The sequence below is a fragment of the Metabacillus mangrovi genome (genome assembly GCF_009711125.1).
Classification (GTDB): Bacteria; Bacillota; Bacilli; order Bacillales; family Bacillaceae; genus Metabacillus_B; species Metabacillus_B mangrovi.
On record NZ_WMIB01000002.1, the window covers coordinates 1 to 115343 of the forward strand.

At 47.6% G+C, this 115343-nt stretch carries 122 protein-coding genes, 2 riboswitches and 1 other annotated feature (1 of these 125 running past the window's edge); of the genes, 99 read left to right on the top strand and 23 right to left on the bottom strand.

The genetic code is table 11. The features are described 5' to 3' along the window. Nucleotides 1–680: 680 nt before the first annotated feature. Nucleotides 681–815: a YjcZ family sporulation protein gene (locus GKZ89_RS04010; RefSeq protein WP_155111117.1), complete on the bottom strand. Its 135-nt coding sequence runs from the start codon at nt 813–815 to the stop codon at nt 681–683. A gap of 417 nt (nt 816–1232) precedes the next feature. Here GKZ89_RS04010 and GKZ89_RS04015 point away from each other — a divergent pair, with 417 nt between their 5' ends. From GKZ89_RS04015 to lpdA, 5 genes are all read left to right on the top strand, one after another. Beyond that, the gene (locus tag GKZ89_RS04015) at nt 1233–1898 is read left to right on the top strand and encodes a YkyA family protein (protein ID WP_338324894.1); all 666 of its coding nucleotides are present in this window, start codon (nt 1233–1235) and stop codon (nt 1896–1898) included. Between the two features lie 438 nt (nt 1899–2336). Next, nucleotides 2337–3452 (top strand): pyruvate dehydrogenase (acetyl-transferring) E1 component subunit alpha, encoded by a 1116-nt coding sequence (pdhA, locus tag GKZ89_RS04020; RefSeq protein WP_155111118.1) that lies wholly within the window; start codon nt 2337–2339, stop codon nt 3450–3452. Nucleotides 3453–3455: 3 nt separating this feature from the next. Next, the gene (locus GKZ89_RS04025; protein ID WP_155111119.1) at nt 3456–4433 is read left to right on the top strand and encodes an alpha-ketoacid dehydrogenase subunit beta; all 978 of its coding nucleotides are present in this window, start codon (nt 3456–3458) and stop codon (nt 4431–4433) included. Nucleotides 4434–4526: 93 nt separating this feature from the next. Continuing rightward, a complete protein-coding gene (locus GKZ89_RS04030) occupies nt 4527–5879 on the top strand; it encodes a 2-oxo acid dehydrogenase subunit E2 (RefSeq protein ID WP_162356465.1) in 1353 nt (450 codons plus the stop codon). Between the two features lie 3 nt (nt 5880–5882). Further along, nucleotides 5883–7295 carry a dihydrolipoyl dehydrogenase gene (gene lpdA / locus GKZ89_RS04035; RefSeq protein ID WP_155111120.1) on the top strand — a complete coding sequence of 471 codons (1413 nt, stop codon included), beginning with the start codon at nt 5883–5885 and terminating at the stop codon, nt 7293–7295. Nucleotides 7296–7328: 33 nt separating this feature from the next. Here lpdA and GKZ89_RS04040 read toward each other — a convergent pair whose 3' ends face one another. From GKZ89_RS04040 to GKZ89_RS04050, 3 genes are all read right to left on the bottom strand, one after another. After that, on the bottom strand, nt 7329–7727 hold the full coding sequence (locus GKZ89_RS04040) for a hypothetical protein (RefSeq protein ID WP_155111121.1): 399 nt from the start codon (nt 7725–7727) through the stop codon (nt 7329–7331). Between the two features lie 192 nt (nt 7728–7919). Continuing rightward, nucleotides 7920–9476, bottom strand: a complete 1557-nt coding sequence (locus GKZ89_RS04045; RefSeq protein WP_155111122.1) for a glycine betaine uptake BCCT transporter — start codon at nt 9474–9476, stop codon at nt 7920–7922. A 371-nt stretch (nt 9477–9847) separates the two neighbouring features. Beyond that, nucleotides 9848–10222 (bottom strand): DUF1885 family protein, encoded by a 375-nt coding sequence (locus GKZ89_RS04050; protein ID WP_155111123.1) that lies wholly within the window; start codon nt 10220–10222, stop codon nt 9848–9850. A 206-nt stretch (nt 10223–10428) separates the two neighbouring features. Between GKZ89_RS04050 and GKZ89_RS04055 the strand changes: the two genes are divergently transcribed. Beyond that, nucleotides 10429–10551, top strand: coding sequence for a GapA-binding peptide SR1P (locus GKZ89_RS04055; protein WP_155111124.1), 123 nt, complete (start codon nt 10429–10431; stop codon nt 10549–10551). 67 nt (nt 10552–10618) lie between these two features. Here the strand turns inward: GKZ89_RS04055 and GKZ89_RS04060 are convergent, their stop codons facing one another. Further along, nucleotides 10619–12094 carry an aminotransferase class I/II-fold pyridoxal phosphate-dependent enzyme gene (locus tag GKZ89_RS04060; RefSeq protein WP_155111125.1) on the bottom strand — a complete coding sequence of 492 codons (1476 nt, stop codon included), beginning with the start codon at nt 12092–12094 and terminating at the stop codon, nt 10619–10621. 157 nt (nt 12095–12251) lie between these two features. On the opposite strand from GKZ89_RS04060, the gene GKZ89_RS04065 reads away from it, so the two are divergent. Both GKZ89_RS04065 and GKZ89_RS04070 read left to right on the top strand, forming a co-directional pair. Continuing rightward, nucleotides 12252–13217 carry an NAD(P)H-dependent flavin oxidoreductase gene (locus GKZ89_RS04065; RefSeq protein ID WP_155111126.1) on the top strand — a complete coding sequence of 322 codons (966 nt, stop codon included), beginning with the start codon at nt 12252–12254 and terminating at the stop codon, nt 13215–13217. A 15-nt stretch (nt 13218–13232) separates the two neighbouring features. After that, nucleotides 13233–13502, top strand: coding sequence for a UPF0223 family protein (locus GKZ89_RS04070; protein ID WP_155111127.1), 270 nt, complete (start codon nt 13233–13235; stop codon nt 13500–13502). 29 nt (nt 13503–13531) lie between these two features. Here GKZ89_RS04070 and GKZ89_RS04075 read toward each other — a convergent pair whose 3' ends face one another. After that, nucleotides 13532–14176: a YktB family protein gene (locus GKZ89_RS04075; protein WP_155111128.1), complete on the bottom strand. Its 645-nt coding sequence runs from the start codon at nt 14174–14176 to the stop codon at nt 13532–13534. A gap of 274 nt (nt 14177–14450) precedes the next feature. Here GKZ89_RS04075 and GKZ89_RS04080 point away from each other — a divergent pair, with 274 nt between their 5' ends. From GKZ89_RS04080 to GKZ89_RS04090, 3 genes are all read left to right on the top strand, one after another. Continuing rightward, a complete protein-coding gene (locus GKZ89_RS04080) occupies nt 14451–14639 on the top strand; it encodes a hypothetical protein (protein WP_155111129.1) in 189 nt (62 codons plus the stop codon). A 167-nt stretch (nt 14640–14806) separates the two neighbouring features. Next, complete coding sequence (locus GKZ89_RS04085; protein WP_155111130.1) at nt 14807–15601, top strand: inositol monophosphatase family protein; 795 nt, start codon at nt 14807–14809, stop codon at nt 15599–15601. Between the two features lies 1 nt (nt 15602). Further along, complete coding sequence (locus GKZ89_RS04090; protein ID WP_155111131.1) at nt 15603–16046, top strand: GNAT family N-acetyltransferase; 444 nt, start codon at nt 15603–15605, stop codon at nt 16044–16046. A gap of 33 nt (nt 16047–16079) precedes the next feature. Here GKZ89_RS04090 and GKZ89_RS04095 read toward each other — a convergent pair whose 3' ends face one another. Then, complete coding sequence (locus GKZ89_RS04095) at nt 16080–16265, bottom strand: DUF5325 family protein (RefSeq protein WP_155111132.1); 186 nt, start codon at nt 16263–16265, stop codon at nt 16080–16082. 118 nt (nt 16266–16383) lie between these two features. Here GKZ89_RS04095 and typA point away from each other — a divergent pair, with 118 nt between their 5' ends. The 3 genes from typA to GKZ89_RS04110 all read left to right on the top strand — a co-directional run bounded on the left by typA (nt 16384) and on the right by GKZ89_RS04110 (nt 18908). After that, on the top strand, nt 16384–18225 hold the full coding sequence (typA, locus tag GKZ89_RS04100) for a translational GTPase TypA (RefSeq protein WP_162356468.1): 1842 nt from the start codon (nt 16384–16386) through the stop codon (nt 18223–18225). Between the two features lie 141 nt (nt 18226–18366). After that, nucleotides 18367–18627: a YlaH-like family protein gene (locus GKZ89_RS04105; protein ID WP_241680126.1), complete on the top strand. Its 261-nt coding sequence runs from the start codon at nt 18367–18369 to the stop codon at nt 18625–18627. Continuing rightward, on the top strand, nt 18624–18908 hold the full coding sequence (locus GKZ89_RS04110; protein WP_155111133.1) for a hypothetical protein: 285 nt from the start codon (nt 18624–18626) through the stop codon (nt 18906–18908). Before GKZ89_RS04105 ends, GKZ89_RS04110 begins: the two co-directional genes overlap by 4 nt. Before the next feature lie 707 nt (nt 18909–19615). Here the strand turns inward: GKZ89_RS04110 and GKZ89_RS04115 are convergent. Then, nucleotides 19616–20035: a hypothetical protein gene (locus tag GKZ89_RS04115; protein WP_155111134.1), complete on the bottom strand. Its 420-nt coding sequence runs from the start codon at nt 20033–20035 to the stop codon at nt 19616–19618. Beyond that, nucleotides 20032–20235, bottom strand: a complete 204-nt coding sequence (locus GKZ89_RS04120) for a YlaI family protein (protein ID WP_155111135.1) — start codon at nt 20233–20235, stop codon at nt 20032–20034. The genes GKZ89_RS04115 and GKZ89_RS04120 overlap by 4 nt, the downstream gene beginning before the upstream one ends. Before the next feature lie 135 nt (nt 20236–20370). Here GKZ89_RS04120 and GKZ89_RS04125 point away from each other — a divergent pair, with 135 nt between their 5' ends. Then, nucleotides 20371–20826: a pyridoxamine 5'-phosphate oxidase family protein gene (locus GKZ89_RS04125; protein ID WP_155111136.1), complete on the top strand. Its 456-nt coding sequence runs from the start codon at nt 20371–20373 to the stop codon at nt 20824–20826. A 37-nt stretch (nt 20827–20863) separates the two neighbouring features. Here the strand turns inward: GKZ89_RS04125 and GKZ89_RS04130 are convergent, their stop codons facing one another. Further along, nucleotides 20864–21478 carry a YhcN/YlaJ family sporulation lipoprotein gene (locus GKZ89_RS04130; protein WP_241680121.1) on the bottom strand — a complete coding sequence of 205 codons (615 nt, stop codon included), beginning with the start codon at nt 21476–21478 and terminating at the stop codon, nt 20864–20866. A gap of 147 nt (nt 21479–21625) precedes the next feature. Here GKZ89_RS04130 and GKZ89_RS04135 point away from each other — a divergent pair, with 147 nt between their 5' ends. After that, nucleotides 21626–22957: a PhoH family protein gene (locus GKZ89_RS04135; protein ID WP_338324897.1), complete on the top strand. Its 1332-nt coding sequence runs from the start codon at nt 21626–21628 to the stop codon at nt 22955–22957. Nucleotides 22958–22991: 34 nt separating this feature from the next. Here GKZ89_RS04135 and GKZ89_RS04140 read toward each other — a convergent pair whose 3' ends face one another. Then, nucleotides 22992–23483, bottom strand: coding sequence for a peptidyl-prolyl cis-trans isomerase (locus tag GKZ89_RS04140; protein ID WP_155111138.1), 492 nt, complete (start codon nt 23481–23483; stop codon nt 22992–22994). 172 nt (nt 23484–23655) lie between these two features. On the opposite strand from GKZ89_RS04140, the gene GKZ89_RS04145 reads away from it, so the two are divergent. The 4 genes from GKZ89_RS04145 (at nt 23656) to GKZ89_RS04160 (ending at nt 31054) form a co-directional block, all read left to right on the top strand. Then, complete coding sequence (locus GKZ89_RS04145) at nt 23656–23937, top strand: Fpa/YlaN family protein (protein WP_035413036.1); 282 nt, start codon at nt 23656–23658, stop codon at nt 23935–23937. Nucleotides 23938–24158: 221 nt separating this feature from the next. Continuing rightward, on the top strand, nt 24159–25376 hold the full coding sequence (locus GKZ89_RS04150; RefSeq protein ID WP_155111139.1) for an FtsW/RodA/SpoVE family cell cycle protein: 1218 nt from the start codon (nt 24159–24161) through the stop codon (nt 25374–25376). Nucleotides 25377–25434: 58 nt separating this feature from the next. Continuing rightward, nucleotides 25435–28872, top strand: coding sequence for a pyruvate carboxylase (pyc, locus tag GKZ89_RS04155; protein ID WP_155111140.1), 3438 nt, complete (start codon nt 25435–25437; stop codon nt 28870–28872). A gap of 775 nt (nt 28873–29647) precedes the next feature. Beyond that, nucleotides 29648–31054, top strand: a complete 1407-nt coding sequence (locus tag GKZ89_RS04160) for a cryptochrome/photolyase family protein (protein ID WP_155111141.1) — start codon at nt 29648–29650, stop codon at nt 31052–31054. A 47-nt stretch (nt 31055–31101) separates the two neighbouring features. Here the strand turns inward: GKZ89_RS04160 and GKZ89_RS04165 are convergent, their stop codons facing one another. Continuing rightward, nucleotides 31102–32037: a COX15/CtaA family protein gene (locus GKZ89_RS04165; RefSeq protein ID WP_430696700.1), complete on the bottom strand. Its 936-nt coding sequence runs from the start codon at nt 32035–32037 to the stop codon at nt 31102–31104. 445 nt (nt 32038–32482) lie between these two features. Here GKZ89_RS04165 and cyoE point away from each other — a divergent pair, with 445 nt between their 5' ends. The 8 genes from cyoE to GKZ89_RS04205 all read left to right on the top strand — a co-directional run bounded on the left by cyoE (nt 32483) and on the right by GKZ89_RS04205 (nt 40404). Continuing rightward, nucleotides 32483–33412: a heme o synthase gene (gene cyoE, locus GKZ89_RS04170; RefSeq protein ID WP_155111143.1), complete on the top strand. Its 930-nt coding sequence runs from the start codon at nt 32483–32485 to the stop codon at nt 33410–33412. Nucleotides 33413–33573: 161 nt separating this feature from the next. Further along, the gene (coxB, locus tag GKZ89_RS04175; protein WP_155111144.1) at nt 33574–34647 is read left to right on the top strand and encodes a cytochrome c oxidase subunit II; all 1074 of its coding nucleotides are present in this window, start codon (nt 33574–33576) and stop codon (nt 34645–34647) included. Nucleotides 34648–34677: 30 nt separating this feature from the next. After that, a complete protein-coding gene (ctaD, locus tag GKZ89_RS04180) occupies nt 34678–36543 on the top strand; it encodes a cytochrome c oxidase subunit I (RefSeq protein WP_155111145.1) in 1866 nt (621 codons plus the stop codon). Next, the gene (ctaE, locus tag GKZ89_RS04185) at nt 36543–37163 is read left to right on the top strand and encodes a cytochrome c oxidase subunit III (protein WP_155111146.1); all 621 of its coding nucleotides are present in this window, start codon (nt 36543–36545) and stop codon (nt 37161–37163) included. The genes ctaD and ctaE overlap by 1 nt, the downstream gene beginning before the upstream one ends. After that, a complete protein-coding gene (ctaF, locus tag GKZ89_RS04190) occupies nt 37164–37496 on the top strand; it encodes a cytochrome c oxidase subunit IVB (RefSeq protein ID WP_155111147.1) in 333 nt (110 codons plus the stop codon). 911 nt (nt 37497–38407) lie between these two features. Further along, a complete protein-coding gene (gene ctaG, locus GKZ89_RS04195; RefSeq protein WP_155111148.1) occupies nt 38408–39307 on the top strand; it encodes a cytochrome c oxidase assembly factor CtaG in 900 nt (299 codons plus the stop codon). Nucleotides 39308–39344: 37 nt separating this feature from the next. Next, on the top strand, nt 39345–39806 hold the full coding sequence (locus GKZ89_RS04200; RefSeq protein ID WP_155111149.1) for a DUF420 domain-containing protein: 462 nt from the start codon (nt 39345–39347) through the stop codon (nt 39804–39806). 124 nt (nt 39807–39930) lie between these two features. Next, nucleotides 39931–40404: a GNAT family N-acetyltransferase gene (locus tag GKZ89_RS04205; RefSeq protein WP_155111150.1), complete on the top strand. Its 474-nt coding sequence runs from the start codon at nt 39931–39933 to the stop codon at nt 40402–40404. Nucleotides 40405–40432: 28 nt separating this feature from the next. Here the strand turns inward: GKZ89_RS04205 and GKZ89_RS04210 are convergent, their stop codons facing one another. Further along, on the bottom strand, nt 40433–40792 hold the full coding sequence (locus tag GKZ89_RS04210; protein ID WP_155111151.1) for a YugN family protein: 360 nt from the start codon (nt 40790–40792) through the stop codon (nt 40433–40435). 251 nt (nt 40793–41043) lie between these two features. On the opposite strand from GKZ89_RS04210, the gene GKZ89_RS04215 reads away from it, so the two are divergent. Then, the gene (locus tag GKZ89_RS04215; protein ID WP_155111333.1) at nt 41044–42087 is read left to right on the top strand and encodes a CAP domain-containing protein; all 1044 of its coding nucleotides are present in this window, start codon (nt 41044–41046) and stop codon (nt 42085–42087) included. A gap of 22 nt (nt 42088–42109) precedes the next feature. Here GKZ89_RS04215 and GKZ89_RS04220 read toward each other — a convergent pair whose 3' ends face one another. After that, the gene (locus GKZ89_RS04220; protein ID WP_155111152.1) at nt 42110–42601 is read right to left on the bottom strand and encodes a PaaI family thioesterase; all 492 of its coding nucleotides are present in this window, start codon (nt 42599–42601) and stop codon (nt 42110–42112) included. A 131-nt stretch (nt 42602–42732) separates the two neighbouring features. On the opposite strand from GKZ89_RS04220, the gene ylbD reads away from it, so the two are divergent. From ylbD to GKZ89_RS04240, 4 genes are all read left to right on the top strand, one after another. Continuing rightward, complete coding sequence (gene ylbD, locus GKZ89_RS04225) at nt 42733–43122, top strand: YlbD family protein (protein ID WP_155111153.1); 390 nt, start codon at nt 42733–42735, stop codon at nt 43120–43122. Nucleotides 43123–43125: 3 nt separating this feature from the next. Then, on the top strand, nt 43126–43365 hold the full coding sequence (locus tag GKZ89_RS04230) for a YlbE-like family protein (protein WP_155111154.1): 240 nt from the start codon (nt 43126–43128) through the stop codon (nt 43363–43365). 129 nt (nt 43366–43494) lie between these two features. Beyond that, complete coding sequence (locus tag GKZ89_RS04235) at nt 43495–43887, top strand: hypothetical protein (RefSeq protein WP_155111155.1); 393 nt, start codon at nt 43495–43497, stop codon at nt 43885–43887. 46 nt (nt 43888–43933) lie between these two features. Beyond that, nucleotides 43934–44407: a YlbF/YmcA family competence regulator gene (locus GKZ89_RS04240; RefSeq protein ID WP_155111156.1), complete on the top strand. Its 474-nt coding sequence runs from the start codon at nt 43934–43936 to the stop codon at nt 44405–44407. Nucleotides 44408–44435: 28 nt separating this feature from the next. Here the strand turns inward: GKZ89_RS04240 and GKZ89_RS04245 are convergent, their stop codons facing one another. Then, on the bottom strand, nt 44436–44762 hold the full coding sequence (locus tag GKZ89_RS04245) for a hypothetical protein (RefSeq protein ID WP_155111157.1): 327 nt from the start codon (nt 44760–44762) through the stop codon (nt 44436–44438). A gap of 85 nt (nt 44763–44847) precedes the next feature. Between GKZ89_RS04245 and GKZ89_RS04250 the strand changes: the two genes are divergently transcribed. Beyond that, nucleotides 44848–45120 (top strand): YlbG family protein, encoded by a 273-nt coding sequence (locus GKZ89_RS04250; protein ID WP_155111158.1) that lies wholly within the window; start codon nt 44848–44850, stop codon nt 45118–45120. Nucleotides 45121–45173: 53 nt separating this feature from the next. Here the strand turns inward: GKZ89_RS04250 and GKZ89_RS04255 are convergent, their stop codons facing one another. After that, nucleotides 45174–45563, bottom strand: coding sequence for a DUF7147 family protein (locus GKZ89_RS04255; RefSeq protein ID WP_155111159.1), 390 nt, complete (start codon nt 45561–45563; stop codon nt 45174–45176). A gap of 388 nt (nt 45564–45951) precedes the next feature. Between GKZ89_RS04255 and rsmD the strand changes: the two genes are divergently transcribed. Together rsmD and coaD are read left to right on the top strand one after the other, a co-directional pair. Further along, nucleotides 45952–46524, top strand: a complete 573-nt coding sequence (rsmD, locus tag GKZ89_RS04260; protein WP_155111160.1) for a 16S rRNA (guanine(966)-N(2))-methyltransferase RsmD — start codon at nt 45952–45954, stop codon at nt 46522–46524. Continuing rightward, the gene (gene coaD, locus GKZ89_RS04265) at nt 46524–47024 is read left to right on the top strand and encodes a pantetheine-phosphate adenylyltransferase (protein WP_155111161.1); all 501 of its coding nucleotides are present in this window, start codon (nt 46524–46526) and stop codon (nt 47022–47024) included. The genes rsmD and coaD overlap by 1 nt, the downstream gene beginning before the upstream one ends. 11 nt (nt 47025–47035) lie before the next feature. Here the strand turns inward: coaD and ylbJ are convergent, their stop codons facing one another. Then, nucleotides 47036–48238 carry a sporulation integral membrane protein YlbJ gene (gene ylbJ, locus GKZ89_RS04270; RefSeq protein WP_155111162.1) on the bottom strand — a complete coding sequence of 401 codons (1203 nt, stop codon included), beginning with the start codon at nt 48236–48238 and terminating at the stop codon, nt 47036–47038. A 161-nt stretch (nt 48239–48399) separates the two neighbouring features. Here ylbJ and GKZ89_RS04275 point away from each other — a divergent pair, with 161 nt between their 5' ends. Then, entirely contained in the window at nt 48400–49194 is a 795-nt protein-coding gene (locus GKZ89_RS04275) for a patatin-like phospholipase family protein (RefSeq protein WP_155111163.1), read from the top strand. Continuing rightward, nucleotides 49184–50221, top strand: a complete 1038-nt coding sequence (locus GKZ89_RS04280) for a SepM family pheromone-processing serine protease (RefSeq protein ID WP_155111164.1) — start codon at nt 49184–49186, stop codon at nt 50219–50221. The genes GKZ89_RS04275 and GKZ89_RS04280 overlap by 11 nt, the downstream gene beginning before the upstream one ends. A 34-nt stretch (nt 50222–50255) precedes the next feature. On the opposite strand, the gene GKZ89_RS04285 is transcribed toward GKZ89_RS04280, so the two are convergent. Then, nucleotides 50256–51476, bottom strand: a complete 1221-nt coding sequence (locus GKZ89_RS04285) for a nucleotidyltransferase (protein ID WP_155111165.1) — start codon at nt 51474–51476, stop codon at nt 50256–50258. Nucleotides 51477–51698: 222 nt separating this feature from the next. On the opposite strand from GKZ89_RS04285, the gene GKZ89_RS04290 reads away from it, so the two are divergent. Both GKZ89_RS04290 and rpmF read left to right on the top strand, forming a co-directional pair. Beyond that, entirely contained in the window at nt 51699–52223 is a 525-nt protein-coding gene (locus GKZ89_RS04290) for a YceD family protein (protein WP_155111166.1), read from the top strand. Nucleotides 52224–52313: 90 nt separating this feature from the next. Next, the gene (gene rpmF / locus GKZ89_RS04295; RefSeq protein ID WP_123916290.1) at nt 52314–52487 is read left to right on the top strand and encodes a 50S ribosomal protein L32; all 174 of its coding nucleotides are present in this window, start codon (nt 52314–52316) and stop codon (nt 52485–52487) included. An 80-nt stretch (nt 52488–52567) separates the two neighbouring features. On the opposite strand, the gene GKZ89_RS04300 is transcribed toward rpmF, so the two are convergent. Then, nucleotides 52568–52753, bottom strand: coding sequence for a hypothetical protein (locus tag GKZ89_RS04300; RefSeq protein ID WP_155111167.1), 186 nt, complete (start codon nt 52751–52753; stop codon nt 52568–52570). 84 nt (nt 52754–52837) lie between these two features. On the opposite strand from GKZ89_RS04300, the gene GKZ89_RS04305 reads away from it, so the two are divergent. Beyond that, nucleotides 52838–53623: an enoyl-CoA hydratase/isomerase family protein gene (locus GKZ89_RS04305; RefSeq protein ID WP_155111168.1), complete on the top strand. Its 786-nt coding sequence runs from the start codon at nt 52838–52840 to the stop codon at nt 53621–53623. 96 nt (nt 53624–53719) lie between these two features. Then, the gene (locus tag GKZ89_RS04310) at nt 53720–54316 is read left to right on the top strand and encodes an RsfA family transcriptional regulator (protein WP_155111169.1); all 597 of its coding nucleotides are present in this window, start codon (nt 53720–53722) and stop codon (nt 54314–54316) included. Nucleotides 54317–54350: 34 nt separating this feature from the next. Here GKZ89_RS04310 and GKZ89_RS04315 read toward each other — a convergent pair whose 3' ends face one another. Beyond that, nucleotides 54351–54827, bottom strand: coding sequence for an N-acetyltransferase (locus tag GKZ89_RS04315; protein ID WP_155111170.1), 477 nt, complete (start codon nt 54825–54827; stop codon nt 54351–54353). Nucleotides 54828–55004: 177 nt separating this feature from the next. Between GKZ89_RS04315 and GKZ89_RS04320 the strand changes: the two genes are divergently transcribed. From GKZ89_RS04320 to metE, 48 genes are all read left to right on the top strand, one after another. Then, nucleotides 55005–56345, top strand: coding sequence for an acetyl-CoA carboxylase biotin carboxylase subunit (locus tag GKZ89_RS04320; RefSeq protein ID WP_155111171.1), 1341 nt, complete (start codon nt 55005–55007; stop codon nt 56343–56345). 13 nt (nt 56346–56358) lie between these two features. Next, nucleotides 56359–56577 carry a biotin/lipoyl-containing protein gene (locus tag GKZ89_RS04325; protein WP_155111172.1) on the top strand — a complete coding sequence of 73 codons (219 nt, stop codon included), beginning with the start codon at nt 56359–56361 and terminating at the stop codon, nt 56575–56577. Between the two features lie 3 nt (nt 56578–56580). Beyond that, complete coding sequence (locus GKZ89_RS04330; RefSeq protein WP_155111173.1) at nt 56581–58119, top strand: acyl-CoA carboxylase subunit beta; 1539 nt, start codon at nt 56581–56583, stop codon at nt 58117–58119. Between the two features lie 114 nt (nt 58120–58233). Next, complete coding sequence (locus tag GKZ89_RS04335) at nt 58234–59127, top strand: 2-dehydropantoate 2-reductase (RefSeq protein ID WP_155111174.1); 894 nt, start codon at nt 58234–58236, stop codon at nt 59125–59127. Continuing rightward, nucleotides 59127–59510 carry a DUF3397 family protein gene (locus GKZ89_RS04340; RefSeq protein ID WP_155111175.1) on the top strand — a complete coding sequence of 128 codons (384 nt, stop codon included), beginning with the start codon at nt 59127–59129 and terminating at the stop codon, nt 59508–59510. The genes GKZ89_RS04335 and GKZ89_RS04340 overlap by 1 nt, the downstream gene beginning before the upstream one ends. A gap of 86 nt (nt 59511–59596) precedes the next feature. Continuing rightward, complete coding sequence (gene bshC, locus GKZ89_RS04345) at nt 59597–61219, top strand: bacillithiol biosynthesis cysteine-adding enzyme BshC (protein ID WP_155111176.1); 1623 nt, start codon at nt 59597–59599, stop codon at nt 61217–61219. Between the two features lie 122 nt (nt 61220–61341). Next, entirely contained in the window at nt 61342–61773 is a 432-nt protein-coding gene (gene mraZ, locus GKZ89_RS04350) for a division/cell wall cluster transcriptional repressor MraZ (RefSeq protein WP_155111177.1), read from the top strand. A gap of 86 nt (nt 61774–61859) precedes the next feature. After that, on the top strand, nt 61860–62792 hold the full coding sequence (rsmH, locus tag GKZ89_RS04355; protein ID WP_155111178.1) for a 16S rRNA (cytosine(1402)-N(4))-methyltransferase RsmH: 933 nt from the start codon (nt 61860–61862) through the stop codon (nt 62790–62792). A 72-nt stretch (nt 62793–62864) separates the two neighbouring features. Further along, entirely contained in the window at nt 62865–63233 is a 369-nt protein-coding gene (gene ftsL / locus GKZ89_RS04360) for a cell division protein FtsL (RefSeq protein ID WP_155111179.1), read from the top strand. Between the two features lies 1 nt (nt 63234). After that, nucleotides 63235–65391 (top strand): penicillin-binding protein, encoded by a 2157-nt coding sequence (locus tag GKZ89_RS04365; RefSeq protein WP_155111180.1) that lies wholly within the window; start codon nt 63235–63237, stop codon nt 65389–65391. A 165-nt stretch (nt 65392–65556) separates the two neighbouring features. Continuing rightward, nucleotides 65557–67476 carry a stage V sporulation protein D gene (locus tag GKZ89_RS04370; RefSeq protein WP_155111334.1) on the top strand — a complete coding sequence of 640 codons (1920 nt, stop codon included), beginning with the start codon at nt 65557–65559 and terminating at the stop codon, nt 67474–67476. 176 nt (nt 67477–67652) lie between these two features. Continuing rightward, on the top strand, nt 67653–69164 hold the full coding sequence (locus GKZ89_RS04375) for a UDP-N-acetylmuramoyl-L-alanyl-D-glutamate--2,6-diaminopimelate ligase (RefSeq protein ID WP_155111181.1): 1512 nt from the start codon (nt 67653–67655) through the stop codon (nt 69162–69164). 98 nt (nt 69165–69262) lie between these two features. Next, entirely contained in the window at nt 69263–70237 is a 975-nt protein-coding gene (gene mraY, locus GKZ89_RS04380; protein ID WP_162356472.1) for a phospho-N-acetylmuramoyl-pentapeptide-transferase, read from the top strand. Then, nucleotides 70238–71593, top strand: coding sequence for a UDP-N-acetylmuramoyl-L-alanine--D-glutamate ligase (gene murD / locus GKZ89_RS04385; protein WP_162356474.1), 1356 nt, complete (start codon nt 70238–70240; stop codon nt 71591–71593). It begins immediately after the preceding gene. Nucleotides 71594–71640: 47 nt separating this feature from the next. Further along, nucleotides 71641–72741 carry a stage V sporulation protein E gene (gene spoVE, locus GKZ89_RS04390; RefSeq protein WP_155111183.1) on the top strand — a complete coding sequence of 367 codons (1101 nt, stop codon included), beginning with the start codon at nt 71641–71643 and terminating at the stop codon, nt 72739–72741. A gap of 122 nt (nt 72742–72863) precedes the next feature. Further along, on the top strand, nt 72864–73961 hold the full coding sequence (murG, locus tag GKZ89_RS04395) for an undecaprenyldiphospho-muramoylpentapeptide beta-N-acetylglucosaminyltransferase (RefSeq protein ID WP_155111184.1): 1098 nt from the start codon (nt 72864–72866) through the stop codon (nt 73959–73961). Between the two features lie 152 nt (nt 73962–74113). Then, nucleotides 74114–75025 (top strand): UDP-N-acetylmuramate dehydrogenase, encoded by a 912-nt coding sequence (murB, locus tag GKZ89_RS04400; RefSeq protein ID WP_155111185.1) that lies wholly within the window; start codon nt 74114–74116, stop codon nt 75023–75025. A gap of 138 nt (nt 75026–75163) precedes the next feature. Then, complete coding sequence (locus tag GKZ89_RS04405) at nt 75164–75979, top strand: cell division protein FtsQ/DivIB (protein WP_155111186.1); 816 nt, start codon at nt 75164–75166, stop codon at nt 75977–75979. Continuing rightward, nucleotides 75963–76667 carry a DUF881 domain-containing protein gene (locus tag GKZ89_RS04410; RefSeq protein ID WP_155111187.1) on the top strand — a complete coding sequence of 235 codons (705 nt, stop codon included), beginning with the start codon at nt 75963–75965 and terminating at the stop codon, nt 76665–76667. Before GKZ89_RS04405 ends, GKZ89_RS04410 begins: the two co-directional genes overlap by 17 nt. 56 nt (nt 76668–76723) lie before the next feature. Then, complete coding sequence (locus GKZ89_RS04415; protein ID WP_155111188.1) at nt 76724–77449, top strand: DUF881 domain-containing protein; 726 nt, start codon at nt 76724–76726, stop codon at nt 77447–77449. Next, nucleotides 77449–77820, top strand: coding sequence for a small basic family protein (locus GKZ89_RS04420; protein ID WP_155111189.1), 372 nt, complete (start codon nt 77449–77451; stop codon nt 77818–77820). Before GKZ89_RS04415 ends, GKZ89_RS04420 begins: the two co-directional genes overlap by 1 nt. Before the next feature lie 198 nt (nt 77821–78018). Further along, a complete protein-coding gene (ftsA, locus tag GKZ89_RS04425) occupies nt 78019–79311 on the top strand; it encodes a cell division protein FtsA (protein WP_155111190.1) in 1293 nt (430 codons plus the stop codon). Between the two features lie 42 nt (nt 79312–79353). Continuing rightward, nucleotides 79354–80514, top strand: a complete 1161-nt coding sequence (gene ftsZ, locus GKZ89_RS04430) for a cell division protein FtsZ (protein ID WP_155111191.1) — start codon at nt 79354–79356, stop codon at nt 80512–80514. A 229-nt stretch (nt 80515–80743) separates the two neighbouring features. Then, the gene (spoIIGA, locus tag GKZ89_RS04435) at nt 80744–81670 is read left to right on the top strand and encodes a sigma-E processing peptidase SpoIIGA (RefSeq protein WP_155111192.1); all 927 of its coding nucleotides are present in this window, start codon (nt 80744–80746) and stop codon (nt 81668–81670) included. A 57-nt stretch (nt 81671–81727) separates the two neighbouring features. Beyond that, nucleotides 81728–82447, top strand: a complete 720-nt coding sequence (sigE, locus tag GKZ89_RS04440) for an RNA polymerase sporulation sigma factor SigE (protein WP_155111193.1) — start codon at nt 81728–81730, stop codon at nt 82445–82447. Nucleotides 82448–82586: 139 nt separating this feature from the next. Further along, nucleotides 82587–83366 (top strand): RNA polymerase sporulation sigma factor SigG, encoded by a 780-nt coding sequence (gene sigG, locus GKZ89_RS04445; protein ID WP_162356477.1) that lies wholly within the window; start codon nt 82587–82589, stop codon nt 83364–83366. 119 nt (nt 83367–83485) lie between these two features. Beyond that, nucleotides 83486–83737, top strand: a complete 252-nt coding sequence (locus tag GKZ89_RS04450; protein WP_155111194.1) for a YlmC/YmxH family sporulation protein — start codon at nt 83486–83488, stop codon at nt 83735–83737. A gap of 170 nt (nt 83738–83907) precedes the next feature. Further along, nucleotides 83908–84735: a peptidoglycan editing factor PgeF gene (pgeF, locus tag GKZ89_RS04455; RefSeq protein ID WP_155111195.1), complete on the top strand. Its 828-nt coding sequence runs from the start codon at nt 83908–83910 to the stop codon at nt 84733–84735. Further along, nucleotides 84736–85404, top strand: a complete 669-nt coding sequence (locus tag GKZ89_RS04460) for a YggS family pyridoxal phosphate-dependent enzyme (RefSeq protein ID WP_155111196.1) — start codon at nt 84736–84738, stop codon at nt 85402–85404. Nucleotides 85405–85421: 17 nt separating this feature from the next. After that, nucleotides 85422–85865, top strand: a complete 444-nt coding sequence (locus tag GKZ89_RS04465) for a cell division protein SepF (protein WP_155111197.1) — start codon at nt 85422–85424, stop codon at nt 85863–85865. Nucleotides 85866–85871: 6 nt separating this feature from the next. After that, a complete protein-coding gene (locus GKZ89_RS04470; protein ID WP_155111198.1) occupies nt 85872–86135 on the top strand; it encodes a YggT family protein in 264 nt (87 codons plus the stop codon). 77 nt (nt 86136–86212) lie between these two features. Continuing rightward, entirely contained in the window at nt 86213–87001 is a 789-nt protein-coding gene (locus tag GKZ89_RS04475; RefSeq protein WP_241680123.1) for a YlmH family RNA-binding protein, read from the top strand. A 92-nt stretch (nt 87002–87093) separates the two neighbouring features. Beyond that, a complete protein-coding gene (locus GKZ89_RS04480; RefSeq protein WP_162356479.1) occupies nt 87094–87606 on the top strand; it encodes a DivIVA domain-containing protein in 513 nt (170 codons plus the stop codon). A gap of 45 nt (nt 87607–87651) precedes the next feature. Beyond that, nucleotides 87652–87872 (top strand) — a binding site (T-box leader). A gap of 90 nt (nt 87873–87962) precedes the next feature. Then, on the top strand, nt 87963–90734 hold the full coding sequence (gene ileS, locus GKZ89_RS04485; protein ID WP_155111199.1) for an isoleucine--tRNA ligase: 2772 nt from the start codon (nt 87963–87965) through the stop codon (nt 90732–90734). A gap of 415 nt (nt 90735–91149) precedes the next feature. Continuing rightward, a complete protein-coding gene (locus GKZ89_RS04490) occupies nt 91150–91512 on the top strand; it encodes a TraR/DksA family transcriptional regulator (RefSeq protein WP_241680124.1) in 363 nt (120 codons plus the stop codon). Between the two features lie 100 nt (nt 91513–91612). Continuing rightward, nucleotides 91613–92092 (top strand): signal peptidase II, encoded by a 480-nt coding sequence (gene lspA, locus GKZ89_RS04495; protein WP_338324895.1) that lies wholly within the window; start codon nt 91613–91615, stop codon nt 92090–92092. Next, a complete protein-coding gene (locus GKZ89_RS04500) occupies nt 92092–93000 on the top strand; it encodes an RluA family pseudouridine synthase (protein WP_155111201.1) in 909 nt (302 codons plus the stop codon). Before lspA ends, GKZ89_RS04500 begins: the two co-directional genes overlap by 1 nt. A 175-nt stretch (nt 93001–93175) precedes the next feature. Beyond that, nucleotides 93176–93721 (top strand): bifunctional pyr operon transcriptional regulator/uracil phosphoribosyltransferase PyrR, encoded by a 546-nt coding sequence (gene pyrR / locus GKZ89_RS04505; protein ID WP_155111202.1) that lies wholly within the window; start codon nt 93176–93178, stop codon nt 93719–93721. Nucleotides 93722–93860: 139 nt separating this feature from the next. Then, nucleotides 93861–95171 (top strand): solute carrier family 23 protein, encoded by a 1311-nt coding sequence (locus tag GKZ89_RS04510; protein WP_155111203.1) that lies wholly within the window; start codon nt 93861–93863, stop codon nt 95169–95171. Nucleotides 95172–95325: 154 nt separating this feature from the next. Next, complete coding sequence (locus GKZ89_RS04515; RefSeq protein WP_155111338.1) at nt 95326–96249, top strand: aspartate carbamoyltransferase catalytic subunit; 924 nt, start codon at nt 95326–95328, stop codon at nt 96247–96249. After that, nucleotides 96233–97519 (top strand): dihydroorotase, encoded by a 1287-nt coding sequence (gene pyrC, locus GKZ89_RS04520; protein WP_155111204.1) that lies wholly within the window; start codon nt 96233–96235, stop codon nt 97517–97519. Before GKZ89_RS04515 ends, pyrC begins: the two co-directional genes overlap by 17 nt. Then, entirely contained in the window at nt 97516–98616 is a 1101-nt protein-coding gene (locus GKZ89_RS04525) for a carbamoyl phosphate synthase small subunit (protein WP_155111205.1), read from the top strand. The genes pyrC and GKZ89_RS04525 overlap by 4 nt, the downstream gene beginning before the upstream one ends. Then, nucleotides 98601–101810, top strand: coding sequence for a carbamoyl-phosphate synthase large subunit (gene carB, locus GKZ89_RS04530; RefSeq protein ID WP_155111206.1), 3210 nt, complete (start codon nt 98601–98603; stop codon nt 101808–101810). The genes GKZ89_RS04525 and carB overlap by 16 nt, the downstream gene beginning before the upstream one ends. Next, a complete protein-coding gene (locus GKZ89_RS04535) occupies nt 101807–102586 on the top strand; it encodes a dihydroorotate dehydrogenase electron transfer subunit (protein ID WP_155111207.1) in 780 nt (259 codons plus the stop codon). Before carB ends, GKZ89_RS04535 begins: the two co-directional genes overlap by 4 nt. Beyond that, entirely contained in the window at nt 102580–103512 is a 933-nt protein-coding gene (locus GKZ89_RS04540) for a dihydroorotate dehydrogenase (protein ID WP_155111208.1), read from the top strand. The genes GKZ89_RS04535 and GKZ89_RS04540 overlap by 7 nt, the downstream gene beginning before the upstream one ends. Continuing rightward, the gene (gene pyrF, locus GKZ89_RS04545) at nt 103484–104200 is read left to right on the top strand and encodes an orotidine-5'-phosphate decarboxylase (RefSeq protein ID WP_155111209.1); all 717 of its coding nucleotides are present in this window, start codon (nt 103484–103486) and stop codon (nt 104198–104200) included. The genes GKZ89_RS04540 and pyrF overlap by 29 nt, the downstream gene beginning before the upstream one ends. After that, complete coding sequence (gene pyrE, locus GKZ89_RS04550; protein WP_155111210.1) at nt 104197–104829, top strand: orotate phosphoribosyltransferase; 633 nt, start codon at nt 104197–104199, stop codon at nt 104827–104829. Before pyrF ends, pyrE begins: the two co-directional genes overlap by 4 nt. Before the next feature lie 71 nt (nt 104830–104900). Further along, nucleotides 104901–105088, top strand: a riboswitch (cobalamin riboswitch). 219 nt (nt 105089–105307) lie between these two features. Beyond that, nucleotides 105308–107527, top strand: coding sequence for a 5-methyltetrahydropteroyltriglutamate--homocysteine S-methyltransferase (metE, locus tag GKZ89_RS04555; protein ID WP_155111211.1), 2220 nt, complete (start codon nt 105308–105310; stop codon nt 107525–107527). Between the two features lie 118 nt (nt 107528–107645). Here the strand turns inward: metE and GKZ89_RS21685 are convergent, their stop codons facing one another. Both GKZ89_RS21685 and GKZ89_RS21690 read right to left on the bottom strand, forming a co-directional pair. Next, the gene (locus GKZ89_RS21685; protein WP_162356512.1) at nt 107646–107912 is read right to left on the bottom strand and encodes an adenine nucleotide alpha hydrolase family protein; all 267 of its coding nucleotides are present in this window, start codon (nt 107910–107912) and stop codon (nt 107646–107648) included. A gap of 36 nt (nt 107913–107948) precedes the next feature. After that, complete coding sequence (locus GKZ89_RS21690; protein ID WP_155111213.1) at nt 107949–108311, bottom strand: Dph6-related ATP pyrophosphatase; 363 nt, start codon at nt 108309–108311, stop codon at nt 107949–107951. 161 nt (nt 108312–108472) lie between these two features. Further along, nucleotides 108473–108579: riboswitch (SAM riboswitch) on the top strand. Nucleotides 108580–108700: 121 nt separating this feature from the next. Between GKZ89_RS21690 and GKZ89_RS04570 the strand changes: the two genes are divergently transcribed. From GKZ89_RS04570 to GKZ89_RS04610, 9 genes are all read left to right on the top strand, one after another. Further along, nucleotides 108701–108814: a YezD family protein gene (locus GKZ89_RS04570; protein WP_155111339.1), complete on the top strand. Its 114-nt coding sequence runs from the start codon at nt 108701–108703 to the stop codon at nt 108812–108814. 113 nt (nt 108815–108927) lie between these two features. Continuing rightward, nucleotides 108928–109629 carry a phosphoadenylyl-sulfate reductase gene (locus GKZ89_RS04575; RefSeq protein WP_155111214.1) on the top strand — a complete coding sequence of 234 codons (702 nt, stop codon included), beginning with the start codon at nt 108928–108930 and terminating at the stop codon, nt 109627–109629. A gap of 13 nt (nt 109630–109642) precedes the next feature. Continuing rightward, nucleotides 109643–110704: a sulfate permease gene (gene cysP, locus GKZ89_RS04580; RefSeq protein WP_162356514.1), complete on the top strand. Its 1062-nt coding sequence runs from the start codon at nt 109643–109645 to the stop codon at nt 110702–110704. A 41-nt stretch (nt 110705–110745) separates the two neighbouring features. Next, nucleotides 110746–111894: a sulfate adenylyltransferase gene (sat, locus tag GKZ89_RS04585; protein WP_155111216.1), complete on the top strand. Its 1149-nt coding sequence runs from the start codon at nt 110746–110748 to the stop codon at nt 111892–111894. Further along, on the top strand, nt 111891–112496 hold the full coding sequence (gene cysC, locus GKZ89_RS04590) for an adenylyl-sulfate kinase (protein WP_155111217.1): 606 nt from the start codon (nt 111891–111893) through the stop codon (nt 112494–112496). The genes sat and cysC overlap by 4 nt, the downstream gene beginning before the upstream one ends. A gap of 56 nt (nt 112497–112552) precedes the next feature. Continuing rightward, nucleotides 112553–113326: a uroporphyrinogen-III C-methyltransferase gene (cobA, locus tag GKZ89_RS04595; RefSeq protein WP_155111218.1), complete on the top strand. Its 774-nt coding sequence runs from the start codon at nt 112553–112555 to the stop codon at nt 113324–113326. Continuing rightward, the gene (locus GKZ89_RS04600) at nt 113327–114100 is read left to right on the top strand and encodes a CbiX/SirB N-terminal domain-containing protein (protein ID WP_162356481.1); all 774 of its coding nucleotides are present in this window, start codon (nt 113327–113329) and stop codon (nt 114098–114100) included. Further along, nucleotides 114081–114578 (top strand): NAD(P)-dependent oxidoreductase, encoded by a 498-nt coding sequence (locus GKZ89_RS04605; protein ID WP_155111219.1) that lies wholly within the window; start codon nt 114081–114083, stop codon nt 114576–114578. The genes GKZ89_RS04600 and GKZ89_RS04605 overlap by 20 nt, the downstream gene beginning before the upstream one ends. Nucleotides 114579–114847: 269 nt before the next feature. Then, nucleotides 114848–115009 carry an FbpB family small basic protein gene (locus GKZ89_RS04610; protein ID WP_155111220.1) on the top strand — a complete coding sequence of 54 codons (162 nt, stop codon included), beginning with the start codon at nt 114848–114850 and terminating at the stop codon, nt 115007–115009. A 121-nt stretch (nt 115010–115130) separates the two neighbouring features. Here GKZ89_RS04610 and GKZ89_RS04615 read toward each other — a convergent pair whose 3' ends face one another. Next, nucleotides 115131–115343, bottom strand: the 3' portion of a protein-coding gene (locus tag GKZ89_RS04615) for an Rqc2 family fibronectin-binding protein (RefSeq protein ID WP_155111221.1). The gene runs 1497 nt beyond the window's last position; 213 of the gene's 1710 nt are visible here — the last part of the coding sequence; its start codon lies beyond the right edge, outside the window; the stop codon is at nt 115131–115133.

Here is a 115343-nt window from a genome sequence, read left to right on the forward strand (position 1 = left end):
GGTGTCCAGCTCCGGCGGCTAGGCCCTCGAGGTCATAAGCCGCTCATCCGGTGGAGGCCCGCAGGATGCGGGTCAATTGCGTTGCGACAGGACGTCGCGCAATTAGCAGAACTTCCTTCCGGCAATGGCCCTTTGGGTTCACTATGTAAGAACAGGACACCAGGTTTTGGTGTCCAGCTCCGGCGGCCTGCAGGATGCGGGTCCGTTCTACGTTGCGGCAGGACGTCGCGCACTTAGCAGAACTTCCTCAAAAAAGAGCTTCTCGGTCAGAAGCTCCACCGGCTATCGGGACAGAGCAGAAGTATGTAAAGGCTAGACACCAGGTTTTGGTGTCCAGCTCCGGCGGCTAGGCCCTCGAGGTCATAAGCCGCTCATCCGGTGGAGGCCCGCAGGATGCGGGTCAATTCTGCGTTGCGACAGGACGTCGCGCACTTAGCAGAATTTCCTAACTAGAGCACCTTCCTCCGGGCAGTATTATGTAAGGCTAGACACCAGGTTTTAGTGTCTAGCTCCGGGCGCTAGGCCTTCGGCCGCTTCGCTTCTTCGGGCCTGCAGGATGCGGGTCCGTTCTGCGTTGCGACAGGATGTCGCGCACTTAGCAGAACTTCCTCAATAAAGCGCCTCTCGGTCAGAAGCTCCACCGGCCTTCAGGCCTGGGCAAACGCCCTCCGCTTTTCTAGTTAGCAGTTTGGTCCGAGGTAGGCTGCGCCTACGATGATCAATAGGATGAAAAGAACCACGATTAGAGCAAATGTGCGGCCGTAGCCGTAGCCTCCGCCACAGCCGTACGCAGGATAAGCAGGATAACAGTACATGTAATGACCTCCTTTGAAATAGCGCTCTTGCTTGAGCGTCTGCTATAACATATGCCGGGAGGGCAGAAGTGTATAGTCATTCGCCCATTTCTTCAGGATTTTAAGGCGGGGGCCCGGTTAAGAAGGATATTGCCTTCCGGTAAAAAGGCAAAGACCCGGATTATTAAGGTTTTTATAAAGTATGGGGCTGCAGGTGAAAATTTTCGGAAGAAGCTGAGGGGGGTCTGCTGCTGGAAGGACAAGCAGCCCTTTGAAGGAATTTGCTTTAGGAGAACTGCGTTTACTGCTCAGCCAAAGTCAGGATTTCAGCCTAAATGCCTGTTTTTTCCGTTTCAGTGAAATAACTTTAGGCTAATGTATTGTTTTCCTCCTTTATAAATTTTATAGTAAATAGTTGAAGAGTTAGGGGGATTTAGTGTGCGGAAAAAGAACAAATGGATGTTGACGGGAGTCAGTGCCGCTATGGCAGGAACGGTTCTTGCAGGCTGTATGGGGCCGTCGCCTTCTGAGCAGGCCTATGAGGCACTTGAGAATGTAGTATCAAAAGAAGCTCCTTTTAAAAAAGAACAGGAGCCTCTTTTAAAGCTCGAGCAAGAGGAAAACAAATTATACAATGAGATCGTGGCGCTTGGCATGAATGATTTTGACAAAATAAAAAAGCTGTCGGCTGAAGCGCTTGAGCTGGTCGAAGACCGGAAAGCCCGCATCGCAAGCGAGGAAAAGAGCATTCAGGCATCAGAAGAAGCTTTTAAAGACGCTGAAGAGGCACTCGGCAAGATTGAAGAAAAAGAGGCTGCTGCAGAAGGGGAAGAGCTTCAAAAGCTGATGAATGACCGGTATGACGCTTACGGGAAGCTTGCTGCTTCTTATAAAGTAGCGGCTGCGCTTGATGAAGAACTGTATCAGATGTTCCAGAAGAAGGATTTGAAACTCGAGGACCTCGAAGCCCATATTGAAAAAATCAATGCATCTTATAAAGAAGTAAAAGAACTGAATACGAAGTTCAACGAGTACACGGACCAGTACAACAAGGCGAAAAAGGAATTCTATTCGGCAGCCGATATAAATACAGGCGAAGAATGAACGGAAAAGCCCTTCAGCAGGCAGAAAGCTGAAGAGGCTTTTTTTCAGTTGCTATGAAAACGCTTCTATTGTAGTACAGATTGAGGTTTTGTACTAATACAGTTTTCTTGATTGTCATTATTTTGAAATGAAAACAGAGGAAAAAATGGTTGCGCCAAACCTTATACAAACTGATTGACTTCATTTTTGGAGAGGTGTAAACTAGTTTTGTATTGGATGTATTGTATTAATTATTTGAACGAAACGATTAATACAGTTTTTCCGACTCATTTTCCTTACATATAAGGAAGTTTTAAGTTGTTCAAATGTGGTAAATGGTAGTGGAATGACTATGCAAAAAAATGTGTCTGTGAATTATTTTAGGGTATCCTAAATCTGTATATGACTGGAATCATTCTGCTATCAAATTTCTCTAGATGAAAGGAAGAGGTGACTTAGATGGCTGCTAAAACTAAATCTGCACTTGTGGATGGCAAGAAGCAATTCGATGCGATTGCCAAGCAGTTCGAAATGTTCCAAATTTTAAATGAGAAGGGCGAAGTCGTTAATGAAGCGGCGATGCCTGATCTTTCAGACGATCAATTGAAAGAGCTTATGCGCCGTATGGTTTACACTCGTATTCTTGACCAGCGCTCCATTTCTCTTAACCGTCAGGGCCGTCTTGGCTTCTACGCTCCGACAGCCGGACAGGAAGCATCCCAGATCGCTTCTCACTTTGCACTTGAAAAGGACGACTTCATTCTTCCGGGTTACCGTGATGTTCCTCAGATTATCTGGCACGGACTTCCTTTATACCAGGCATTCCTTTTCTCCCGCGGACATTTCCACGGAAACCAGATGCCTGAAGATGTTTATGCACTTTCTCCGCAGATCATCATCGGCGCTCAGTACATCCAGACTGCCGGTGTGGCACTTGGAATGAAGAAACGCGGCAAAGAAGCAGTAGCGATCACGTACACTGGTGACGGAGGAGCTTCACAGGGTGATTTCTATGAAGGAATCAACTTCGCAGGAGCTTTCAAAGCACCGGCAATCTTCGTTGTTCAAAACAACCGTTATGCGATTTCCACTCCTGTTGAGAAGCAGTCTGCAGCCCGTACGATTGCTCAAAAAGCAGTTGCTGCAGGTATCGTTGGGATTCAGGTTGATGGGATGGACCCTCTTGCGGTTTATGCTGCTACAGCTGAAGCGCGTGAGCGTGCCATCGCAGGTGAAGGCCCGACTTTGATTGAAACTCTTACGTTCCGCTACGGACCGCATACGATGGCTGGCGATGACCCTACCCGCTACCGTACAAAAGATATCGAAAACGAATGGGAAGAGAAAGATCCTCTTGTCCGTTTCCGTAAATTCCTCGAAGGCAAAAAGCTTTGGAGCGAAGAAGAAGAAAACAAAGTAATCGAACAGGCTAAAGAAGAAATCAAAGAAGCAATCAAAAAAGCCGACGATTATCCAAAACAAAAAGTAACTGACCTTATGGGCATTATGTACGACGAAATGCCGAATAACCTTAAGGAGCAGTTTGAAATTTATAAAGCGAAGGAGTCGAAGTAAGCCATGGCGCAAATGACAATGATCCAGGCAATCACTGATGCGTTACGCACAGAACTTAAAAATGACGAAAACGTTCTGGTATTCGGAGAAGACGTTGGCGTAAACGGCGGTGTATTCCGCGCGACTGAAGGATTGCAGAAGGAATTTGGCGAAGACCGTGTATTCGATACTCCGCTTGCAGAATCAGGAATCGGCGGCCTGGCACTTGGACTTGGTCTTCAAGGTTACCGTCCTGTACCGGAAATCCAGTTCTTCGGCTTTGTTTATGAAGTAATGGATTCCATTTCCGGGCAAATGGCCCGCATGCGCTACCGTTCAGGCGGAAGATGGACTTCCCCTGTAACCATCCGCTCTCCATTCGGCGGAGGAGTACATACTCCTGAAATGCATGCTGACAGTCTTGAAGGGCTTATGGCTCAGCAGCCTGGTCTTAAAGTGGTTATTCCTTCCACACCTTACGATGCAAAAGGTCTTTTGATTTCTGCGATCCGTGATAACGATCCGGTCATTTTCCTTGAGCACATGAAACTGTACCGCTCTTTCCGTCAGGAAGTTCCTGAGGAAGAGTACACTATCGAGCTTGGCAAAGCGGAAGTGAAGCGTGAAGGATCTGATCTTTCCATCATCACTTACGGTGCAATGGTTCATGAATGCATCAAAGCAGCAGAAGAGCTTGAAAAAGAAGGCGTATCTGCTGAAGTGATCGACCTTCGTACAGTTCAGCCGCTGGATATCGAAACGATCATCGCTTCTGTTGAAAAAACAGGACGTGCCATTGTTGTTCAGGAAGCACAAAAGCAGGCAGGAATCGCTGCGAACGTGGTAGCTGAAATCAATGACCGCGCAATCCTTAGCCTGGAAGCACCTGTACTGCGTGTTGCAGCTGCAGATACTGTCTTCCCGTTCTCTCAAGCTGAGGGAGTATGGCTTCCAAACCATAAAGATGTAATTGAAACAGCTAAAAAAGTATTGGAATTTTAATCAAACAGGACGAAACAAAGACCGGAAAGAAATCAGTTTGCTGGTTTCTTTTCGTTTCATGCAAAACACACAATACTGGGAGGTTGAAAAACCGTGTCATTCGAATTTAAAATGCCGGATATCGGCGAAGGTATCCACGAAGGTGAAATCGTAAAGTGGTTTGTTAAGCCAGGAGACGAAATCGAAGAAGATGATGTACTGGCAGAAGTACAGAACGATAAAGCTGTAGTTGAAATTCCTTCTCCTGTTAAAGGAAAAGTAATTGAACTTAAAGTAGAAGAGGGAACAGTTGCAACTGTTGGACAAACCCTTATTACATTTGATGCTCCGGGCTACGAAAACCTTAAATTCAAAGGTGACGACCACGGAAGCGACGAGAAAAAAGAAGAAAAAACGGAAGCTCAGGTTCAATCTACAGGGGAAGCCGGCCAAGATGTAGCGAAGGAAGAGGCTCCTAAGGAAGAACCGGCTGCTGAAACTGGTGCAGGAAACCAGGAACAAGCTGAAGCGGATCCGAACAAACGTGTAGTGGCTATGCCATCTGTACGAAAATACGCCCGTGAACAAGGCGTAGATATCCGTCAGGTGAACGGTTCAGGCAAAAATGGCCGTATCTCCAAAGAAGATATCGATGCATTCGGTAAAGGCGGAGCGGCTCCACAGCAGGAAGAAGCTGCAGCTCCTAAAGAAGAGGCAGCTCAGGAAGCGAAAAAACCTGCTGCACAGCCGATTCCGGAAGGCGATCTTCCAGAAACACGCGAAAAAATGTCAGGTATGCGCAGAGCGATCGCGAAAGCAATGGTCAACTCCAAGCATACAGCTCCACACGTTACACTTATGGACGAAATCGATGTAACCGAGCTTGTAGCACACCGTAAAAAATTCAAAGGTGTTGCGGCAGACCAGGGTATTAAGTTAACATATTTACCGTACGTTGTGAAAGCTCTTACTTCCGCGCTGAAGAAGTTCCCTGTGCTTAATACATCCCTTGATGACAGCACGGATGAAATTGTTCAAAAGCATTACTACAATATCGGTATTGCAGCTGACACAGAAAAAGGTCTTCTTGTACCGGTTGTTAAAAATGCTGACCGCAAATCTGTATTTGAAATCTCTGATGAGATTAACCAGCTTGCAGTAAAAGCGCGTGACGGTAAACTTTCCGGCGCTGAAATGAAAGGTGCTTCATGCACAATTTCGAACATCGGCTCTGCAGGCGGACAATGGTTCACTCCGGTAATCAACCATCCTGAGGTAGCGATCCTCGGAATTGGCCGTATTGCGGAAAAGGCTGTTGTCCGTGACGGAGAAATCGTCGTGGCTCCGGTTCTTGCTCTTTCCCTGAGCTTCGACCACCGTATGATTGATGGTGCTACAGCACAAAATGCAATGAATCACATCAAGCGTTTGCTGAACGATCCACAACTTATTTTAATGGAGGCGTAATCGATGGTAGTAGGAGATTTCCCTATTGAAACAGATACTCTTGTCATTGGTGCGGGACCTGGCGGCTATGTAGCCGCCATCCGCGCTGCACAGCTTGGACAAAAAGTTACAATCGTCGAAAAAGGAAACCTGGGCGGAGTTTGCCTGAACGTTGGGTGCATTCCTTCCAAAGCCTTGATCACAGCAGGTCACCGCTACGAGAATGCCAAGCACTCCGATGATATGGGAATCACGGCAGAAAACGTAAAAGTAGACTTCACAAAGGTTCAGGAGTGGAAGGGCAGTGTCGTTAATAAATTGACTAGCGGCGTTGAAGGCCTTCTTAAAGGAAACAAAGTTGAAATTGTACGCGGAGAAGCATATTTCGTAGACAATGAGTCCGTTAAAGTAATGGATGAAAACTCTTCACAGACTTATAAATTCAAGAATGCAATCATTGCGACGGGTTCCCGTCCGATCGAGCTTCCTGCTTTTAAATATTCTGACCGTGTCATTCACTCTACAGGAGCTCTTGCTCTAAAAGACATTCCTAAAAAACTGGTTGTGATTGGCGGAGGCTACATCGGGACGGAGCTTGGAACAGCTTATGCGAACTTCGGCACCGAAGTAACGATCATTGAAGCGCTTGATGACATCCTGATGGGCTTTGAGAAACAAATGAGCTCACTCGTTAAACGCAACCTGAAGAAAAAAGGAAATGTAGACATTCATACAAAAGCAATGGCGAAATCAGTGGAAGAGTCTGCTGACGGCGTTAAAGTTACGTTTGAAGTGAAAGGCGAAGAGAAAACCGTTGATGCGGATTACGTTCTTGTTACAGTTGGACGCCGCCCGAACACGGATGAACTTGGTCTTGAGCAAGTAGGCGTTGAAATGAGCGACCGCGGCGTGATCAAAATTGACAAACAATGCCGTACAAGCGTATCCAACATTTACGCAATCGGAGACATCGTTGAAGGTCCTCCTCTTGCCCACAAAGCTTCTTATGAAGGTAAGATTGCAGCAGAAGTGATTGCTGGCGAGCCGGCTGAGATCGACTACCTTGGTATCCCTGCTGTCGTATTCTCTGAGCCTGAACTGGCTACTGTAGGCTATACAGAAGCTCAGGCAAAAGAAGAAGGCATTGAAGTGACTGCTGCGAAATTCCCGTTCGCTGCAAATGGACGTGCTCTTTCCCTTAATGAGACAGACGGTTTCATGAAACTGATCACAAGCAAAGAAGACGGCATCGTGATCGGAGCTCAAATCGCAGGTGCAAATGCATCTGACATGATCTCCGAGCTTGGCTTGGCGATTGAAGCAGGAATGACTGCAGAAGATATCGCAATGACCATCCACGCTCACCCGACATTGGGAGAAATCACAATGGAAGCTGCAGAAGTAGCAATGGGAAGCCCGATTCACATCGTAAAATAAGAATAAAAAACCTCCGCAGCTGCGGAGGTTTTTTTATTGGGATAGAACAGTTTTTATTTCACTGAGTATTTGATCTTTTGTTTTTAAAGCGCCTTCCACATGGACCCTTATTTTTCGGTCCTCCATGATCAGCAAAGAAGGAAAACTTTTTATTCCGAAAGGATTCTTTTGTTCTTCCTGATAAACTCTCATCTTTTCATATTCTTCCGGATATTCTTCTTTTATATCAAGCAGTGCGTCATAATACTGCTCTTCTTCTTCAATTTTTTCCCCGTCTGAAAAGAAAACGATTATTTTCCCTTTTGACTGTACCTGAGGGGCAGGAGTACTGGATAATGCCTCCTGAAGAGAGCATGAGGACAGGAGTAATGCAGGTCCAATGACAGCGGCCAAAAGTATCCGGTCTAGTCTGAATTTCCGTTCACTGAGCATTAGTACCCCTCCTTATGCCTGTGCAGGCAGCAAATTATCCTTATTTTATCACAAAGTATTCTGATACCTTCAAATGTCATGAAAATGTTATCCAAATGATAAATGAACATTTCACATATGGCCGGTTGTTCTTTACCTGAAGTTCATACACAAAAAAAAACTCCCGTATGTATATAACGGGAGTAAACACTATTAGGTTTCATTTTTTTCCATTTTCTTTAATTTTTCTTTATCCACTGGTTTATAAATCAGTACTTTCTCTTTCTTAAGCGATTTGGCGAGGGAGAAAACCATTAAGATCATAATGACCGCAAAAGGCAGAGCAGCTATGATCGAGGCGGTTTGAAGTGCCTCGAGTCCACCGGTATAGAGAAGGATGGCTGCTATAGCCGACTGAATCAAGCCCCAGACGAGCTTAACAGAATTCGCAGGGTTCAAGTCTCCATCTGTCGTCTGCATAGCCAGAACGAATGTAGCTGAGTCTGCTGAAGTGATGAAGAAAGTGGCGATAAGAAAAATAGCGAGCAGAGACAAAACGGTACCGAACGGGAAACTGCTGAGCATTTCAAAAAGAGCAATTTCCGTGCCTCCCTCTGTCATCGCTTCGACAAGAGGAATCTTCTCCATATGCTGCTGGTAGATGGCTGAACCACCGAAGACAGAAAACCACAATGCACCAAACACAGTAGGAACTGCAAGAACGCCAATCACAAATTCTCTGATCGTCCGTCCTCTGGACACCCTGGCAATAAACGTTCCTACAAACGGAGCCCATGAAATCCACCAGGCCCAGTAAAATAAGGTCCAATCCTGGATCCATGTGTTTTCCTGGTCAAAAGGAAGCATTTTAAAGCTTTGCGATGGAAGGTATTGAAAATAGCTTCCAAGCGTTGTAACAAAGAAATCCATGATAAAGTTTGTAGGTCCGATAAACAGCAATGCAAGCATAAGACAAATTGCCAGCACGACATTTACATTGCTCAATATCTTAATCCCTTTATCAAGCCCTGACTGAGCAGAAACGGTGAATAGAACCGTTACAATCGCAATGATGATCAGCTGAGTTCCGAGATTATTCTGAATGGCCGGGAACACGTGTGAAACCCCGCCGGAAATTTGGGTTGCCCCAAGCCCTAGAGATGTGGCAACTCCAAAAATCGTCGCAAACACAGCCACGAAATTAATCAGCGTACCCCAGCCGCCTTCTGATTTTTTTCCAATCAGCGGCTCAAGTGTTTTGCTGATGACGCCATTCTGGCCTTTCCTGAAGGTGAAATAAGCCAGAGCAAGGGCGATTACTGAGTAAATAGCCCATGGGTGAAGCCCCCAGTGGAAAAATGAATAGCGGAGAGCACCTCTTGCTGCTTCATCTGTACCGCCTTCTCCTGTAGGCGGAGTCATATAATGGTTAAGGGGTTCGGCTGCTCCCCAGAAGACAAGGCCAATTCCCATTCCGGCACTAAATAGCATCGCGAACCATGATATGTACGAATACTCGGGTTCATCATCGTCTTTACCCAACTTGATATTCCCGTATTTCGTAAAAATAAGACCGATTGCAAAAATCAAAAAGAATGTAGCGGTCAATAAATAAAACCAGCCGAATTTCTCAATTATCAAACCATGTACTGCTGCCGTTACCTTTGACAGGGTATATGCGCCGAGAACATTCGCCGGCAATACGCCCCAGACAATAAAAAGAGCGGCAACGATAACTGAGATGGTGAAAACAGGTGTTATACGCTTCATACGCATCGCTCCTTCATAAAGTTTGTGAAAAAAAACACAACGTTACATAGTGTAACATGTCCTTTCATTAGTTTAAAGCAGGAAGGCTGCTTCTATTCAGAAAGCTCTGTTAAACTTGGCTGTTGATTTCCGTTGCAGGCGCTCGCTTTCCGCGGGGCGGGCGGTGAGCCTCCTCCCCGCTTTGCGCCTGCGGAGTCTCACCTGTCCAGCTGCTCTCAGCTCGGAGTCTCGCACCTTCCACTCCAATCAACAGCTGTTAAAAGATCAACACCATGCTTTAACAAAGCCATTCAGAAAAGAAAGGCACAAAGTATCATTTAGCCTATTCCAATAAAAATAAACCCGAAAGTCCTATTCGGGTTCTTAAAAATTTATTTAAATTTCATGGTACGGCCGTTAAACAAGACGAGTTCTGCTTTCAGTTTCTTTGCCAGAAACTTCGCCAGTTCATTGGCTTTCGCTTTGTCGCCGTGCGTGGAAGCGGGGGAGAGGTAGATTTGGAACAGGCTCAACTCCTCATCAGCCGCTTCTCCGATTACAATCTGATGATACGAAGGATCACTGCTGGCCAGAATGATGAGCTGCTCTTTTTCAGTTATCTGATCATAAGGAAAGGAACGTTCACTGTATTGCCAATCCAGCTGTTCTCCAGTTTTCGCTGTTATGTCCCGATAATATTGGAGATAGCTCTTTATTTCCCCGATCGAATATTCGGGAGAAGCTTTGATGGTTGCATGCTCGCCCAAAAGACATCCTCCTTTGTCCTCTATTTGTAAAAATTATAGAACTTTCTGAAAAAAAGTAAAGAGTCAGACTGTAAATTGGTTAAAAAAAGGCTTTCAATATAAACCTAATGTGTCATACTTTTTATGCTTGACGAATACAATGTGACATAATAATATAAAGATAACGAAAGTTAAACCGCTTACAATTTAAAAAAGGGGATGAAAAGATGGGAACAATCGTATGCCAGGATTGCAACAGCACGATTAGCCACTTTGAGGATGAAAAGGTCTCTAAATTGTACGGAAGATGTATGGATTGCGACTGCAATAAAACAGAATTGGAACAGTAAGCATCAAGGGGTTCATATATAAAAGGGAAAAGCATGCGCTGATAATGCGCATGCTTTTATTTATGGCCTAACGGATCGCTTTATGCTCTTTAATGACACGAAGGGAGTTCAGGTTCGGATCCTCAGGTCCCTGAACAGGAAGGCCGACTTCCATGTTTTTCTGTATATAATGAAGATTGTCTTCCGTAATGATTTCGCCAGGAATGAAAATAGGGATTCCGGGAGGGTATACCATAATAAATTCAGCGATGATCCTGCCTGCCGATTCATTAAAGTCGATCACTTCCGTCTCTGCATAGAACGCATCCCTCGGGGTCAGTGCGAGAACCGGAATATCTGGAAGAAGGACAGAGGTTTCTTCAACCTCTTCCGGATCACGGTGCTTGAAGCGTTCTGACAGCTCGGTAAGAGCCTCGACCAGCAGGCTGGTCTCTGTCTCTGTATCCCCTGGTGTGATAATACAGAGGATGTTGTATAAATCTGAGAGCTCCACTTCAATCCGATATTTTTCGCGAAGCCATTTTTCCACATCATAGCCGGTCAGCCCCAAGTCTTTTATCGAAATAATGAGCTTGGTCGGGTCATAGTCAAAGGTTGACTTTGTACCGAGGATCTCCTGACCCACACAATAAATATCTTCAATCTCATTCAGCTGTCTTCTCGTGTCCTCAGCAAGCTTGATGGTTTTATCAATGAGGCTCCGGCCTTCGATGGCAAGCCTTTTCCGTGCAACATCTAAAGAAGAGAGCAGCAGATAAGAGGTTGAAGTCGTCGTCATCATGCTGAGAATGGACTGTACTCTTTGTGCAGAAACGAGCCCTTCTCTTACATTAAGAACGGAACTCTGGGTCATAGAGCCGCCAAGCTTATGAACGCTTGTCGCCGCCATATCCGCCCCGGCCTGCATCGCAGACATAGGGAGATCTTCATGGAAATGAATATGGACGCCATGGGCTTCATCCACCAGTACGGGGATGTGATAAGAATGAGCGATTTCCACAATCTTTTCAAGATCTGCAGAGATCCCGAAATAGGTTGGATTGATGACGAGCACACCTTTGGCATCCGGATGCTGATCAAGCGCCGTCTGTACTGCGTCGGTTGTAATTCCGTGAGATATCCCAAGGTTCTTATCCACTTCAGGATGGATAAAGACCGGAACAGCTCCTGAATAGACAATCGCCGTCATAACTGATTTATGAACGTTCCGGGGGACAATAATTTTATCACCCGGCTTGCAGACCGCCATCACCATCGTCATGATGGCCCCGCTCGTTCCCTGTACAGAAAAGAACGTATAATCAGCCCCAAATGCTTCTGCTGCAAGCTCCTGCGCTTCCTTGATAATCCCTTTGGGAGAGTGAAGATCGTCAAGCGGGCCGATATTGATTAAATCCATTTTAAGCGCGTTTTCACCTATATATTCTCTAAATTCCGGATCGATCCCTGAACCTTTTTTGTGGCCTGGTATATGAAATTGTACAGGATTCCGGTCGATATGCTTTTTCAGTCCGGTATAAAGCGGTGTGAGGTTTTGATTCAATGTGCAATGCCACCTTCTTTTCAATGTAATGCGTCCTTATTTAAAACAAATGAATTATATCATCTGCACAGGTTTTTATAAAGAAAATCTTGCTGGCTTTTGACGAAGGAAAACGAAAGCGGAGCAGCGAAGGTACCTTATACAAGGGGGAATGAAAATGATCTGGGAAACAAGAGTAACAGAAATGCTTGGTATAAAGTATCCTATCATACAGGGCGGCCTTGCATATCTCGCTTACTCAGAGCTTGCAGCCGCAGTATCCAATGCAGGTGGATTAGGGCAGATTACGGCCATGTCACTCGGCTCACCGGAGGAACTGAGAAGCGAAATCAGAAAAACGAGGGCGAAAACAACCCATCCGTTCGGTGTCAATTTTGCAATCGGACAGCAAGGACGGCCGTTTTCGCATATGCTCGATGCAGCAATGGATGAGGGGATTGGCATCGTTACAATGACAGGCGGAAATCCCGCACCTCTTTTTGATCAGCTGAAAGGAACTTCTGTTAAAAAACTCGTTCTTACGGCCTCAAGAAGACAGGCAGAAAAGGCAGAGCACCTTGGTGCGGATGCAGTCATCGCTGTCGGTCAGGAAGGAGGAGGGCACCTCGGCAGGGACGATACCGGTACGATGGTCCTCATACCGAGGATTGTACAAGCCGTTTCAATCCCTGTCATCGCCTCCGGGGGCATTGCAGACGGTAAGGGAATGATGGCGGCGCTGGCGCTCGGTGCAGAAGGTATTGAAATGGGCACCCGCTTCATTGCAGTAAAAGAGTGTGTACATGCGCATGAAAGGTATAAAGAAGATCTGTTAAAGGCTTCAGAAACAGGCACTGTCTTAATTAAAAAAAGCCTTGGAGCCCCTGCACGGGCCATAGCCAACACCTGGACAGAGGAAATCCTGAATCTTGAAAAACAAAATCCGGGATATGAAGCGCTTAAAATGTATATCAGCGGTGAAGCGAATAAAAAATACATATATGAGGGAATCAATTCGCAAGGATACGGGTGGGCGGGCCAGTCTGCAGGTCTGATCCATGATATTCCCTCTGCTGAGGAATTATTTGATAGAATGTTGCATGAGGGAGAAGTTATCCGGAAGCAATGGGGAATACAAGCATAAACTGGAGTGTGAAGAATGGATTATCAATATCCGCTATCGGCTGATTGGTCAACAGAAGAAATCATCGATGCAGTTCATTTTTTTGAAAATGTGGAAAAAGCATACGAGAAGGGTTTAAGACGGGAAGAGTTTATGTCCAGCTACAGACGGTTTAAAGAAATTGTTCCAGGAAAAGCCGATGAGAAAAACATCTGTGATGAATTTGAAGAGGTGAGCGGCTACTCTTCCTACAAGGCGGTAAAAAAAGCAAAAAACAGCGAGGACGGCGCCTTGATAAAAATGTAAAAATCCCGGGGATTCCCCGGGATTTTTTGTCAGCTGCTGCTTACCGGTGTTTTTTTGGCAAGCTCATATAACGGCATAAGCGTTTTAAAGGTGTCTTCGATTCTCGAAGCCATCTCACTGCCGCTTAAACGTAAAGCCTCTTCTCTTGGAATGGAGACCCCGCACAGCAATTCTGCCTTCTTCACGGTTTGAAGCCTCACAGCAAGCTCCTTCAGACCATTCTTGCCAAGTTCGGATTGAGGAATGGAATCAGGCTTCGTATGATCTGCAGACCAGACATAGCTGCCGGGAATTTCCTTGATAATCCTGGCGGCATTTTTTTCTGCTGCTTTGCCGAACTGTTCTTTGCCCGGCGCTTCATAGATCATAGCGAACCAAATAAAGACGTGTGTTTCCCACAATCCCACCTGAAAATGAGGAAGCATTTTATACCCCCGCTTGCTTGAAGCAAAAGCGACCCAGGTGTCATCGGGCGGATTGACCGACCTTCGTGCATGCTTCGCTACATGAGCGTGCATTTCCTCTCCTGTAAGAGCAGAAAGCATCGGGGCAAAATACCCGCCAAGTTCTTCGAGCTTCGGACGCACCTGTTTGATCAGTTCTTCCATCCTCATCTCAAGCCCATCTATTTTAAATACGTCAAAATCTTCTTTATTAAACCCAGTAAACGTCATCTTCGCAATTGCCCTCCCGGTTGTATCGCCACCTTGAGCGATCTGAACATGTATTCATGTAAACAGTTTAGCACAGCGGACAGCGTGCTCCAATACAACTGCACGTTTCATCCCTTATGGCGGGTGGTAAAGTATTTGTAATAAAACTTTATTTAAATAGGTATATACACAATTTAATTCACCATGTTCCATGAGATGGTTTCCAATCATAAGATATACAAAATCTTAACGGTTCACAGTTTTAAGGAAATAAGCAGGAAAGGGGAGTTTTTCAATGAAACAGGTCATGAAAGCCGTGCAGCCCAAGGAAATGAAAAACCGTATCAATGTGGTTCAGCTGGAATTGGATTATGAACTGGCCACATTATTTGAAGCGATGCAGGAAAAAAATGAAGATCAAAAATCCGCCAGTAAACAAAGACTTGAAAAACTCAGAAAAGAATGGATGAAACTGCAGGCATAGTACACATGATAGGAAACGAACCTCCAAAAGGTTCGTTTTTATCTGCGCAGTACGGCTGTGTCTCCCCTCCTGCTTGTATTCCTATTTTTCATAAAGTATTCTGTGTATATACATAAATGGACAGGCCCTTTAAGAAGCCTGAATCTGCATCAGAAAGAAGGACGGACATGACAAACTGGAAGGAAATCGACCAATATGCGAAAAGCTGGGTAAGGGAAGCCGGGGAAAGAATTCGTGCCTCTTTTGCCACATCTCTCTCCATACAGACAAAATCTAATCCGAACGATTTAGTTACGAACATGGACAAAGAAACGGAACAGTTTTTCATCAGCAAAATTAAGGAAATGTATCCGGAGCACCGGATTCTCGGTGAAGAGGGTTTCGGTCACGATGTGAAGGACACGGAAGGGATCATCTGGATCATTGATCCGATTGACGGCACCATGAATTTTGTCCATCAGCAGAGAAACTTCGCCATTTCCATCGGTATATACGAAAACGGAACCGGGATGGTCGGATTAATTTATGATGTTGTTCACGATGAGCTGTATCATGCGAAAAAAGGGGAAGGCGCCTATATGGATGAAACCCCTTTGCAAAAGCTTGACCGAAGAGAAGTAAGTGAATCCATTATTGGCATCAATGCAACATGGGTTACGGAAAACCGGAGAATCGACCCAGCTGTTCTCGCTCCGCTCGTCCGGAGCGCACGGGGCACAAGATCATATGGTTCTGCAGCGCTCGAATTCGCGTATGTTGCATCAGGCAGGCTCGACTGCTACATCACCATGAGGCTTGCACCCTGGGATTTCGCGGCAGGACTCATCCTTCTCGAGGAAGTTGGCGGCAAGGCCACAACGATGGACGGGGAGCCGATCAACACGATCGGAAAAAACAGCATACTCGCCGCAAGAGACGGACTGCATCAGGAAATTCTGGAGACGTACCTTAAAAAGTCATAATATGCTGAGATCAAGGGAATTTACAGGACAGGATCTCCGCCTTTTTATAGATTGGGCGGCTGAAAGCCCTGAATGGGAAGCATATGAAACAGATGCATCCGCGATTGAAGAGTACATGAGAAGATATGACATGTACCGCGGTTCCTGGCTAGTGTGGGAGCAGCATGGCGAACCGGCGGCCATCACGTTTTCTGTAGAATGGGCACCCTCCAATGAGAAAGCCTGGATTGGAACCGTTATTGTGAACCCGGCAAAAAGGCAGACCGGGATTGCAAAAGCAGTAATCAGCAGCCTGGCTGGCCATTTTAAGGAAAAGGGCCACAAAGTTCTGTTTGCAGGTGTGCCAGAAAAGAGGCATGACTGGGTCCTTTTTCTTGGTGCAGCAGGGTTTGAACAATTTAAACTGGAAGAAGAGCATATGATTATGCTCCGTCCGCTGCAATAAAAAAATGAGCACAATGTGCTCATTTTTTTATGGTTACAGTTGCCCGCTTTCACGCAATCTTTTCTTTTGGGCAAACCCAAAGCCCATTACTGCACACAAGCCAAGAATCCCAAGAATAATTCCAAAAACGCTCCGGTAGCTGACTGAAATACCGACCAGCGCCATCATAGCTGCTGCAAGCACAGCGAGAAGCAAAAACTTCCATTTAACCGACTTCATATGTGCATCCCCTAACATGTAAAAAAGATTCTATTTTAAGTTTACTTAAAAACTTTCTTTTTTACCAGCAGTGTGTGTTATAATATCGAGGGTATTTGAATTAATAGGAGATGAAATTGTGAAACTTCGAAACGATCTTCGCAATATTGCGATTATTGCCCACGTTGACCATGGTAAAACAACGCTGGTAGACAAACTGCTTCATCAGGCAGGAACATTCCGTGCAAACGAGCAGGTTGCTGAACGTGCCATGGACTCCAATGATTTGGAACGTGAACGCGGAATAACGATTTTGGCCAAAAACACGGCTATTCAATATAAAGACACACGCATCAACATCCTTGACACACCAGGACATGCCGACTTCGGCGGAGAAGTAGAGCGGATCATGAAAATGGTTGACGGCGTACTTCTGGTCGTCGATGCATATGAAGGCTGCATGCCTCAGACACGGTTTGTTCTGAAAAAAGCGCTCGAGCAGAAACTGACGCCGATTGTTGTTGTTAACAAAATCGATAAAGATTCAGCCCGTCCTCAGGAAGTAGTCGATGAGGTAATCGATCTTTTCATCGAGCTTGACGCAACAGAAGAACAGCTGGAATTCCCAGTTATTTTTGCATCTGCTGTCAACGGTACAGCAAGCTTGGATCCGGATCCTTCCAAACAGGATGAAAACATGGAAAGCATCTATGAATCCATCATTGAGCATATTCCTGCACCAGTGGATAACAGTGAAGAACATCTTCAATTCCAGGTTGCTCTTCTTGATTACAACGATTACGTGGGCCGTATTGGAATCGGTCGCGTATTCAGAGGAACGATGCAGGTAGGACAGCAGGTATCCCTTATGAAACTGGACGGGACTGCGAAAAACTTCCGTGTAACGAAGATCTTCGGCTTCCAGGGACTAAAGCGTGTGGAAGTAGAAGAAGCAAAGGCGGGAGACCTTGTAGCGGTGTCCGGAATGGAAGACATTAATGTAGGAGAAACGGTTTGCCCTGTTGAACATCAGGAAGCACTGCCGATCCTTCGCATCGATGAACCTACATTGCAGATGACATTCCTTGTCAACAACAGCCCGTTCGCCGGCCGTGAAGGCAAATTCGTCACTTCCCGCAAAATTGAAGAGCGCCTGATGCAGCAGCTTCAGACGGACGTAAGTCTTCGCGTTGAAAACACTGAATCCCCGGATGCTTGGACTGTTTCAGGACGCGGAGAGCTTCACCTTTCCATCCTGATCGAGAACATGCGCCGCGAAAACTACGAGCTGCAGGTTTCCAAGCCTGAAGTTATCGTACGCGAAATCGACGGAGTCCGCTGTGAGCCGGTTGAACGCGTGCAAATCGATGTGCCGGAAGACTACACAGGAGCAGTCATGGAATCCATCGGGGCCCGCAAAGGCGAAATGCAGGACATGATCAATAACGGAAACGGCCAGGTCCGCATGATTTTCATGGTTCCTTCCCGCGGACTGATCGGTTATTCTACTGAATTCCTGTCACTGACACGCGGTTACGGAATCATCAACCACACGTTTGACAGCTATCAGCCGATGGCGACAGGACAGGTTGGCGGACGCCGCCAAGGTGTACTCGTTTCCATGGAAAACGGGAAATCTTCTTCTTACGGAATCATGGGAATTGAAGACCGTGGAGTGATCTTCGTAGAGCCAGGAACAGACGTTTACGAAGGGATGATCGTCGGTGAACATAACCGTGACAGCGACCTCGTCGTAAATATCTGCAGAATGAAGCAGCAGACAAACGTCCGCTCTGCAACAAAAGATCAGACAACAACGATGAAAAAACCGCGCATCATGACGCTTGAGGAATCCCTTGAGTATTTGAACGATGACGAATATTGTGAAGTAACACCTGAAAGCATTCGTCTGAGAAAGAAAATTCTCGATAAAAACGAACGAGAAAAAGCAGCCAAGAAAAAGAAACTCTCCGGCCTGTAAACAAAATAGATCATCTTGTCCAAAATTGGTTTCTTTGCTACTCTGAAAGAAACCAATTTTTTTATGTGAGGGGGTACTGCATTGACAGATGCAGAGGTATATGACAGGATGTGGCCTGTCGCAAAACTGATTTACACCACCATGGATCCTGTAGCAGGAGGACAGGCAATGTTCACAATCATCCTGCTGCTCTCGATCATCGTGTTTAAACTCGGATTCGCCAAAAAACTGCCGCCGTTAAAAGCTGCACTCATCTACGTATTCTTATTTCTGGGCTGTGCCATCCTGACCTTTCTCGCAGCGTTCCTCCCGATCGCTGAAGGTCTTGTCATAGCAGCGCTCATTTTGATTATTTATAAGATCCGCCTGAACCGGCATAAAAAAATGGAGCAATCCCCATGAGATCACTCCAGGATGCACTCTATAACTGGCTCTCTATCAAAGTCGTCGCCATCGACCGGCCGGATGACCAATCAGCAAACGAAACTGCCGCCCTCTTCGAACAAGTCCTATCCGAAGACCACGCCATCGAACAGCTCACCTTCCACACCGAAGATGACATGTACTATATCACCTGCCTTCAAAACGGCGAACAATACCGGGCCCGCTTCCCCCGCGAACTCATCGACGTCATGAAAGAACAAATGCGAAGAGAACCGGAACGGTACCGGAATTATCAATGATTGATTAGGAATAGTGGACCCCCTGCTGGTGCGGGGGGTTTTTGTGTGCAATCAAATGACGAGATTGGTCAATTAATGCTGTGTGAATGACGACGGCCGTAACAAGTCGAATAATGGACAAAAAACTTGGAACGGCCAAATAATTGGAGGTGATGGTCATATAAATGAGGACTGCAGCCAAAATAGGTCATGCAACGGACAAAATAATCCGAACGGCCAAATAACTGAAGGTGATGGCCAAATAGTGGGGTGCGACGGCCAAATAAATGAGGATGACGGACAGAATAAGTCATGCAATGGACAAAATAATTATGTCGACGGCCAGAATAAGTCAAGTAACGGCAAGAATAAGCCGACCTTAAGTTTCATGCTATCACTACACTTAAAATAAAGTGCTAAATATACATACTCTTCAAGATGAAGACTTAATACGTGGCGTGTATTGTGAGAATTGCGAAGGTATGACGATACAAAGAACGAAAAGGAGCTGGATTTGTTTTAAGTGCGGCAGCAAAAACGAATTAGCCCATTATCATACACTAATCGACTATTTTTTCCTTAAGGGATGTCTGATTACAAATAGCGGACTCAGAAAATTTGCCAAGGTTGAATCGGTATCCGTGTCAAATAAACTTCTGCATAAATTAAACTTTGATAAAACAGGTGCTACTAAGGGAAGAAGTTATACGATTGACTTGGCAAAGATGCTACTTGCGGTTTCTTCCCCCCAGCAAAACCATCCCCCCCACAAACCCTAAATGCCCCAGACACCAATACCCAAAAGCAGTCACATCCCACACACCTGGAACGTCTTTAATGGCGAGAAGGGACAGCGGGAAATACAGGAGCAGTGCCGGGAGGGTAAGGATCAGCGCGAACGCGAACCTTTTGCCGAAGCCCTGGATCTTGAGGCGGCTGGATAGGTACACGTAGCCGATCCCAATGAAAACAGCGACAACGAGGTGAATGGCGAACTCGACCCATTCTGGCAGCGGTTTTGGGTAGATGAAGTCAATGTTGAGGAGAAGGGTGTAGACTTTGATTCCCGTGGCGGCTTGTATCCATTTGAGCAAAAAGCCGAGGATGAATCCTCCGGCCAGGCCGGAGAGTCCGCCGCGGGCGATCATGACCAGTAGTCTCCGGCGGGTTTGTCGCGGTAAAGCCGGAAGTTTCCGGTTTTCAGGCGGTCGTTTGTTTTTTCTTCGATGCGCCCGTAGCATTCAGGGCATGTATAGGTATGGATAGGCCGGTTTCTCAGCCTTTTAGCGAGAAGGGTCTCATCGTCTATCGTGTGGACTTGGTCGCATATTACGCATTTTACTCTCATGGCTAACACCTCTGACTGGTTATTTAGAATGATTATACCACAGGCTGAAAAAGTTCTCCTAAACACTCTGTTTTTATTGGAACATTCGGGTAAAACCGTTATGATAGAAGTGTAAGAAGCATTGGAGGGATGGAGATGGCGAATAAGGTTGAGATCCAGCTGATTGACCCGCTTTTTGATGCTTTGCAAAGGGAAAGATTTGTAAACATTGCGACGATTGATCATGAAACGGGAGCCCCGAATGTGAATGCTGTTTCGTGGGTTTATGCTCCTGACCGCGAGCGTGTTTACATTGCTTTGGATGCCCGTTCCGGTATCCTGGAAAACATACATAAGCATCCTGCTGCTGTTGTTCATCTGCTTGCCAATGAATCGGCTTATTCCATAACGGGGAATGCCCATGTTAAGGTGGAGAGGCTTGAGGGGGTTCCGCTCAAACTTACTCTCGTAGAGCTGATCATTTCGGAAGTCCGCGATGTTATGTTTTACGGTTCCCGGATTTCTGTGGAGCCGCAGTATGCAAAAACCTACGATGAGAAGGCTGCTTCGAAGCTTGATCAGCAGGTGCTGGATGCAATGAAAAAAGCTTAGCCGTTTTCCTGCGGCTAAGCTTATTCAGATTATTGCTTTATTGATTTCGTTTAAGCTCATTTTTGGATTCCCTGTTTTGGCTGCGGTCCAGTTCATTTTGCTGTTTTTCCGGCAGCTGGTCGTTGTCCTGTTCAGTCGGTTCTTTTTCAGGGTTGTCAATGGTGTCGCCCGGTACATCCGGAATGACACGTCCGATAATGGCGGCCAGTTCGTCCATGACGCCTGCTACCGGCCTGCCCTGCTGGATTTCTTTTCCCATCTGTTTAAGCCGCTGGTTCGTATCAGCATCTGCTACGACGATGGCATTCGCACCGTGAGGGTCATTTTTCAGGCTTTCTGCGACTGCGTACTTGATGGACTCGACTTTGTTCCGGTCCAAACCTGATTCAACATCAATTCCGACAATAGCATAATTTCCGAGAACGACTGCGGTTGCATCGTTTACGTCAGGGATTCTTGAAGCGATGTCTACCAAGTGTTTCGAGATCTGCTGGCCGGTTTCTTTGTCAACTGGCTGTTCAGCGCTGTCTTTAACGGTTATGGGCTTTGATTTATAGTCAGAGGACGTTTCGCCTTGCGGGTTTTCCCCGGCATTGCAGGCCGAAAGTATGAAAAGGCCGGCCATGGCGAAAAATAACATCAAACGCAGCATATGAGCACTCCTTTTTGTATGGCTTTTAACTTTATTGTCTGATTAACCTTCTATCTTTATTCACGAAAACATATATTTTAGCATCGTTTGAACATGCTGTGAGATAGTGAAGGCAGCCTTGCTGCCATATGCAGATTGGGAGGCGGAATATTGAATAAGGTTTATGTATTGGACACAAACGTATTGCTGCAGGATCCGAATTCAATTTATTCTTTCGATGACAATGAGGTTGTTATACCGGCAGTTGTGCTGGAGGAAGTGGACTCCAAAAAACGCTATATGGATGAAGTTGGCCGAAATGCCCGCCAGGTATCCAAACTGATTGATGCACTAAGGGAAAAAGGAAAGCTTCATGAAAAAATTCCGCTCCACAACGGGGGAGTATTACGTATAGAATTGAACCACCGCTCTTTTCACGAATTGCAGGACATTTTTGTTGAGAAAACGAATGATAACCGGATCCTTGCGGTAGCAAATAATCTTTCCAACGAAGAAAAGACGAAAGAGGACGGCCGGCCGGTGATTATTGTAAGTAAAGATACGCTTGTTCGGGTCAAAGCGGATGCACTCGGTCTGATTGCAGAGGACTTCCTGAGTGACCGGGTGGTGGAGGTTGATCATGTTTATACCGGATTCTTGGATTTGTACATCGAGAAGGACAGCTTGGACAAGTTTTATGAGAAAAATGAATTAACGCTTGCCGAGGTGACAAACCACCCCTTTTATCCGAATCAGTTTGTCATCATGAAAGATGCACTAGGAGGATCATCCTCTGCTGTCGGAATGGTCGATAAAACCGGGAAAAAGGTGAAGCGGCTCTTTACGGATCATGATCATGTGTGGGGCATCCGGCCGAGGAACGTGCAACAGACTATGGCTGTGGAACTGCTGCTGAGAAACGACCTCCCCCTCGTTACCCTGATTGGAAAAGCGGGAACGGGAAAAACGCTTCTTGCTCTGGCAGCGGGCCTTCTGCAGACGGAGGATCTGGGAACGTTCAAGAAGCTGCTTGTGGCAAGACCGATTGTTCCTGTAGGCAAGGATATCGGGTTCCTTCCGGGTGAAAAAGAAGAGAAGCTCCGTCCATGGATGCAGCCGATCTATGACAATCTGGAGTATTTGTTCAACACGAAAAAACCGGGTGAGCTCGATGCCATTCTTGCAGGGATGGGTTCGATCGAAGTCGAGGCCCTGACTTATATCAGGGGCCGGAGCATTCCGGATCAGTACATTATTATTGATGAAGCACAAAATTTGACCAAGCATGAGGTCAAGACCATCCTGACAAGGGTTGGAGAGCGCAGCAAAATTGTCCTGATGGGTGACCCGGAGCAAATTGATCATCCTTATCTGGATGAATACAACAACGGGCTGACGTATGTTGTGGAAAAATTCAAAGACCAGCAGATTGCAGGCCATGTAAAGCTTGTAAAAGGGGAGCGCTCGGGACTTGCGCAGCTTGCAGCCGATTTGCTTTGAATGGAAAGAAGGTGCCGGTTCCGGCACCTTCTTTTTAGAGAAACATGATTTCTTTAACAGCAGTGATCGGACGATCCTTGTTTGAGCCGTCTCCATAGTAGAGATGCATAGGTCCGTCTTCCTTTAACGGCTTGCCTTCCTTGCTGAAAGCGGCAATCAGTTCATGGGCTTTTTTCAGAGGGAGGGCAATCATTTCGCCGTCTGTAAGGATATGCACGGAAGTGGCGTCCTGCTCTGCTTCTGCATGCTGCAGAAAAGGAGACAGACGGATTCCGAAAGTGCCGGATACAAGTTCCTGTTTTTTGAAGGACTGCTTTTTTTGAATAGAAGGGGCTTCATTGCCTTCTTTAATTTCCCTGTCCCAATGGGCTGAAATCTGTTTCGTATAGTTTTCTGTTTCGTCAGCCTTTGTCCCGCTATCATGAAAAAAACTTTCGAGATCAGCTTTCCGGTCATCGAAGATCCAGACACCCGGGTCAAGGGTAATCGGATATTTTACTTTGCCGGTGATTTGGATGATGCTCATCTTATCCCTCCTCTTTCCACATTATAAGCGCTTTCGGACAAGTTGTCACAATTGACAGGGATTGGCGAACAGGCGCACGTTTTGTCCATTATAAAACCTTGCTTTTTTCCTGGTTTCCCTTTAATATTAGTAGATAGATTAGAGGTAATCGCTCGGAAACGGAGGGATTCATTTGGCTTCTGAGATTGCGATTGATCATCGTGAAAAAGCACTTGCGCTGCTCAAGGCGGATGCTGACAAAATCATGAAATTGATCAAGGTTCAGATGGATAATTTAACAATGCCCCAATGCCCTCTTTATGAAGAGGTTTTAGATACACAGATGTTCGGTTTATCCAGAGAAATTGATTTCGCTGTAAGGCTTGGTCTTGTGTTCGAACACGAAGGCAAGGTTCTTCTGGATTCTTTGGAACGCGAGCTGTCTGTCTTGCATGAGGCGTTTACGAAAAAATAAACTCAGGAACTCAAACTGTTTGCATGCCAATAGTTTGAGTTTTTTTATCTTTTCGGTTCTTTTTTCCTGAACGGGAGGACGGCAAATTCCTCTAATCGTTCATTGTATGTTGCCTTTTTCCCTGATACGATAGTAAAGGCGGCTGCTAAGCGTGGTTTGTGATTATATCGAAAATACAAAATTTTTAGAAGAATTAATTGAAAAAGTAGGGAAGAGAGTTTATGATTAAAAAAATCCTAAAATCCTATGATTATACGTTAATTTTTACCGTCTTTTTGCTGTGTGTGTTCGGGCTCATCATGGTATACAGTTCAAGCATGATTTCAAGCGTTACCAGGTATGGGGCAGAAAGTGATTACTTCTTCAATAAACAGCTGATCACGATCCTTGTAGGTTCTGTTGCTTTTGCAGCGGCAGCTGTCATTCCATACAGGGTATTGCTGACTGGGAAAGTGCTGAAAACAATTATGTTCCTTTCAGTGGGACTGCTTGTTATTCTGTTTGTATACGGCCATACGGCCGGAAATGCAAAAAGCTGGATTAAGGTAGCAGGTTTCACTATGCAGCCTGCCGAGTTCGTAAAGCTCAGTGTGATTATTTATCTGGCTGCTGTATATGAGAAAAAGCAGGCATATATCAATCATTTCAAAAAGGCAGTTATGCCTCCGCTTTTCTTTACTGCTTTTATCTGTCTGCTTATTGTGCTGCAGCCGGATGTTGGAACAGCTGTGATCATTGCTATGATTTTGGGGGCGATGGTACTGTCCTCCGGTATGAGCTGGCGCAGCATTTCAGGACTCGTCCTCATGGGGCTGATTTTTGTGATTTTGTTCAGTCCTTTGGCTGCACTTTTTTCAGACAAGCTGTTCACAGAGGAGCGGGTCTCAAGGTTTCAGGGTGTGACGGATCCTTTCGGTACAGAAGAGGATGCGGGCTATCACCTTGCCAATTCTCTGTATGCCATTGGTTCCGGCGGAATGACAGGCCTTGGCCTTGGCAACAGTGTACAGAAATACGGCTATCTTCCTGAATCGCATACAGATTTTATTATGGCGATCATTGCAGAAGAGCTTGGCATCCTAGGAGTGCTGTTTGTTCTTGGGCTGCTTGGCGTCCTGATCTTTAAAGGGTTTTACATAGCACGAAAATGCGAAGATGCTTTCGGTACGCTGCTTGCTGTCGGCATCTCGAGCATGATTGCGATTCAGGCATGCATCAACCTCGGGGGCCTGACAGGACTGCTGCCGATTACAGGTGTGACACTGCCCTTTATCAGCTATGGAGGCTCCTCCATGCTTGTTCTCTTAATCTCTGCAGGTCTTCTCGTCAATGTTTCAATGTTTAATAATTACAGAGAAAAGTATAAATCAGGGGCAGCAATAAAAGTGGATAAAAAGCAAAAACCGAAATTTAAAACACCGGTTCCTTATAAAATGTGATACACTTCAACTAAATGTGACATACTAATTACTTTTGCCATAGGAGGAGAAGAATCTCATGCAAACAATCCAGAAAGTGCTTGTCGCCAACCGTGGTGAAATTGCCATCCGTGTATTCAGGGCATGTACGGAGCTGAATATCAGAACGGTAGCCATCTATTCAAAAGAAGACGCCGGTGCCTACCACCGCTATAAAGCAGATGAAGCCTATCTGGTCGGGGAAGGAAAGAAACCAATCGATGCCTATCTGGACATTGAGGGGATCATTGCGATTGCAAAAGCGAATGAGGTAGATGCGATTCACCCGGGTTACGGTTTCCTTTCAGAGAATATTCATTTTGCCAGAAGATGCGAAGAGGAAGGAATTATTTTTGTAGGACCTGAATCAAAGCACCTGGATATGTTTGGAGATAAGGTAAAAGCAAGAAGCCAGGCAGAATCTGCCGGGATCCCGGTTATTCCAGGGAGCAGCGGACCGATTGCAGGCTATGAGGACGCTGTAAGGTTTGGGGAAGAATACGGCTATCCGTTTATCATCAAAGCTTCTCTTGGCGGCGGCGGACGGGGAATGAGGATTGTCCGTTCAAAGGCAAGTGTCAAAGAATCGTATGAGCGCGCCAAGTCCGAAGCAAAAGCCGCTTTCGGGAACGATGAGGTATATGTCGAGAAGCTGATCGAGAATCCGAAGCATATTGAAGTGCAGATTATCGGAGACCGAGCTGGAAACATTGTTCATTTGTATGAACGGGACTGCTCGATTCAGCGCAGACACCAAAAGGTAGTCGAGGTGGCTCCGAGCGTCTCCCTGCCGGAGGAATTCAGGCTGGAGATCTGCGAAGCTGCAGTAAAGCTGATGGAAAAGGTAGAATACGTGAATGCAGGTACGGTTGAATTTCTCGTATCCGGCAGCGAATTTTATTTTATTGAGGTTAATCCGCGGGTTCAGGTGGAGCACACGATCACTGAAATGATTACCGGGATTGACATTGTCCAGACGCAGCTGATGATTGCAGACGGCTTGGCGCTGAACACTCCTCAGATCGGCATATATGAACAAAGTCAAATACATACGAACGGGTATGCCATACAATCCCGTGTAACGACTGAAGATCCTTTAAATAACTTTATGCCGGATACCGGCAAAATCATGGTATACCGTTCCGGAGGCGGTTTTGGAGTGCGGCTTGATGCAGGGAACGGATTCCAGGGAGCTGTCATCACGCCTTACTATGATTCCCTTCTTGTGAAGGTTTCTACATGGGCTCTGACCTTTGAACAGGCAGCATCAAAAATGGTAAGAAACCTGAAGGAGTTCAGGATCAGGGGAATAAAGACGAACATTCCTTTCTTAGAAAATGTAGTAAAGCATGAGCAGTTTTTAAGCGGAGAATACAATACTACCTTTATCGACAGTTCTCCGGAGCTTTTTATCTTTCCAAAACGGAAGGACCGGGGAACAAAAATGCTCAGCTATATCGGGAATGTTACCGTAAATGGTTTTCCGGGAATCGGCAAAAAGGAAAAGCCTCACTTTGAAAAGCCTGCCATGCCTTATGTTGACTTGAGCGGATCCATTAAACCGGGTACGAAAAACATACTGGATGAGAGAGGTCCTGAAGGTCTGGCTGAGTGGGTAAAACAGCAAAAGCAGGTTCTTCTGACAGATACCACGTTCCGGGATGCCCATCAATCCCTGCTTGCCACCCGCCTGCGGACAATCGATATTAAGAATATCGCTGAGCCTACAGCCCGGCTCGCTCCGGATCTGTTCTCACTTGAAATGTGGGGCGGCGCCACATTTGATGTAGCGTACCGCTTCCTAAAAGAAGATCCATGGGAGAGACTGCTGACAGTCCGGAAGCAAGTGCCGAATATTTTGCTGCAGATGCTGCTCAGAGCATCGAATGCGGTAGGCTATAAAAATTATCCGGATAATGTGATCAAAGAGTTTGTTGAAAAATCGAGCAATGCAGGCATTGATGTTTTCCGGATTTTTGACAGCCTGAACTGGGTCAAGGGAATGACGCTTGCCATTGATGCAGTCAGGGACAGCGGAAAGCTTGCAGAAGCCGCTATCTGCTATACAGGGGACATCCTTGATCCTGCGAGACGAAAATACGATCTGGATTACTATAAAAACATGGCCAGGGAATTGGAGGCGTCAGGTGCCCATATACTGGCTATCAAGGATATGGCCGGACTGCTGAAGCCGCAGGCTGCCTATGATCTGGTTTCAGCATTAAAAGAAACTGTGGATATTCCGATCCATCTGCACACCCATGATACGAGCGGGAACGGCAATTACATGTATGCGAAAGCAGCTGAAGCAGGAGTAGATATCGTAGACGTTGCGGTAAGCTCCATGGCAGGCCTCACGTCCCAGCCGAGTGCCAGCACCTTTTACTACGCTCTCGATGGGATGGAAAGACAGCCCGATCTCAATGTCGAAGTACTCGAACAGCTGTCCCGATATTGGGAAGGAGTCAGGAAATACTACCAGGATTTCGAAAGCGGCATGATTGCACCTCACACTGAAATCTACCAGCACGAAATGCCGGGGGGCCAATACAGCAACCTGCAGCAGCAGGCAAAGGCTGTCGGACTTGGGGATCGCTGGGAAGAAGTCAAAGAAATGTACCAGCGTGTGAATGTCATGTTCGGAGACATCGTGAAGGTCACTCCGTCTTCAAAGGTGGTCGGTGACATGGCTCTGTATATGGTGCAGAATAACCTCTCTGAGGACGATGTATACGAGCGTGGAGAATCGCTAGACTTCCCGGATTCCGTTGTGGAGATGTTTGAAGGCTACCTCGGACAGCCTCACGGCGGCTTCCCTAAAGAGCTTCAGCGCATCATTCTCAAAGGCAAAGAACCGATCAGCGTTCGTCCAGGAGAACTTTTAAAACCTGTCGATTTTGAAAAAATGAAAGAAGATCTGTTCCAGACACTGAACCGTCCGGTGACCAGCTTTGAAGCAATCGCCCACGCGCTGTACCCGAAAGTGTTCCTGGATTATGCGAAAACCTTCGAGCAGTTTGGCGACGTCTCTGTGCTGGACACTCCGACCTTCTTTTACGGGATGAGACTCGGTGAAGAAGTCGAAGTCGTTATCGAAAAAGGGAAAACCCTTATTCTGAAACTGGTTTCAATAGGTGAACCTCAGGCAGACGGGACAAGAGTCGTTTATTTTGAACTGAACGGCCAGCCTCGTGAGGTAGTCATCAAAGATGAAAGCATTAAATCTGCTGTTACTGCTAAGATGAAAGCAGATCCCGCTAACAAAGGGCATATCGGTGCATCCATGCCAGGAACCGTCATCAAGGTTCTCGCATCAAAAGGCGATCAAGTAAACAAAGGCGATCATCTAATGATTACAGAAGCAATGAAGATGGAGACGACCGTTCAGGCCCATTATTCCGGAACTGTCAAAGAAATCCACGTCAGCAACGGCGAACCAATCGCCACTGGTGATTTACTGATTGAATTATCAAACTGACAGAAAAAGCAGCCGCTCCGGCTGCTTTTTTGTTTTGCAGCGCCGCATGTTAGATGATTTGCAGGGAAGAGACCGGTTTGGCATATAGACTATGGGATTAGGCACGCAGATGAACCAGGTCGGCACGAAAACCGGTCAGACCGGCACGTTAATTAAGTTTGGCACGAGAGAGTTTGGTTTTGGCACGTAAACTCAGTGACCAGGCACGTAAAGGAACCAGGTCGGCACGAAACCGGTCAGACCGGCACGTTAATTAAGTTTGGCACGAGAGAGTTTGGTTTTGGCACGTAAACTCAGTGACCCGGCACGTAAAGGAACCAGATCGGCACGAAAACCCGTCAGACCGGCACGTAATTTGAGTTTGGCACGAGAGAGTTTGGTTTTGGCACGTAAACTATGTGACCCGGCACGTAAAGGAACCAGATCGGCACGAAAACCGGTCAGACCGGCACGTTAATTAAGTTTGGCACGAGAGAGTTTGGTTTTGGCACGAAAAATCGATGACCCGGCACGTAAAGGAACCAGGTTGGCACGAAACCCCGTCAGACCGGCACGTAAATTGAGTTTGGCACGAGAGAGTTTGGTTTTGGCACGTAAAACCGATGACCCGGCACGTAAAGGAACCAGATCGGCACGAAAACCCGTCAGACCGGCACGAGATTTCTTTTGGCACGTCTCAGATGAGAAAACCAGCACATCCTTAATAGCGGGAAGCACAAACATTCGTTAAAATTCTTTTCTAAAGGGAAAGAACACTATAGAGGGAGGCGTCAAGATGGTAAATGCAGTTGTCTGGTTTCGGCGGGATTTTCGCTTTCAAGATCATTTGGCGCTGTCAGAAGCGTTAGCGTATTGCAAAAAAAATGACGGCAAGCTGCTCTTCGTTTTCCATTTGAACCGGGATTTTTTTGGCAGCGAAACGGATATGCGGCTTGAATATTTTATGGCTACCGTAAAGGATTTTGCTGAGAGATGCGAAGAGCTGGGGACACATCTTATTGTTATTCAGGGAACACCGGAAGAGGCGTTTGAAAACTTGCTGAAGGACCACAGTGCGGTTCAAGCGGTGTTTTTTAACAAGGATGAAGCGGGATATGGCAAAGAGCGGGATGATCAGGTTATTAGGCTTCTCGAGAAGAAGAATGTAGAGGTTTATCCCTTCCAGGATGCTTATGTGCATGGGCCGAACGAAATTTTTAAAAAAGACGGATCTGTCTATAAAGTGTTCTCACCTTACTACCGGGCGTGGAAACAGCTAGATAAACCTCCAGCCAGGAGATTAACTGTAAAAGACCTTCAGGATTACGTTCAAACTGTAAAAGCCAGTTCTGATTTAAAAGACGTAAACAAGCTTGCAGGTACAAATGATGAGTGGGAAATTGGTGAAAAGGCTGCCCGGAAGCAGCTTAGGAGCTTTGTGAACGATAAACTCGACGCTTACCCGAAGAGCCGTGATCTGCCGGCAGAGAAGGGAACAAGTTTAATGTCAAGGTACTTAAAAACCGGAACGATTTCACCGAGAACGGTTTTTGGGGCTGTCGCCCAGGCGGAGGGCAGTGAAGACAGCAAAGAAGCGTACATAAGGGAACTTGCATTCAGAGATTTCTACCAAATGATTTTTGCCCATTTTCCGGAAACATCTGATCAGGAGTTTTTGGAGCAATACCGTTCACTTGAGTGGAACAGCAGCAAGGAAGATTTTAAGGCATGGAAGGATGGGGCTACCGGATACCCGATCGTGGATGCCGGAATGAGGCAGCTGAATGCAGAGGGATGGATGCACAACAGGCTGCGGATGATTACAGCATCTTTCCTGTCCAAAGACCTGCTGATCGACTGGAGGATGGGGGAAAGGTTTTTTGCTTCAAAGCTTGTGGATTATGATCCCGGTTCCAACATTGGCGGCTGGCAGTGGGCAGCCTCAGTCGGCACGGATGCCGTTCCTTATTTCCGGGTATTCAATCCGGTAACCCAATCTAAAAGGTTTGATAAAAAAGGGGATTACATTCGCAAATATGTCCCTGAATTAAAGGATGTACCGGATCAATACATTCATGAACCATGGAAAATGAATGAGGACGAACAAAAAGAGGCTTCCTGCATAGTTGGGAATGATTATCCTCTTCCGATGATAGACCATCAGGAACAGAGGAAAAAAGCGATCAGCCTTTTTAAAGAGTAGCTTGTTATACGAAAAAAAACCGGCCTGAATGAATCAGGCCGGTTTTTTTACATGTTTCTAAGATTGACCCTGCTCCGTGAGACGAGAAGCAGGAAGTAGCTTAATACTCCGAATAGGCAGGAGATAAAAATAGCATGTGCCAGGGAAATGGCAAGATTAAGTTCGGTCAAAACGATTAATGCTCCTGAAAGTGCCTGTAGGGAGACGAGGATAAAGCAGATGATCCAGCCCCAGTAAACGACCTTTTGATGACTGTATTTTTTTACGGCAAGCCAAGCCGCGTAGGCAATCCAGATAAAAATCAATCCTGCGGCAAATCTGTGGCCCATCTGGACCCACTCCTGAAAGCGCAGCGGCAGCCAGCCTGCCCCGTCATTGCAAAGCGGCCAATTTGAACAGGAGAGGCTCGCTCCGCGGTGGCGCACATAAGCTCCGGTGTAAACCACGATATAGCTGTATATGAGAACTCCCACCATATGAAACTGCATTTTTTTGTCAATTATTAATTTATTCGCATCAAATTTTCTGTCTACCTCGAAAATGAGCAGAGCAAGCAAAAGCACTGAAGCGAATGAAATCAAAGATACTCCGAAATGGATAGCTTTCATAGCACTGGATTGGCCCCATACAACGGCCCCGGCTCCGAGCAGTGCCTGAAGAAGAAGAAAGATAACGGACAGGATTGCGAGAAATTTGGTTTCTCTGATATGGCCGATCAGCCTCCATGAAGCAATGGCGAGAGCAAGGACCAATATGCCTGCTATCCCGCTCGCTGCGCGATGGCTTAATTCGATGATCAGTTCAGGGGTAATGTCACCGGGAAGAAGCACAAATTTCCCGTGGCACAGCGGCCATGATCGTCCGCAGCCCATTCCTGACCCGGTTTTTGTAACCAGTGCGCCTCCCAGAAGGACGACAAGCATGACCAGTGTCGTAATAACAGCCAGCCATTTTAATGCGATAATACGCTTCAAACGATTCACCTTCTTATCTTCAAATCAAATCTTCCGATCATAATGGTATTTTGACATAATACGCTTCTGATTGTAAGAAATAAGTGTGCAAAACACAATAGACTGGGGACATTGTTCACAAAACGCTTGAATTCGTCCGAAATTTTCACGATTATTATGGCTAGTTATTTTCTGGACGAGTAATTTTTTAATAGACAATTCTCCTATACTTCTCTTAATCTGTGGTAAAATTAAAAATGGCCTGCAACCGGAGGTTCTCACACAAAAAGTTAAGATACTGACACAAAAAGTTCACAATTTAGCCATAAAAATTTGTCGAATTATTGTTTAAATCATTTAGAGCATTTTGTTCGTGAACGGATTCCTGTATCATAATCAGTAGATTCAGGTTGATTGCCGGAGAAGCAGGTTTTTATGGTGCTGCAGCAGCACCTACAGCAAAGGAGGATGCATTATGCCTAATTCGAGGACAGCTGCAGAAGCAGCGCTGAGCGAGCAAGGTCCTCATGAGATGACAAAGGCTTCTGCCTGGAAAGACTTTCAGGCTCTCATAAAGATCGGAATTGTGAATTCCAATATGATTACAGCCTTTACCGGACTTTGGCTCGCCTTTATTTTTACCGGCCAAAGCTTTCTGGCTTCCATTGATACAGTCGTTTTCACACTTGTAGGCTCCGCACTGATCATGGGAGGATCATGCGCGGTGAATAACTACTATGACCGGGATATCGATCACATCATGGAGAGGACGAAAAACCGTCCGACCGTAACCGGCAAGTATGAGCCAAGCCAGGCTTTGTGGATTGGAATATTTATGATTGCACTTGGAATGGCTGCACTTATGATGACCACTGCCATGGCGGCTGTCATCGGTGCTATCGGTGTTGTTTCCTATGTGTTTATCTATACGATGTGGTTTAAAAGACGCTATACGATCAATACGGTTATCGGGAGTATTCCCGGTGCAGTTCCGCCGCTTATCGGCTGGACAGCTGTTGATCCGCATTTGACTGTCCAGGCTCTAGTCCTGTTCATGATCATGTTCATCTGGCAGCCTCCTCACTTCCTTGCACTCGCAATGAAGAGAGTAGATGAGTATAAGGCGGCTAATATCCCGATGCTTCCGGTTGTACGGGGCTTCGCTATGACAAAACGCCAGATGATGGTATGGGTTGCCTGCCTGCTTCCGCTGCCTTTTTACCTTTATGATCTGGGCACAGGCTTTGTTATTCTGGCAACAGCATTAAACATCGGATGGGTCGTATTGGCTCTTTCCGGATTTAAAATGAAGGATGATCTTGTCTGGGCGAAATGGATGTTTATCTATTCTCTTAACTACCTGACCATCCTCTTCGTATCCATGATTCTCTTTACAATTGTCTGAATTTAATATGGAACATGCGTGGCGGTGTGCATCCGCCGCGCATTATTCATACATATCCCTGTAAAAAATTCTTTTATTTAAAAGGATTTTCCATAAATAAATTTTTCACAATATTCAAAAGGTTTAAAGGACAACAAAGGGGAGAGGGGTTTGATTTGGCTATGAAAAAGTGGCAGACTACATGGCGCTTGATGGCTTTATTCATCCTGACTGCGGTCTTTATGACCGGATGCGGAGAACCATTTCTGTCTACGCTTACTCCGGCGGGTGAAGTAGCAGAAAACCAATTCTGGATCATGAGCCTCAGTACCATCATTATGGTGGTGGTTGTTGCTGTCGTTACAGTTATTTTTATTTACGTTGTATGGCGGTTCAGACAGCGCAGCAAGGATGAGAAGAATATTCCGGAGCAGGTGGAAGGGAACCACCGGCTCGAGATTATGTGGACGGTAATACCGATTTTGCTGCTTCTCATATTGGCTGTGCCGGTCGTCGCAGCGACATTCGAGCTTGCCAATGTTAAGCCGATGGATGATAAAAACAGGGACCCTGGGGAAGCGCTGGTCATTAATGTCAGAGCGAATTTATACTGGTGGGAATTTGAGTATCCTGATCACAAGATTATTACCAGTCAGGATTTAGTCGTGCCGACGGATGAAAAGGTTTACTTCAGTGTGAAAGCATCTGATGTAAAGCACTCATTCTGGATTCCTTCAGCTGGAGGAAAGATCGACACAAACACGGAAAATGTTAATAAGTTCTGGCTTACATTTGATTCTGACAAGGTAAGCCAAGCCGGGGAGTACTTATATGGTAAGTGCGCAGAACTTTGCGGTCCTTCCCATGCATTAATGGATTTTAAAGTGAAAGCGGTACCGAGAGAAGAGTTCAATCAATGGACTGAGAAAATGAAGAGTGCAAAGCCGAGTCCTGAAACGGCACTTGAGCAGCAGGGGGAAAAGCTGTTCGAGGAAAAAAGCTGCATTGGCTGCCATGCGGTCTCACCTGCAGATGAAAGACCGGAAGAAGTACGGACCGCCCCGAATATGGGGAATTTCGGAGAGCGGACGAGAGTGGCCGGCATCCTCCCGCACGACGATGAAAATATAAAGAAATGGCTGGAGGATCCGGAAAAGTATAAGCCCGGAAACCTTATGACAGGCAAATATCCTAAATTATCCGGAGAAGAAATTGAAGCGCTTACAGCCTATATGAACGGGCTGAAGGTTGAATAAGAACTACTGCATTAAAGGGGAGGGATTAACTTGAGTACTATCGCTCAGAAAAAGGGATTTGGTGCTGCGGTATGGGATTATTTAACGACCGTTGACCATAAAAAAATAGCTATACTCTACCTTGCTGCCGGGGGCTTCTTCTTTCTGGTCGGCGGACTGGAAGCAATGCTGATCCGAATTCAGCTGGCCATACCGGGGAACGATTTTCTTCAGGCCGGTCTTTACAACGAGATCATTACGATGCATGGAACGACGATGATCTTCCTTGCTTCCATGCCTTTGCTTTTTGCTTTTATGAATGCAGTTGTGCCCCTGCAGATAGGAGCCCGTGACGTAGCCTTTCCGTTCTTAAACGCTCTCGGCTTCTGGCTGTTTTTCTTCGGGGGAATTTTCCTTAACCTGAGCTGGTTTTTAGGCGGAGCCCCTGATGCAGGCTGGACTTCCTATGCGTCACTCTCCTTGTATTCACCGGGGCACGGAATTGATTTTTATGTCCTCGGGCTGCAAATATCGGGAATAGGGACACTTACAGCAGGCATTAATTTTCTCGTTACCATCATCAATATGAGGGCGCCGGGAATGACCTTTATGAGGATGCCGCTTTTCACGTGGACCACCTTCGTTGCATCTGCACTTATATTATTTGCTTTTCCGGCTTTAACTGTCGGCCTTGCACTGATGATGTTTGACAGATTATTCGATACAAGCTTTTTTGTAGCAGAAAAGGGCGGAAATACTGTAATTTGGGAGCATCTGTTCTGGATCTTCGGACATCCTGAAGTTTATATCCTGATCCTTCCTGCTTTCGGTATTTTTTCTGATATTATCCCTGTTTTTGCCCGAAAACGCCTTTTCGGATACTCTTCAATGGTGTTTGCGACTGTTTTGATCGGTTTCCTTGGTTTCATGGTATGGGCGCATCATATGTTCACGACCGGACTCGGGCCGATCGCAAATGCTATTTTTGCAGTGGCTACGATGGCCATTGCCGTTCCTACGGGAATAAAAATATTCAACTGGCTCTTCACGATGTGGGGAGGCATCATCCGCTATACTACAGCCATGCTATGGTCAGTGTTCTTTATTCCTTCCTTTGTTATCGGAGGAGTAACAGGTGTCATGCTTGCAAGTGCTGCAGCAGATTACCAGTATCACGACAGCTATTTCGTAGTTGCCCACTTCCATTACGTTATTGTAGGCGGAGTCGTGTTCGCCCTTTTCGCAGGCCTGCACTATTGGTGGCCGCTTATGTTCAACAAAATTTTAAGTGAGGCACTTGGCAAAATTACATTTGTTCTGTTCTTTATCGGATTCCATCTGACTTTCTTTATCCAGCATTTTCTCGGTCTCTGGGGAATGCCGCGCCGGGTGTTTACCTATTTGCCGAATCAGGGCTGGGAAACTTCAAACCTTGTCAGCTCCATCGGTGCCATTTTTATGGCAGCCGCGACAATCGTATTACTCGTAAATATCGTTGTCACGTCTGTTAAAGGCAAGGCAGCCGGAAAGGACCCTTGGGAATACGGAAGAACTCTGGAGTGGGCAGTGGAAGCACCGACCCCTGAATACAACTTTAAGCAGACTCCGCTCGTCCGTGGCTTGGATGCACTGTGGGTAGAGAAAATGGCAGGGAAAAAAGGAATGACTCCTGCTGAACCGGTATCTGATATTCACATGCCGAATTCCTCGATCGTTCCGCTCATTATGGCTTTCGGGCTTTTCGTAGCAGCGTTCGGGCTGATGTACAGGACGGAGGAGCCATGGGCAATGCTCGTTCTGTTTATCGGTTTTGCCATCACGTTCCTGGCGATGTTCTTCCGCTCTGTCAAGGATGATCATGGCTATCACATTCATAAAGAAGAATTGGAAGATGACGAGAAAGGGGTGAAGGCGTAATGCACGCAGAAGAAAAACTGACTGCTGAGACCTTTCCTGAATCGCCTGAGAAAGCTACCCTTGAGGGGAAAAATAAATTTGTCGGATTCTGGCTCTTCCTGGGCGGAGAGACCGTGCTGTTTGCTTCTCTATTTGCAACTTTTCTCTCTTTAAGGCAGTCGCCAAAAGGCGGACCGCCCGAAGACCTCTTTGAGCTTCCGATCGTTTTCATTGCAACTATGCTGCTCCTGACGAGCAGTCTGACAAGTGTGTATGCCATGTATCACATGAAAAATTTTAATTTTAAGCAAATGCAGCTGTGGCTTGGTATTACGGTCCTTCTGGGAGCGGCGTTCCTCGGCCTGGAAATTTACGAGTTCAATCATTATGTTCATGAGAAAGAATTCACGATCACGACCAATGCATTCGGCTCTGCCTTTTATACACTTGTAGGAACGCACGGTGCCCACGTAACATTTGGACTGTTCTGGATTACAACGCTGATTATTAGAAACTGGAAAAGGGGCTTGTCTCTATATAACGCTCCAAAATATTATGTCGCGAGTCTCTACTGGCACTTTATCGACGTCGTATGGGTTTTCATTTTCACGGTTGTATACTTAATGGGGATGGTGGGATAAATGGCAGAACGTCAAAATACCGGAAACCCTAAAGTTGACCTGGTTTACAGGAAAAGAAAAAACAAAGAGGACATGAAATATCAGCTTGTCTCCTTCGGAATGATGATATTTCTGACGGTTCTCGCTTTTATCGCGGTAGGATACAATGGGATTGACCACTGGTTCACCGTCCCTTTCATCATCCTGCTCGCAGTCGTACAAGTAGCCTTTCAGCTGTACTATTTCATGCACATGAACCACAAAGGCCACGAAACAGCAGCCCTGTTCCTATACTCAGGCGTATTCGTAGCCGCCCTAACAATCCTCACCTTCATGACAATTGTATGGTGGTAAAAAGAAAAGCGGAGGCGGCTTGCCCAGGCCCGACAAGCATAAGACAGTTCACCGGAGGAAGGTGAGTTTTCCTTCCGCAGGTGAAATGGCTTATGACCTCGAGGGCCTAGCCGCCGGAGCTGGACAGAGAGAAAAGCGGAGGGCGCTTGCTCAGCCGTGAGAGACGGTGGAGCTCCTGACGGAGAGGCGCTTTTTGCCTCGACCGAAGGAGCGAAGCGTCCGAACGGCTAGCGCCCGGAGCTAGACAATGAGAAAAGCGGAGGGCGCTTGCTCAGCTCTGAAGGTCGGTGGAGGGCTCGACCGAGGGGCGCTCTTTGCCCCGACCGAAGGAGCGAAGCGTCCGAACGGCTAGCGCCCGGAGCTAGACAATGAGAAAAGCGGAGGGCGCTCGCTCAGCTTTGAAGGGCGGTGGAGGGCTCGACCGAGGGGCGCTCTTTGCCCCGACCGAGAGACCGAAGCGTCCGAAGAGCTAGCGCCCGGAGCTAGACACCAAGACCAGTGGAGAGCGCTCCAAGTAAGGAAGTTCTGCTAAGAGCGCGACGTCCTGTCGCAACGCAGAACTGACCCGCATCGTGCGGGCCTCCGACCGAGAGACCGAAGCTTCCGAAGAGCTAGCGCCCGGAGCTAGACACCAAGACCAGTGGAGAGCGCTCTAAGTAAGGAGGTTCTGCTAAGAGCGCGACGTCCTGTCGCAACGCAGAACTGACCCGCATCGTGCGGGCCCCCGCAGGTGAAATGGCTTATGACCTCGAGGGCCTAGCCGCTGGAGCTAGACACCTAGACAAGTGGAGAGCGCTCCAAGCAAGGAGGTTCTGCTAAGTGCGCGACGTCCTGTCGCAACGCAGAACTGACCTGTGTCGTGCGGGCCCCTGTGCAGTTTGCTGGAGTGATCCGAAAGGAGGTATGCATCTATGGCGAATTTAACTTTATTCGGTTTTGAGGCGCTTTGGAGTCCCTATTATTTAATTGGAATCCTGCTGATTTCTGGCTGTTATTTTGTATTAATCAACTACCGCCGGGATTTATTTTCAGGAGCTGCCCCCATTCCGGCTAAACGGCAGGCTGCGTTTTACAGCGGGATGTTTCTGCTTTATATCTTTAAAGGGAGTCCTGTTGATTTGCTTGGACATATCCTTTTCAGTGTCCATATGTCGCAGATGGCGGTCGTTTATCTGGTGGTGCCGCCGCTTCTCATTATCGGCATCCCGTCCTGGATGTGGAACAAGTTGGTGATGCGGAAGGTTATAAAACCCGTGTTTGAGCTGATGACGAAGCCGATTCTAGCTATTCTGCTTTTTAACGGCGTTTTTTCGCTGTATCATACGCCTGTTGTATTTGATGTGGTGAAAACGGATCCGGTCTATCATGCTGCTGTGTCTTCCTTCATTTTTATGACCGCTTTATGCATGTGGTGGCCGGTTTTCCGCCATCGCGGACTATCCAATGATATGTCCGGGCTGATGAAAATGGCGTACATTTTTGCAAATGGAGTCTTGCTGACACCTGCTTGTGCGCTGATTATTTTTGCCAAGGTGCCGCTTTATGCCGCTTATTCCGACCCTGCGTCATGGATGAATGCCATGGCACTCTGTGTCCCGGGTACAACACTTGAAGGGTTGAGTCTGACTGGACCTGAAATGTTTACATCCATGCCGCTTATGGAGGATCAGCAGCTAGGCGGCATCATGATGAAAATCATTCAGGAGGCCGTGTACGGTACGCTTCTCGGATTTATTTTCTTTCAGTGGGTCCGGAAGGAAAGGGAGAAGGATGACCGTGAGCTCGAGGCGATTCTGTCGGGTAAAGGATAATCCGCGTGTGACAACATTAGTAAAAGGAGACCACATTATGTACTTGCCTATTCTGCCTACAATCAGTACAGCATTTATCATAATCAGCGCTGTTTTTGTAGCTGTCGGTTGGTATTTGATCGCGAAGCGAAGGGTGGAAGCCCACCGGAAAGCGATGACATGGGCCGGAGTGTTTGCTCTTATCTTTTTTATCGTTTATGTGTCGAGGACCATTTTTGACGGGAATACCGCTTTTGGAGGTCCATCAGGTGTGAAAGCATTTTATATTGGATTTCTGATCTTTCATATTCTTCTTGCTGCTTCAGGCGGAGTATTTGGGTTGATCTCCATCTGGTCCGGTTATAAAAAGAAAATGAGCAGGCACAGAAGACTGGGACCGATTACGAGTGTCATCTGGTTCAGCACTGCTGTCACCGGGGTGACGGTCTATATGCTGCTGTATGTCATCTATGGAGGCGGGGAGACCACTACGGTTATAAAAGCGATTACAGGGTTTTAACATATTTGAAGGGGTCAGCAGAATAGAATGCTGTAACCCCTTTTTTTGTGCGCAGAGCGGGCGGATGGGGGAATCGGAAATCGGTTAGGAGGGATCGGTTATTGAAATTGTAACAGACCGGCTTTTGCTCATTCCCTGTTCTCTGGATCTGGCTAAATCCCTGATTTTGCATAAAAAAGAATTGACCAAGCGTTCTCCGATTATCATTCCTGAAGACTGGCCTTCTTTTATCGGAAGAGGCATTCTTCCTTTTTATATTGAGAGACTTGAGCAGGACCGGACAGAATACGGCTGGGGAATCTGGCTGATCATTCATCACGGGGATAAAAAAATCATCGGGGACTTTTATCTTTATTCAAAGCCTGACCGGCTGGGAGCGGTGGCGGTGGATTTTCATATGCACCCCGATTACCGGAATCAGTATGGGTTTGAAGCTGCGAGCCGTTTTCTGGACTGGCTTCTTGAAAAAGATGAAGTCATCAGTGTAACTGCAGAGTGTCATGCCCGGCAGGAAAAAACAATTGGTCTTTTCAGCAGGCTTGGTTTAATTTGCTGTAAAAGAGACCAATCCTATTTAAGCTGGAATTTATCAAAATAAAAAAAGACAAAAGCAGAGCTTCTGTCTTTTATATGGTGATGGCTTCAATTTCTTCTTTCAGTCTTTTCAGGGCGTTCTTGCAGGAATTCACGATCGCTTCAGGAAAATCTTCCGATTCTCCGTATTCCACGCCATGGGGATAATAATGTTTCCCGAGCAATGGAGTCATCAGTTTAATGACAGCATGCCTTGAATCGATTTCACCGTCTGTTGCATATCCCTGCACTCTTAAATAATAAATCTCTCCGCGGTGCTCCATTTTTTTATCATACGTTACCCGTTCGTAATCCCACTGGCCGGCGCGGACCATGCCATTTTGCTCCATCGCGTGGTCAAGGCGGCTAAGTTCTGCATGAAGCTGATCAAGACCTGTTCCCTCAAATTTCATATCCCATTCTCCCTTCAGCCTGTATGTAAACGCTTTTACTCCTACTGTCTATAATAGTATGAAATCGGGGAGGTTTCAATCTGAAGATGGATGAGTTTGGAAAGAAGGCAGCTGACAGATTGAGCAGTTTTTTTAATTGTGTTTACGCGCTTTTTCTGGTTAAATGACTTGTAACGGAACACTTTTTCTAAATGCTTGCTATTTTAGCTGATTTTACAAAGTGGAATGGGGGCAGAAAGGGGGAAATCAGACTGAGACTGATCATAAAATCCATTCTGGTGATTGCCATTATCGCCAGTACCTATACAGTTTTTATCCGGTTTGCAGAAGAGCCGCCAGTCCGGAATGAAGAGGAAGAAAAACAGGATTTGAAACTGGCGAGTGAAGAACATGAAGACCGTGAGCTGAGCTTGCCTGATGAAGGGCTCCTTTCTCTAATGGGACAGCCTGCCGGCAAGGTGAAGGAGCAGCTTGGTGAACCGGAAAGGACGGATCCTTCGCAATATGATTACGATTGGTGGATCTACAGCGGAGGAAACAAGCAATACATTCAAATCGGTGTCCTGGACGAAAAGGTCGTATCGGTATATGCGATCGGAGACGGTATTAACATGAAACCATACAAACTTGGCGATCCGCTTAGTGCGGTCTACCGTGCCGCCCCTATTTCTCCATCGCTGTCTATGGAGCTTGAAGGAAATTCGTACCGGTTCGAACTGTCGGAAGAGGATATGAACACCCGGCCTGCAGTACAGGCAGACGGGGCAGTTATCCAGCTGTATATCGACCAGTATAAAGGGACATTATCCAGCATCAGGGCAGTGGATAAAGAAACGTTTGTCAAGCAGCGTCCCTATGAAGTGGTGTACAGAGGGGAACTGATTGAAGCCGGGAAAGCTGACAGCGAAAAAGCGGAAGAGATCGAAAGGGCACAGGAAAGGCAGATTCTGGATATAACGAATGTCATTCGCGGCAGATTCGCACTGGAACCGCTGGAGTGGGATGAGAAGACAGCAGAAACAGCCTACTCTCACAGTAAAGAGATGGCGCTGAAAAAATATTTTGCCCATGATTCACCTGTTCACGGCTCTCTTGCAGACAGATTGGAAAGAGATTCGATCCCATACCGGACGGCTGGCGAAAATATCGCTGCCCACTACAGCGACAGCATTTCATCTGTTGAAGGGTGGCTGAACAGTGAAGGACACCGGAAAGCCTTGCTGAACAAAGAGTTCACTCATCTCGGCGTAGGGGTTTATAAGGATTACTATACTCAGGATTTTATCGGAAAATAAATGATAACCCATCAATGGGTTATCATTTTTTTCGGCTTATAATAAAAAAAGTTGCAGTCCCATACGCAGCCAGTTTGCCGTCATCCCTGTAAATTCTGGCTTCCATCAAGAGGGTTTTCGAACCATGGTGAATACAGGATGATTTGCAAGTCAGCCTCGATCCAATGCCTGGAGCCGTATAATTTATTTTGAGCTCGGCAGTGACCGCAGCGAGGTGCGGAGGGAGAAGTCTTGCTGCAAGAGTGCCCATAGCCGAATCGGCAAGTGTTGCCGTCATCCCTCCATGAACGATATTCAGCGAGTTTTGAATGAGGGGGGTATTCGGGATCGTCAGCGTGAACTCCTTCCCTTCCTCCTTCTCTTCAGGCTGGAGCAATGCTCCTATGTATGTACTGTTTTTGTATTTCTTTTTCCGCTCCATTGCTTTCAGGAACAGCAGAAAGTCTTCTGATTCCTGATCTGTTAGCTGATCGATTAAGCTGGATGTTTCCTGTTTCAGCTGGTCTTTATTCATTGTGCATCCCTCTCTGTATTTTCTTCCATTTTATCAGGAAACGGGATGCTTTTGCTTTTTAATTTAGGCGCACCAAAAACAGGGCTCCTGCTTACGATATAGCAGGCCTATTTTGATAAGGGGTGAGGCATTTGGCGAGTAAAAAGCTGCATCCGAAGGTAGAGGAATTTAAGGATTTTGTACGGAGGCACCCGAAAATTATCGAGGAAGCGAAAAAAGGCTCCCGCACATGGCAGGAATACTATGAAAACTGGTATCTGCTTGGAGAAGAAGATGCCTACTGGACACCTTATAAAAGTACGGAGACCAAGAATGAAGAAGCAGAGGAAAAAGGGTTTGTCACTCAAATTCTGTCGGCTGTCAGAAAAATGGATGCAAATGAGATGAACCAGTCGCTGAGCAAAATGAGCAATGCGGTCTCAACTGTCCAGAATCTGCTTGAAACTTTCGGCGCAGGCAAATCTTCAGCAGGATCATCTGCAAGCCAGGGAAGCCGTCCTTTTTCCTTTAGAAAGGATTAAACGATGAGAAAAGAGATCCAGGACTATATCCAGTCCAAGCCCGAAATAACGAAATTTATCAGGGAACAGCCCCAATGGTACCGGAAACTGGCGAGGAATCCGAAAGCTTCGGAAGAAATGAATCTTGCCATGATGCATTATTATCAAAAAACCATTCCGCATAAAGTAGCCCAGTTTTCCAATTCGCTGCAAATGGCCTCAATGATGCTCGGGATGTTCAGTTCGATGAAGCAGCAGGATTAGCAGAACATCTACAGGAATGCTTGCATGAGCATTCTTTTTTCTGGTCCTGCCGTTCGCTTTTCCAATCGGCGGTCCCTTACATACTTTTTTAAAAATGGCCTACACTAAACGTAAAAAAGAGGTGGGCGCATGCGGATCGTATTAAGCATTGCTGTGCTGATGATACTGGCAGCGGGTTGCAGCGGCTACAAACCCAGGCCGGAAGGGTTTGGCCCTGTAAACGAAGCGAAGGCCGAGGAAAGAAACAGCTATTCTGTACACCATACTGTAAAAGGAAACAAAGTTTATATTGAGTGCTTTGTCAGAGAAGGCAGATTTGGAAGAAATGAAAAAGAAATCAAAGCTGGAGAGTTATACATCACGGTTTCAGTTGACGGAAAAGCGGAGATGCGGCAGTTTGTTCCTGCCTTTTCTATGGTGCTGGATAAAGGATACCATGAGCTTGCATTGACGGTCCATAAGCACAAAGAGGACGAATCGCTGCGAAAGCCGTACATTTGGACAGTAAAGACCGGCGGATGAACCGGACAGGAACAAAGCTTTCTATTCAAAAGAGAATCGTGGTAGAATGACAGTGGAGGTGCTGTCTTTGGTTTACGCAACAATGGAAAGCGTGCAAATCCTGGATCAGGCTGACCAGATCTCAGATATGATCCTGCAGTCCGATCTGGCGGAAGAATACCGTCAGCGGCTCAATGAGCTAAAGACTGATAGAGATGCACAGGAAATTGTCGGCAGATTCGTGAAAACGAAGGATATATATGAGGATGTCCAAAGGTTTGGAAAGTATCATCCTGACTATAAACAGATCACCCGCAGCATGCGGGAGGTCAAGCGGGAGCTGGACCTGAATGAGAAGGTAGCAGCTTTCAGGCGCGCAGAGACCGAGCTTCAAAGTCTGCTCGATGAAATCAGCATCCAGCTTGGCACGGCAGTATCGGAACACGTGAAGGTCCCGACAGGCAATCCGTTTTTCGACAGTCTTTCCGCGTGCGGTGGAGGCTGCGGTTCTGGCGGAGGCTGCGGCTGCAAGGTATCGTAAAAAAAGAGGCGGTTCAACCCGTCTCTTTTTACTGTTTCAGCAAGATGCAGTCCTCACAAAGGTTGCCGCAGCAGAACATTTTTTCCTGCGGAACATAGAAGCGGTGGCGGAATATCCACATGCTGTTTTCTTTCCGCACAAAAACGGTTTTGCATGAAACTTTCTTGTAGAGCATTGCTTTTCGCGCTGCTTGAGAAATCAGGTCTTCTGCCGGCTCCAGGCTCAATAGATGATCATCTTTTATATAAAGAAAAGGAATACCTGCTATCATTTTTTTCTGCACATCCGCTGTTTTTGAAGACGCCGCTAATTCCGATAAGAACACTTCCCAGATCGCGTCCAGTTCCCCAGGCAAATGAACGCCCCCCTCATATGGATATTGTTAAACGTTCCAAACTTTGATAAACTCAATTTGGATATGTGGAAAAGGGTGAGATGAAATGGATGGAAAAAGGCAGGGACTGATTGTATGGATGCATTCGCTGAAGCAGGTGAAAATGCTCAGGCGGTTTGGAAACGTCCATTATATTTCCAGAAAACTTAAATATGTAGTCCTGTACTGTGATATGGAGCAAAACGGAGCGCTGCAGGAGAAAATTGCCTCTTACTCTTTTGTTAAGCATGTTGAACCTTCCTACAAACCGTTTTTAAAACTTGAATTTGAGAAAAAACAGGACAAAGCAAAAGAGTACGATTATAAAATGGGATTATAACAGACGCAGCCTCCTTACCGGGGACTGCGTTTTTTTAAATCCAGACGGAATCCTTACCCAAGCGGCGGGAGGATATGGTTCAGTCTGAGAATTCCGGTCACATATTGATAGTACAAAGTGATTTCATGAAACGCCGAAGAAGGCTTAACTTCGAGTCGGTATACTTTCTTTCCGGCTTTTTCTGCTGAATCCATAAAGAGCTCATACCTTTTGCTGCTGGATTCGGCAGGATCGGATATTCCTTCCCTGCAAATATAGATGGCCTGAAAATTTCCCGGATCTGTCGGTTTCATGATGACCGCTGCAGAAACTGTTTTTCTGCCCCCTGATTCACTGTGAAGAACGAGCAGAGACTGGATGCGCCCGTGCTGGGACTGAATCAGCTCCAGAAGTTCATAAAGGTCTGAATATCCTTGGCCAAGTTCAATAAAACGCTGTATCATAAAAGGTTCTCCTTTAAAAAAAGTCTTAAATCAAATGTAGCATGGCAGATAAAATTCTGCCAAGTATAAAAAGGATGTATACTTTTCCGGGACGGGGTTCATACTAGCCTTAGACAGCATCTCGTTCATGATGTTGTTGCCAACCGCGGAGAAGACTTACGTTTCCCCATAAGTTCTTCCTCCGGTTTCTCCTCTCCCTTTTCCTTCTGGCCGGACGGCTTGGAAGGACCCTGCAGCCTGTGCTGCAGGGCTTTTTTTGCTTTAGTATGCCCCTCTATGACAGAAGCCGGGTTTTGAGGAGATGGAAAACCTGCTTTCCCGGATGTCTTATTTATGATACGATTGGTTGCGGAAAAACAGGAAATTTGTAAAGCTGTGGTGAATAAAAATGAGAGTAGTATCAGGTTCATTAAAAGGGAGACCCTTGAAGGCAGTTCCCGGCTCTTCCACAAGACCGACAACCGATAAGGTGAAAGAAGCGATATTTAACATGATCGGTCCTTATTTTGATGGCGGACGCGCGCTTGATCTATTTGGAGGGAGCGGAGGGCTTGGGATTGAGGCACTGAGCAGAGGGGCAGATTCCTGTATTTTTGTTGACAGGGAACAAAAAGCTGTTCAGACCATCCATCTTAACCTGGAGGCTTGCCGTTTAAAAGATCAGGCGGAAGTATACCGGAACGACGCAGAACGTGCGCTGAAAGCAATCCTTAAAAGAGACCTGCGTTTTCAGCTGGTGTTTTTGGATCCGCCGTATAAGCAACAAAAATTGAAAGCGCTTATAAATTATATAAGTGAGATGAAGCTAGTAGATGATGGGGGCTATATCGTAGCTGAACACGGAACAGAGGTCAGCCTGCCGGATGAGATCGGCGGATGCAGACTCATCAAGCATGAGACATACGGTGCAGCAGCTGTAAGCATTTATCTTTTCGGCAGCGGGAGAATGGGGGAGAATTAATGGCAAGCACAGCAGTTTGTTCAGGAAGCTTTGACCCGGTCACACTCGGGCATTTGGATATCATCCGGAGAGGGGCTAAGATCTTTGATACGGTGTACATATGCGTATTGAACAATTCTTCAAAAAATCCTCTTTTTACTGTTGAAGAAAGATGTGACCTGCTTAAAGAAGTGACGAAGGACATTCCGAATGTAGTAGTGGAATCCTCCAAAGGACTATTAATCGATTATGCCAGAAGCAAAAATGCAAATGCGATCCTGAGGGGACTCCGGGCCGTATCTGATTTTGAGTATGAGATGCAGATCACTTCGATGAACAGGGTGCTGGATGATAAAATTGAAACCTTTTTCATGATGACGAATAACCAGTACTCGTTTTTAAGTTCCAGCATCGTAAAAGAAGTGGCAAAATACAGCGGGGATATTTCCGAACTTGTTCCTCCGTGTGTAGAGAAGGCTTTAAAAGAAAAATTCAGCCATATGAATGAGAGCAGAGAGTAATCTCTGCTCTTTTATTTATAAATGGCGGATCTGCGCCAGTACAGCCACGTATACAGCAGGAGAAAAAACAGAGTGATGACAGGCCCTGCTTCTGTGATTATTCCCCCCCAGTCTGCAGCTGTACTGCCTTCAGCGGGCAAATAAGCCTCCGCTGCACCTCCGCGGTTCAAATAGAACGGCTTAAACAGGAGCCAGGTCAATAAAGCGGCCGTGAAGCCCTGCAGCACCCGGGCAAGAAAGAATGGAAGAAACCGGATGTCCGTATCAGCGAGAATGCTCGCAACCTGTGCCTGCACAGACAATCCGCTGAATCCAAGAATAAAGCTTGCGATTACAGCCTGATAAATAAGGGGTGCATCTGCTTTGCCGGCCTGCATGGTGCCTTGTGTGATTTCAAACAGCCCGGCAAGAAGAGGCTTTGTTAATTCCGCTGGCAGGTGCAGCTGAACGAAGAGAATGTTCAAAACTTCTGCTGCTCCGCCGAGAACCCCTGACAAATCAAGGATCCTGTTCAAGACAGAGAAAAGGATGATGAATCCTCCAATGACGAGCAGGGTCTGTACAGATCCAAGAACAGCATCTCCCAGCATTTTTCCGACTGGTTTTTTATTTTCTAATCTCGTTGCATGCAATGCCTCGAATGCTTCACGCAAAGAAGGAAAAGAATGTTTTTTCCCCCTGTACATCCGCTCATCGTCACGGCGGCCGTGAAACCTCATCGCGACCCCGACTGCCAGATTGGACAAGTAATGGGAGGCCGCCAGCAAAAGACCCAGCAAAGGATTATTGAAAAAACCGACGGAAACGGCTGCAAAGATAAAAAGCGGATTTGAGCAATTCGTAAATGAGACGAGTCTTTCTGCTTCAATCGCAGTCAGCTGATTTTCCTTCCGGAGCATCGCTGTAAGCTTTGCTCCTGCGGGAAACCCTGATGCGATGCCCATTGCCCATACAAATCCGCCTGCTCCCGGCACCTTGAACAAAGGCCTCATAACAGGTTCAAGCATGACTCCGGCGAATCGGACGATACCGAACCCGACCAGCAGTTCAGATACAATGAAGAAAGGAAGCAGTGAAGGGAAGACGATACTCCACCATACATCCAAACCTGCCTGAGACGCTTCGAGAGAGGCTTTTGGATGCAGGATGATGGAAGCTGTCAGAGTCATCATAAATCCGGCAATCAGAAGTGTGTTCCATTTTTCCCGGCTCAGGCAGCATACCCCCTCTATAGAATCCTATACTTTCCATTCATGGTCATGTAAAATAGTTGGAAGGCATGTACCTTCAATACCTTAATATACGAGAATAGCCGTCCATTTTAGACCATAAGATTCACTAACAGCCTAAAGCACGTTAAGGGAGGGGCATGGTGATGACCGAACCTAAAATCGGACTGGCGCTTGGATCCGGAGGTGCAAGGGGCTTCGCGCATCTTGGTGTATTAAAAATTTTGGAGGAAGAAGGCATACCTGTTCATATGATTGCCGGCAGCAGCATGGGTGCACTTGTCGGCAGCTTTTACGCAGCAGGTCTCGATATTAAGATGCTTTACCAGATCGCTGCAGCGTTTAAAAGGAATTATTACCTCGATTTGACCATACCGAAAATGGGCTTCATTGCAGGTGAAAAGGTAAAAGGATTGATACGGGCTTTTACAAAAGGATATAATATTGAAGATTTAAAGATTCCGCTCGCTGTTGTAGCGACCGATCTGAGCAAGGGAGAGAAAGTGATCTTTACAAAGGGACCGGTTGCAGAAGCGGTGAGGGCGAGTATTGCCATTCCCGGTATTTTCGTTCCGGAGATCATCGGCGGCCGGGTTCTGGTTGACGGTGGGGTAGCTGACCGTGTGCCGGTGTCGGTCGCGAGAGACATGGGTGCAGACCTTGTTTTATCTGTCGATGTATCTGTCGTTAAAAGACAGGCCGCCATCACATCCATATTTGATGTGATCCTGCAAAGTCTTGATATCATGCAGGAAGAGCTGGTCCGCCACCGCGCTGCTGCATCAGACCTCATGATGCGGCCTCAAGTGGAAAAGTTTTCGAGCCGTGCATTTACAAACATTCAGGAGATTATCGCAAGCGGCGAAGCGGAAGCGCGCCGGCATCTCCCTGCTATTCACGAATTGATCGATAAATGGAAGGAGTCGCATGATGAGAAATAAGCGTAAAGGAGTTATCCGGGCGTTTGTGATCGGCATCATTCTCGCACTGGCCCTCTCTTACATAAAATTGCCTTTCTACATCACCAAGCCGGGAAATGCCTCTGAGCTTGAACCTATTATAAAAGTAGAAGGCGGCTACGATTCAAAAGGAAGCTTCTCATTGACAACGGTCAGTATCGGGAGGGCAAGCATTTTCGGTTATTTGTTCGCCCAGGCTGATCAGTATGCAGAAATCCTGCCCATGAATCAGGTAAAGGCACCTGAAGAATCAGACGAAGAGTATTTGAACCGGCAGCTTAAACTAATGGAGGGTTCCCAGGAATCCGCACTGATCCTCGCCTATAAAACTGCTGGAAAAAGTGTGAAAAGCGAGTTTAACGGTGTTTATGTTAATTCGGTCATCAAAGAGATGCCTGCTGCCAAAGTTTTAAAACCCGGTGACCGGGTTTATGAGGCAGATGGGAAACAGCTGAAAAGCTCAGAAGAATTTGTCAGCTATGTAAGCGGGAAAAAGGAAGGGGATTCAGTCACGGTTTCCTATGAACGGAATGGGAGCAGGAAAAACGCTAATCTGAAAATTGCTGCCTTCCCTTCTGATATGACGAGCGGCGGCAAAAAAGCCGGAATTGGGGTCACGCTGATGACAGACCGTGAAGTAACGGTCACCCCGAAAATCGAATTGGACACCGAAGATATCGGCGGACCATCAGCAGGCTTGATGATGACGCTGGAAATCTTTGATCAGCTGACAGAAAAAGACTTCACAAAAGGCTATAAGATTGCAGGTACAGGAACAATCGCTGAGGACGGCAAGGTAGGACCGATTGGCGGAATCTCTCAGAAAATCGTAGCAGCAGATCAATCGGGAGCCGATCTTTTCTTTGCACCGAACGAGGGGGGAAGAAAGGGCTCCAACTATCAGGAAGCAGTAAAAACCGCGAAAGATATCGATACGAGTATGAAGATTGTTCCCGTTGACGAGTTCAGCGATGCGATCACCTATCTTGAAAAATTAAAAGCAAAATAAAAAACAGCGGATGCCTTCCGCTGTTTTTTATGTATCAAATTCTTACCGGCGGTGTAGCATATTCCGCCCGGAGACGTTCCGGCCGCAGGCTTCCCGGAAAGCCCATGGCGTAAATGTCGGCTGCTCTCAAATCAAGTGTGAGTGCCGGATGGTTAAAGGAGCGGGGGTTCACAACCAAGGGCAGCGTGGATGTTTTTTTTATGGCTGCCAAATGACGCTGCCCGGCTTCATTCATCCCGAGGATGCGTATATAAGGAGCGCGTTCCCGGTTGACGGCCTCCTGCATTTCCTGCTTGGTGGTACGCGTGAGCACGTGCACGCACATTCTTTGAAGTCTTGTCCACGTATATCTTTTTGTTTTAAGGCGCTCCATAAATTCCTGAAAAGAGGATGCCCCTCTAATGGAAGTTCGTATTCGGTTTTCCAGACCTTCCTCCACTTCATAAATCATGGATAGTTCATCGGCTGTCATAGACAGGACCGTATATTGAAGAGAGGAGAAGAACCGATCCCAGTTCATCAAGGGAAGGCCGCTTTGAACCCAGTCCTGCATGATGCCATATACACCGGGCGGCACATAGGAGTGAATACCGGTCAGGCCATCCCCGCTGAATATCGATTTTCTGAGGCTCGTCGCACTGGCAATCCGGCCTGAAGGAAGCTCGGTATCATGGTACCCGGCAGCTGTTCGTTTAATTGTCAGGGGAACCATCCGGCTTTCCTGCTCACAGATTGAGCTTATATACTGAAAACCGAGGATGTTATTGGGCTTGGACAAATCAGCAAGTCCGCCGTCTCCCTCCCCGCTTACTTCTTTGAATGCGAGGGAGAGCGCCCTGGGATAGCTCATACCTTCTTTCATCCACTCTTTTATCCGTTGGCTGTATGCTTCCTCATGCTTCTTCAGCTGCTCCGCTGTACGGAGGAATGGGGCAATTTCTCCATCCTCGCTTCCAAAACATAAATAGTCTGCCCCGAGCGCTTCCAGGATGGAGACGGCTCCATTGGCAAACGTACTCGCTTTCTGAGAGGAAAAAGCGTATGGGAGCTCGGCGACCAGGTCTGCACCGGCCGCGAGAGCCATCCTTGCGCGTTCCCACTTTGGCATTAGGGCGGGCTCACCTCTTTGCAGAAAGGTCCCGCTCATGACGGCGATCGTCAAATCCGCCTTCGCTTTTTTTCTGGATTCCTCCAGATGGTGCAGATGGCCGTTATGAAAAGGGTTATACTCTGTCACAACTCCTAAAATAGTCAAGCAGACAATCTCCTTTGTTTTGATTTTGCAGATCATCATGATAGAGTGAAAATAAGGTGAAATGTTCTTCCCTCTGCTTTGCCTGTTTATGATATAATGCATATTACTGTCTGATATGTATGATTAGATGGCTTCTTTGCCTATATTATAGTGTAAAGAAAAAATATTGACAAATGGATTAGTGAAAGCTATAATTACTTTTGTTGCCTTGAGGTGATACGAATGAAATGGTTAATCAACCAGTTATATCAATATCAAAGCAAGGGATTGGAATTGGATGAAACCCTTGAACTGCCCGAGCTTAAAGACGAGCATAAGGACATCAGGGATCTCTCGCCTGTCCATGTAGAAGGAAGAGCAGCCATCCAGTCCGATAAAGTGACATTCCAGCTGACGGTTAGCGGAGAATTGATTCTTCCCTGTGCCAGAACGCTTGTGGATGTTCCGTTCCCTTACCATATTGAAACAACTGAAGTATACCTATTGAAACCGACAGACTATGATGAAGAACTTGAAGGAGAAATTCATACTCTTGAAAGCGACGAGGTCAACCTGATCCCGGCAATTAAAGAACTGATTCTCCTGGAGATTCCAATGCAGGTCTTCAGCGACAGCGTTAACGAAGAAGGAGCCGCTCCTCAGGAAGGGAAAGACTGGAAGGTTGTTTCTGAAGAGGAAAACAAAGACAAAGTGGATCCAAGAATGGCAGGACTCGCTAAATTCTTCGATAACCGCAATGAAAGCTAAAGCTGATTTTAGCTTTAAATAAGATGATCGGATTCATGCCGTCTTCATCCAGTACATGTAAGTTTAACACTCTTTAAGGAGGTGGGAAGAATGGCTGTACCTTTTAGAAGAACTTCTAAAACAAGAAAAAGATTGCGTCGTACACACTTCAAATTGCAAGTGCCTGGTATGGTAGAATGCCCTAACTGCGGTGATATGAAATTGTCTCACCGTGTCTGCAAAGCATGCGGAACATACAAAGGAAAAGAAGTAGTAGAAAAATAAGAACAACGGACCTGCCTGAAGCTTTCCGCTCAGGCGGGTTTTTTTATTGCGCCCGAACAGGGGGACATGGCAGCCCTGTTCTAACTCCCGTTTGCCTGCAGCGGAAGGGATCGCGTCATTTTGTCGAGAACGTAAGCCATATTGTCGGCTGTGGCATTTAATTTGTCGAGAACGTCATCTATCCTGTCGATTGCGTCACTTATCTTGTCGAATAGCGATTTACCGGCAAAAAGCAGCAGAAACCGCCATCTTACAGATTTGAACATACAGCGGTTCCGCCTCAAGCCCTCTCAGGTCTCCTATCCGTTTCATGCTATAATGCTGGTATAACAAGCCAGGGGGGGATGGAGATGGGGAGAAACGTACAGATTGAAAATGCAGGAGACGGCATCGTGACCGTCAGCCTTGACCGGCCGGAAAAACGGAATGCTGTAAATTTTGAGGTAATGGATGAACTGGAGGCCTTCCTGGATAAGTATGAAGCGGATGAGACTGTCCGTGCGCTTATTCTAACAGGAAGCGGCGAACGGGCTTTTTGTTCCGGCGGTGATCTTACAGCCTTTCACTCCCTCAGGACTGAAAAAGAATCATATGAAATGCTGCACCGGATGGGGGAGATTCTCTACCGGCTTTCCGTTTTTCCGGCACCTGTGTTTGCTCTGATAAATGGAACGGCCATCGGGGGAGGCTGTGAGCTTGCCATGGCTGCTGACAGAAGAATAGCCAAGGAGGGAGTGCAGCTTGGGTTTATTCAAGGGTCCCTTTCGATCACAACGGGCTGGGGCGGCGGTGCCCTGCTGATGGAGAGGACGCTGCCGCAAAATGCGCTGAAAGTTCTATGCTCTGCCGCCAGGTATCCTGCAGAAGCATGTAAGGATCTTGGCCTGGTGGATGAAATTCTCCCTGCTCCTTTTTTTAAAGAGGAAGCCGTGAGAATCATAAAAGAACAGCTGGCGGAAAACCCATCTGTCACCCGGGCGTATAAAAGCGTATGGATCAGAAAGCTTGCCGGGAGCGGATTGCGGGAGCGGATGGAGGAAGAGATCCGTCAGTGCGCGCGCCTCTGGGAGAAGGAAGAACATCATCAGGCAGTCCAAACGTTCATAAACCGCAAAAAGGAATCTAGTACAAAGTAGAGCCTGCAGAAGGCCATGCCATTATTTTCAGGCAGCATAGTCTATCAAATCTATCACCCGCATATGCTTTTAAAAAAGATAAAGGGAGGGATTGGATTGACTGCTGTGAGACAGGATGCATGGTCGCAGGATGAAGATCTGCTGCTTGCGGAGGTAGTGCTCCGCCATATAAGAGAGGGTGGCACACAGCTTGCCGCATTTGAAGAAGTGGGGAGGCATCTTTCAAGAACTGCTGCAGCTTGCGGATTCAGATGGAATTCCTATGTGAGAAAGCAGTATAAATCGGGAATTGATCTCGCCAAGAAACACAGAAAAGAATCAAGGTCGAGAACGGAAAGCTTTAAAGAAGAAAAACAGGCAGCTGCCGAGCCGGAAAAAGGCAAGCAGCTGACCATTAAAGAAGTTGTAAGATTCCTTGAAGGCTATGAAGGAGCAGAAGATGCCGCCGCCTTGAGAAAGGCAAACGAAGGGCTTTCCGAGCAAGTGCAAAGTCTCGAGCTCCGCGTTGTTTCTCTTGAAAAAGAGAGGGATCTGCTTCAGAACCAGCTGCAGCTTGTCGAAGAGGATTACCAGTCACTTATCGAAATTATGGACCGGGCGAGGAAAATGGCTATATCGCAAGAAGGTGAACGTAACCGCAAAGTGAAGTTTCAGATGGACCGCAACGGTAATCTCGAGAGAGTTGAAAAATAGGAAAAGACCGCTCATCGGTGAGCGGTCTTTTGCTTTAAGCTGATTCAGATGAACGTGTGGCTGCCTCGGGTGACCAGAGAAGCGGATTTTCCCCTTTATCGCGCTCCATATCATACTTGACTGCTTCAAATCCCATCCTGCTCCAGAAGTCGGAAGATTTGACTCTCGGATTTGTTTTGATTGGCAGTTTAAAGGTCTTTGCAAATTCAACCAAAGATTTTCCGTAGCCTTCCCGCTGGTAATCAGGCAGCACTTCGAGCTTCCACAGCTCAAGGTAGTCCTGCTGCGGGGAGAAGTACTGATCGAATTTTTTATCGACTTTATAGAGGCTCATCCTGGCCACGAGTTTTTCCCCGAAATAGATTCCGTAAAATGGAGAATCACTGTCGTTTTCAATAATGTTTCCTTCCAGTTCCTCAAGCATAGAGAGCTCCTGCAGCCCGTATTCTTTAAATCTTTTAAACTCTTCCAGTGTTTTGTAATTAATGAGAAGGCGTTCCACCTTATGCATGACTATTCCTCCCTGGTGCCGCTTGAATTCAGAATTTAATGACTAATGCAAGTATACCACGATTCCGTCCTGTTCTACAAAGCATTAGGAAACGCTTACAAAAAAATAAAGGAATTTTGATTGTATTGTAGAAACATATAACTTGAAGATGTGCTTTATTTCAGGGGGTGGGAGTAAATGAAAAAGATTCTGATCGCGAACAGGGGAGAAATTGCATCAAGGGTGATTGGTGCATGCAGGGAGATGGGGATAGAAACGATCGCCATCTATTCAGACGCTGACCGTGATCTGCCTTACGTTAATGAAGCTGATTTTTCTTTCCGGATCGGCGAGCCGCCGGTGGGGAAATCCTACCTGCAGGCAGACGCTATTCTGGAACTTGCCGTAAATGAAGGGGCGGATGCCATTCATCCCGGCTACGGTTTTCTTTCCGAGAATAGTGATTTTGTAAGGAAAGCCGAGGAAAAGGGTCTTGTGTTTATCGGACCGTCTTCAGAAATCATTGAAAAGATGGGGGACAAGGTGATTGCCCGCCAGACCATGATGGATGCGGGCATCCCGGTTGTGCCCGGCAGTGAGGACGGCTTAGCGGAAATACAGGCAGCTGTAGAGAAAGCAGAGAGCATCGGCTATCCTGTGATGCTGAAGGCAAGCGGGGGCGGGGGCGGCATCGGGATGCAGCTTTGCTTCGGGCAGGCGGAGCTTGAAAAGCATTTTGGTTCTGTAAAAGCGAGAGCGAAGGCTTATTTCGGAAATGAAGAAGTATTTCTTGAAAAATATATTTCAGAAGCCAGGCACATTGAGGTTCAAGTGTTCGGAGATGCTCACGGCAATATCGTGCATTTATATGAAAGAGAATGCTCCGTACAGCGCAGAAATCAAAAAGTGCTGGAGGAAGCACCCTCTCCGAGCATTTCAGAAGAAGCACGCCAAAGGATATGTGAATCGGCTGTCCGTGCAGCCCGCAGTGTCGGCTACACAAATGCGGGTACGGTGGAATTCATCATGGATGAAAACGAGCAGTTTTACTTTCTGGAGATGAATACAAGACTTCAGGTAGAACACCGGGTTACGGAGATGATCACAGGGCTGGATCTTGTGGAATGGCAGATTCTTGCAGCGAGAGGGGAAAAACTGCCGCTTGTGCAAGAGGAAATCCAAAAAAACGGACATGCGCTTGAATTTCGAATTTATGCGGAGGATCCGGTGAAATTCATGCCTTCGCCTGGTACCTTGGAGGTTTTTACATATCCTGAAACACCGGGATTTATCATGGACCGGACGTATTCAGAAGGAAATCAGGTGACCCCGTTTTACGACCCGCTGATCTCAAAAGCTGTCATTTCGGGTGAAGATCGTGCCCGGGCTCTTTCTAAAGCGGAGAAGATTCTGGGGGAAATGAGAATTGAGGGTGTAAAATCGAACCTTCCGCTGTTTGAAAGGATGCTGCAGGAGGAAGAATTTCTTTCCGGAAACTATACCACCTCCTATTTGAAAAAGACAAAAATAACCGGATAAAGGATGAATGAGAATGAAAGAAGTAACGTCAAGCATGGCGGGAACAGTTTTAAACGTAATGGCTAAGGAAGGAGAGCCCGTAGCTCAGGGGCAGGATCTGCTGATGCTTGAGTCCATGAAAATGGAAATTCCGATTGAATCTCCTTATGCAGGAACGGTTAAAGAGCTGAAGGCAGGCATCGGGGATTTTGTAAACGAAGGAGATGTCCTTGTCATATTGGAGGGGGAGTAAGGAATGAAAATGATGGAGCTGAACGAGCGCTTGAGGGAAAACGCGTCAAAGGCTGAGGCCGGAGGACATGAGAAATACCACGAGAAGGCCAGACAGCAGGGGAAGCTGTTTGTCCGCGACAGGCTTAAGCAGCTTTTTGATAACGGACAGTACTCAGAGGACGGCAAGTTTGCAAACCACCTCGCGGGAGATCTCCCGGCAGACGGAGTGGTCACAGCAATCGGAAAAGTCCATGGACAGACTGTATGTGTCATGGCGAACGATTCAACGATAAAAGCCGGTTCATGGGGTGCCCGGACGGTGGAGAAAATCATTCGCATCCAGGAAACGGCTGAAAAACTGATGGTGCCGCTGCTGTACCTCGTGGATTCTGCGGGGGCCAGAATCACTGACCAGCTTGACATGTTCCCAAACCGGAGAGGAGCCGGGCGGATTTTTCATAACCAGGTCCGTCTTTCGGGGATGATTCCTCAAATATGTCTTCTATTCGGTCCATCTGCAGCAGGGGGTGCGTATATTCCTGCCTTCTGTGATATCGTCATAATGGTCGATGGAAACGCATCCATGTACCTCGGCTCACCGAGAATGGCAGAGAAGGTGATCGGCGAGAAGGTCTCCCTCGAAGAAATGGGCGGAGCTAGAATGCACTGCAGCATCAGCGGCTGCGGAGATCTGCTTGTTTCGTCTGAAGAAGAGGCAATTGCCGAAGCGCGGACGTATTTGACTTACTTTCCTGCAAGCTGCCAGGGCAAGCCGGGAGCAGCAGATCCGGTTTCACCTGCAGCCGGAAAAAGACTGTCTGAAATTGTACCGGAGAATCAGAACGCGCCATTTGATATGTATGAAGCAATCTCTGCTCTGATTGATGAAGGCAGCTTTTTCGAAATCAAGAAGCTGTTCGCCCAGGAACTGATCACCGGACTCGCGAGGATCGGAGGCAGAACGGTCGGAATCGTGGCGAATCAGCCCCGGGTAAAGGGCGGTGTGTTATTTGTGGATTCAGCCGATAAAGCAGCAAAGTTCTGTGCGCTGTGCGACGCTTTTCACATCCCTCTGCTATTCCTAGCTGATGTGCCCGGCTTTATGATCGGAACGAAGGTGGAGCGTGCAGGAATTATCCGGCACGGTGCCAAAATGATTGCTGCGATGAGCTCTGCTACCGTTCCGAAAATCTCGGTGATTATAAGGAAGGCATACGGTGCCGGTCTCTATGCCATGTCAGGCCCTGCGTTCGAACCGGATTGCTGCATTGCGCTCCCATCAGCGCAAATTGCTGTTATGGGGCCAGAAGCAGCTGTTAATGCCGTCTATTCTAATAAGATCAATGAGATTCAAGACCCTAAAGAACGAATGCAGTATGTGATGGAGAAGCAGCGGGAATACAAAGAATCAATCGATATTTATAAGCTGGCTTCAGAGATGATCATCGACCATATTGTCGGTGCCGATGAGCTGAGGGATGAGCTGATCTCACGTTTTGGTCAATACGAGACGAAGAATCAGCCGCTTCCTTTTAAGAAGCACCCTGTATATCCTGTGTAAAAGAAAAAGACTCCTTCCGCGGTCTGCTGCGGAGGGAGTTTTTTTTGTACGGATTGCCGCGTTTTTGCCACGAAAAATTTGGTATGATAAAGGAAGTGAAAGGGGCTGTGTCGATTGGAAGCTGGAATAATCGGAGGAGGGGCGATGGGGCTGCTTTATGCTGCTTTTTTGAGCCGGCGCCACAAGATTACGCTCTATACAAATACAGAGGAACAAGCCGCTGAAATCAATGAAAAGGGAGCGGCGCTGCTAAAAGAGGGAGTGCCGGGTATTCATCGTTTTCAAGCATCTGCTCAAAGGGAGTACAAAGAGGAGCTTCTGATCATCACTGTAAAGCAATTTCAGCTGGAACCTGTGTTATCGGTGCTTGCAAGCCTCCGGGGCCGGACTCTGCTGTTTCTGCAAAATGGGATGAGCCATGTCAATGCTCTGGATCAGCTCACTGGCCACAGCATCTATACCGGTACGGTCAGCCATGGGGTTTCCAGAGAATCGCTGCGGGAAATCCGGCTGAATGGCATCGGCCAAACCGTATATGCTCCTTTTCCGGAAGGGATGAACAGCCGTTTGATTCAAATGCTGGATTCCGGAGATTTTCCATTCGTCTTTCAAAATGACTGGTATCCTGTTCTTGCTCAGAAACTGCTGGTCAACGCATGCATTAATCCGCTGACGGGGCTGCTGAACGTGAAGAATGGGGAATTAGTGGAGAACCCAAGGTACTTTACGATGCTAAAACAGGTTTTTGAAGAAGTCTTCCCGGTTCTGGACCTTGAGGATGAGCATGCACACTGGAAGAAGGTACAGGAGATCTGTTCCAATACGGCGCTCAATACGTCTTCCATGCTGCAGGATCTTCACAATGGCCGGAACACGGAGATTGACTCCATGACCGGCTATTTACTGGGTCAGGCAGACGAAAAAGGAATGTATTTACCTGTGACGGCTTTTCTATATGAAGCAATTAAAGGGCTGGAGAGAGACTGCAGACGGAGGGGAAAGGCTTGATGGGAATACTGACATTTCTAATGGGAGCGGCAGCGATCGTGCCGGCTGTCTGTTTTATACTCCTTGTTTTTGCATTTAAAGCCATTTCAGGGAAAGGGAAACGGGCGGTGCTCGCCGCAGCAGATGCAAGTGTAATGATTTTCTTTTTTTCCGTATACATAAAAATCATGACTTTATGGAATCCTCTGCCTTCCATTTATCTGTTTTGGAGCGCTGCTGCATGGACCGGAGTCTTTGTCCTGTTTTACTGGAAGACCCGCTGGAAGAGGCCTCGGGCCGCTTTTAAGAAGATGTGGAGACTGTCTTTTATGGCATACTTTGCGGCATCATCGGTTTTGTTTTTATACGGTGCATTCTTGAGCATCGCAAAAGAGTTTTCGTGAACTGGAAACGTATTTTTTAACAAAGCGGTGAAGAAGTGCTATACTTTTTCTCGGAATGCATTTTTAACCGAGAAAGGAAGTACATCATGGAGATATACGAGTTCTCCCTGCCATCGGCAAATCCGTTTGTCAGTAAGCTTACCGGTAATTCACTGGATTCTCATACATACTTTGATTATGACTTCCATCAGGAAGATGTTTATCAGAAAAGGCAGCAGGAAATTATGTCCCGCTCCTTTGACAGAACCGGATTATGCCGTTATCTGAAAAGCTATAACGAGAAGTTCAGGGCACCTGCTGTCATGGACAATATTGACCGGCTTCAGGAAGACGGCAGCACGGTAGTGATCGGAGGGCAGCAAGCGGGGCTGCTGACAGGTCCTCTTTATACCATACATAAAATCATCTCCATCCTTGCTCTTGCCAAAGAGCAGGAGCAGGAGCTCGGCAAGCCTGTCATCCCAATGTTCTGGATCGCCGGTGAGGATCACGACTTTGAAGAGATCAACCACGTTTTTGTGAACCATGCGGGCAAGATGAAGAAGAAAACGATCGGACAGCGGATACTGGAAAAACGGCCTGCTGCAGCAATCGAGCTCGACCGTGAAGCCTGTAAAGACTGGGCCGTCGATATCCTTCGTGAATTTGGTGAAACTTCCTATACGAAGGGCCTCCTGAAGAAGCTCACACATATGATCGATCAGTCGGCAACTTATACAGAATTCTTTGAATGGCTCGTTATGGATATGTTCGGTTCAGAAGGTCTGGTCCTTATCCAGTCTGCAGACGCAGGGCTGCGAGAGATGGAAACAGAGCACTTTACCAAACTGATCCGCTTGAACAAAGAAATATCCGATGCCGTAACCGATCAGCAAAAGGTACTAACGGACAGTGGGTTCAACCCGATTATCGATTCAGCACCCGGCAGTGCGCACCTCTTTTTTGAAAGCGGCCATCAGCGTCTCCTTCTTTACCGGGATGAGGGTGGAAGGTTCACGGATAAAGAAGGAAGCCTTTCCTTTACAGAAGAAGAGCTCCTGAACGAACTGAGAACGTTCCCCTGTAAATTCAGCAACAATGTCGTGACAAGGCCTGTCATGCAGGAGCTCATGCTGCCTGTTCTAGGGTTTATCGCGGGTCCCGGTGAGCTTGCATATTGGGCTGAGTTGAAAAAGGTATTCGAAGTGATGGGCATTAAAATGCCTGTTGTGGTCCCGAGACTCAATATTACGATTTTGGAAAGGGCGGTCGAAGCGGATCTTGCTGACTTGAATCTTGATTTGGATCAGGCTTTATCCGGAGACTTGGGCGCTATGAAGGCAGAATGGCTGGAGCAGAACAGAGGACTCGATATAAACGCCCTTGAAGCCGGCTCGGCTGCTGATATGGAGAGAATCCATAAAACCCTGAGTGAAAAAGTGGTAAGCGAGTTCCCTGGAATGAAGAGTTATACCGACAAAAACCTTCAATTCATCCTTAGGCAATTGGACCTCTTAAAAAGAGAAACTGAAAAAAATATCGAGCGAAAGCATCATGCCGTGTTATCGAAATTTGACAGAGCAGAGCTCTTTTTGAAGCCTGAAGGCGGTTTTCAGGAGAGAACCTGGAACATTTTTTATTATTTAAACAAATTTGGCGGAAGCTTTCCTGTAAAACTATCCCGTTTGTCATATTCCTTTAACAATCAACATAAGGTTGTCAAATTATAACGTAATTTTTTTAAAAATCCTGTGCTGTACAGGGTTTTTTTTTGTTTTCAAAACGTGTAGAATAGGAAGTGGAGATAAGTGGGGGAAAGTGGTGAGTTTGGGGGAGAAGGTGGGGACAGGCTATGTTCATGGGGGAATTTCAGCATACAATCGATGCAAAAGGCCGCATGATCGTCCCAGCTAAATTCCGTGAAGGGCTTGGTGAGTCTTTTGTCCTAACGAGAGGTCTGGACCAATGCCTGTTCGGTTATCCGATGGCCGAATGGATTATCATGGAAGATAAACTCAAAGCTCTGCCGCTGACTAAAAAAGACGCTCGGGCGTTTACACGATTCTTCTTTTCTGGTGCAGTAGAATGTGAACTGGATAAACAGGGGCGGATCAACATTGCATCCCCTCTGCTGAATTACGCAAAGCTTGAGAAAGATTGCGTCGTCATCGGTGTATCAAATCGAATTGAATTATGGAGCAGGCCGATTTGGGAAGACTATGTCAGCAAGCAGGAAGACTCTTTTGCGGAAATTGCTGAAAACATGATCGATTTTGATATATAATGAATCGTTGTGCGAGAGCGGCAAAAGATCCGGTTAAAGCTGCATCCAAAATCCATTCGAATTTGATAAAAAAGGCGGGAACATCCATGTTTGAACATAAAACTGTATTATTGAAGGAAACGGTAGATGGCCTGAACATTAAAGAAAACGGTACATACGTAGATTGCACTCTTGGCGGTGCGGGACACAGCGAGTACCTGCTGTCGCAACTATCCCCCGAAGGCAGATTGTTTGCCTTTGACCAGGATGATACGGCGATTGAACATGCCGGAGAAAAGCTGGCGGCTTATGAAGGACAGGCTATTCTCATCAAAAGCAATTTCAGGCACATCCGTGAAAAGCTTGCTGAACATGGCGTAACAGCTGTGGACGGCATCCTCTTCGACCTTGGAGTATCCTCTCCGCAGCTCGATACACCGGAGCGCGGCTTCAGCTACCATCATGATGCTCCGCTGGACATGCGTATGGATCAGCAATCAGACATCTCAGCATATGAGGTCGTTAATACTTGGAGCTATGAAGACCTTGTCCGTATTTTTTTCAGATACGGAGAGGAGAAGTTTTCTAAGCAGATTGCAAGGAAGATAGAAGCGCGGCGCGAAAAAGAGCCGATCAGAACGACAGGTGAACTCGTCGAACTGATCAAGGAAGGAATACCTGCTCCTGCAAGGAGAACCGGAGGCCATCCGGCCAAACGGATTTTCCAGGCCATCCGCATCGCGGTAAATGATGAACTGAAAGTGTTTGAAGAAGCCATTGAACAGTCCATCGAACTTCTGGGTCCTAAAGGAAGAATCAGTGTCATCACATTTCATTCCCTTGAAGACCGGATCTGCAAAACCGCGTTTAAGCAAGCGGCAGAAATCCCGCAGCTTCCACCGGGGCTGCCAGTGATCCCGAAGGAGTTCGAGCCGAAAATCAAATTAATTACAAGGAAGCCGATTTTGCCTGCAGAAGAGGAACTGACGGACAATAACCGTTCCCGTTCAGCGAAGCTCCGAATCGCAGAAAAAATCTAGCTGCCATCCATAGAGAGAAAGAAAGCCTTTGAAAACATAAAAAAACTAGAAGGATGAAGAGGAGGTTCAGCCATGAGCAATTTAGCCGTTAAGGTCAATCAACGCGCACAGGAAAAGACGAAGCAACAGCCGCAAAGCCAGCCGCAGACAGCTCCTGTCAAAAGAAGACTTCCCATTACACTGGGAGAAAGAGTATTGGCTGTCCTGTTTGTCCTCGGGCTGGCTGCTGCGAGCTTTCAATTGATCGCAAACAGTGTTGCTGCATATCAGTCAAGCATGGAAATTCAAAAGCTGGAACAGCAGGTTGATGCACAAAGCAGAACGAATGCGGATCTGCAGGTTCAGGTGAAGGAATTGAGCAATTACGACACCATCTTAAAAAAAGCGAAAGAAAATGGGCTCAAGCTCGATAAAAACAATGTAAAGGCTATTCAGGAATAACATGGCGAAAAAGAATAAAAATATGAATAGAGGAGCAGCCGCATTAGCATTAGTGTTTGCGGTGCTCTTCTTTATCATTACGGGGAGATTTCTGTACATCCAGCTTACAGGACAAGTAGACGGTCAGGTTTTGGCGGCACGGGCGGCACAAAAGTACGAAAAACAGCAATCGCTCGAAGCGTCAAGGGGAGCCATCCTGGACCGGAACGGTGAAGCGATCGCCGAGGATACATCAGCTTATACGCTCGTGGCCATTCTTGATGAGACCCTCACCACGAATCCAAAAAAGCCGCAGCATGTAATAGATAAAGACAAGACGGCTGAAAAACTGGCGCCGATTTTGGATATTGAAAAATCGGAAGCGCTTGGCTTTCTTGAAAAAGATGCAAAGCAGGTTGAGTTTGGAGCGGACGGAAGGAATTTAAGCCAGACAGAAAAGCTAAAAATTGAAAAGCTGAAGCTGCCGGGTATCGCTTTTATCAAAAATCAAAAACGCTTCTATCCGAATGGTGTGTTCGCATCTCATATCATAGGCTACGCCCAGAAAGATGAAGAAACAGGGAAAACCTCAGGCATGCTTGGGCTTGAAAAAAGCCTGGACCGCTATCTTCAGGAAAAGGACGGACTCATTAAATACAACAGTGACCAGTTCGGCTGGAAGCTTCCCGGAAGCAAGGACAAGATTACGAAGCCGGATAACGGAAGCAGTGTGTATTTAACCCTTGACCAGAAAATCCAGACCTTCCTTGAAGATTCGATGAATCAGGCGGTCAAGGATTACAACCCTGAGAAGGTGATGGCTGTTGTAGCGGATCCGAAGACGGGTAAAATCCTTGCAATGAGCCAGAGGCCAAGCTTTAATCCCAATACCCGGGATATCACCAATTTTTATAACGATATTATCGGCTACCCTTTTGAACCGGGGTCCACTATGAAAATGTACACTGTTGCTGCGGCGATCGAACAAGGTGTATACAACGGTGACGCTTCCTACAAATCAGGCGGGTATAAGATTGGGAAAAGAACAATCAGGGACCACAACAAGACGGGGTGGGGAACGATCACCTACAACGAGGGCTTTGCCCGGTCTTCCAACGTGGCGATGATCAATCTTGCCATGAAAATCGGCCCGGATGCTTATGCAGACTATATGGAAAAGTTCGGTTTCGGGTCGAAGACAGGAATTGATCTTCCTGGAGAAGAAGCCGGAAAAATAAACTCAGACAGCTCCATTTCCCTTGCCACTGCTTCATTCGGCCAAGGCTCCACCGCAACAGTCATCGAACAGATCCAGGCTGCAACCGCTATTGCAAATGACGGGCAAATGATGAAGCCTTATATCATCGATCAGATCACAGATCCTGACACGAAAAAAGTGGTGGAGAAAAATGAGCCAAAGAAACTCGGCAAACCCATATCCGCTTCGACCGCCAAACAGGTCAGGGATTTGATGGGCAGTGTAGTGACTTCTAAAAACGGTACAGGCAAGCCCTTTGCTATAGAAGGATACGATGTTGCAGGGAAAACAGGTACAGCCCAGCTGCCCGGTAAGGACGGCAGATACATGACCGGCAAGGAAAATTACCTGTTCTCATTCATGGGTATGGCACCAAAGGATGATCCGCGGCTGCTTGTGTATGTAGCTGTCCAGCAGCCGGAACTTGAGCCGACAGAAACAGGCTCCATGACAACATCATCTATTTTCAAAACAGTCATGCAAAACAGTCTGCAGTATCTTCAGATCCAGCCAGATCAAGCAGCTGGGCAGAAGGTAAAAGACAAAGACAAAGAGCCGGAGAATCCAGTGATGGATTCCTATATCGGCAAAAATGCGAAGGATTCATCCGGCAAGCTGAGGAGCCTGTCAGCGGAACCGGTCATCCTTGGTACAGGATCTTCAGTAGAGGCTCAGAATCCTTCTGAAGGATCTGTCCTCACGAAGGATGAGAAAATCTTTCTGTATACCGGAGGGAAGGCCAAAATGCCGGATCTTTCAGGCTGGTCAAAAAGAGATGTAATGAAGCTTGCCGATTTGCTTCAGCTGCGCGTCTCTTTCTCAGGAGAAGGATTTTCCGCCAAGCAGAGCATACCCGCAGGAACCCCGGTCAGCAGCAACACTCTCCTAACCGTAGAATTGAAACCGCCTGCCGGAAATTAACGGAACCCCGAGCGGGGAAAACGATACGTTTTCCCCGCTTTTTTAATGCGGGAAAATTTATGAAAAACACCGGGCGAAGGGAAGGTCTTTCCTCCTTGGGGCTGTTCTACTCACTGCTGTACAAGCATATAGTGGAGGGAGCCTAGACAAGGAGTGGATGATCGTTTGCGCGTATCACACGTTACTGTTCGAAAGAGACTGGCTGCCGTCCTGCTGATCGGGGTGCTCGTATTTGCTGTTATAGATGTCAGGCTTGGCTATGTACAATTTATATTGGGAGACAAGCTGACGGCAGGAGCGAAGGATTTGTGGAGCCGTAATTTGCCGTTTGAACCGGAACGCGGGGAAATACTTGACAGGAACGGAGTAAAGCTTGCTACGAATATCAGTGCTCCTACGGTGTATGCTGTACCGAGGCAGATCGGGAACCCTGCAGAAGCTGCCGCCAAACTTGCTCAGGTCTTAAATATGACAGAAAAAAAAGCTTATGATTTTCTTACTCAAAATCAAATGATTGTGACCATTAAACCCGAGGGCCGCAAGATCTCGCATGAAAAGGCGGGAGAAGTCAGAGCACTCGGGATTAAGGGGGTCTATATCGGGGAAGACAGCAAGAGGTATTATCCGAACGGCAGCTATTTATCCCACGTCCTTGGTTTTGCAGGGATTGATAACCAGGGTCTTCTCGGCCTTGAGGGGTTTTATGATGAACAGCTTAAGGGTGAAAAAGGGTTCGTGAAATTTTACTCGGACGCCAAAGGAAAGCGGATGCCGAATGAAGCTGATGACTATAAGCCGCCTACAGACGGGCAGACTCTTAAACTCACCATCGACTCCAAAGTACAAACCGTCATTGAAAGGGAGCTTGATCTTGCCCAGGCTAAGTATAACCCGGATGGCATCATCGCGATTGCCATGAATCCGAAAAACGGAGAAATTCTTGGCATGTCTTCAAGGCCTGACTTTGACCCGGCCAAATATCAGGATGTGGAACCATCCGTATACAACCGCAACCTTCCTGTCTGGAGTACGTATGAACCCGGATCAACCTTTAAGATCATCACCCTCGCTGCGGCCCTGGAGGAACAGAAAGTCAATTTGGAACATGATCATTTTCATGATTCAGGTTCGGTCCAGGTCGCAGGTGCAAGACTGAAATGCTGGAAAAGAGGAGGGCATGGATCCCAGAGCTTCCTTGAGGTTGTTCAAAACTCCTGCAACCCCGGTTTCGTTGAACTCGGGCAGAGACTCGGAAAAGAGAAGCTTTTTCAATACATTAAAGCATTTGGCTTCGGTCAGAAAACAGGAATCGACCTGCAGGGAGAAGGAAGAGGGATCCTGTTCAATATGGACCGTGTCGGCCCGGTGGAGCAGGCAACGACTGCATTTGGCCAAGGGGTTTCGGTAACGCCGATTCAACAGGTGGCTGCCGTTTCCGCAGCGGTGAACGGTGGAGTTCTATATACCCCTTATATAGCGAAGGAATGGATCGATCCGGTTACCGGAGCCGTGCATAACCGGAATGCTCCCGCTGAGAAAAGGCGGGTCATTACAGAGAGCACTTCCAAACAAATTCGCTATGCCCTCGAAAGTGTAGTGGCAAAAGGTACAGGGCGGAATGCTTTTGTAGAAGGGTACCGTGTAGGCGGGAAAACAGGAACGGCACAGAAGGTCAGCAACGGAGTCTATCTGAAAAATAATTTTATCGTATCCTTTATAGGGTTTGCTCCTGCTGATGATCCAGAGCTCGTTGTCTATGTGGCTGTCGATAACCCGAAAGGCACGGTTCAATTCGGAGGAACCGTTGCGGCCCCGATCGTCGGCAGCATCATGAGGGACAGTCTTCCGGAGATGGGAGTTGAGCCCCGGAAGGATCAGATGGAAAAAACGTATAAATGGGGAGACACAAAGTCTGTGGAAGTCCCGAATTTATTAGGGATGGAGATCGATGAACTCAGGGAACAGCTCCTGAATGTGAAATTTGATGTATCAGGCAGCGGGGAAGCTGTCGTCCAGCAGTCACCGGCTGCCGGGACGAAAATAAAAGAAGGTTCAGCCATCCGCGTTTATATGGGGAATCCTTAGAAAAATCCGGCCGGACAGCAGAGATCCGGCCGGGTTTTTTCCTGAAGCAAAGCGGCAGGGCTGCGAACCCCTTTAAATTAACATTGGCTTCTGAACGGGAACTAAGCTAAAATAGGAACTGTATGCAAAAAAAGTAGATGCTATTTTAAGAGTTTGAATTGTGAGGTTAGATAATCATGAAGTTAACTGATTTGCTTTCCCATCTGCCTATAGGGAATCTGAGTGCTGCAGGTGATCCGGAAATACAATCTGTAGAGATGGATTCAAGAAAAGCAGGAAAAGGAAGCTTGTTTATTTGTATTAAGGGATATACAGTGGATGGCCATGATTTTGCTGAGCAGGCTGTCAATCAGGGAGCTTCAGCTGTCATTGCGGAAAAACCGCTTGAACTGCCGGTCCCTGTAATCATCGTTCCCGACACCGGAAGGGCCATGGCTGTTCTTGCAGATGCTTTTTACGGCCAGCCTACAGGCAAGCTTCATTTGATCGGTGTAACCGGGACAAACGGAAAAACCACGGTTTCCCATTTAATCGAGCAGGTCATGCAGTCTGCCGGGAAGAAAACCGGAATGATCGGGACAATGTACATAAAAATCGGGGACGAGATTCAAGGGGTCCGCAACACGACGCCCGAGAGTCTTACCCTGCAGAAAACATTCAGGCAAATGGCAGATCAGGGCGTGACGAACGCTGTGATGGAAGTCTCTTCCCATGCGCTGCATATGGGCAGAGTACATGGCTGCGATTATGATGTGGCCGTGTTCACAAACCTGACACAGGACCACCTGGACTACCATGGAAGCATGGAATCTTATAAACAGGCAAAAGGTCTGCTGTTCTCGCAGCTTGGAAACACATTTAACCGGGAGCGCCCGAAATATGCAGTATTCAATCAGGATGATCCCGCTGCCGAGGATTATAAAAAGATGACGGCGGCCCACCTGCTGACGTACGGGATCGACCGGAAAGCTGACGTGATGGCAGAGGAGATCAAGATGACTTCAAGCGGCACGTCCTTCAAGCTCGTTACACCTTTCGGTACACGGTGCATGAAGCTTAAGCTGATCGGAAAGTTCAGTGTATACAATGTGCTGGCTGCGATTTCAGCCTGCCTGGTATCCGGTATCCCTCTCGAAGAGGCAGCTGCAGCGCTTGAAGAGGCAGAGGGAGTAAGGGGCAGGTTTGAACTGGTCGATGCGGGGCAGCCTTTTGCTGTGATTGTCGATTATGCCCACACCCCGGACAGCCTTGAAAACGTCCTTAAAACAGTCCGTCAGTTTGCGGCCGGAAGAGTATTTACCGTTATCGGCTGCGGCGGTGACCGTGACAAAACAAAAAGGCCGCTCATGGCGCAAATCGCAGTGAATTATGCAGATGAACCGATTTTCACATCCGATAATCCACGGAGCGAGGATCCTCAAATGATCCTCTCTGATATGGAAAAGGGTGTGCAGAATTCCTACTACCATTCCTTCGTGAACAGGGAGCAGGCGATTTATTTTGCAGCAGCGAATGCCCGTGCCGGTGATGTGGTTCTGATCGCAGGAAAAGGACATGAAACGTATCAGCAAATCGGAGATCAAGTGTTTGATTTTGATGACAGGGAAATTGCCCTGCAGGCCATCAGCAGCTTGAAAATCGGCAAAGAAGCCGTAAAACACAATAAGGCAGACGGAAGTGAGCAGTGAGAAAATGAGTTTGTTAATTTGGTGTAAACATAATAGGCATCAGAAAGCATATGATATTCACAAAGAGACAAGGATGGAGATTGAAGGAGGAAAACGCAGTGCTTGAGCAAGTGATATTTTTTACGATCCTAATGGGCTTTTTAATAAGCGTTTTGCTTTCTCCTTTCTTCATCCCGTTTTTGAGAAGATTGAAATTTGGACAAAGCATCCGGGATGAAGGCCCTAAATCACATATGAAAAAAACCGGAACACCGACAATGGGCGGAATCATGATCATCCTTTCCATTATTGTCACGACCCTCGTGATGACTGGAAAGTTTTCAGAGCCCGGCGTCGAAACGTATCTTCTTCTTTTTGTCACGTTCGGATACGGAGTGCTTGGTTTTCTCGATGATTTTATAAAAGTTGTCATGAAGCGCAACCTCGGTCTGACATCGAAGCAGAAGCTGATCGGCCAGATCATGATTGCCGTCGTGTTTTATCTTGTATTCAGGCAATATGAGTTCTCTACCGAAATCCGTATTCCGGGTACAGAATTTGCCTTTGATCTTGGATGGGCATACGTCATTCTGATCGTCTTTATGCTTGTTGGGGGATCAAACGCGGTTAACCTGACGGACGGATTGGACGGACTATTATCCGGAACAGCTGCCATCGCATTCGGGGCTTTCGCGATTCTTGCATGGAATCAGTCCCAATATGATGTCGCGATCTTTTCTGTTGCCGTTGCCGGTGCTGTTCTTGGTTTCCTCGTCTTTAATGCGCATCCTGCAAAAGTATTTATGGGTGATACCGGCTCCCTTGCACTGGGAGGCGCCATTGTAACGGTAGCCATCCTGACGAAACTGGAGATTCTGCTTGTCCTGATCGGCGGTATTTTCGTTCTGGAAACTTTATCTGTTATCATTCAGGTCATTTCTTTTAAAACGACCGGAAAAAGAGTGTTCAAGATGAGCCCTCTGCATCACCATTACGAGCTGTCAGGCTGGTCCGAATGGCGTGTAGTCGTAACGTTCTGGACAGCAGGACTGATTTTTGCAATGGTTGGAATCTATATCGAGGTGTGGTTGTAAGTGAAAAACATAGACGTTTATAAAGAAAAGCATGTCCTGGTCCTCGGGCTCGCCAAAAGCGGCCTTGCTGCTGCGAGGCTTCTCCGGAAACTGGGTGCACATGTCACCGTCAATGATATGAAGCCGTTCGAAGAAAATGAAGCCGCACAGGAACTGGATTCTTCAGGAATCGAAGTGATCTGCGGACATCATCCTTCGAATCTGCTGGAAGAGAAGAAGATTGAATTGATTGTGAAAAATCCGGGCATCCCCTATTCCAATCCTATTCTCGTTCAGGCTGCTGAGCGGAACCTTCCCGTGTTGACGGAGGTGGAGCTTGCGTACCAGATTTCAGAGGCAGATATCATTGGAATTACAGGTTCGAATGGCAAGACAACAACAACAACACTCGTTTATGAGATGCTAAAAGCAGACGGAAAAGATCCCCTGATTGCCGGAAATATCGGCACTGTCGCATGTGAAGTGGCAGAAAAGGCAGAAGCCGGACAGGTGATCGTTATGGAGCTGTCATCGTTCCAGCTGCAGGGGACAAGGTCCTTCCGCCCTTCTGCTGCCGTTGTGTTGAACTTATTTGATGCCCATCTGGATTATCATGGCACAAAAGAAGCGTATGCCGGAGCGAAAGGGAAAATCTATGAAAATCTGACTCCGGATGATACGGCTGCCGTTAACGCGGATGATAAGGAGGCGGGGAGGCTTGCCGAACGGACAGAAGGAAAGAAAATTCTGTTCTCTGTTCGCGAGTATCTTACTGAAGGCGCCTGTGTCCATAACGGTGCCGTCTTCTACAATGGTGAAGAAATCATCAAGACGGGAGAGATCGTCCTCCCCGGAAAGCACAGCCTTGAGAACATCCTTGCCGCTGTGTGCCTGGTGAAAACCCGCGGATGCTCGAACGAAGCGATTGTAAAGGTGCTTACCTCCTTTACAGGGGTTGTACATAGACTGCAGTTTATCCGCACCCTGAATGGCCGGAGATTTTACAATGATTCGAAGGCGACCAATATTCTTGCCACATCCAAAGCGCTCGAAGCCTTCGAGCAGCCTGTTATCCTCCTTGCTGGCGGACTTGACCGCGGCAACGGGTTTGACGAGCTGAAGCCATACATGAAGCATGTAAAAGCGGTGATTACATTTGGAGAAACCGCTCCTAAACTTGAAAGAGCCGCCGCTGACCTTGGAATAGAAGCTGTTAAACGTGTCGATAATGTGGAACAGGCAGCCGGCGCGGCCTACAGCCTTTCCGGAGAGGGAGATGTTATTCTCCTGTCACCGGCTTGTGCAAGCTGGGATCAGTACAAGACTTTTGAAGAACGAGGAGACATGTTTGCAAGCGCCGTGCATAAGCTAGATTGAGGGCTCGTACCAGAGCCTGACCTTTAGAGAAATAGAGGTGTGCGGCTTTGACGGCGAAAAGAACGACTCCTGATTTCATTTTGATCATCGTGACACTCCTGCTTTTGACAGTTGGGCTGATCATTGTCTACAGCGCCAGCGCCATCTGGGCGGATTATAAATTCGATGACTCTTTTTTCTTCGCGAAAAGACAGCTTCTTTTTGCGGGGATCGGCATAATCGGCATGTTTTTTATTATGAATATTGATTACTGGACCTGGAGGACGTGGGCGAAAATCATTTTGCTCATCTGTTTTGTTCTTCTCGTCGCGGTTCTCGTCCCGGGCATCGGGATGGAGCGGAATGGTTCGAGGAGCTGGATCGGGGTCGGTGCATTTTCTATCCAGCCATCAGAATTTATGAAATTTGCGATGATTGTCTTTCTGGCAAAATACCTGTCAGAGCATCAGAAAAAAATCACCTCATTCAGAAAAGGGCTTGTCCCTTCACTCGGACTTGTTTTCATTGCCTTCGGCATGATCATGCTCCAGCCCGACCTCGGCACAGGAACGGTAATGGTGGGAACATGCATCGTGATGATTTTCACTGCAGGGGCACGAATCTGGCATTTTGGCTTTCTCGGACTGCTGGGTGCCGGTGGCTTTGCGGCTCTCGTAATATCCGCACCTTACCGGATGAAACGGATCACCTCATTTTTGGATCCGTGGCAGGATCCGCTCGGGAGTGGCTTTCAGATCATCCAGTCGCTCTATGCGATCGGACCGGGCGGGCTGTTCGGAATGGGACTGGGACAGAGCAGGCAAAAGTTTTTTTATCTGCCTGAGCCGCAGACTGATTTTATCTTTGCCATATTGGCAGAAGAATTGGGATTCATCGGAGGGTCGCTCGTGCTGCTCCTGTTTTGCCTCCTGCTGTGGAGGGGAATAAGAATTGCATTGGGAGCCCCTGATTTATATGGCGCGTTTTTATCAGTGGGAATTATTGCGATGGTCGCCATTCAGGTTATGATCAACATAGGGGTCGTTACAGGCCTGATGCCCGTTACGGGGATCACACTGCCTTTTTTAAGCTATGGAGGATCCTCTCTGACACTGATGCTGATGGCAATCGGGGTCTTGCTGAATATCAGCAGATATGCTAAATACTAATTGAACAGAACGAAGCGGAGGCTGACCCAGCTGATCGGAAATCGAATGGTATTTCTGTAAAGCCAGGGCCGGCCCCTCCCTATTTATCCCCTTTTTACGGGAGAGCCCAGGAGGAATCAGAGATGAAGGTTGCGGTAAGCGGGGGAGGTACAGGAGGACATATCTATCCTGCACTTGCTCTTATTAAAGAAATGAAGAAAATGAACCCTGAAGCGGAGTTCTTATATATTGGAACTGCCAACGGACTGGAAAAGAATATTGTAGAGAGAGAAAATATTCCTTTCAAATCAATTGAAATCACCGGTTTTAAAAGAAAAATCAGCCTGGATAACGTAAAAACCGTCATGCGGTTTTTAAAGGGTGTAAAAACGAGCAAACATTATTTAAAAGAATTCAAGCCGGATGCTGTGATCGGAACGGGCGGATATGTATGCGGCCCTGTGGTCTACGCAGCAGCCAAGCTCGGCATACCAACCGTCATTCATGAACAAAACAGCCTTCCGGGGCTGACGAATAAATTTCTGTCCAGATACACGGACAAAGTGGCGATCTGCTTTGAAGAAGCAAGAAAATACTTCCCTGCAGACAAAGCGGTGATGACCGGAAACCCGCGTGCATCAGAAGTTGCCGGTGTGAACGGAGAAAAAGGAAAGCTGTCCGCAGGCTTAAAGCCCGGTGTAAAATCCGTGCTTGTGTTCGGGGGAAGCAGAGGAGCCCGTCCGATCAATAAAGCGATTCTTGAGGTACTGCCCCAGCTGGGAGAAAAAGACTATCAGCTTCTCTATGTGACGGGGGAAGTCCATTATAAGCAAGTAGCGGAGGAAGCAAAAGCGACAGGTTCCCCTTCCAATGTGATCATCAAGCCATTCATTCATAATATGCCGGAAGTATTGGCCGGTACGGATCTGATTGTAGGCAGGGCAGGCGCTACATCGATAGCAGAAATTACAGCGCTTGGCCTTCCAAGTATTCTGATCCCAAGTCCATATGTGACAGCGAACCACCAGGAAGTAAACGCCAGGTCGTTAAGTGATAAGGGAGCTGCTGTACTGATGCTCGAAAAAGACTTGAACGGACCGGCTCTTTTAAAAGAAATCGACCGGATCATGACTGACGAAGCAGAGCTCATGAAGATGCGAAATGCTTCAGCAAAAATCGGCATGCCGGATGCAGCGGCAAGGCTAGCTGAAGTGCTTGGGGAAGTTTCCACAAAAAAATAACGGATGTCTTATCATCGGATAAATACCTTTTAACACAATCTTTCAGCTAAAGGGCACCATGCCGGCGTGCACAGGCGTGCCCTCGACTGGAACGGCTCCGGAATGGTCCGTTCGAGCTGAAAAAAGAATACAGCAGCTTTCAGGAGGTTATTATGGAAAACATCATCAGAGAACTTGAGCAGGCAGAGGTCGGCAAAGTGCTTGTAAACGAACCTCTTGCCAAGCACACAACGATGAAAATCGGAGGTCCGGCGGACTGCCTGGTTGTCCCAAAGGATATAGACAGCATCAAAAAAATCATTTCAATTATTAAAGACCATGGAGTGAGCTGGCGTGCGATTGGCAGAGGCTCCAACCTCCTTGTTTCCGATGAAGGCATTGAAGGGGTAGTCATCAAGCTTGGGGACGGCCTCGATCATCTGGAGATAGACGGAGAGGTTCTGACAGTAGGCGGCGGCTATTCGGTGATCAAGCTTGCGACGATCATCAGCAAAAAAGGCTTATCGGGCCTCGAGTTTTCAAGCGGCATCCCCGGTTCGGTCGGAGGAGCCGTTTATATGAACGCCGGTGCCCATGGCTCTGATATGAGCAAGATTCTTGTAAAAGCACACATTCTGTTTGAAGACGGAACAATGGAATGGCTCACATGCGAAGAACTGAAATTCTCCTACCGTACGTCTATTCTCCAAAATGAGCGGCCCGGAATCTGCCTCGAAGCGGTTTTGAAGCTGGAAGAGGGAGAAAAAGAAACGATTGTTTCCGTCATGCAGAAAAACAAAGATTACCGGAGAGACACACAGCCCTGGAATTTCCCGTGTGCAGGCAGCATCTTCCGTAATCCCCTTCCGGATTATGCCGGTGCCCTTGTAGAAAAAGCAGGGCTGAAAGGCTATAAAATCGGCGGGGCTCAAGTGTCTGATATGCACGGGAATTTCATTGTAAACGCCGGCGGAGCGACTGCACAGGATGTTTTAGATCTTATTGCTTTCATTAAAAAAACCGTTTTAGACAAATATAACGTCCAATTGGAGACAGAGGTAGAAATAATCGGGCGAAAATCCTAAAAGAAGAGGCTTAACTATTCCTTCTACTATGCTATAATGACTAATATAGGAAAATGGCAAAAACGGCATCCAGTATGCCGTTTGTTTATATTTCCCAACCGGTTTGCACGGAAATTTTCAAGAAGGGTGAATGGGAAAATGAATAACCGAATCGAACAGGATAAAATTGTTTCGATCGAAGAGCGCATCCCTAAACTGAAAGAGCAGCGGAAACAGAAGACGAATAAGCGGCTGGTTTCCTTTCTCTGCCTTTTTTTTATATTGATCCTGCTTGTTATTTACTTTCAATCGCCGCTCAGCAAAATATCGGCAGTCGAAGTATCCGGCAGCATCCATGCCAGCAAAGAAGAGATTATTAAAAAAAGCGGGATCGCTCCCGGGACAGGCTATTGGAGCCTTGACGGAGGCGATGCCGAAAGAGAGATCAAAGAACTGAAAGAAATAAAATCAGTACAAGTTTTAAAGACATTCCCCAATAAAGTCACTCTTAAGGTCGAAGAGTATAAACGGGTTGCCTATGCAGAACGAAACGGGAGCTACCTGCCGATTCTTGAGAATGGCTTCGTCCTTGGACAGGACAGTAAATCGCTCCCGTCAGATGCACCCATTCTGATCAACTGGAAGGAAGCAGAACATATTCAGGAAATGGCCTCTGCCCTTTTAGAAATCCCGGGGCCGATCGCGGCCTCAATTTCCGAAATCTATCATGCTCCCGACAAAAATGATTCGTGGCGCATCAAGCTGTATATGAACGAGGGGTATGTCATCAGCGGCTCTGTGCGGAACATAGCCGAGAAGATTAAAGATTACCCTTCGATCATCGCTCAGCTTGAACCGGGATCCAAAGGCATGATTCATATGGAAGTCGGCACCTATTTTGAATCGTTTGAACAGAAGAAAGACACCGAAGAGAAATTAGATCAGGGAGAAGAAGCGGATGAAACCGAGAGGTAAATATGTCCTTCTTTCTGCAGTGATGCTCGTTCTCGGCTATCTCATCGCATTTTCTTTTCAGCTGACGAATGAGAAAAGCGGTGCAAGCATCTCTGCTGAACAATGGAACAGAGAGTATGAATCCAGACAGCTGCTGATCAGTCAGGAAGAACGCAATTTGGAGCTGCAGAAGGAACTGGGGGACAAGCAGGAGAAAATCCGTGCCCATGAAGATTCCGTAAAGGAAGAGCAGCAGGCTGCAGGCCGGATGGTGGATGAAATCGAAAAGCTTCGCATGTACACCGGGGAAACCGGTGTAAAAGGCAAAGGGGTCCAAATCACGCTGAAGGATTCCTCTTACATACCGGCCGGCGGGAATGCCAACAGCTATATCGTTCATGAAAGCCATATTTTCAAGACGATCAACGAATTGTTTATATCCGGCGCCTCCGCAGTAGCGATCAATGGCCAGCGGATCTCTGCAGAATCATATATTTTCTGCAACGGTCCAGTTATTACGGTTGATGGGAACCAGTTCCCGGCCCCGTTTGTCATTTCTGCCATCGGTGATCCGGATGTACTGATTTCTGCCTTCACCATTCCCGGAGGAGTATCGGAAGAGCTCGCTTATGACAACATTGAGGTTAAGACCGAAAAGAAATCTGAAATCACCATGAACCCGATGCTCCAAAGCGGCGATAATTCCTGATGCTTCGGCAGAGCAGGCTGTAATTCACAGAAACGATGATATGAGGAGCAGTAAACGTGCCTGAAAGGAAAAAAATAATCGGATATACGTTAATAATGGGCCTGTTTGGATTTATGCTTTCTGTTCAGTTCCAGTCCATCAAGGAGCCGGCAGAAAGGGACTCAAGAGATCTTTGGGAAATCCGGGAGCAATTGAGCGAGGAGCAAAAACAGCAGTCAGAGCTGCTGAAAGAAATCAGAAAGTACAATCAGCTGCTGAGCACGTATGATTCCAATGAAACGAACGCGAGAGACGAAGCATTGAAAAAAACGCTTGATCAGCTAAAACTGCAGGCGGGTCTGACCGAAGTAAAAGGGGAGGGAATCGTCCTTGTCCTTGAACCTTTGTTTAGCGGCGAGCTAATTGGGGAAAAAGATATTTCTGTCTCACCTGATTTGCTGAGACGGCTGATCAATGAATTGAATGCAAATGAAGCTGAACATATTTCCATAGACGGACACAGAGTTTCCAGCACAACAGTCATCAGAAATATAAACGGAACTGTAAAAATGGACGGTTTTCCGCTGGATTCGCTGCCGATTAAAATCAATGTGATCAGTGAAGATTCAGCGAAGCTTTATGACCGCATTAAAGCTTCCAGTACCCATGATCTGTTTGCTGTAGACAATATAAAGATGACGGTCCGGAAACCGGAAAGCAGCATCGTCATTCCCGGAAGCGACAAAAGCATCCGCAGCGGGGATCTTCATCCCTACGAAATCCGTAAAGGGGGAGATTCATAATGTGGCTTCCTGTACTTGGACTGCTGCTGGGACTATTACTTGGATATTTTTCAGGCTTCCGCATACCTGCTGAATACTCCAACTATCTTTCCATCGCAGTACTTGCAGCACTGGATACTCTGCTTGGCGGAATTCGGGCACAGCTGCAGAATATTTACGATGAGCTGGTCTTTGTATCAGGATTTTTCTTTAACATTCTGCTTGCAGCAGCTTTAGCTTTTCTGGGAGTCCATCTTGGTGTAGACTTGTATCTGGTGGCGATTTTTGCCTTCGGTGTAAGATTGTTCCAAAACATTGCAGTCATAAGAAGGATCCTGATTTCCAGATGGAGTGATTCACGGCAAAAGGCAAAAAAAGTTGAGGGAAAGTAGAGGGAAAAATGCTTCTTTTGACGAATCATTTATAGAGTGTTTTATTTCCCGGCTCGCCTGTATAAGGGAAAAGAGCTGCAAACAGCTGCAATTGCAGTTTTTCCTGCATGGCCTGCTTTAAATAAGCAAGATGCGGATTGTAAAGTTGTTCTCCAAATAATAGAATAGAAATGTAGAGAGAGAAGGAGGTGCCATAGAATGAACAGCAATGAAATCTTCGTGAGTCTCGACATCGGTACATCCAGTGTGAAGGTGATTATCGGCGAAATGGCGGATGACGCCCTGAATGTAATCGGTGTTGGAAATGTTAAATCAGAAGGATTAAAAAAAGGATCAATTGTCGATATCGACGAGACCGTTCATTCTATTAAAAAGGCCGTTGAGCAGGCGGAACGCATGGTGGGTATTCCCCTTAAAAGAGTAGTGGTGGGGGTAGCAGGAAACCATGTTCATCTTCAGGAATGCCATGGTGTTGTGGCTGTTTCCAGTGAAAACAGGGAGATAGCGAATGAAGATGTCCGCAGAGTCATCGAGGCGGCTCAGGTAATGTCTATTCCTCCGGAAAGAGAAATAATCGACGTTATTCCGCGCCAGTTCATTGTAGATGGATTGGATGAGATAAATGATCCCCGTGGTATGCTGGGTGTCAGACTGGAAATGGAAGGAACCATCATTACCGGTTCCAAAACAATCTTACATAACCTGCTTCGCTGTGTAGAAAGAGCGGGGCTCGAAATAACAGATATCTGCCTTCAGCCTCTGGCTGCCGGTTCTGTTGCCCTTTCCCGTGATGAAAAGAATCTGGGAGTAGCCATGATTGACATCGGCGGAGGTTCAACGACAATCGCCATTTTTGAACAGGGGCATATTCGTTCAAGCTCTGTCCTGCCTATCGGAGGGGAGCATCTTACGAAAGATCTATCGATCGGCCTTCGTACTGCGACAGAGGAAGCAGAAAGAATTAAGGTCAAACATGGTCATGCTTTCTATGATCACGCTTCGCCGGACGAAGTGTTTGAGGTTTCCATTATCGGAACCGATCAGAAACAGCAATTCAATCAGCTGGAAATCTCTGATATTATAGAAGCTAGACTTGAAGAATTGTTTGAAATGGTTCAGCATGAACTTATGAGACTCGGAGTCAGAGATCTTCCGGGGGGCTTCGTTCTTACTGGAGGGACTGTAAGCATGCCCGGAGTTCTTGAACTGGCACAGGATATGCTTCAGAGCAGTGTACGAATTGCGAGTCCTGATTATATCGGTGTTAGAGAACCCCGCTATATGACCGGGGTCGGGCTCATTCAGTTTGCCTACAAAAATGCGAAAATCCAGGGAAGAAGAATCGGTTCCAGCGTATCCCAGGATACGTACGCCGAGCAGACTGCTGCTTCAAGAGAAGAGCCGGCAGAACGCAAGTCAAGCAAGCCTAAGCAGACAGATGACAAAAAACAGAGCAAAGTGAAAAAATTTTTCGGGTACTTCTTTGAATAAAACGATCAACCAGAAGTGATTGATGGATTAGGAGGATTATGCATGCTGGAGTTTGAAACGAATATTGATGGACTGGCAACGATAAAAGTAATAGGTGTAGGCGGCGGGGGAAACAACGCTGTTAACCGCATGATTGAACACGGGGTGCAGGGAGTAGAATTCATCGCTGTTAATACGGACGCCCAGGCTTTGAATCTATCTAAAGCAGAAGTGAAAATGCAGATCGGCTCCAAGCTGACAAGAGGCCTTGGTGCAGGAGCGAACCCGGAAGTCGGGAAAAAAGCTGCCGAAGAAAGCAAGGAACAGATTGAGGAAGCACTGCGCGGTGCTGATATGGTCTTTGTTACTGCAGGTATGGGAGGCGGTACCGGAACAGGTGCTGCACCGGTTATCGCCCAGATTGCAAAAGATCTCGGGGCTCTTACAGTAGGAGTCGTGACACGTCCGTTCACATTTGAAGGACGCAAGCGTGCGATGCAGGCGTCAGGCGGAATCTCTTCTATGAAAGAATCCGTGGACACACTGATCGTAATCCCGAACGACCGTCTTTTGGAAATCGTTGATAAAAACACGCCGATGCTGGAAGCGTTCCGTGAAGCTGACAACGTTCTCCGCCAGGGTGTTCAGGGTATTTCCGATTTGATTGCGGTTCCCGGACTTATTAACCTGGACTTTGCAGATGTTAAGACCATCATGTCCAATAGAGGTTCTGCACTTATGGGAATCGGTGTAGCTACCGGAGAAAGCCGTGCAGCTGAAGCGGCGAAAAAGGCGATCTCCAGTCCGCTGCTTGAAACATCCATCGACGGGGCACAAGGTGTGCTGATGAACATTACAGGCGGCACGAACCTGAGTCTTTATGAAGTACAGGAGGCTGCTGATATTGTAGCATCGGCTTCCGATCAGGAAGTAAACATGATCTTCGGTTCCGTAATAAACGAGAACCTGAAGGATGAGATTGTTGTAACCGTTATTGCGACAGGCTTCAGCGAACAGGAGATCAATCCAGGCAAGAAGCCGCGCTTCGGCGGAACTGCGAACCCGGCTCCGCAAAACCAGAAGCCGGCCATGCCGCAAAAGCGTGAGCGTGAACGTGAAATTAAACGGGAAGAGCCGTCATACAATGACACTCATCGCCAGCAGCAGCCCGATGATGCACTTGATATCCCAACCTTCCTCCGCAACCGCAACAGAAGACGCTAAATGGTAAACAAAAAAGGCCCTGACAGACGAAACAGTCTGTCAGGGCCTTTTTTTACTGGTGCTGGATCACCCATTATGCAGGGAGAGCCAAGCAGCGGCTTCCGACAAAACCACTTAAAAAAACACGGATTTCCCTTTCACAGATTGACACACTTTACCGGACGATCTCTATATACTTGAACCATAGCAATCATTCAGATCCTTCACTGGCTGGGAAGAGGGGTGTGCATTGACCGTCTATTTAGATGTCATCTGGCTTCTGAATTTCCTCTTTGATACCATGCTGCTTCTGCTCACAGCTGCCATGATGAAAAGAAAAAAAGTATGGTACCGGATTCTCCTCGGGGGATTCATTGGTTCTGCTCTCGTTCTCTTTCTGTTCACACCGCTTAGCCCTTTTTTCAGCCACCCGGCCGGAAAATTCCTTATTTCAATTCTGATGGTGTGGACGGCTTTTGGTTTTATACGGTTTAAATATTTTCTTCAGAACCTGCTGATGTTTTATTTCGCCACCTTCGCGATTGGGGGAGGGATCATCGGCGTACATTATTTTCTTCAGCAGGACAGTTATCTCGCCGGAGGGGTCCTGATCACCCAGTCAACCGGCTTTGGAGATCCGGTTTCCTGGCTGTTCGCTGCTGCCGGTTTCCCGCTGCTATGGCTCTTTTCTTCGGGCAGAGGAAAGGATATTCAGGTGAAAAAACTTCAATATGAGGAAATCGTCTATGTAACAGCCTATTTGGGTGAGACCGTTCTGGAAATGAGAGGGCTTGTAGACAGCGGAAATCAGCTGTATGATCCCTTGACCAAAACCCCGGTCATGATAGCGGATACTGAAAAAATGAAGGATCATTTACCGAAAGCTTTATGTGATAAAGTCAGCAGCGGAAAGATTCTGGAGGATACACCTGATCTTGATCATGAATGGCAGCTTCGAATGAGGATTGTACCGTACCGCGGAGTCGGCCAGCAAAACCAGTTCATGCTTGCCCTTAAGCCGGACGCCCTTACCATCTCAACCGGAAAAGAGGAATGGCAGGTGAAAAAAGCGCTGATCGCTTTGAGCTCATCGCAGCTTTCGGCAGACGGCGATTTTACCTGCATCGTCCATCCGCAAATGCTTCAACATTCATCTTCTGCATCGAATGTATCGTAAAACATGGGAAGTATTATCATTTTACTCGCGCAGGCGACTTTTAGAAGGGGGAAAACAATGAAAAACTTGCGGCTGCGGATCACGTACTGGTGGTACCGGCTACTTACAAAGCTGGGGCTGAAAACGGACGAAATCTATTATATCGGCGGAAGCGAGGCTTTGCCCCCTCCGCTGAACAAAGATGAAGAAGAGCTTCTGCTGCAAAAGCTTCCGGGTGGAGACCAGGCTGCGAGAGCCATACTGATCGAACGGAATTTGAGGCTGGTCGTTTACATTGCCCGTAAATTTGAGAATACAGGAATAAATATTGAAGATTTGATCAGCATCGGTACCATCGGATTGATCAAAGCGGTAAATACTTTTAACCCGGAAAAGAAAATCAAGCTTGCTACATATGCATCGAGATGCATAGAGAATGAAATTTTGATGTATTTGCGCAGAAACAATAAAATCAGATCGGAAGTTTCCTTCGATGAACCATTGAACATTGACTGGGATGGCAATGAGCTCCTTCTATCGGATGTGCTTGGTACAGATGATGATATTATCACGAAGGACCTTGAGGCGAACGTAGACCGCAAGCTTCTTTTAAAGGCATTGCAGCAGCTCAATGACAGAGAAAAGCAGATTATGGAGCTTCGTTTCGGGCTGCAGGGCGGGGAGGAAAAGACGCAAAAAGATGTGGCGGATATGCTTGGCATCTCCCAGTCTTATATTTCAAGGCTTGAAAAAAGAATCATCAAAAGACTGAGAAAAGAGTTCAATAAAATGGTTTGAATTTTTTTTAGGGGCGAAAAGCCCTTTTTTATATGGGTCTCAAGTTAAAGGACCGCAGACATCAATTTCTGTGCGCATATTTTTCCAGCTAAAGGAAATACTGTTTTTTGTACAGCAGCTCCCGACTGGAGGGTAAGATGTGACACGGAATAAAGTAGAGATTTGCGGAGTAGATACATCAAAGCTTCCTGTTTTAAAAAATGAACAAATGCGGATCCTGTTCAGAGAGATGCAAGGCGGGGACAGTTCAGCAAGAGAAAAACTCGTAAATGGAAATCTCAGGCTTGTACTGAGTGTAATCCAGCGTTTCAACAACAGAGGAGAATTTGTCGATGATCTGTTTCAGGTTGGCTGTATCGGCCTCATGAAATCAATTGATAATTTCGACCTGGGACAAAATGTTAAATTTTCCACCTATGCTGTACCGATGATCATAGGGGAGATCAGACGCTATTTAAGGGACAATAATCCGATCAGGGTTTCCCGTTCCTTAAGAGATATTGCCTATAAGGCTCTGCAGGTAAGGGAAAAGCTGATGACCCAGACTTCTAGAGAGCCTACAGCCGAGGAAATTGCCAAGGTGCTTGAAGTGCCTCACGAGGAAATCGTGTTTGCACTTGATGCGATCCAGGATCCTGTTTCCCTGTTTGAACCGATCTATAACGATGGCGGAGATCCGATTTTTGTGATGGACCAGCTCAGTGATGAGCGGAACCGTGATATTAACTGGATTGAAGAGCTCGCTTTAAAAGAGGGAATGCGGAGGCTGAATGACCGGGAAAAATTGATTCTCAGAAAACGGTTTTTCCAGGGCAAGACGCAGATGGAAGTTGCAGATGAAATCGGCATTTCCCAGGCGCAGGTTTCAAGACTTGAGAAGGCCGCAATCAGGCAGATGAACAAGAACATCCAGCAATAAAAAGGGACAAGCGCGGGGATTCAGCCGAAAGGCATGAATCCTCTTTCTGTTTCCCGAATACATTGCCGGCAGGCTCATACATTAAGTAATAAAGGATGGGCAGGGAGGCAGACTTCAAGATGATGAACATTTCCGAGTTTCAAACGAAGGATATTGTCAATGTGTCAGATGGAAGAAAGCTTGGCAGTATCGGGGATTTTGATATAAATGTAACGACCGGGAAGATCCAGGCGATCATTATTTCAGGCCCGGGTAAAATGCTTGGTTTTTTTGGCAGGGAGGAGGAATTTGTCATTCCCTGGAGAAATATTGTTAAAATCGGGGAAGATGTGATCCTCGTCCGCGTTTCCTCCAATACCGGGCTGGAATAACCGGCAGTGCCCGGACGGACAGGAAAACCTTTCATGCTTTCTACATTGTTAAAATAAATTGAAAAAAGACCAAAACATGATTAATTTTACCCTTTAAACAGGAACCATAGCCGAAAGATGTGGTAAAATAAAGGCATTAAGGCAGGTTTTGTGTCGAAAGGAGAATGGTCATGCGCAAAGAGCCGTTTATCTCAGACCGCAGGAGCTTTCTGAGGCTGCAGTGCGATTCCGTCCCTTCCCTTGTTGCCGGCTTTACAGTCAGGAGCGGCGGAGTGAGTCATTCTCCATACAGCTCGATGAATATGGGGCTTCATGTCGGTGATTCAGCAGATGCTGTCGCTGAAAACCGGAGAATGTGTGCAGAAGAGTCCGGCATTCCGCTGGAGAACTGGACATTTGCAGATCAGGTTCACGGCCCGGCAATCGTGAAGACCGGCCCGGATGATGCGGGCAAAGGCATTTATCAATACAGTGATGCGGTCCCGGAAACGGATGGTCTTTACACGGACTCCAGGAACACTGCAGCTGCACTGGCTTTTGCAGATTGTACACCGATCTTTTTTTATGAAGAAGCGGCAGGACTTGCCGGCATCGCTCATGCCGGGTGGAAGGGCAGTGTTTCAAACATCGCCGGGAGTATGGTTTCCAGATGGTGTGAGGAAGAAGGAGCAGACCCCGGAAAAATCCATGCGGTCATCGGACCGTCTATCGGACCGTGCTGCTATGTGGTGGATGACCGCGTGATCAGCAAAGTGAACGGTCATTATCGGCAGGATGAGGAATTACCGTATACATCTGCAGGCACAGGACAGTACAGGCTCGATTTGAAAAAATTCAATGAAGCTTTGCTGATCAAGGCCGGCTTAGATAAAAAAAACATCTCGGTTTCAGGATTATGCACCTCCTGCAATGAGGACCTGTTTTTCTCCCACCGCAGGGATGGCGGAAAAACAGGCAGAATGATCGGATTTATTGGATGGAAAGAGGAGGGTTCCTGATTGAAAGTGCAAGAAAAACTGTCTGTCATCAATGAAAGAATTCAAACAGCCTGCAGACAGTCAGGCCGGAATCCTGAAGAAATACAAATCATTGCTGTCACAAAATATGTCTCGGCTGCACGCGCAGAAGAGGCACTGGAGGCCGGTGTTCTTCACTTAGGCGAAAATAGGGATGACGGCCTTGCAGATAAATATAATGTGCTCGGTGACAGAGCCGTATGGCACTTCATCGGAAGCCTTCAGTCACGGAAAGTCAAAAACATAATCGGCCGGGTTTACTACATACATTCTCTGGACAGGCTTTCGCTCGCTGCCGAGATCGACAAGCGCACAAGCGAACCGGTTCAGTGCTTCGTTCAGGTTAATACGTCCGGAGAGGAATCAAAGCATGGGCTCAAACCGGAAGAGACGGCAGACTTTATCCGCTCTTGCAGCAGCTTCCCCTCTATCCGGATTGCCGGACTGATGACGATGGCGCCGGATACAGAAGACACCTCACTCATCCGCACCACCTTCAGGCGCCTCAGGGAACTGAGAGAGGAAATTCAGGAGATGAACCTGAGCCATGCTCCGTGCCGCGAGCTCTCAATGGGCATGTCAAACGATTATGAGATAGCGATTGAAGAGGGGGCCACCTTTATAAGGATCGGAACTTCTCTCGTAGGATAATACAGGAGGTGTAAAAGATGAGCATAAAAAACCGGTTTAAGAACTTTTTTGCTCTTGATGAGGAAGAATATGAATATACAGAGGAACGCGTCTACGAGGAAGAAGAATCCTACCCCGCTTCCGAACAGCAGGCTCCCCGCAGGGAAGGCAAACAAAATGTGGTAAGTTTGCAAAGTGTTCAAAAATCATCTAAAGTGGTTTTGTGCGAGCCAAGAGCGTACTCAGAGGCGCAGGATATAGCAGATCAGCTTAAAAACCGGCGGGCGATCGTCGTCAATCTTCAGCGGATCCAGCATGACCAGGCAAAACGCATAGTAGATTTTTTAAGCGGAACCGTATATGCTATTGGCGGAGATATTCAAAAAATCGGCTTGAATATTTTTCTCTGCACACCTGATAACGTCGATGTATCAGGCACGATTTCCGAACTGGCAATTGAAGATGAACCCCAAAGGTGGTAATGGACGATGAATTTGGTTTTTTCAGTAGTGGCTTCTTTACTTCAAGTATACTCATACGCCATCATCATTTATATTTTGATGTCATGGTTTCCCAATGCTAGAGAAAGCAGATTCGGACAGATTCTGGCTTCGGTTGCCGAACCATTTCTGGAGCCGTTCCGCAGAATCATCCCGTCGCTTGGAATGATTGATCTTTCTCCAATCGCTGCGATTCTTGTGCTGAATCTTGCTCAAGGCGGCGTTTGGGCACTATATCGGATGATCGTTTGAAAATTCGGGACAACATGTCCCTTTTTTTATTTTTGTAAGGTAATCCCCGGCTGAACCAGGCTGCGGAGAATTGAAAAATGGTGATGAAAATGACAGATTTATACCAGCATTTCAGAGAAGAAGAGAGAGGTTTCATTGAGAAGGTCCTGGAATGGAAAGAGTTTGCTGAAACCTCATACAGCCCCCGCCTTACTGATTTTCTGGATCCAAGGGAGCAGGAAATCCTCCGTTCTGTAATTGGAGAGCAGAAGGAAGTGAGAGCTGCATTTCACGGAGGAGCAGAACATGCGGAGAGAAAGAGGGCACTCATTTACCCTGACTATATGAAGCCTGAAGCCGAAGACTTCAGTTTAAGTGTATTCAAGGTCGTTTACCCTTCCAAGTTCGTGACAATCGAGCACAGGCATGTCCTGGGATCATTGATGTCAATTGGACTGAAACGGGCTAAGTACGGCGATATCCTGATCGAAAACGGCGGGATCCAGATTGTGGCTGCTGCTGAAATGGATGACTTTTTAAGACTGCAGCTGACTGAAATCGGCAAAACAAAAGTTGAACTGGAGCAGATCAGCCTTGCAGAGGTATACGAAAAAGTGGAAGAGTGGAATGAATTTTCTGCAACAGTAAGTTCACTCAGACTGGATGCGGTCCTGTCAGCCATCTATCAGCTTTCCCGGCCGAAGGTTCTGCCCCTGATCCAGGCCGGACATGTCAAAGTGAACTGGCGCATCGCCGAACAGGGCTCCATGGAGTGCAGGGAGGGGGATGTCCTCTCAGTACGGGGGTACGGAAGAAGCAAAATATCCGGGATTAACGGCAGAACGAAAAAGGATAAACTCAGGCTGACATACGGAAGGCAAAAATAATTGGTTATTTTGGAGGATTTGCCCCATACGTGACGAATTATGAATTATAATAGGAAACAGAAGCATACCGATACATATGGAGGTGGCCGTTCGTGCCTTTAACACCGCTTGATATTCATAACAAGGAATTCAATAAGGGATTCCGCGGTTATGATGAAGATGAAGTAAATGAATTTCTTGACCAGGTCATAAAAGATTATGAGATGGTGCTTCGTGAAAAAAAGGAATATGAGAACAGGGTTTCAGAAATGGAAGATAAGCTGAGCCATTATACTGTAATCGAAGAAACACTCAATAAATCTATTCTAATTGCACAGGAAACTGCAGAAGAAGTAAAGCGCAATGCCCAGAAAGAAGCAAAACTGATCATTAAGGAAGCTGAGAAGAACGCTGACCGGATCATTAATGAGTCCCTTTCAAAATCCAGAAAGATCGCTATGGATATTGAAGAGCTGAAGAAGCAGTCAAAAGTGTTCCGCACCCGTTTCCAGATGCTGATCGAAGCACAGCTTGACCTGCTTAAAAACGATGACTGGGATCATCTGCTCGAGTATGAAGCAGAGCCGGTGTACGCTGGTGAAGAGGACGATCGTTACCGTTCTTGACTTTTCTATAGGGAATACCATATAATTTGAGCACACAATCCATATATTTCGGCGATGACAGGGACAGTAGCCTGAGTCCGTCTTAATGATAGCGAACCGGGGACGGTGAAAGCCCGGGTTAAGACCTCAGATGAACATCACCCTCGAGTTCCTGCCTGAATCACAGTAGGGCAAGGCGTCTCATTCACGATACGAATGCTGAAGTGGATGCTTTATTCGCATCTATAAGGGTGGTACCGCGTGAAGCAAGCCTTCTCGTCCCTTTCCGGGATGAGGGGGCTTTTTGTATTTTTTTAAAAAATCGCCTGCCCGTTCTGATCAGGACTGAAATCGGTAAACATTAGGAGGAAAAAGAAATGGATTATAAAAATACGCTGCTTATGCCCAAAACAGAATTCCCGATGCGCGGGAACCTGCCGAAGCGCGAGCCTGAAATGCAGGAAAAATGGGAGAACATGAAGATCTACAACAAGGTCCAGGAGCATACAAAGGACCGCCCGCTGTTCATCCTTCATGACGGACCTCCTTATGCAAACGGTGATATTCATATGGGCCATGCCATGAATAAGATCCTGAAGGATTTCATCGTCCGCTATAAATCCATGAGCGGATTCAGCGCTCCGTATGTCCCGGGATGGGATACGCACGGACTGCCGATCGAAACAGCACTGACGAAAAACAAAAAAGTGAACCGCAAAGAAATGTCTGTAGCAGAATTCAGGAAGCTGTGTGAGGAATATGCATGGACTCAGATCGAGGGGCAGCGTGAACAGTTTAAGCGTCTTGGGGTAAGAGGCGACTGGGAAAATCCGTATGTCACGATGACACCGGAATATGAGGCACAGCAAATTCTCGTGTTCGGCGAGATGGCGAAAAAGGGCTACATCTACAAAGGCCTGAAGCCGGTCTACTGGTCTCCGTCCAGTGAATCTGCGCTGGCAGAAGCGGAAATCGAATATCAGGACAAAAAATCAGCGTCCATCTATGTTGGCTTTGAAGTAAAGGATGGAAAAGGCGTGCTGGAGCAGGATGAAAAGATCGTGATCTGGACGACGACTCCGTGGACCATCCCGGCTAACCTCGGAATTTCTGTTCATCCGGATCTTGAATACAGTGTCGTCCGTGCCAACGGGGAAAAATTCGTCCTGGCTACTGACTTGCTGTCAGCAGCAGCGAAAGAGCTTGACTGGGAAGAATACGAGACAGTGCGCACGGTTAAAGGAAAAGACATGGACCGCATCACGGCCAAACACCCGCTTTATGACAGGGAGTCGCTTGTCATGCTTGGAGAGCATGTTACAACGGATGCGGGTACAGGGTGTGTCCACACAGCACCCGGCCACGGGGAGGATGACTTCTTAGTCGGACAGCAGTATGGTCTTGAAGTACTCTGCCCTGTAGACGAAAAAGGAGTGATGACAAAAGAAGCTCCGGGCTTTGAAGGTCTTTTCTACGATGAAGCGAACAAACCGATCACCGAACAGCTTCAGGAAAAAGGAGCCCTTTTAAAGCTTGCCTTCTTTACACACTCCTATCCTCATGACTGGAGAACAAAAAAACCGGTAATCTTCCGTGCGACTGCCCAGTGGTTTGCTTCGATCAAGGATTTCAGATCAGAGCTTCTAGAAGCAGTCAAGGAAACTAAATGGGTTCCTGCCTGGGGAGAAACCCGTCTTTATAACATGGTCCGCGACCGGGGCGACTGGTGCATTTCCAGACAGCGTGCATGGGGTGTGCCGATTCCGGTATTTTATGCGGAAAACGGCGAGCCGATCATTTCGGATGAAACGATCAGCCATGTATCCGCTCTGTTCCGTGAGCACGGGTCGAATATCTGGTTCGAACGTGAGACGAAAGACCTTCTTCCTGAAGGGTTCAGCCATGAAGGAAGCCCGAACGGCACATTCACGCGTGAGATGGATATTATGGACGTTTGGTTTGATTCCGGTTCGTCCCACCAGGCAGTTCTTCATGAGCGCGAAGATCTGCAGCGCCCGGCTGATCTGTATCTTGAAGGATCTGACCAATACCGCGGCTGGTTCAACTCCAGTCTTTCAACAGGAGTGGCAGTGACCGGCAAAGCACCATACAAAGGCGTTCTGAGCCATGGTTTTGCACTGGACGGACAAGGACGCAAGATGAGCAAGTCGCTTGGAAACACGGTTGTACCTGCGAAGGTTATGAACCAGCTTGGCGGAGACATCCTGCGCCTGTGGGTAGCATCTGTAGACTACCAGGCGGATGTCCGGGTATCCGATGCCATCCTGAAGCAAGTTGCCGAAGTGTACCGCAAGATCCGCAACACGTTCCGCTTCCTGCTTGGTAATCTGGATGATTTTATGCCGTCTGATGCAGTAGAGTGGAGCGAATTAAGGGACGTGGACCGCTACATGCTCGTGAAGCTGAACAAGCTGATCGACAAAGTGAAAAAGGCATACGATGACTACGAATTCGCTGTCATCTACCATGCTGTGCACAACTTCTGTACGATCGAGCTCAGCTCCTTCTATCTTGATTTTGCAAAAGATGTCCTTTACATCGAGGGGAAAGACCATCGTGACCGCCGTGCGATTCAGACCGTTCTGCATCAGACGCTGCTTGCTCTTGTAAAGCTTACGGCTCCGATTCTCCCGCATACGGCAGATGAAGTATGGGAGCAGATTCAATCTGAACAGGCAGAAAGTGTGCAGCTTACAGATATGCCGGAGAGCTCTTCCATCGCGGATGCAGCAGCACTTGAAGAAAAATGGGATGCATTCATGGGCTTGCGGGATGATGTTCTGAAAGCACTTGAAGCTGCAAGGAATGAAAAAGTCATCGGGAAATCCCTGACGGCCAAAATCACTCTCTATCCTGACCAGAAAGCCAAAGCGCTTCTGGAGTCGGTTGAAGAAGACTTGAAACAGCTCTTTATCGTTTCAGGCTTCGAGCTCGGCGGGGACCTCGAGAGTGCACCTGCAGAAGCTCAGGCATTCGGCAGTGTGAAAATCAAAGTTGAATCGGCAGAAGGCGAAACGTGCGAACGCTGCTGGATCGTTACACCTGAAGTAGGCACAGACTCCGAACACCCTGGACTTTGCAAGAGATGTGCTGAAATTGTAAAAAGAGAATACGCAACGAACGAATGATCGTTGTAAACCGGTTCCGCATAATGGCGGGCCGGTTTTTTTAGGATATCCACTATATGCTGCACTGACCCCACATTCGCTAAAGCACTAAACCTCCGTCCCCTGTTCCGGTAACTCCTTGGCTGGCAAGTGTTCAAGCCTCACTTGCCTGTTCCCCCGCTGCTTTAAAGCGGCTGGGGTCAGAGCAGTGCACGGTGCAAGCACAGGGCACCTAGCAGCCAAAGCAAACAAGAGTAAGCGCACCAGCCAAAGCAACCAACACACCCAGCCACCGCACCAACTGGCACCAACTTTAGTTTCCCGGCTGCTTCTCCCCATTTTCTCCTCATCCATCTGTGGAAAAAACTGAACAGGGTGAAGCCAGGAGCTTCGGACAAACTACTTTTACAAACCTTACAGCAGGAGTTGATCCGCATTGGCCACTGATTTTTTTGAGATCCGAAAAGAGCTTGAATTAATGCGGGAGGAGCTTAGGGAACGATTGTTCAGTCATTCCTTTTATGACAGCAGCTCGGGCGGGACGATGGAAACCCTTCTCGTGCATGTGAAGGAGGAGCTGCATGATGTGGAGCATGCCCTGAACAAGATGAACAGCGGGATGTACGGGATCTGCGAGGAGACGGGCCAGGCACTGCCGCTCGAGAGCTTGAAGTACTTGCCGACGGCCCGCTGTCTTCATGATTTCTCTTTCAAAGATCAGTATGAAAGAAAGGCGCTTCCTTTTGCTGCTGCGGAAAATCATCATTACAGCGGATACGATTACGAGGAAATATACTGAAACCGTTCCGTCAGGACGGTTTTTTCTGCTATTCCTTACTCTTTTCTTTTTTTTATGATAAAATTCATTGTATCTAAATTGAATGGCTGGAGGAACATGTGTGCGTGCAGTAAGTTACATAATTGCAATAGCGGTGATTATTCTGGACCAGCTGACAAAATGGCTGGTCGTTCAAAATTTGGAAATCGGCGAACAGATTCCGGTGATCGAAGGGTTCTTTTATATCACATCTCACCGTAATGAAGGGGCTGCCTGGGGAATTCTGCAAGGACAAATGTGGTTTTTCTATATTGTCACAGTGATTGTGATGGCAGCGCTCATCTACTATATTCAGAAGTTTGTTACGAAAGCAGGCCTCCTCGGGACTGCTCTCGGACTGATGCTTGGCGGGGCGATCGGCAACTTTATTGACCGTGTGCTTCATCAGAAGGTCGTCGATTTTGTTCAGACCATTATCTTTTCATACAATTTTCCGATCTTTAACATCGCAGACTCCGCGTTATGCATAGGGGTTGCGCTGCTGTTTATCCAAATGCTGCTTGACGGCAAAAATGAGAAAAAAGAGGGGCAAACCTTGTAATGGACATCAAAGAATTTACGATTCAAATAGAACAGGCCGGGGACAGGCTTGACAAAACATTGAGCACATTAAATGAAGACTGGTCCCGTACCCATATTCAGTCTCTCATCAAAAGCGGACTCGTTCTTGTTAACGGCCAGCCTATTAAAACGAATTATAAGGGTGCCGATGGGGATCTGGTCACGGTTGAAATTCCGGAACCGGAAGAACTGGATATCAAAGCGGAAGAAATGAACCTTGAAGTTCTCTACGAGGACAGTGACGTTCTTGTCGTGAACAAGCCAAAAGGGATGGTTGTCCATCCTGCTCCAGGTCATTTGACAGGAACGCTCGTTAACGGCCTGATGGCACACTGCAAAGACCTGTCAGGCATAAATGGAGTCATGAGACCGGGAATCGTCCACAGGATCGATAAAGACACATCCGGGCTGCTGATGGTTGCTAAAAATGATCTTGCTCATGAATCACTTGTCTCACAGCTCGTGGAGAAGTCCGTCACACGCCGGTACCGTGCTCTCGTACACGGAAACATTCCCCACGACCAGGGAACGGTGAATGCACCGATCGGCAGGGACAAACAGGACCGGCAGAGCATGACTGTAACACGGGAAAACAGCAGAGATGCAGTCACGCACTTTACTGTACTTGACCGCTTTAAGGATTTTACCCTTGTTGAATGCCAGCTGGAAACGGGCAGAACGCATCAGATCCGGGTGCATATGAAATACATCGGCTTCCCGCTCGCCGGGGATCCAAAATACGGACCGAGAAAAACGCTCAACATTGGCGGCCAGGCTCTTCATGCCGGCATATTGGGTTTTGATCATCCCCGCACTGGAGAATATCTTGAGTTTGAAGCACCGCTTCCCGAGTATTTCAGCAGTCTGCTTACTGTTCTTGAAAAATAGGGATTGACAGATAAAGCGGTGTTTGCCATAATATCTGTAGTTGAATAGAACCTTTAAATTCAGTCCTGCGAGGCTGGGAAGGATACGGCTTATTTGATCATGGAATCACTATGCCCTCTTATCCCTGCAGGATAAGAGGGCTTTATTTTTGGCTTAAGATGAGGAGGCGCCCTGCATGGCAAAAAAAGCGGTTGTACTGGACGATCAGGCAATCAGAAGAGCCCTTACAAGGATCGCCCATGAAATTATTGAGCGGAATAAGGGAATCGAAGATTGTCTGCTCGTCGGCATCAAGACAAGAGGGATCTACATTGCTGATAGACTGGCCGAGCGGATCCGCCAGATCGAGGGCCGGGATATTCCGATCGGTGAGCTCGATATCACCCTTTACAGGGATGATCTAACTAAGAAAACTGACAGTCAGGAGCCTCTTGTAAGAGGGACGGATTTGCCTGAACCGATTCAAGATAAAAAAATCATCCTTGTAGATGATGTTCTTTATACGGGCCGAACAGTCCGGGCAGCGATGGATGCTCTGGTGGATATCGGCAGACCTGCTGCCATACAGCTGGCCGTTCTTGTGGACAGGGGCCACCGTGAGCTTCCGATCCGGGCAGATTTTGTCGGAAAGAACATTCCGACTTCGGGCTCTGAGAAGATTGTGGTCGAAATGAATGAAGTAGATGAACTGGACCAGGTTTCCATTTACGAAAACGAATAGAGCGTTCTTTTTAAAGCTGTCCCGAGAGACGGCAAAGAGAACAGAATACAGCGTCCTTACCAACAGGCTGCCTGTATTTCTGCGCACCTCTTTGCTTCCCGGCAAAGAGGTCTTTTTTATATAAGGAGGAGTTAGAACGATGAATGAAAAAATCATACTCGATATAAACGAAAAGCCGAAGCCGGCTGTCTGGCTCACCTTAAGTTTTCAGCACTTATTCGCGATGTTCGGGGCAACGATTCTTGTGCCGTTTCTTGTCAAAATGGATCCTTCCGTCGCATTGATCTCAAGCGGTATCGGAACACTGATCTTTCTCTTGATCACTAAGTTCCGGGTTCCTGCCTACCTTGGCTCATCCTTCGCCTTTATCGCACCGCTTATTGCAGCCCAGACTGGCGGCGGTCCCGGTGCGGCGATGGTCGGCAGCATGATGGCAGGGGCGGTATACGCAGCAGTAGCCCTGATCATTAAAGCCACCGGCCACCGCTGGATCCTGAGGCTTCTTCCGCCGGTGGTCGTCGGACCTGTCATTATCGTAATCGGACTCGGACTTGCAGGCACTGCTGTCCAAATGGCGACCAATAATCCTGCAGGCGACTACAGCCTGCTCCATTTATCGGCAGCGCTCGTAACGCTATCTGTCACCATCATCTTCTCGGTTTACATTAAAGGATTTTTCAACCTGATTCCGGTCTTGATCGGAATTGCATCGGGCTACCTTTACTCACTTGCGATCGGCATTGTCGATTTCAGCAAAGTTGCAAACGCAAAGTTTCTTGAAATGCCGAATTTCACTATGCCGTTTCTGGATTATCAGCCTGAGTTTTCCTGGCAAATCTTCCTCCTCATGGCACCGGTTGCCCTCGTAACCCTTTCAGAGCATATCGGTCACCAGATGGTGCTGAGCAGCGTAGTAGACCGTGATCTTGTCCAAAATCCCGGCCTCCACAGGTCCATTATGGGAGACGGACTGGCGACATTTGCAGCGGCCCTTTTAGGCGGTCCGCCCAATACAACGTATGGAGAAAATATCGGCGTTTTGGCCATCACGAGAGTATACAGCGTCTTTATCCTCGGAGGGGCTGCGGTCCTCGCGATCGCGTTCGGTTTCATTGGAAAGATTTCAGCACTGATCAGCAGCATCCCGACACCTGTGATGGGCGGAGTATCGATTCTTCTCTTCGGGATCATCGCTTCATCCGGATTAAGAATGATGATTGACAGCAAGATTGACCTGGGGGATAAACGGAGCCTGATCATCTCTTCGGTTATTCTTGTCATCGGAATCGGAGGGGCAGTCATCAAAATCGGCAACAGCTTCGAGCTTCACGGGATGGCGCTTGCAGCCATCATCGGAGTTGTCCTGAATCTGGTGCTCCCGGGCAGCGAGTCCAAACAAAAAAATGCGCATAAAGAAGGCCGGTCTGGCCAGTCAAGCGCAGTTTCCTGAATACACATACCTTTTAAGCGGATCCAGAGAGATCCGCAAGGGTGTAAGGATGGCGGAGTCAGCCACCCTTGTTTCCAGCACCCTGAATGAGCTGTTCAGGGTGCTTTTCTTTTACAGTAAGATTTCAGCTGAAACGAAAGAGGGGGAACGGAAGATGAAGCATTTGTTAACGATGGCCGGTCTTGCAGATGAGGAGATTATGAAGTTGATTGAAGAGGCGCGTGCCTTCAAATCCGGGAAGCTTCCTGAGCCCTGCCTTTCGCCGGTATTCGCTGCCAATTTGTTTTTTGAGCCAAGCACAAGAACGAGGTTCAGCTTTGAGGCAGCTGAAAAAAGACTGGGGATGCATGTGCTGAATTTTCAGGCAGAAGCTTCCAGTGTGCTGAAGGGAGAATCCCTTTATGATACCGTCCGCACGCTGGAGGCAATCGGAGCGAATGCTGCGGTTATCCGGCATCCGCAGGAACGGTTTTACGAGGAACTGGCGGACCGCGTTTCGATTCCAATCATTAATGCAGGGGACGGCTGCGGCCAGCACCCTACGCAGTCGCTGCTGGATTTAATGACAATTTATGAGGAGTTCGGCCGCTTTGAAGGGCTTAAGATCAGCATCCATGGAGATATCCGCCACAGCCGGGTAGCGCGCTCCAATGCAGAGACGCTCACGAGGCTCGGAGCAGAAGTCCTGTTTTCAGGACCGCCGGAATGGCAGGACGACGCCAATCCGTTCGGCGCGTATACGCCGGTGGATGAGGCGATGGAGAAGTCTGATGCCGTCATGCTGCTCCGTATTCAGCATGAACGCCACTCATCCGGGATGGGCGGTACAGCGGGTTACCTTGAAGAATACGGTCTGACACGCAGGAGAGAGAACCGGATGAAGAAGGACGCCATCATTCTTCATCCAGCCCCGATCAACAGGGGAGTTGAAATAGATGACAGCCTGGTGGAGTGCAGCCGCTCCAGAATTTTTAAACAGATGGAAAACGGAGTTTACATCCGAATGGCCGTCCTCACACGGGCACTTACCCGTAATTCAGAGAAAAAGGGAGAGAACGAGCATGTCTTATATTCTTAAAAATGCAGAGATTCTATCACCTGAGGGAGATAGGGTTACAAGAGATCTCCTCATTGAGAACGGGAAAATTGCACGGATACAGGAAAAAATCCAGCTGCCGGGCATAAAGGAAATCGATGCCTCCGGCTGCTTTCTTTCAGCCGGTCTGACCGATCTGCATGTTCACTTGAGAGAGCCCGGCGGAGAACATAAAGAAACGATTGCAACCGGTACAAAGGCGGCAGCAAAAGGCGGATTCACCACCATTGCGGCCATGCCGAATACAAGACCCGTTCCTGACACGAAGGAGCATTTGGAGTCTTTGGTGGAAAGGATTGAAAAGGATGCGCTCGTCCGCGTTCTGCCTTACGCCTCGATTACAGAACGGGAGGCTGGAAAGAAGCTGACCGATTTTTCCGAACTGAAAGAAGCCGGAGCGTTTGCCTTTACGGATGATGGCGTCGGGGTTCAAGAAGCAGGAATGATGCTGCAGGCGATGAAAAATGCAGCGCGGGCAGGGATGAGCATCGTTGCACATTGCGAGGAACATTCCCTCATCAATAAAGGAGCTGTTCACGAAGGTTCTTACTCGGAAAAGAATGGATTGAACGGCATTCCTTCTGTTTGTGAGTCTGTACATATTGCGCGAGATGTTCTGCTGGCAGAGGCTGCGGGATGCCACTACCACGTCTGCCATATCAGCACGAAAGAGTCGGTCCGCACAGTCCGGGATGCGAAGCGGGCGGGAATAAGAGTCACTGCGGAGGTCACTCCCCATCATCTTATCCTGTGTGAAGAGGACATACCGGGCCTTGATCCGAATTTTAAAATGAATCCGCCTTTACGGGCAAAAGAAGACCGGGATGCACTGCTGGAAGGGCTTTTGGATGGAACAATCGATTTTATCGCCACCGATCATGCACCGCACACACTTGAGGAAAAAGCGGAAGGGATGGCCTCTGCCCCATTTGGTATTACCGGCCTAGAGACAGCGTTCCCGCTGCTGTATACCGAGCTGGTGTTAAAAGGAAAAGCAACGCTTGAACAGCTTATTGCATGGCTCACCTTTCTCCCCGCAAAAGCCTTTGCACTGCCTTACGGACGGCTCGAAGAAGGGGCGTATGCAGATCTCGTTCTGATCGACTTGCAGAAGGAAAAGCAAATCGATCCTGAAAACTTTGAATCCAAAGGGAAAAACACACCGTTTGCCGGCTGGAGCTGTAAAGGGTGGCCGGTTCTGACCATCGCAGCAGGAAAAATTATTTTTGATGAAAGGGGAGTTTCAGTATGAAAAGAATGCTCATATTGGAAGACGGAACCGTATTTACCGGGACAGGTTTTGGAAGTGAAAGAGAATCCATAGGAGAGATTGTGTTTAACACCGGCATGACGGGTTATCAGGAAATACTCTCTGATCCTTCCTATTGCGGCCAAATCGTCACGATGACCTACCCGCTTATCGGAAATTATGGTATCAACCGGGACGATTTTGAGAGCATCACCCCTTTTGCGGGAGGACTGATTGTTAAAGAACATGCTGCATACCCTTCAAATTGGAGGAGCGAATATTCCCTGGATGAGTATTTAAAAATGAAAAACATTCCGGGACTCGCAGGCATTGATACAAGAAAGCTGACGAGAATCATCCGCAGCCATGGTTCGCTGAAAGGCGCTCTATGTGCAGGTGACACCGATCCTAAAGAAATGGCCGAAAAATTGCGTGCCGTCAGGCTTCCTGTAAACCAGGTCGAGCGGGTTTCCGCACGGACTCCCTACGCAAGCCCGGGAAGAGGGAAGAGAGTGGTCCTGGCTGACTTCGGCATGAAGCACGGCATTCTAAGGGAACTGAACAAGAGGCATTGTGATGTGGTCGTGGTCCCGTATCATACTTCCGCAGAAGAAATTCTTCAGCTGAACCCTGACGGTATCATGCTGTCAAACGGGCCCGGGGATCCAAAGGATGTGCCGGAGGCGATAGAGATGATCAAAGGGGTGCTTGGAAAGGTGCCGCTGTTCGGGATCTGTCTGGGGCACCAGCTGTTTGCTCTCGCATGCGGCGCGGACACGGAAAAAATGAAGTTCGGACACAGGGGATCGAACCATCCGGTCAAAGATGTAAAGACGGGCAAAGTGGCCATCACGTCTCAAAACCACGGCTATACCGTCAAGGAAGACAGCCTGGATGGAACGGATCTGATTGTCACTCATCTTGCGTTAAACGATCATACAATCGAAGGCTTGGAGCATAAAGAGCTGTCTGCTTTCACTGTACAGTATCATCCGGAAGCATCACCAGGACCGGAGGACGCGAACGGGTTATTCGACCAATTCATGGAGCGTATTGAATCAGCTGGAAAGGCGGGGGAACAGTTATGCCAAAGCGTTTAGACATCAAAAGAATTCTTGTGATCGGGTCTGGACCGATTGTGATCGGACAGGCAGCGGAGTTTGACTATGCAGGCACCCAGGCGTGCATTGCCCTGAAAGAAGAAGGATATGAAGTGATCCTTGTCAATTCAAATCCGGCTACAATTATGACGGATACGGAAATTGCAGATAAAGTTTATATTGAACCGCTGACAGCTGAATTTGTCAGCAGTATTATCCGCAAAGAGCGGCCGGACGCACTCGTGCCGACACTTGGAGGACAGACGGGCCTTAACCTGGCAGTCGAGCTTGCAGATTCCGGGGTTCTTACTGAATGCGGAGTCGAAATTCTTGGAACAAGTCTTGAAGCCATTCAGAAAGCGGAGGACCGGGACTTGTTCAGGAAGCTTATGAATGAACTGAATGAGCCGGTTCCTGACAGTGAGATTGTCCATACGGTCAGCGAAGCATTTGTGTTCGCAGAGAAAATCGGCTATCCGATTATCGTAAGACCTGCCTTTACGCTCGGAGGAACAGGCGGCGGCATCTGCAGCAATGAAGAGGAACTCGCTGAAACAGTCGCGTTCGGATTAAAATCCAGTCCGGTCACTCAGTGCCTGCTTGAAAAAAGCATTGCCGGTTTCAAGGAAATCGAATATGAAGTGATGAGAGACAGCGGAGATCATGCGATCGTGGTCTGTAATATGGAGAATTTCGATCCAGTCGGGATCCATACAGGGGACAGCATCGTGGTGGCACCTTCCCAGACTCTGAGCGACAGGGAATACCAGCTGCTGCGAAATGTTTCACTGAAAATTATCCGTGCCCTCGGGATCGAAGGCGGCTGCAATGTCCAGCTGGCACTGGATCCTGACAGCTTTCAATATTACATCATAGAAGTGAATCCGCGCGTCAGCCGGTCATCTGCCCTCGCTTCAAAGGCGACCGGCTACCCGATCGCCAAGCTGGCAGCAAAGATTGCGATTGGCCTGACTCTCGATGAGATGATGAATCCGGTAACAGGCAAAACCTATGCATGCTTTGAACCGGCCCTTGACTATATCGTAACGAAAATTCCGCGCTGGCCGTTTGATAAATTCGAATCGGCAAACCGCTGGCTCGGCACCCAGATGAAGGCCACCGGAGAAGTGATGGCCATCGGCCGGTCCTTTGAGGAATCCCTTCTGAAGGCAGTCCGGTCCCTTGAAGCGGAGGTGTGCCATCTGCAGCTGAAAAATGCAGCCCGGCATGATGACCGGCATATCGAAAAAAGAATCCGCAAAGCAGGAGATGAGCGCCTCTTTTACCTGGCTGAAGCATTAAGGAGAGGCACCACAACGGACACCCTGCATGAATGGAGCAGCATCGATCTCTTTTTCCTGAATAAACTTGCAGGAATCATTGCGCTGGAGAAAAAAACAGCAGAGAACCCATTTGATCTGAACGTGCTTCAGGAAGTGAAACGGAACGGTTTTTCTGATCAGGCGGTCGCTGACCTCTGGAATACGGCTGAGCGGGAAGTATATGAGTTCCGGAAGCAGTCGCGGCTCATGCCGGTTTACAAAATGGTGGACACGTGCGCGGCAGAATTCGAGTCAGCCACCCCCTATTTTTATGGAACATATGAAGAAGAAAACGAATCAGTGGTCACGCCCCGGAAGAGTGTGCTTGTTCTCGGTTCCGGACCGATCCGCATCGGCCAGGGGGTAGAATTCGATTACGCTACCGTTCATTCTGTATGGGCGATAAAAGAAGCAGGGTATGAGGCGGTCATCATCAACAACAATCCTGAGACCGTATCAACGGACTTCAGCATTTCTGACAAGCTCTACTTTGAGCCTTTGACAGCGGAAGACGTCATGCATGTGATTGAACTGGAAAAGCCTGAAGGGGTCGTTGTTCAGTTCGGAGGCCAGACGGCCATCAATCTAGCGGATGAACTGTCTGCGAGAGGGGTCAAAATTCTGGGTACTTCCCTTGAGGATCTGGACCGGGCAGAAAACCGGGACAAATTTGAAAAGACTCTTCAGGAGCTTGGCATTCCCCAGCCGCTTGGGAGAACCGCCTTTTCTGCAAAAGAGGCAGCACTGATCGCCGGGGACATCGGCTATCCGGTTCTTGTCAGACCGTCCTATGTACTGGGCGGCCGAGCGATGGAAATCGTATACAGGGAAGAAGAACTGCTGCACTATATGGAGAATGCGGTAAAAGTGAACCCGGCTCATCCGGTGCTGATCGATAAATACCTGACAGGCAAAGAGATTGAAGTCGATGCGATCTGTGACGGAGAGACAGTCGTGATTCCGGGCATTATGGAGCATATTGAAAGAGCGGGAGTCCACTCCGGTGACTCGATCGCTGTCTACCCTCCGCAAACCCTTACAGAGGACTGTAAACAGAAAATTACAGAATACACGATTGCTCTTGCAAAAGGGTTGAATATCTCCGGGCTGCTCAATATCCAATTCGTCATTTCCGATCAGCGCGTGTATGTTCTGGAGGTTAACCCGAGATCAAGCAGAACGGTTCCATTCCTGAGCAAAATTACCGGAATTCCAATGGCGAACCTGGCAGCAAAAGCAGTACTCGGCAAAAAGCTTGCTGACATGGGATACAAAACAGGTCTTGCCGAAGAAAAAGCGGGAGTCTATGTAAAAGTGCCTGTCTTCTCATTTGCAAAGCTCAGGATGGTTGATATCACGCTCGGTCCTGAAATGAAATCGACAGGAGAAGTAATGGGGAAAGATGCGACGCTTGAAAAAGCGCTCTATAAAGGACTTGTCGCTTCCGGTATCCAGATTCATAAATACGGATCTGTTCTGCTCACTGTGGCTGATAAAGATAAGACGGAAGGCACAGAAATCGCGCGCCGCTTCAGCAGGATCGGCTATCAGATCCTTGCGACAAGCGGAACAGCCGACTATTTGAGAGAAGCAGGAATCCCGGCAAAAGTTGTAAACAAAATCAGCGAACAGCCGAACCTTCTGGATGTAATCCGGAGCGGTGAAGCGCAGTTTGTCATCAATACTTTGACAAGGGGCAAACAGCCTGAAAGGGACGGGTTTAAAATCCGCCGTGAATCTGTGGAGAACGGGGTTCCCTGTCTGACTTCTCTGGATACCGCAAAAGCGATCTTGAGAGTTCTTGAGTCGATGAGCTTCTCAACGGAAGCGATGCAGGAGCTGAATCCTGGGAGGGAGGCCGTGCTGTTATGATCCGCAAAGAAAAGCTGCTTATCGTCTCACACCGCGAGATCGCGAGGGATATTTTTGAGCTTACCTTCCAGGGAGATCTCGCTGCTGAAATCAAAAGGCCCGGACAGTTTGTTCACGTGAAGGTGTCCGATGCTGCAGTCCCGCTGCTGAGAAGGCCGGTCAGCATCGCCCGCGCCGATGCAGCTGCCGGAACGATCACACTGATCTACAGAAGAGGCGGGGAAGGAACCGCTCTTTTGGCAGCGCGAAAACAGGGAGAGCGGGTGGATGTCATCGGCCCTCTCGGGAACGGGTTCCCTGCAGATGATTCCTTAAAAGGGAGGAAGGTCCTGCTCGCAGGCGGAGGAATCGGTGTTCCTCCCCTGTACGGCCTTTCGCTGAAGCTGAAGGCACTGGGGGCAGAGCCGGTCCATGTCCTCGGCTTTGATACGAAGAGTTCTGTGTTTTATGAAAAAGAATTTGAAGCCATAGGAGAAACGTTCGTATCTACAGTCGACGGAAGTACCGGTACAAAAGGGTTTGTCACGGATATCATCGATTTGTTCCGCCTCAACTTTGATACCCTGTATGCCTGCGGACCGGTTCAAATGCTGAAGGCGCTTGAAATGCGCTTTCCGGAAAAGGAAGTTTATCTGTCTCTTGAAGAACGGATGGGCTGCGGGATTGGAGCCTGCTTTGCATGTGTCTGCCATGTTCCGGGAGACCCGGATGGATACAGGAAGGTCTGCAGCGACGGGCCGGTCTTTAAAGCAGGAGAGGTGGTGCTGTCATGCTGAATATCGAACTGCCGGGACTGAGCCTCAAAAACCCGGTCATGCCCGCTTCAGGCTGCTTCGGGTTCGGGAAAGAATTCGCCGGTTTATACGATTTGAACAGGCTCGGGGCGATTATGATCAAAGCTGCCACACCGGAGGCGAGATTTGGAAATGAAACACCAAGGGTGGCAGAGACGCCGTCAGGCATGCTGAATGCGATCGGATTGCAGAACCCTGGTCTTGATAAGATCCTTGCTGAAGAGCTTACTGCATTGGAGCAATATGATGTACCGGTCATCGCCAATATAGCAGGATCGAGGATAGAAGATTATGTAAGAGTGGCGGAAGAGATCAGTGCAGCTCCGAACACGTCTGCGCTGGAGCTGAATATCTCCTGTCCAAACGTTAAAACAGGCGGAATCGCATTCGGTACGGATCCTGTGATGGCCGGAGAACTGACGAAGGCGGTAAAACGGGTTTCTTCCGTGCCTGTATATGTGAAGCTTTCGCCTAACGTTACAAGCATTACGGAAATCGCCATGGCGGTTGAACAGGCCGGAGCGGATGGACTGACCATGATCAATACCCTCCTTGGAATGCGCATTGACTTGAGAACGGGAAAGCCGGTGCTTGCCAATAAGACAGGCGGATTATCCGGTCCTGCCATCAAACCGGTCGCCATCCGGATGATCCATGAAGTAAGCAGAGCCGTATCCATCCCTATCATTGGGATGGGGGGCATCCAATCTGCGGAGGATGTGCTTGAATTTCTTTTTGCCGGTGCGAGTGCAGCTGCTGTAGGAACAGCCAACTTTGTCAATCCATTCATCTGTTTGGAAATTATTGATGAGCTTCCGTCTGTATTAAAGAAATACGGGTACAGCCACATCCGTGAATGCATAGGAAGGAGCCATGAGGATGAAGCAGCCTATCATTATCGCACTTGATTTTGACAGTATAACCGATACGAAGAAGTTTCTGGCCGGAATGGGCGGACAGAAACTGTATGTAAAAGTAGGGATGGAACTGTTTTATAAAGAAGGACCGGGCATTGCAGACATGCTGAAGTCAGAGGGGCATCATCTTTTTCTTGATCTTAAGCTTCATGATATTCCGAATACAGTCAAAAAGGCGATGAAAGTCCTTGCTTCTCTTAACCCTGATCTGCTGAATGTCCATGCTGCAGGCGGCAGGGCGATGATGGAGGCAGCTCTTGAGGGGCTTGAGGCCGGGACACCGGCCGGATGCAGCCGTCCGAAGCTCATAGGAGTGACCCAGCTGACGAGCACGCCTCCGGATATGCTCCGCCGAGAGCTTTTGATTGAAAAAAGCATGGAAGAAACGGTCATCAGCTATGCGAAGTTGGTCCGGGATGCCGGTCTGGATGGCGTGGTGTGCAGCGTGCAGGAATCCAGGACAGTGAAAGCTGCCTGCGGCCCGTCCTTTTTAACCGTTACACCGGGAATCCGTCTTCCGGGGGATCCGGCGGGAGACCAGGCGCGCACCGCGACTCCGGAGCTTGCGAGACGCGAGCTTGCAGACCATGTGGTTTCAGGAAGAAGCATCACCGGAAAAGAAGATTCTCTGAAAGCATATACGGAAATGCTAAAAGAATGGGAGAGTGTACGGATATGAAAAACGCTATTGCCGCTTCACTGCTAGAGATTGAAGCCGTCTCACTGAAGCCGAATGATCCTTTTACGTGGTCGAGCGGGATGCTGTCTCCTATATATTGTGATAACCGTTTGACCCTGTCCTACCCGGTTGTGCGAAAAATGATCGCTGAAGGTCTGGCCGCTCTTGTGCGCCGGGATTTTCCGGACGCGACCCTTATTGCCGGTACGGCTACAGCCGGCATCGCCCATGCTGCACTCGTAAGCGATATTCTGGGACTCCCGATGTGCTACGTCCGAAGCAGTGCGAAAGGCCACGGCAAAGGGAATGTAATCGAAGGGAAAGCAGGTCCCGGGGACAGGGCAGTCGTCATTGAAGATTTGATTTCAACAGGAGGAAGCTCGATCCATACTGCACATTCACTTCAGCAGGCAGGCGCGGAAGTGCTCGGAGCAGCGGCTATTTTTACATACGGATTTAAAGCCGCCGAAGAAAACTTTAGAAAAGCAGGGCTCCCTTACTGCACATTAACCGATTATTCGACACTGATCATGATCGCAGAAGAAGAAAACAGGATCAGCAGAGAGGATTTAAAAAAGCTCGACAAATGGAGGCAGGATCCGGCATCTGGTGAATGGCGGGAAGTTTAATCTGTCTGAATGATGGGATTAGTCTTGCAATTGAGAAAGAGAGTATGCTATAAAAGATACTATCCGTTACATAATCCATAGGAACAACAGGTACCGCATTTTTTTGCGGTTTAATAGGGAATCCGGTTGTAATCCGGAGCTGTCCCCGCAACTGTACGTGCTGACGATCAAGCAAAAAGGCCACTGTCCACCGGATGGGAAGGCGCTTGAGAGGTTTTAAGGCACAAGCCAGGAGACCTGCCTGTTTTCCTTCAAGTTTTCGGTCTTCGGGGGGTGAGATTCCAGAAAACGATCATGAAACCACATGCTTTTTTGTGCTGCTTTTCATCGATCGTTTCAGGCTGTCCGAAGCCATTCCTGCTAGTGCGGGAATGGCGCCGGGCAGCCTTTTTCAGTTTTACAGAAGCGGGGGCGGGATTGTAAATGGTAACGGATGCTTATCCCGTCTATGAAAAAAGATGAAAAGGAGATCGGCACAATGGCGATATATAGCAGCAATCAAGGCTACCCAAGAATGGGGCAGGACAGAGAATGGAAACGGACGCTAGAGCAGTTCTGGAAAAAGGAAATGAGTGAGGAAGAGTTTTCTGCACGGATGAAAAAGCTGAAATCCATACATGTAAAAAAACAGGCGGATGCCGGCATCCACATTGTCCCGGCCGGTGATTTTACCTATTATGACCAGATGCTTGATACCGCATTTATGTTTAATCTGATTCCGGAAAGACATAAATCGGATCATCCGCTTTCACTCGGCAGCTACTTTTCCATGGCCAGGGGATCGGATGATGCGCATGCCTGCGCGATGAAAAAATGGTTTGATACGAACTATCATTACGTTGTTCCGGAATGGGAAGAAGACTATGAACCGCGCCTGAACTTTAATAAGCCTCTCGAGGACTACCTTGAGGCGAAGGAGGCAGCAGAATGCAAACCGGTGATCATCGGCCCGTATACGTTTATCATTCTGAGCAAAGGCTGCCATTCGCTAAAGGAGGCAGCAGACAAGCTCCTTCCTTTGTATATCCAGTGTTTCCGCGAACTGAAAGAGCACGGAGCCGAACTGGTTCAGGTGGATGAACCGGCTTTTGTGTACGAGGGTCTGGAAGAAGATCTGCACGTGATCTTTTCCATTTATGAAGCCTTCGCTGAGGCTGTACCGGATCTCAAGCTTCTCATCCAAACCTACTTTGAAGCACCGGAAGCTTATGAAAAACTTACAGCGCTTCCGGTCAGCGGCTGGGGACTGGATTTTACAAAGGGGAATACGATAGAACTTCTGAAAACCCATGGCTTCCCAAAAGATAAAATCCTGGCAGCCGGTATTGTAGACGGAAGAAACATTTGGCGGACGAATGGAGCCGCGGCACTGGATCTGCTGTACTTTTTAATCCATGAAGTTCAGCCTGCTGATCTGCACATCCAGCCCTCCTGCAGTTTGATCCATGTACCTGAAACGGCTGAGGGAGAAGATGGACTGCCGGAAGGGCTGCTTGAAAATCTCGCTTTTGCTCAGGAAAAACTGGAGGAGGTTGTCACTCTTGTAAACGCAGAGAATGCTGACGCCAGAGAAAAAATTCTTCAATGGAGTACAAGCAGCCAGCCTGAGGCCGGTCCAAGCAGCAAATCGCTGAGGCGGGCACAGTCTTTTTCTGAAAGAACACGTCTTCAACAGCGTGTGTTCCGTCTGCCTGAGCTTCCATTAACGACAATCGGCAGCCTTCCTCAAACAAAGGAAGTCAGGAGAAACCGGAAGTCCTTTAAAGATGGCACCATCACAAAAGATCAGTATGAACGGTTCATTCAGGAAGAAACGAAAAGATGGATTAACATACAGGAAGAGCTGGGCATGGATGTCCTGGTTCACGGTGAATTTGAACGGAACGACATGGTGGAATATTTCGGGGAGAATCTGGACGGATTTGCATTTACCAGAAAAGGCTGGGTCCAATCCTATGGTTCAAGAGGCGTCAAGCCGCCGGTTATCTATGATGATGTCCAATGGCGCGGGCCGATCACCCGTGATTTAACCTTATATGCCCAATCCCTTACGGAGAAACCGGTAAAAGGAATGCTGACAGGTCCGGTTACTATTTTAAACTGGTCTTTTGCAAGGGAAGACCGTTTCAGTGAATCCATCGCCTGGTCGATCGCGCAGGCCCTCAGAAAAGAGGTGCACGCTCTGGAAGAAGCAGGCATCAGGATGATCCAGATAGACGAGCCGGCATTCAGAGAAGGTCTGCCGCTTAAAGCAAGCAAACAGGAATCCTATTCCCGCTGGGCTGTGAATGCCTTTCGGGCGTCCCATTATGATGTAAAAGCAGAAACGCAAATTCATACGCATATGTGCTACAGTGAATTTTCGGAAATGCTGCCGGTGATCTCCGAAATGGATGCAGATGTCCTTTCTATAGAAGCTTCAAAAGGTGGAGGCGAGCTGATCCGTACATTTAAAGATTTTCAATATGATAAGAGTATCGGTCTTGGGGTATACGATATCCACAGCCCCCGCATTCCGTCTGTGAAAGAAATGGAAGCCGTGATCAGGCACTGCCTGGAGGTACTCCCGGCGGAACGGTTCTGGATCAATCCGGATTGCGGACTAAAGACAAGGTCTGAAGCCGAGGCTGTGAAGTCTATGGAAAACATGGCAAAAGCAGCCCGGATCGTAAGAGAGAGCCTGAAGCAGACCGTTTAAAGAGTATCCTGCTGCAAGGAAGGGAACGCATGCTTTTACGTGCGTTCCCTTTTCTCTGTCTTGCACTGGATCAGAGAAGTTCCATGCAAAACCACTGCTGAAGACATTTTGCCGCACCTTAGCTTTCCAGCAGCCTGAGCGTCAAAAATGGCGCAAGAGAATCGTCTTGTCCATCTTCAGAGTACTTCACGGAGCTGTTAAAAATCGGGCCATCCGATACGAATGTATGGAACTCCCCGTTCTCTCCGCAAGGATCTGCGGCTTCTGGAAGACGTTCAAGGAAGCGGTGACTGTAGGGCATGCCCAGACATTCTGCCGGAAGAACAGATGAGTCGATTCCGCAAACTGTAGCCTTATAGCCCTTTTCAATACATTCAAAAGCAATTGAGTCCGCTTTTTCCCCCCAAAGAGGAAAAACAGACTATAGGCCGCACTCTTCAGTGAGCTGTTCTCTGTACTTCCTGATATCCTCCTGAAAAAGGTCACCATAAGAAATGGCCTCGGCGCCATTTTTTTTGCACAATTTCAGAAAATCTTTCATGTGTTCTTCATATTCTTTATTAACTGGAGAAGGAGGAAGCTTTACAAAACGGATAGGGAAATCAAGCGATGCTGCCTGCTGCTCCAGCAGGGCATGCGGGATGCCGTGAAACGGCACGCGGCCGGTCTCCGCGCTGATTGATGTAAACAGCTCCATAACAGAGTGATTTTTGCTTGCGGTAAGTCTTTCAAGCATGATGGCACTGTCTTTGCCGCCGCTCCACGAAACGATTGTTTTTTTCACAGTAAACCGCCGCCAATCCTTTTTTAGAGTGCTTTCAAAAATATTTTAATGCGATTTTCCTTGTTAAATCAAGGTTTATAAGAATTTTCATAAAACCTACCTGTTAACTCGGGTTGACAATCGTTCGAATTGTGCTAAAATTTGAAATCAATAACAGCTTATACTTATCCAGAGCGGCGGAGGGAACTGGCCCTGTGAAGCCCGGCAACCTGCTTGACAGGCAAGGTGCCAAATCCTGCAAAATGGAACCCATTTTGAGAGATAAGGAGAATCTACTCCTCTTAAGTCTTTCTGGATGGAAGGCTTTTTATTTTCGTCTCTGTCAAGCGGACAGAGCCATTTTCAAGGAGGGACTGTAAGTGGGGGAGCAGAATCAGCTCGATGAAGTAATGGGAACCCTGAAAGAAATGCTTCAGGCTATGAAGTACGGGTCCATTACCCTGATCGTTCAGGATGGGAAAATTATTCAGCTCGAAAAAAATGAAAAAGTCAGATTAAAATAAACGTTTGAAGCTGACCAGACAACTGGAGGCGGGAGCGGAAGATGCACAGTTAATTTGTGCTGTCTTCTGTTCCCGCCTTTTTTAACGCAGTAAAAGAAGAGAGGTGCAGCAGGATGCTGACGTACGAAAACTGGACGGAAACCGCACCGGGTTTTGAAGATGCGGATAAAGCGGGTGAAGCATTGAACGTATTGAAGTGGGCCTATTCGGAATACGGGAATGATCTCGTTTATGCATGCAGCTTCGGTATAGAGGGAATCGTTCTCATCGAACTGATTTCAAGAGTTAAAAAGGATGCAAGAATCGTATTTTTGGATACAGAGCTTCATTTCCAGGAAACGTATGATTTGATCAGCCGTGTAAAAGCAAGATACCCGGATTTGAAAATTACGATGAAAAAACCGCCGCTGACCGTTGCAGAGCAGGCGGCAGAGCATGGAGACGAGCTTTGGAAAAAAGATCCGAACGCATGCTGCAAAATCAGGAAGGTCCTCCCGCTGCGAGAAGTGATGAGCGGAGAGAAGGCATGGATATCAGGATTGCGGAGAGAACAGTCTCCATCGAGGAGAAGCACCCAATTTCTGAACCGGGATGAAAAGTTTGAAAACATAAAAGTTTGTCCCCTTATTCATTGGACGTGGAAGGATGTCTGGCGTTTTGCCCATAAAAACAGCCTGGATTACAATGTCCTTCACGATAAAGGCTATCCGAGCATCGGCTGTCAGCCGTGCACCCAGCCGGCATTTGATTTGAACGATTCAAGAGCCGGAAGATGGAACGGCAGCCAGAAAACCGAATGCGGACTTCACGGATGAGGCGGGTGCGATGATCGCGGCTGCAGCTGTTGTCCTCAGTTTGTTTTTTGCCATGAATATCGGGGCCAGCGGTGCGGCAGCTTCTATGGGAGTGGCATATGGGACAGGAGCTATTCCAAAGAAGACAGCTGCCCTGCTCCTCTGCGGAGCAGGAGTACTGCTCGGCGCGGTCCTGGGGGGCGGAGAGGTTGTTAAGACGATCAGCTCCGGCATTATTCCAAAATCGTCGATCACCATCGAAATCGTTCTCGTTATCATCAGCTCTGCCGCTGTTTCCCTTTTTCTTGCAAATCTCATGGGGATCCCTTTATCGACAAGTGAGGTGACAGTCGGCGCGGTGGCCGGTGTGGGAGTTGCCTTGCAGGCACTCTACATCAAATCAATCTTTACCATTATGATCTTTTGGGTGCTGATCCCAGTCGTTTCCTTTTTCATCACTTATTGTATCTGTAAATGGGCGAAGCCTGCGATGAACCGGCTGGAGAACAGAAGCGGCAGGCTGCTGATCTGGCTGCTGATTGGCGCAGGATTCTTCGAAGCCTTTTCAGCCGGAATGAACAATGTAGCCAACGCGGTTGGCCCGCTCGTCGCTTCCGGAGTGATGAGCACAGGTCAGGGAGTCTGGATCGGCGGAATTTTTGTCGCAGCAGGGGCGATTGTGCTCGGCGGCAGGGTTCTCGAAACGAACGGAAAAAAAATAACGACTTTGACGAAAACCGAAGGGATTGTCATTTCCAGTACAGGTGCATTCCTGGTCATTATGAGCTCGCTTTTTGGATTGCCTGTCCCGCTGACACAAGTCACTTCCACTTCCATCATGGCTTCGGGGGCTGCGAAAAGCGGAGCGATCGTCTTCCAAAAAGGAATCGTCCAGAAGATTGTGAAGGTCTGGATCGTCTCCCCGCTCGTCAGTCTGGCGATTTCCTATTTGCTTGTCAAACTGTTTATTCAGGGAGACTTATATGCTTCATTTTCAATAGCAGCCGTCATTATTGCTACTCTGGGCGTCCTTTCTCTAATGAATGCAATCAAGAGGGAAAAGCAGTCAATTCATGAACAGGGCGGCGGAATCTAACCATAAACCAAGTAAAACAATCCGATTAGGAGGAACAAAATATGAGCTTAGCACCACACGGAGGAAAACTGATCGACCGGCAGGAAATCGGGAAAAATCTCGATGATCTGAAAACGGACATTGTAATTGATGCTATGGCATTAAGCGACCTGGAGCTATTGGCGATTGGCGGGTACAGCCCGCTGACAGGGTTCATGAGCGAAAAAGAGTATAAGAGTGTAGTCGAAAAGATGAGGCTTACGGATGGAACAGTCTGGTCCATCCCGATTACGCTTCCGGTTTCAGCGGAGCAGGCTGATCAACTGACGCCCGGAGAAACAGCCAGGCTTATTTTTGAGGGGACAGTATACGGGTCGATCGAAGTCGGGGAAGTGTATACCCCTGATAAAGAAAAAGAAGCGGAACATGTATACAGAACCTCTGATCACAGCCATCCGGGTGTAAGCAAGCTGTTCTCCCGCGGAGATGTTTATGTAAGCGGGGAAATTACCCTTACAAAGAGGACAGTGCCTTCATTCCCGGAGCACTATTTTGACCCTTCTGAGACCCGGGCGGCATTTGCTGATAAAGGCTGGAAAACCATTGTCGGATTTCAGACACGCAATCCGGTGCACCGTGCTCACGAGTATATCCAAAAGACGGCCCTCGAAACGGTAGACGGCTTGTTCCTGAACCCGCTCGTCGGCGAGACGAAATCCGATGACATCTCAGCTGCGATCCGCATGAAAAGCTACAGAGTGCTGCTTGATGAATATTATCCGAAACAGCGCGTTTTTCTTGGTGTATTTCCAGCTGCGATGCGCTATGCAGGCCCGCGAGAGGCGATCTTTCATGCCCTGGTCCGCAAAAATTACGGATGCACCCACTTTATCGTCGGCAGAGATCACGCCGGTGTAGGGGATTATTACGGTACGTATGATGCGCAATATATTTTCGATGAGTTCCAGCCGGAGGAGATCGGCATTACGCCTCTCCGTTTTGAACACAGCTTCTACTGCAGCAAATGCGAAGGGATGGCGACGACTAAATCCTGCCCGCATGCCGCGGAATACAGAGTGATTTTGTCCGGAACAAAGGTTAGGGAGATGCTGCGCAAGGGAGAAGTCCCCCCGAGTACGTTCAGCCGGCCGGAAGTGATTAAAGTCTTGATCGAAGGCATGAGAGAAAGAGAAACGGAGGAAGCGAAATGACGCAGTCATCGAATGTGACCTGGCATGAGCAGTCCATCACAAAACAGGAACGCCGGGAAAGAAACGGACACCATAGTCTTGTCATTTGGTTCACCGGCTTATCCGGATCAGGGAAATCCACCATTGCCAATGAACTTGCCCGCAGGCTCTATGAAAATGGCGTGCAGGTATATGTGCTCGACGGGGATAACGTACGGCATGGCCTGAACGGAGACCTGGGATTCTCTGACGATGACCGCCGCGAAAACATAAGAAGGATCGGAGAAGTTGCCAAGCTTTTCACAGATGCCGGAAGTGTGGTGATCACTGCCTTCATTTCCCCGTTTAAAGAAGACCGGAGCCAGGTGCGGACACTGCTTGGAGCAGATGAATTCGTCGAGGTGTTCGCGGACTGCTCACTGGAGCAGTGCGAGGCTCGTGATCCGAAGGGACTTTATAAAAAGGCAAGGAAAGGTGAAATTAAAGGATTTACCGGAATCGACTCCCCTTATGAGGAGCCTGATCAGCCCGAAGTTAGACTCGACAGCTCAGCAAAAAACCCTGCAGAATGTGCAGAGGATGTATTACGATACCTGCAGGAAAAGAATTATATCCGATTGTAACCCATATAGGACTCCTATCCTCCTATGCGGTATAATGGAAGAAGGGAGGGATGATGATGTCAAAGGTTTACCTCGTGGGAGCGGGCCCGGGCGACCCTGAACTGATCACAGTAAAAGGGCTGAGATGCATTCAGGAGGCTGATGTCATTTTATACGACCGGCTCGTGAACAAAGAATTGCTGAGTCATGCAAAAAAAGGCGCTGACCTGATTTACTGCGGCAAGCTGCCTGACTACCACACGATGAAGCAGGAAACGATCAATCGTTTTCTCGTTAAATATGCAAAAAAAGGCCTTGTTGTCACCCGTCTAAAAGGAGGAGATCCTTTTGTTTTCGGACGGGGAGGGGAAGAGGCGGAAGCGCTCGTGCAGCATGGAATCGAATTTGAAGTCGTCCCCGGAATCACCTCCGGAATCGCTGCGGCTGCGTACGCTGGAATTCCTGTCACGCACAGGGAGGCAAGCGGAAGTGTCGCGTTCGTTACCGGCCATCTGAAAAATGGGGAAGATGGGCACGCAAAATGGAGCAGCCTGGCAAATGGAATCGATACCCTTGCCATCTATATGGGCATCAGTCAGCTGCCCTATATTCAGGAGCAGCTCATCCTGCACGGCAGGCCTGCTTCTACACCGGCAGCCGTGATTCACTGGGGAACAACTGAGGTCCAGAAAACAGCTGTAGGGACGCTTGGCAGCCTTCATCAGGCAGTAGAGGCCTCCGGGATCACGAATCCGAGCATGATTATTATCGGTGAAGTGGTCAAATACCGCGATCAGCTCAACTGGTTCAGGGAAAACCGGCAGGCAGCCAAAGTTAGCGGGGTGCTGTGAGTGAAAAACGCCGTACTGTATATCTGCCATGGGAGCAGAGTGAAAAAAGCAAGGGATGAAGCGGTTGCCTTCATCGAAAAGTGCAGCAGGCAAATTGCAGTGCCTATCCAGGAAATCTGTTTTCTTGAGCTGGCAGAACCGGATATTTCTTCAGGTATTGAAGCATGTGTCAAGCAGGGGGCAGAGCAGATCGCCGTCATTCCGGTACTGCTGCTTACAGCGGCCCATGCAAAATCGGATATACCGGAAGAACTTGAAAAAGCGCTCAAAAAACACCCTGATGTCGAGATTTCCTACGGAGCTCCAATTGGTGTACAGGGATCCATGGCTGAAGCGGTCCTGGAACAGACTGCCCCTTTGCCGGCGGATGAAGATGTGCGCCTGCTTCTTGTAGGAAGAGGAAGTTCCGATCCGGACGTGAAAAAGGATTTGCAGGAAATTGCATCCGGTATCGTCAAGCGTACAGAGGGTCTTGCCGTTACGGTCTGTTATTTAACGGCTGCAGAACCAGCTTTTTCTGAAGTTTTAAAAAAAATCGGCACCTTTAGGGAAAACAGCGTCTATATCGTGCCTTATCTGCTTTTTACGGGTCTGCTGATGAAGGGCATTGAAAAAGAGATCCAGAATCTCTCCAGTGAAAAAAACATCAGGCTGTGCTCTTATGTTGGTTTTTCACAACATACAGAGGCAGCCTTCGTAAAGAGAGTCCGTGAAGCACTGAACGGACTCCAGGCGGCGGAAGGAGTTTCCCGGTATGCTCCCTTTAATGCTTAATTTGGAAGGCAAGCCGGTCCTGATTGCCGGCGGAGGAAAAATCGCCCTCAGAAGGCTTCGTTTGCTATTAGCGGAAAATGCCGATATTACAGTGATCAGCCCGGAATCAGTCCCTGAAATCAGAGAGCTCGCCGAAACGGGTGCAATCAAATGGATCAGACGGAAAGCGGCCGCCGTAGACCTGCCCGGCTATTTATTGATCGTAGCAGCTACTGACAGCGATGAAACGAATCGGCTATTAGCAAGAAACGCCTCCCCTTTGCAGCTTGTGAACAATGCAGGCGATGCCGGAGAAGGAAACACAGAAGTGCCGAAGCATGAAAAAAGGGGACGGCTTACCATTGCAGTTTCCACCGGTGGGGCGAGCCCTCAAATGGCTAAAAGCATCTGCTCAGAAATAATCGGCCGGATCGACAGGAAGACAGTTGATGACCTGGACCGGCTCTATGAGGAACGGGCGGCCAGGAAAAACGTGTAAGGGCCATGTTTTAGCATGGCTCTTATTCATTTGACAAAACAAGCTGCATCCGTTAAGATAGATTTATAAGTTCATATGAACTCCAAAGGGGAGTAGCTGTTCAGTGAAGTCGTCATTACGGGAGAAATCCCCGGCTTTATTGGCAACAAATGTTGTTTGCGAGACCTTTGCCAAATTATTGGTAAAGGCATTTTTATTTTCGGAGCGCTTTTACCGTACAGGTAAAGGCGCTTTTTTATTTATTACTTGAAAAAGAGAGGATGAAATAGATGAGAAAATACAGCCGTTACTCTATGGAAGAATTTATCCGCATCAATAAAGAGGAAATCACGCGCAGTCCTGAATTGATGGACAAGCTGGAGAAGAAGATTGAAGAACGGTACACCGTGGTGTATCCGCAAACGAAGAAAGTACAAACAGGCAAGCATTAAAACCGGGGGGAACCCTGTAAAAAACAGCAAAACCCCGGAAGTACAGCTTCCGGGGTTTAACTATACACGGCTCATAAAGCTCCTGCTCTGAGAGAGTGAGGATTTTATGAGCCGTATTTTTTTATTTTTTCAGCCTTTTAACCAGATCCGCATCCGGTGTGACAAATACGGTTTGCTGATGATCGTAAATAACAAAGCCCGGTTTGGATCCGCTTGGCTTTTTTACATGGCGGACGAGCGTAAAGTCAACGGGTACGGAACCGGAGCTCCTTGCTTTGCTGTAATAAGCAGCGATATTGGCCGCTTCCAAAATGCTCTCTTCTGAAGGAGTTTT

Excerpts from the sequence above, each read along its gene's own strand:
- GKZ89_RS04010 (WP_155111117.1), bottom strand. The coding sequence starts at position 815 with ATGTACTGTTATCCTGCTTATCCTGCGTACGGCTGTGGCGGAGGCTAC.
- pdhA (WP_155111118.1), top strand. The coding sequence starts at position 2,337 with ATGGCTGCTAAAACTAAATCTGCACTTGTGGATGGCAAGAAGCAATTC.
- GKZ89_RS04025 (WP_155111119.1), top strand. The coding sequence starts at position 3,456 with ATGGCGCAAATGACAATGATCCAGGCAATCACTGATGCGTTACGCACA.
- lpdA (WP_155111120.1), top strand. The coding sequence starts at position 5,883 with ATGGTAGTAGGAGATTTCCCTATTGAAACAGATACTCTTGTCATTGGT.
- GKZ89_RS04040 (WP_155111121.1), bottom strand. The coding sequence starts at position 7,727 with ATGCTCAGTGAACGGAAATTCAGACTAGACCGGATACTTTTGGCCGCT.
- GKZ89_RS04045 (WP_155111122.1), bottom strand. The coding sequence starts at position 9,476 with ATGAAGCGTATAACACCTGTTTTCACCATCTCAGTTATCGTTGCCGCT.
- GKZ89_RS04055 (WP_155111124.1), top strand. The coding sequence starts at position 10,429 with ATGGGAACAATCGTATGCCAGGATTGCAACAGCACGATTAGCCACTTT.
- GKZ89_RS04065 (WP_155111126.1), top strand. The coding sequence starts at position 12,252 with ATGATCTGGGAAACAAGAGTAACAGAAATGCTTGGTATAAAGTATCCT.
- GKZ89_RS04070 (WP_155111127.1), top strand. The coding sequence starts at position 13,233 with ATGGATTATCAATATCCGCTATCGGCTGATTGGTCAACAGAAGAAATC.
- GKZ89_RS04075 (WP_155111128.1), bottom strand. The coding sequence starts at position 14,176 with ATGACGTTTACTGGGTTTAATAAAGAAGATTTTGACGTATTTAAAATA.
- GKZ89_RS04080 (WP_155111129.1), top strand. The coding sequence starts at position 14,451 with ATGAAACAGGTCATGAAAGCCGTGCAGCCCAAGGAAATGAAAAACCGT.
- GKZ89_RS04085 (WP_155111130.1), top strand. The coding sequence starts at position 14,807 with ATGACAAACTGGAAGGAAATCGACCAATATGCGAAAAGCTGGGTAAGG.
- GKZ89_RS04090 (WP_155111131.1), top strand. The coding sequence starts at position 15,603 with ATGCTGAGATCAAGGGAATTTACAGGACAGGATCTCCGCCTTTTTATA.
- GKZ89_RS04095 (WP_155111132.1), bottom strand. The coding sequence starts at position 16,265 with ATGAAGTCGGTTAAATGGAAGTTTTTGCTTCTCGCTGTGCTTGCAGCA.
- GKZ89_RS04105 (WP_241680126.1), top strand. The coding sequence starts at position 18,367 with ATGGATCCTGTAGCAGGAGGACAGGCAATGTTCACAATCATCCTGCTG.
- GKZ89_RS04110 (WP_155111133.1), top strand. The coding sequence starts at position 18,624 with ATGAGATCACTCCAGGATGCACTCTATAACTGGCTCTCTATCAAAGTC.
- GKZ89_RS04115 (WP_155111134.1), bottom strand. The coding sequence starts at position 20,035 with ATGATCGCCCGCGGCGGACTCTCCGGCCTGGCCGGAGGATTCATCCTC.
- GKZ89_RS04120 (WP_155111135.1), bottom strand. The coding sequence starts at position 20,235 with ATGAGAGTAAAATGCGTAATATGCGACCAAGTCCACACGATAGACGAT.
- GKZ89_RS04125 (WP_155111136.1), top strand. The coding sequence starts at position 20,371 with ATGGCGAATAAGGTTGAGATCCAGCTGATTGACCCGCTTTTTGATGCT.
- GKZ89_RS04130 (WP_241680121.1), bottom strand. The coding sequence starts at position 21,478 with ATGCTGCGTTTGATGTTATTTTTCGCCATGGCCGGCCTTTTCATACTT.
- GKZ89_RS04140 (WP_155111138.1), bottom strand. The coding sequence starts at position 23,483 with ATGAGCATCATCCAAATCACCGGCAAAGTAAAATATCCGATTACCCTT.
- GKZ89_RS04150 (WP_155111139.1), top strand. The coding sequence starts at position 24,159 with ATGATTAAAAAAATCCTAAAATCCTATGATTATACGTTAATTTTTACC.
- pyc (WP_155111140.1), top strand. The coding sequence starts at position 25,435 with ATGCAAACAATCCAGAAAGTGCTTGTCGCCAACCGTGGTGAAATTGCC.
- GKZ89_RS04160 (WP_155111141.1), top strand. The coding sequence starts at position 29,648 with ATGGTAAATGCAGTTGTCTGGTTTCGGCGGGATTTTCGCTTTCAAGAT.
- cyoE (WP_155111143.1), top strand. The coding sequence starts at position 32,483 with ATGCCTAATTCGAGGACAGCTGCAGAAGCAGCGCTGAGCGAGCAAGGT.
- coxB (WP_155111144.1), top strand. The coding sequence starts at position 33,574 with ATGAAAAAGTGGCAGACTACATGGCGCTTGATGGCTTTATTCATCCTG.
- ctaE (WP_155111146.1), top strand. The coding sequence starts at position 36,543 with ATGCACGCAGAAGAAAAACTGACTGCTGAGACCTTTCCTGAATCGCCT.
- ctaF (WP_155111147.1), top strand. The coding sequence starts at position 37,164 with ATGGCAGAACGTCAAAATACCGGAAACCCTAAAGTTGACCTGGTTTAC.
- ctaG (WP_155111148.1), top strand. The coding sequence starts at position 38,408 with ATGGCGAATTTAACTTTATTCGGTTTTGAGGCGCTTTGGAGTCCCTAT.
- GKZ89_RS04200 (WP_155111149.1), top strand. The coding sequence starts at position 39,345 with ATGTACTTGCCTATTCTGCCTACAATCAGTACAGCATTTATCATAATC.
- GKZ89_RS04210 (WP_155111151.1), bottom strand. The coding sequence starts at position 40,792 with ATGAAATTTGAGGGAACAGGTCTTGATCAGCTTCATGCAGAACTTAGC.
- GKZ89_RS04220 (WP_155111152.1), bottom strand. The coding sequence starts at position 42,601 with ATGAATAAAGACCAGCTGAAACAGGAAACATCCAGCTTAATCGATCAG.
- GKZ89_RS04230 (WP_155111154.1), top strand. The coding sequence starts at position 43,126 with ATGAGAAAAGAGATCCAGGACTATATCCAGTCCAAGCCCGAAATAACG.
- GKZ89_RS04235 (WP_155111155.1), top strand. The coding sequence starts at position 43,495 with ATGCGGATCGTATTAAGCATTGCTGTGCTGATGATACTGGCAGCGGGT.
- GKZ89_RS04240 (WP_155111156.1), top strand. The coding sequence starts at position 43,934 with ATGACAGTGGAGGTGCTGTCTTTGGTTTACGCAACAATGGAAAGCGTG.
- GKZ89_RS04250 (WP_155111158.1), top strand. The coding sequence starts at position 44,848 with ATGGATGGAAAAAGGCAGGGACTGATTGTATGGATGCATTCGCTGAAG.
- GKZ89_RS04255 (WP_155111159.1), bottom strand. The coding sequence starts at position 45,563 with ATGATACAGCGTTTTATTGAACTTGGCCAAGGATATTCAGACCTTTAT.
- rsmD (WP_155111160.1), top strand. The coding sequence starts at position 45,952 with ATGAGAGTAGTATCAGGTTCATTAAAAGGGAGACCCTTGAAGGCAGTT.
- coaD (WP_155111161.1), top strand. The coding sequence starts at position 46,524 with ATGGCAAGCACAGCAGTTTGTTCAGGAAGCTTTGACCCGGTCACACTC.
- GKZ89_RS04275 (WP_155111163.1), top strand. The coding sequence starts at position 48,400 with ATGACCGAACCTAAAATCGGACTGGCGCTTGGATCCGGAGGTGCAAGG.
- GKZ89_RS04280 (WP_155111164.1), top strand. The coding sequence starts at position 49,184 with ATGAGAAATAAGCGTAAAGGAGTTATCCGGGCGTTTGTGATCGGCATC.
- GKZ89_RS04290 (WP_155111166.1), top strand. The coding sequence starts at position 51,699 with ATGAAATGGTTAATCAACCAGTTATATCAATATCAAAGCAAGGGATTG.
- rpmF (WP_123916290.1), top strand. The coding sequence starts at position 52,314 with ATGGCTGTACCTTTTAGAAGAACTTCTAAAACAAGAAAAAGATTGCGT.
- GKZ89_RS04300 (WP_155111167.1), bottom strand. The coding sequence starts at position 52,753 with ATGTTCAAATCTGTAAGATGGCGGTTTCTGCTGCTTTTTGCCGGTAAA.
- GKZ89_RS04305 (WP_155111168.1), top strand. The coding sequence starts at position 52,838 with ATGGGGAGAAACGTACAGATTGAAAATGCAGGAGACGGCATCGTGACC.
- GKZ89_RS04315 (WP_155111170.1), bottom strand. The coding sequence starts at position 54,827 with ATGCATAAGGTGGAACGCCTTCTCATTAATTACAAAACACTGGAAGAG.
- GKZ89_RS04320 (WP_155111171.1), top strand. The coding sequence starts at position 55,005 with ATGAAAAAGATTCTGATCGCGAACAGGGGAGAAATTGCATCAAGGGTG.
- GKZ89_RS04325 (WP_155111172.1), top strand. The coding sequence starts at position 56,359 with ATGAAAGAAGTAACGTCAAGCATGGCGGGAACAGTTTTAAACGTAATG.
- GKZ89_RS04330 (WP_155111173.1), top strand. The coding sequence starts at position 56,581 with ATGAAAATGATGGAGCTGAACGAGCGCTTGAGGGAAAACGCGTCAAAG.
- GKZ89_RS04340 (WP_155111175.1), top strand. The coding sequence starts at position 59,127 with ATGGGAATACTGACATTTCTAATGGGAGCGGCAGCGATCGTGCCGGCT.
- bshC (WP_155111176.1), top strand. The coding sequence starts at position 59,597 with ATGGAGATATACGAGTTCTCCCTGCCATCGGCAAATCCGTTTGTCAGT.
- mraZ (WP_155111177.1), top strand. The coding sequence starts at position 61,342 with ATGTTCATGGGGGAATTTCAGCATACAATCGATGCAAAAGGCCGCATG.
- rsmH (WP_155111178.1), top strand. The coding sequence starts at position 61,860 with ATGTTTGAACATAAAACTGTATTATTGAAGGAAACGGTAGATGGCCTG.
- ftsL (WP_155111179.1), top strand. The coding sequence starts at position 62,865 with ATGAGCAATTTAGCCGTTAAGGTCAATCAACGCGCACAGGAAAAGACG.
- GKZ89_RS04365 (WP_155111180.1), top strand. The coding sequence starts at position 63,235 with ATGGCGAAAAAGAATAAAAATATGAATAGAGGAGCAGCCGCATTAGCA.
- GKZ89_RS04375 (WP_155111181.1), top strand. The coding sequence starts at position 67,653 with ATGAAGTTAACTGATTTGCTTTCCCATCTGCCTATAGGGAATCTGAGT.
- murG (WP_155111184.1), top strand. The coding sequence starts at position 72,864 with ATGAAGGTTGCGGTAAGCGGGGGAGGTACAGGAGGACATATCTATCCT.
- murB (WP_155111185.1), top strand. The coding sequence starts at position 74,114 with ATGGAAAACATCATCAGAGAACTTGAGCAGGCAGAGGTCGGCAAAGTG.
- GKZ89_RS04405 (WP_155111186.1), top strand. The coding sequence starts at position 75,164 with ATGAATAACCGAATCGAACAGGATAAAATTGTTTCGATCGAAGAGCGC.
- GKZ89_RS04410 (WP_155111187.1), top strand. The coding sequence starts at position 75,963 with ATGAAACCGAGAGGTAAATATGTCCTTCTTTCTGCAGTGATGCTCGTT.
- GKZ89_RS04420 (WP_155111189.1), top strand. The coding sequence starts at position 77,449 with ATGTGGCTTCCTGTACTTGGACTGCTGCTGGGACTATTACTTGGATAT.
- ftsA (WP_155111190.1), top strand. The coding sequence starts at position 78,019 with ATGAACAGCAATGAAATCTTCGTGAGTCTCGACATCGGTACATCCAGT.
- ftsZ (WP_155111191.1), top strand. The coding sequence starts at position 79,354 with ATGCTGGAGTTTGAAACGAATATTGATGGACTGGCAACGATAAAAGTA.
- sigE (WP_155111193.1), top strand. The coding sequence starts at position 81,728 with ATGAAAAACTTGCGGCTGCGGATCACGTACTGGTGGTACCGGCTACTT.
- GKZ89_RS04450 (WP_155111194.1), top strand. The coding sequence starts at position 83,486 with ATGATGAACATTTCCGAGTTTCAAACGAAGGATATTGTCAATGTGTCA.
- pgeF (WP_155111195.1), top strand. The coding sequence starts at position 83,908 with ATGCGCAAAGAGCCGTTTATCTCAGACCGCAGGAGCTTTCTGAGGCTG.
- GKZ89_RS04465 (WP_155111197.1), top strand. The coding sequence starts at position 85,422 with ATGAGCATAAAAAACCGGTTTAAGAACTTTTTTGCTCTTGATGAGGAA.
- GKZ89_RS04470 (WP_155111198.1), top strand. The coding sequence starts at position 85,872 with ATGAATTTGGTTTTTTCAGTAGTGGCTTCTTTACTTCAAGTATACTCA.
- GKZ89_RS04475 (WP_241680123.1), top strand. The coding sequence starts at position 86,213 with ATGGTGATGAAAATGACAGATTTATACCAGCATTTCAGAGAAGAAGAG.
- ileS (WP_155111199.1), top strand. The coding sequence starts at position 87,963 with ATGGATTATAAAAATACGCTGCTTATGCCCAAAACAGAATTCCCGATG.
- GKZ89_RS04500 (WP_155111201.1), top strand. The coding sequence starts at position 92,092 with ATGGACATCAAAGAATTTACGATTCAAATAGAACAGGCCGGGGACAGG.
- pyrR (WP_155111202.1), top strand. The coding sequence starts at position 93,176 with ATGGCAAAAAAAGCGGTTGTACTGGACGATCAGGCAATCAGAAGAGCC.
- GKZ89_RS04510 (WP_155111203.1), top strand. The coding sequence starts at position 93,861 with ATGAATGAAAAAATCATACTCGATATAAACGAAAAGCCGAAGCCGGCT.
- GKZ89_RS04515 (WP_155111338.1), top strand. The coding sequence starts at position 95,326 with ATGAAGCATTTGTTAACGATGGCCGGTCTTGCAGATGAGGAGATTATG.
- pyrC (WP_155111204.1), top strand. The coding sequence starts at position 96,233 with ATGTCTTATATTCTTAAAAATGCAGAGATTCTATCACCTGAGGGAGAT.
- GKZ89_RS04525 (WP_155111205.1), top strand. The coding sequence starts at position 97,516 with ATGAAAAGAATGCTCATATTGGAAGACGGAACCGTATTTACCGGGACA.
- carB (WP_155111206.1), top strand. The coding sequence starts at position 98,601 with ATGCCAAAGCGTTTAGACATCAAAAGAATTCTTGTGATCGGGTCTGGA.
- GKZ89_RS04535 (WP_155111207.1), top strand. The coding sequence starts at position 101,807 with ATGATCCGCAAAGAAAAGCTGCTTATCGTCTCACACCGCGAGATCGCG.
- GKZ89_RS04540 (WP_155111208.1), top strand. The coding sequence starts at position 102,580 with ATGCTGAATATCGAACTGCCGGGACTGAGCCTCAAAAACCCGGTCATG.
- pyrF (WP_155111209.1), top strand. The coding sequence starts at position 103,484 with ATGAAGCAGCCTATCATTATCGCACTTGATTTTGACAGTATAACCGAT.
- pyrE (WP_155111210.1), top strand. The coding sequence starts at position 104,197 with ATGAAAAACGCTATTGCCGCTTCACTGCTAGAGATTGAAGCCGTCTCA.
- metE (WP_155111211.1), top strand. The coding sequence starts at position 105,308 with ATGGCGATATATAGCAGCAATCAAGGCTACCCAAGAATGGGGCAGGAC.
- GKZ89_RS04570 (WP_155111339.1), top strand. The coding sequence starts at position 108,701 with ATGGGAACCCTGAAAGAAATGCTTCAGGCTATGAAGTACGGGTCCATT.
- GKZ89_RS04575 (WP_155111214.1), top strand. The coding sequence starts at position 108,928 with ATGCTGACGTACGAAAACTGGACGGAAACCGCACCGGGTTTTGAAGAT.
- sat (WP_155111216.1), top strand. The coding sequence starts at position 110,746 with ATGAGCTTAGCACCACACGGAGGAAAACTGATCGACCGGCAGGAAATC.
- cysC (WP_155111217.1), top strand. The coding sequence starts at position 111,891 with ATGACGCAGTCATCGAATGTGACCTGGCATGAGCAGTCCATCACAAAA.
- cobA (WP_155111218.1), top strand. The coding sequence starts at position 112,553 with ATGTCAAAGGTTTACCTCGTGGGAGCGGGCCCGGGCGACCCTGAACTG.
- GKZ89_RS04605 (WP_155111219.1), top strand. The coding sequence starts at position 114,081 with ATGCTCCCTTTAATGCTTAATTTGGAAGGCAAGCCGGTCCTGATTGCC.
- GKZ89_RS04610 (WP_155111220.1), top strand. The coding sequence starts at position 114,848 with ATGAGAAAATACAGCCGTTACTCTATGGAAGAATTTATCCGCATCAAT.